The 87,842-nt window shown below is 64.3% G+C and carries 76 protein-coding genes and 4 tRNA genes; 48 read left to right on the forward strand and 32 right to left on the reverse strand.

Annotation, left to right across the window (positions count from 1 at the left end; genetic code table 11):
* Positions 1 to 90 precede the first annotated feature (90 nt).
* Together ACVOLO_RS10510 and ACVOLO_RS10515 are read right to left on the reverse strand one after the other, a co-directional pair.
* Positions 91 to 1,755: a CTP synthase gene (locus ACVOLO_RS10510; protein WP_481570219.1), complete on the reverse strand. Its 1,665-nt coding sequence runs from the start codon at positions 1,753 to 1,755 to the stop codon at positions 91 to 93.
* A gap of 130 nt (positions 1,756 to 1,885) precedes the next feature.
* A complete protein-coding gene (locus tag ACVOLO_RS10515; RefSeq protein WP_481570220.1) occupies positions 1,886 to 2,143 on the reverse strand; it encodes a hypothetical protein in 258 nt (85 codons plus the stop codon).
* A gap of 157 nt (positions 2,144 to 2,300) precedes the next feature.
* Here ACVOLO_RS10515 and parE point away from each other — a divergent pair, with 157 nt between their 5' ends.
* A complete protein-coding gene (gene parE, locus ACVOLO_RS10520; RefSeq protein ID WP_481570221.1) occupies positions 2,301 to 4,190 on the forward strand; it encodes a DNA topoisomerase IV subunit B in 1,890 nt (629 codons plus the stop codon).
* A gap of 170 nt (positions 4,191 to 4,360) precedes the next feature.
* Positions 4,361 to 4,807: a GNAT family N-acetyltransferase gene (locus tag ACVOLO_RS10525; protein WP_481570222.1), complete on the forward strand. Its 447-nt coding sequence runs from the start codon at positions 4,361 to 4,363 to the stop codon at positions 4,805 to 4,807.
* A 122-nt stretch (positions 4,808 to 4,929) separates the two neighbouring features.
* On the opposite strand, the gene ACVOLO_RS10530 is transcribed toward ACVOLO_RS10525, so the two are convergent.
* Entirely contained in the window at positions 4,930 to 6,051 is a 1,122-nt protein-coding gene (locus tag ACVOLO_RS10530) for an inorganic phosphate transporter (protein ID WP_481570223.1), read from the reverse strand.
* 12 nt (positions 6,052 to 6,063) lie between these two features.
* Positions 6,064 to 6,690 carry a DUF47 domain-containing protein gene (locus ACVOLO_RS10535; RefSeq protein ID WP_481570224.1) on the reverse strand — a complete coding sequence of 209 codons (627 nt, stop codon included), beginning with the start codon at positions 6,688 to 6,690 and terminating at the stop codon, positions 6,064 to 6,066.
* Positions 6,691 to 6,964: 274 nt separating this feature from the next.
* On the opposite strand from ACVOLO_RS10535, the gene ACVOLO_RS10540 reads away from it, so the two are divergent.
* Together ACVOLO_RS10540 and ACVOLO_RS10545 are read left to right on the forward strand one after the other, a co-directional pair.
* Positions 6,965 to 8,275: a hemolysin family protein gene (locus ACVOLO_RS10540; RefSeq protein WP_481570225.1), complete on the forward strand. Its 1,311-nt coding sequence runs from the start codon at positions 6,965 to 6,967 to the stop codon at positions 8,273 to 8,275.
* Positions 8,259 to 8,921 carry an exopolysaccharide biosynthesis protein gene (locus ACVOLO_RS10545; RefSeq protein ID WP_481570226.1) on the forward strand — a complete coding sequence of 221 codons (663 nt, stop codon included), beginning with the start codon at positions 8,259 to 8,261 and terminating at the stop codon, positions 8,919 to 8,921. The genes ACVOLO_RS10540 and ACVOLO_RS10545 overlap by 17 nt, the downstream gene beginning before the upstream one ends.
* A 44-nt stretch (positions 8,922 to 8,965) precedes the next feature.
* On the opposite strand, the gene ACVOLO_RS10550 is transcribed toward ACVOLO_RS10545, so the two are convergent.
* The 3 genes from ACVOLO_RS10550 to ACVOLO_RS10560 form a co-directional block, all read right to left on the reverse strand.
* Positions 8,966 to 9,958 carry an LLM class flavin-dependent oxidoreductase gene (locus tag ACVOLO_RS10550; protein WP_481570227.1) on the reverse strand — a complete coding sequence of 331 codons (993 nt, stop codon included), beginning with the start codon at positions 9,956 to 9,958 and terminating at the stop codon, positions 8,966 to 8,968.
* 330 nt (positions 9,959 to 10,288) lie between these two features.
* The gene (locus ACVOLO_RS10555; RefSeq protein WP_481570228.1) at positions 10,289 to 11,044 is read right to left on the reverse strand and encodes a sulfurtransferase; all 756 of its coding nucleotides are present in this window, start codon (positions 11,042 to 11,044) and stop codon (positions 10,289 to 10,291) included.
* A 32-nt stretch (positions 11,045 to 11,076) separates the two neighbouring features.
* Positions 11,077 to 11,442 (reverse strand): DUF6164 family protein, encoded by a 366-nt coding sequence (locus ACVOLO_RS10560; RefSeq protein ID WP_481570230.1) that lies wholly within the window; start codon positions 11,440 to 11,442, stop codon positions 11,077 to 11,079.
* Positions 11,443 to 11,503: 61 nt separating this feature from the next.
* On the opposite strand from ACVOLO_RS10560, the gene ACVOLO_RS10565 reads away from it, so the two are divergent.
* Together ACVOLO_RS10565 and ACVOLO_RS10570 are read left to right on the forward strand one after the other, a co-directional pair.
* Positions 11,504 to 11,935 (forward strand): FKBP-type peptidyl-prolyl cis-trans isomerase, encoded by a 432-nt coding sequence (locus ACVOLO_RS10565; RefSeq protein WP_481570231.1) that lies wholly within the window; start codon positions 11,504 to 11,506, stop codon positions 11,933 to 11,935.
* A complete protein-coding gene (locus ACVOLO_RS10570; protein WP_481570232.1) occupies positions 11,919 to 13,175 on the forward strand; it encodes a TIGR03862 family flavoprotein in 1,257 nt (418 codons plus the stop codon). Before ACVOLO_RS10565 ends, ACVOLO_RS10570 begins: the two co-directional genes overlap by 17 nt.
* A gap of 136 nt (positions 13,176 to 13,311) precedes the next feature.
* On the opposite strand, the gene ACVOLO_RS10575 is transcribed toward ACVOLO_RS10570, so the two are convergent.
* The 4 genes from ACVOLO_RS10575 to hemN form a co-directional block, all read right to left on the reverse strand.
* Positions 13,312 to 14,934, reverse strand: coding sequence for an FMN-binding glutamate synthase family protein (locus ACVOLO_RS10575; protein WP_481570233.1), 1,623 nt, complete (start codon positions 14,932 to 14,934; stop codon positions 13,312 to 13,314).
* A gap of 30 nt (positions 14,935 to 14,964) precedes the next feature.
* Positions 14,965 to 16,254 (reverse strand): nucleotide sugar dehydrogenase, encoded by a 1,290-nt coding sequence (locus tag ACVOLO_RS10580; protein WP_481570234.1) that lies wholly within the window; start codon positions 16,252 to 16,254, stop codon positions 14,965 to 14,967.
* A gap of 25 nt (positions 16,255 to 16,279) precedes the next feature.
* Positions 16,280 to 16,363, reverse strand: a tRNA-Leu gene (locus ACVOLO_RS10585).
* 70 nt (positions 16,364 to 16,433) lie between these two features.
* Complete coding sequence (gene hemN / locus ACVOLO_RS10590) at positions 16,434 to 17,843, reverse strand: oxygen-independent coproporphyrinogen III oxidase (protein ID WP_481570236.1); 1,410 nt, start codon at positions 17,841 to 17,843, stop codon at positions 16,434 to 16,436.
* Between the two features lie 192 nt (positions 17,844 to 18,035).
* On the opposite strand from hemN, the gene ACVOLO_RS10595 reads away from it, so the two are divergent.
* The 3 genes from ACVOLO_RS10595 to ACVOLO_RS10605 all read left to right on the forward strand — a co-directional run bounded on the left by ACVOLO_RS10595 (position 18,036) and on the right by ACVOLO_RS10605 (position 19,923).
* Positions 18,036 to 18,326 carry a hypothetical protein gene (locus ACVOLO_RS10595; RefSeq protein ID WP_481570237.1) on the forward strand — a complete coding sequence of 97 codons (291 nt, stop codon included), beginning with the start codon at positions 18,036 to 18,038 and terminating at the stop codon, positions 18,324 to 18,326.
* Complete coding sequence (locus ACVOLO_RS10600; protein WP_481570238.1) at positions 18,323 to 19,375, forward strand: 4Fe-4S dicluster domain-containing protein; 1,053 nt, start codon at positions 18,323 to 18,325, stop codon at positions 19,373 to 19,375. The genes ACVOLO_RS10595 and ACVOLO_RS10600 overlap by 4 nt, the downstream gene beginning before the upstream one ends.
* An 89-nt stretch (positions 19,376 to 19,464) precedes the next feature.
* The gene (locus ACVOLO_RS10605; RefSeq protein ID WP_481570239.1) at positions 19,465 to 19,923 is read left to right on the forward strand and encodes an N-acetyltransferase family protein; all 459 of its coding nucleotides are present in this window, start codon (positions 19,465 to 19,467) and stop codon (positions 19,921 to 19,923) included.
* Between the two features lie 77 nt (positions 19,924 to 20,000).
* Here ACVOLO_RS10605 and ACVOLO_RS10610 read toward each other — a convergent pair whose 3' ends face one another.
* The 3 genes from ACVOLO_RS10610 to uvrB all read right to left on the reverse strand — a co-directional run bounded on the left by ACVOLO_RS10610 (position 20,001) and on the right by uvrB (position 24,682).
* Entirely contained in the window at positions 20,001 to 22,223 is a 2,223-nt protein-coding gene (locus ACVOLO_RS10610) for an arylsulfatase (RefSeq protein ID WP_481570297.1), read from the reverse strand.
* 271 nt (positions 22,224 to 22,494) lie between these two features.
* Positions 22,495 to 22,569: transfer RNA gene (locus ACVOLO_RS10615), tRNA-Val, on the reverse strand.
* A 97-nt stretch (positions 22,570 to 22,666) separates the two neighbouring features.
* Positions 22,667 to 24,682: an excinuclease ABC subunit UvrB gene (gene uvrB / locus ACVOLO_RS10620; RefSeq protein ID WP_481570240.1), complete on the reverse strand. Its 2,016-nt coding sequence runs from the start codon at positions 24,680 to 24,682 to the stop codon at positions 22,667 to 22,669.
* Between the two features lie 153 nt (positions 24,683 to 24,835).
* On the opposite strand from uvrB, the gene ACVOLO_RS10625 reads away from it, so the two are divergent.
* The 3 genes from ACVOLO_RS10625 to ACVOLO_RS10635 all read left to right on the forward strand — a co-directional run bounded on the left by ACVOLO_RS10625 (position 24,836) and on the right by ACVOLO_RS10635 (position 25,915).
* The gene (locus tag ACVOLO_RS10625) at positions 24,836 to 25,399 is read left to right on the forward strand and encodes a GspH/FimT family pseudopilin (protein WP_481570241.1); all 564 of its coding nucleotides are present in this window, start codon (positions 24,836 to 24,838) and stop codon (positions 25,397 to 25,399) included.
* Between the two features lie 61 nt (positions 25,400 to 25,460).
* Positions 25,461 to 25,537: transfer RNA gene (locus ACVOLO_RS10630), tRNA-Asn, on the forward strand.
* A gap of 138 nt (positions 25,538 to 25,675) precedes the next feature.
* Complete coding sequence (locus tag ACVOLO_RS10635) at positions 25,676 to 25,915, forward strand: hypothetical protein (protein ID WP_481570243.1); 240 nt, start codon at positions 25,676 to 25,678, stop codon at positions 25,913 to 25,915.
* On the opposite strand, the gene ACVOLO_RS10640 is transcribed toward ACVOLO_RS10635, so the two are convergent.
* The 8 genes from ACVOLO_RS10640 to ACVOLO_RS10675 all read right to left on the reverse strand — a co-directional run bounded on the left by ACVOLO_RS10640 (position 25,878) and on the right by ACVOLO_RS10675 (position 32,995).
* Positions 25,878 to 25,954, reverse strand: a tRNA-Asn gene (locus ACVOLO_RS10640). The genes ACVOLO_RS10635 and ACVOLO_RS10640 overlap by 38 nt on opposite strands.
* 24 nt (positions 25,955 to 25,978) lie before the next feature.
* Positions 25,979 to 26,449, reverse strand: coding sequence for a 23S rRNA (pseudouridine(1915)-N(3))-methyltransferase RlmH (gene rlmH, locus ACVOLO_RS10645; RefSeq protein ID WP_481570244.1), 471 nt, complete (start codon positions 26,447 to 26,449; stop codon positions 25,979 to 25,981).
* 75 nt (positions 26,450 to 26,524) lie between these two features.
* A complete protein-coding gene (gene rsfS, locus ACVOLO_RS10650; protein WP_481570245.1) occupies positions 26,525 to 26,944 on the reverse strand; it encodes a ribosome silencing factor in 420 nt (139 codons plus the stop codon).
* Positions 26,945 to 27,002: 58 nt separating this feature from the next.
* A complete protein-coding gene (gene nadD / locus ACVOLO_RS10655) occupies positions 27,003 to 27,662 on the reverse strand; it encodes a nicotinate-nucleotide adenylyltransferase (protein WP_481570298.1) in 660 nt (219 codons plus the stop codon).
* Between the two features lie 49 nt (positions 27,663 to 27,711).
* Positions 27,712 to 28,755 (reverse strand): DNA polymerase III subunit delta, encoded by a 1,044-nt coding sequence (gene holA / locus ACVOLO_RS10660; RefSeq protein ID WP_481570246.1) that lies wholly within the window; start codon positions 28,753 to 28,755, stop codon positions 27,712 to 27,714.
* Between the two features lie 43 nt (positions 28,756 to 28,798).
* Positions 28,799 to 29,377: an LPS-assembly lipoprotein LptE gene (locus tag ACVOLO_RS10665; RefSeq protein ID WP_481570247.1), complete on the reverse strand. Its 579-nt coding sequence runs from the start codon at positions 29,375 to 29,377 to the stop codon at positions 28,799 to 28,801.
* Between the two features lie 216 nt (positions 29,378 to 29,593).
* Positions 29,594 to 32,236, reverse strand: a complete 2,643-nt coding sequence (gene leuS, locus ACVOLO_RS10670) for a leucine--tRNA ligase (RefSeq protein WP_481570248.1) — start codon at positions 32,234 to 32,236, stop codon at positions 29,594 to 29,596.
* Positions 32,237 to 32,395: 159 nt separating this feature from the next.
* Entirely contained in the window at positions 32,396 to 32,995 is a 600-nt protein-coding gene (locus tag ACVOLO_RS10675) for a DUF998 domain-containing protein (protein WP_481570249.1), read from the reverse strand.
* Positions 32,996 to 33,345: 350 nt separating this feature from the next.
* Between ACVOLO_RS10675 and ACVOLO_RS10680 the strand changes: the two genes are divergently transcribed.
* From ACVOLO_RS10680 to ACVOLO_RS10715, 8 genes are all read left to right on the forward strand, one after another.
* A complete protein-coding gene (locus ACVOLO_RS10680) occupies positions 33,346 to 35,760 on the forward strand; it encodes a type VI secretion system Vgr family protein (protein WP_481570250.1) in 2,415 nt (804 codons plus the stop codon).
* Between the two features lie 12 nt (positions 35,761 to 35,772).
* Positions 35,773 to 36,600 (forward strand): DcrB-related protein, encoded by an 828-nt coding sequence (locus ACVOLO_RS10685; protein WP_481570251.1) that lies wholly within the window; start codon positions 35,773 to 35,775, stop codon positions 36,598 to 36,600.
* Positions 36,597 to 37,919, forward strand: coding sequence for a PAAR domain-containing protein (locus tag ACVOLO_RS10690; RefSeq protein WP_481570252.1), 1,323 nt, complete (start codon positions 36,597 to 36,599; stop codon positions 37,917 to 37,919). The genes ACVOLO_RS10685 and ACVOLO_RS10690 overlap by 4 nt, the downstream gene beginning before the upstream one ends.
* Positions 37,920 to 37,935: 16 nt before the next feature.
* Positions 37,936 to 38,544 (forward strand): Imm5 family immunity protein, encoded by a 609-nt coding sequence (locus tag ACVOLO_RS10695; RefSeq protein ID WP_481570253.1) that lies wholly within the window; start codon positions 37,936 to 37,938, stop codon positions 38,542 to 38,544.
* A gap of 143 nt (positions 38,545 to 38,687) precedes the next feature.
* Complete coding sequence (locus ACVOLO_RS10700) at positions 38,688 to 39,146, forward strand: YrhA family protein (protein ID WP_481570254.1); 459 nt, start codon at positions 38,688 to 38,690, stop codon at positions 39,144 to 39,146.
* 132 nt (positions 39,147 to 39,278) lie between these two features.
* Positions 39,279 to 39,647, forward strand: a complete 369-nt coding sequence (locus ACVOLO_RS10705) for a tetratricopeptide repeat protein (protein ID WP_481570255.1) — start codon at positions 39,279 to 39,281, stop codon at positions 39,645 to 39,647.
* A gap of 86 nt (positions 39,648 to 39,733) precedes the next feature.
* A complete protein-coding gene (locus ACVOLO_RS10710; RefSeq protein ID WP_481570256.1) occupies positions 39,734 to 40,381 on the forward strand; it encodes an HD domain-containing protein in 648 nt (215 codons plus the stop codon).
* 128 nt (positions 40,382 to 40,509) lie between these two features.
* Positions 40,510 to 40,851 carry a hypothetical protein gene (locus ACVOLO_RS10715; RefSeq protein ID WP_481570257.1) on the forward strand — a complete coding sequence of 114 codons (342 nt, stop codon included), beginning with the start codon at positions 40,510 to 40,512 and terminating at the stop codon, positions 40,849 to 40,851.
* Between the two features lie 312 nt (positions 40,852 to 41,163).
* Here ACVOLO_RS10715 and ACVOLO_RS10720 read toward each other — a convergent pair whose 3' ends face one another.
* The 3 genes from ACVOLO_RS10720 to ACVOLO_RS10730 all read right to left on the reverse strand — a co-directional run bounded on the left by ACVOLO_RS10720 (position 41,164) and on the right by ACVOLO_RS10730 (position 47,788).
* Complete coding sequence (locus ACVOLO_RS10720; RefSeq protein ID WP_481570258.1) at positions 41,164 to 41,940, reverse strand: OmpA family protein; 777 nt, start codon at positions 41,938 to 41,940, stop codon at positions 41,164 to 41,166.
* Positions 41,941 to 42,009: 69 nt separating this feature from the next.
* Positions 42,010 to 46,620, reverse strand: a complete 4,611-nt coding sequence (locus ACVOLO_RS10725) for an ESPR-type extended signal peptide-containing protein (RefSeq protein WP_481570259.1) — start codon at positions 46,618 to 46,620, stop codon at positions 42,010 to 42,012.
* A 211-nt stretch (positions 46,621 to 46,831) separates the two neighbouring features.
* A complete protein-coding gene (locus ACVOLO_RS10730) occupies positions 46,832 to 47,788 on the reverse strand; it encodes a helix-turn-helix domain-containing protein (protein ID WP_481570260.1) in 957 nt (318 codons plus the stop codon).
* A gap of 490 nt (positions 47,789 to 48,278) precedes the next feature.
* Here ACVOLO_RS10730 and ACVOLO_RS10735 point away from each other — a divergent pair, with 490 nt between their 5' ends.
* The 17 genes from ACVOLO_RS10735 to ACVOLO_RS10815 all read left to right on the forward strand — a co-directional run bounded on the left by ACVOLO_RS10735 (position 48,279) and on the right by ACVOLO_RS10815 (position 65,665).
* Positions 48,279 to 48,470, forward strand: coding sequence for a Flp family type IVb pilin (locus tag ACVOLO_RS10735; RefSeq protein ID WP_481570299.1), 192 nt, complete (start codon positions 48,279 to 48,281; stop codon positions 48,468 to 48,470).
* A 16-nt stretch (positions 48,471 to 48,486) separates the two neighbouring features.
* The gene (locus tag ACVOLO_RS10740; protein ID WP_481570261.1) at positions 48,487 to 49,020 is read left to right on the forward strand and encodes an A24 family peptidase; all 534 of its coding nucleotides are present in this window, start codon (positions 48,487 to 48,489) and stop codon (positions 49,018 to 49,020) included.
* Entirely contained in the window at positions 49,013 to 49,495 is a 483-nt protein-coding gene (locus ACVOLO_RS10745) for a pilus assembly protein (RefSeq protein WP_481570262.1), read from the forward strand. The genes ACVOLO_RS10740 and ACVOLO_RS10745 overlap by 8 nt, the downstream gene beginning before the upstream one ends.
* A gap of 32 nt (positions 49,496 to 49,527) precedes the next feature.
* Positions 49,528 to 50,577 carry a Flp pilus assembly protein CpaB gene (gene cpaB / locus ACVOLO_RS10750; RefSeq protein ID WP_481570263.1) on the forward strand — a complete coding sequence of 350 codons (1,050 nt, stop codon included), beginning with the start codon at positions 49,528 to 49,530 and terminating at the stop codon, positions 50,575 to 50,577.
* A gap of 80 nt (positions 50,578 to 50,657) precedes the next feature.
* Complete coding sequence (locus tag ACVOLO_RS10755; RefSeq protein ID WP_481570300.1) at positions 50,658 to 51,908, forward strand: type II and III secretion system protein family protein; 1,251 nt, start codon at positions 50,658 to 50,660, stop codon at positions 51,906 to 51,908.
* 10 nt (positions 51,909 to 51,918) lie between these two features.
* Positions 51,919 to 53,181: a CpaE/TadZ family protein gene (locus ACVOLO_RS10760; protein ID WP_481570264.1), complete on the forward strand. Its 1,263-nt coding sequence runs from the start codon at positions 51,919 to 51,921 to the stop codon at positions 53,179 to 53,181.
* Positions 53,182 to 53,183: 2 nt separating this feature from the next.
* On the forward strand, positions 53,184 to 54,536 hold the full coding sequence (locus tag ACVOLO_RS10765; protein ID WP_481570265.1) for a TadA family conjugal transfer-associated ATPase: 1,353 nt from the start codon (positions 53,184 to 53,186) through the stop codon (positions 54,534 to 54,536).
* A complete protein-coding gene (locus tag ACVOLO_RS10770) occupies positions 54,533 to 55,447 on the forward strand; it encodes a type II secretion system F family protein (RefSeq protein ID WP_481570266.1) in 915 nt (304 codons plus the stop codon). The genes ACVOLO_RS10765 and ACVOLO_RS10770 overlap by 4 nt, the downstream gene beginning before the upstream one ends.
* A 40-nt stretch (positions 55,448 to 55,487) precedes the next feature.
* Positions 55,488 to 56,420, forward strand: a complete 933-nt coding sequence (locus ACVOLO_RS10775; protein WP_481570268.1) for a type II secretion system F family protein — start codon at positions 55,488 to 55,490, stop codon at positions 56,418 to 56,420.
* Positions 56,420 to 57,238, forward strand: coding sequence for a tetratricopeptide repeat protein (locus ACVOLO_RS10780; protein ID WP_481570269.1), 819 nt, complete (start codon positions 56,420 to 56,422; stop codon positions 57,236 to 57,238). The genes ACVOLO_RS10775 and ACVOLO_RS10780 overlap by 1 nt, the downstream gene beginning before the upstream one ends.
* Complete coding sequence (locus ACVOLO_RS10785) at positions 57,235 to 57,627, forward strand: DUF3613 domain-containing protein (RefSeq protein WP_481570270.1); 393 nt, start codon at positions 57,235 to 57,237, stop codon at positions 57,625 to 57,627. Before ACVOLO_RS10780 ends, ACVOLO_RS10785 begins: the two co-directional genes overlap by 4 nt.
* An 8-nt stretch (positions 57,628 to 57,635) precedes the next feature.
* Positions 57,636 to 59,780 (forward strand): TadG family pilus assembly protein, encoded by a 2,145-nt coding sequence (locus ACVOLO_RS10790; RefSeq protein ID WP_481570271.1) that lies wholly within the window; start codon positions 57,636 to 57,638, stop codon positions 59,778 to 59,780.
* Between the two features lie 190 nt (positions 59,781 to 59,970).
* Positions 59,971 to 60,636, forward strand: a complete 666-nt coding sequence (locus ACVOLO_RS10795) for a DUF2968 domain-containing protein (RefSeq protein ID WP_481570301.1) — start codon at positions 59,971 to 59,973, stop codon at positions 60,634 to 60,636.
* A 194-nt stretch (positions 60,637 to 60,830) separates the two neighbouring features.
* On the forward strand, positions 60,831 to 61,691 hold the full coding sequence (trxA, locus tag ACVOLO_RS10800) for a thioredoxin (protein ID WP_481570273.1): 861 nt from the start codon (positions 60,831 to 60,833) through the stop codon (positions 61,689 to 61,691).
* A 157-nt stretch (positions 61,692 to 61,848) separates the two neighbouring features.
* A complete protein-coding gene (locus tag ACVOLO_RS10805) occupies positions 61,849 to 63,513 on the forward strand; it encodes a FecR family protein (protein WP_481570274.1) in 1,665 nt (554 codons plus the stop codon).
* A complete protein-coding gene (locus ACVOLO_RS10810; RefSeq protein ID WP_481570275.1) occupies positions 63,510 to 65,141 on the forward strand; it encodes a CHASE2 domain-containing protein in 1,632 nt (543 codons plus the stop codon). The genes ACVOLO_RS10805 and ACVOLO_RS10810 overlap by 4 nt, the downstream gene beginning before the upstream one ends.
* A gap of 62 nt (positions 65,142 to 65,203) precedes the next feature.
* A complete protein-coding gene (locus tag ACVOLO_RS10815) occupies positions 65,204 to 65,665 on the forward strand; it encodes a DUF4442 domain-containing protein (RefSeq protein WP_481570276.1) in 462 nt (153 codons plus the stop codon).
* 43 nt (positions 65,666 to 65,708) lie between these two features.
* Here the strand turns inward: ACVOLO_RS10815 and ACVOLO_RS10820 are convergent, their stop codons facing one another.
* The gene (locus ACVOLO_RS10820) at positions 65,709 to 67,022 is read right to left on the reverse strand and encodes a hypothetical protein (RefSeq protein ID WP_481570277.1); all 1,314 of its coding nucleotides are present in this window, start codon (positions 67,020 to 67,022) and stop codon (positions 65,709 to 65,711) included.
* Between the two features lie 74 nt (positions 67,023 to 67,096).
* Here ACVOLO_RS10820 and ACVOLO_RS10825 point away from each other — a divergent pair, with 74 nt between their 5' ends.
* The 10 genes from ACVOLO_RS10825 to rnfB all read left to right on the forward strand — a co-directional run bounded on the left by ACVOLO_RS10825 (position 67,097) and on the right by rnfB (position 80,868).
* The gene (locus tag ACVOLO_RS10825) at positions 67,097 to 67,774 is read left to right on the forward strand and encodes a DUF502 domain-containing protein (protein ID WP_481570278.1); all 678 of its coding nucleotides are present in this window, start codon (positions 67,097 to 67,099) and stop codon (positions 67,772 to 67,774) included.
* 328 nt (positions 67,775 to 68,102) lie between these two features.
* Positions 68,103 to 70,004, forward strand: coding sequence for a DUF885 domain-containing protein (locus tag ACVOLO_RS10830; protein ID WP_481570279.1), 1,902 nt, complete (start codon positions 68,103 to 68,105; stop codon positions 70,002 to 70,004).
* A gap of 20 nt (positions 70,005 to 70,024) precedes the next feature.
* Positions 70,025 to 71,095 (forward strand): serine hydrolase domain-containing protein, encoded by a 1,071-nt coding sequence (locus ACVOLO_RS10835; RefSeq protein ID WP_481570280.1) that lies wholly within the window; start codon positions 70,025 to 70,027, stop codon positions 71,093 to 71,095.
* Positions 71,092 to 71,484 (forward strand): SMU1112c/YaeR family gloxylase I-like metalloprotein, encoded by a 393-nt coding sequence (gene gloA2 / locus ACVOLO_RS10840; RefSeq protein ID WP_481570281.1) that lies wholly within the window; start codon positions 71,092 to 71,094, stop codon positions 71,482 to 71,484. Before ACVOLO_RS10835 ends, gloA2 begins: the two co-directional genes overlap by 4 nt.
* A 355-nt stretch (positions 71,485 to 71,839) precedes the next feature.
* Positions 71,840 to 72,733: an ABC transporter ATP-binding protein gene (locus ACVOLO_RS10845; protein WP_481570282.1), complete on the forward strand. Its 894-nt coding sequence runs from the start codon at positions 71,840 to 71,842 to the stop codon at positions 72,731 to 72,733.
* Between the two features lie 12 nt (positions 72,734 to 72,745).
* On the forward strand, positions 72,746 to 76,324 hold the full coding sequence (locus ACVOLO_RS10850; protein ID WP_481570283.1) for a M1 family aminopeptidase: 3,579 nt from the start codon (positions 72,746 to 72,748) through the stop codon (positions 76,322 to 76,324).
* 378 nt (positions 76,325 to 76,702) lie between these two features.
* Entirely contained in the window at positions 76,703 to 77,149 is a 447-nt protein-coding gene (locus ACVOLO_RS10855) for a DUF2147 domain-containing protein (protein WP_481570284.1), read from the forward strand.
* 349 nt (positions 77,150 to 77,498) lie between these two features.
* Positions 77,499 to 79,580: a methionine--tRNA ligase gene (gene metG, locus ACVOLO_RS10860; RefSeq protein ID WP_481570285.1), complete on the forward strand. Its 2,082-nt coding sequence runs from the start codon at positions 77,499 to 77,501 to the stop codon at positions 79,578 to 79,580.
* A gap of 183 nt (positions 79,581 to 79,763) precedes the next feature.
* Positions 79,764 to 80,354: an HAD family hydrolase gene (locus ACVOLO_RS10865; RefSeq protein ID WP_481570287.1), complete on the forward strand. Its 591-nt coding sequence runs from the start codon at positions 79,764 to 79,766 to the stop codon at positions 80,352 to 80,354.
* 52 nt (positions 80,355 to 80,406) lie between these two features.
* Positions 80,407 to 80,868, forward strand: coding sequence for an Rnf electron transport complex subunit RnfB (gene rnfB / locus ACVOLO_RS10870; protein WP_481570288.1), 462 nt, complete (start codon positions 80,407 to 80,409; stop codon positions 80,866 to 80,868).
* Positions 80,869 to 80,952: 84 nt separating this feature from the next.
* Here rnfB and ACVOLO_RS10875 read toward each other — a convergent pair whose 3' ends face one another.
* From ACVOLO_RS10875 to ACVOLO_RS10885, 3 genes are all read right to left on the reverse strand, one after another.
* Positions 80,953 to 81,444 carry a hypothetical protein gene (locus ACVOLO_RS10875; RefSeq protein WP_481570289.1) on the reverse strand — a complete coding sequence of 164 codons (492 nt, stop codon included), beginning with the start codon at positions 81,442 to 81,444 and terminating at the stop codon, positions 80,953 to 80,955.
* Positions 81,445 to 81,529: 85 nt separating this feature from the next.
* Complete coding sequence (locus ACVOLO_RS10880) at positions 81,530 to 81,877, reverse strand: RidA family protein (RefSeq protein ID WP_481570290.1); 348 nt, start codon at positions 81,875 to 81,877, stop codon at positions 81,530 to 81,532.
* Positions 81,874 to 82,542 (reverse strand): DUF998 domain-containing protein, encoded by a 669-nt coding sequence (locus tag ACVOLO_RS10885; RefSeq protein ID WP_481570302.1) that lies wholly within the window; start codon positions 82,540 to 82,542, stop codon positions 81,874 to 81,876. Before ACVOLO_RS10885 ends, ACVOLO_RS10880 begins: the two co-directional genes overlap by 4 nt.
* Positions 82,543 to 82,731: 189 nt before the next feature.
* On the opposite strand from ACVOLO_RS10885, the gene mprF reads away from it, so the two are divergent.
* Complete coding sequence (gene mprF, locus ACVOLO_RS10890; protein WP_481570291.1) at positions 82,732 to 85,281, forward strand: bifunctional lysylphosphatidylglycerol flippase/synthetase MprF; 2,550 nt, start codon at positions 82,732 to 82,734, stop codon at positions 85,279 to 85,281.
* Between the two features lie 148 nt (positions 85,282 to 85,429).
* Here the strand turns inward: mprF and ACVOLO_RS10895 are convergent, their stop codons facing one another.
* The 3 genes from ACVOLO_RS10895 to ACVOLO_RS10905 form a co-directional block, all read right to left on the reverse strand.
* A complete protein-coding gene (locus ACVOLO_RS10895) occupies positions 85,430 to 86,764 on the reverse strand; it encodes a virulence factor family protein (protein ID WP_481570293.1) in 1,335 nt (444 codons plus the stop codon).
* A 71-nt stretch (positions 86,765 to 86,835) separates the two neighbouring features.
* Positions 86,836 to 87,018, reverse strand: coding sequence for an oxidoreductase-like domain-containing protein (locus ACVOLO_RS10900; protein ID WP_481570294.1), 183 nt, complete (start codon positions 87,016 to 87,018; stop codon positions 86,836 to 86,838).
* A gap of 63 nt (positions 87,019 to 87,081) precedes the next feature.
* Positions 87,082 to 87,687: an HD domain-containing protein gene (locus tag ACVOLO_RS10905; protein ID WP_481570296.1), complete on the reverse strand. Its 606-nt coding sequence runs from the start codon at positions 87,685 to 87,687 to the stop codon at positions 87,082 to 87,084.
* Between the last annotated feature and the right edge of the window lie 155 nt (positions 87,688 to 87,842).

Here is an 87,842-nt window from a genome sequence, read left to right on the forward strand (position 1 = left end):
GGGTGCGCGTCGCGGGGCGCTGTGCAGCGGACCTCCCCTCTCCCCGTTCCCCTGGGCCTGGGCCGCGCCCCCCACTACAGGCTGTTGCGCTTACGCGCGGGCTTCCTTGAGCAGCTTGCCGCCTGCCTTCTTCTCACGCGCAGCGCGGATGAAGCCGATAAACAGCGGGTGCCCACCGCGCGGCGTGGACAGGAACTCCGGATGCGCCTGGCAGGCCAGGAACCAGGGGTGCTGGTCACGCGGCAGCTCAACCACCTCCACCAGCGTGTCATCCATCGACTTGCCGGCGATCACCAGGCCCGCGTCTTCCAGCTGGGCGCGGTAACGGTTGTTGAACTCGTAACGGTGGCGGTGACGCTCGGCCACCACATCCTTGCCGTACAGCTCATGGGCCAGGGTGCCCGGCTTCAGGCGCTGCTCCTGCAGGCCCAGGCGCATGGTGCCGCCCAGGTCGGATTTCTCGTCACGCTTCTCGACTTCACCGCTGGCCGTACGCCATTCGGTGATCAGGCCGATCACCGGGTTCGGCGACTGGCGGTCGTTTTCGGTGCTGTTGGCGCCTTCCAGCCCGGCCACATGACGGGCGTAATCCACCACCGCCGCCTGCATGCCATAGCAGATGCCGAAGTACGGCACGTTGTGCTCACGGGCGTACTGAGAGGTCAGCACCTTGCCCTCGAAACCACGGTCACCGAAGCCGCCCGGCACCAGAATGCCGTCCACGCCCTCAAGCCCGGCCAGGCCGGATTCTTCCAGTTCCTGCGCTTCCAGCCACTTCAGGTTGACCCGGGTGCGCTGGCGCAGGCCGCCGTGCTTGAGCGCCTCGCCCACCGACTTGTAGGCGTCCTGGTGGTCGACGTACTTGCCAACCACCGCGATGGTCACTTCATCCAGCGGATGCAGCGCCGCATCGAGCACCGACTCCCACTCGGACAGGTCGGCAGGGCCGGCCTTGTCGCCCAGCTTGAGCTGGTTGACCACGATTTCGTCCAGGCCCTGCGCATGCAGGCCCATCGGCACGCGGTACAGCACTTCCACGTCCGGCACGCTGATCACGGCACGCTCGGAAACGTTGGTGAACAGGGAAATCTTGCGGCGCTCCGAATCCGGAATCGCCTGTTCCGAACGGCACAGCAGCACGTCCGGCTGGATACCGATGGAGCGCAGCTCCTTGACCGAGTGCTGGGTCGGCTTGGTCTTCAGCTCACCGGCCGCACCGATGAACGGCACCAGGGTGAGGTGCATGAACAAGGCCTTCTCCGGGCCGCGCTCGGTACGCACCTGGCGGATGGCCTCCAGGAACGGCAGCGATTCGATATCGCCCACGGTGCCACCGATTTCCACCAATGCCACGTCGAAGCCTTCGGTGGCCTCGTCGATGCAACGGCGGATTTCGTCGGTGATATGCGGGATGACCTGCACGGTGGCGCCCAGGTAATCGCCCCGGCGCTCCTTGCGGATCACGTTTTCATAGATACGCCCGGTGGTGACCGAATTCTTGCGGCTCAACCGGGTGTGTACGAAACGCTCGTAATGGCCCAGATCCAGGTCGGTCTCGGCACCGTCGTCGGTGACGTAGACCTCACCATGCTGGAAGGGGCTCATCGTGCCTGGATCGACGTTGATGTACGGATCCAGCTTCATCATCGTGACCTTCAGGCCACGTGCCTCGAGAATGGAGGCCAGAGACGCGGCCGCAATGCCCTTGCCAAGCGAGGACACCACACCGCCGGTAACAAAAATAAGGGGGGTCATGGCTCACTGCCTCCCGGAAAGCCCTAGTTTAAAGGTTGTCGCCAAAACTCCCAAGCACGGAATCATGGCGACCTCAAAAAAAAGACGCCCCGGCCGGAGCCGGGGCGTCTGTCATGCAGGTGAAACCGCGTCAGCGACGGCGACGGGCTTCCTCTTCTTCCTCTTCTTCACGCGGGGCGGCCTGCTGGCCACCCTGTGCCCGCTCCTGCGCGGCGGCGGCGGCGCGACGCTTGGCCTTCTGCTCGGCCTCGCTCTGCGCCTTGTCCACCGGGGCAGCCTGGGCGGCTTCGCCGGCCTTGCCCTTGTCGGCGTTCTGCGCCATCACGAAAGGAACCGCCACTACCGCGGCGGCAACAGCAGCCAGAGCCAGCAATTTCGACGATTTCATCCGGTTCCTCCTCGACATGCCCGCCTGGAACGGCGGAGCTCATTTCAAACCGCGTACAGGATACCTCGTCCCGCCTCGCCCCGCCCTGAATGCCCTGCGTGCAAAAATCGCCGTCAGACCGCAAACTCCCCCGTCGCTTTGCGCCTTATCGAGATACATGAACGCCCGTTACAACGCCGCCGACATCGAAGTCCTCTCCGGCCTGGACCCGGTCAAACGCCGCCCCGGCATGTACACCGACACCGCGCGCCCGAACCATCTGGCGCAGGAAGTCATCGACAACTCGGTCGATGAGGCCCTGGCCGGCCATGCCCGCACCGTGGAGGTTGTCCTGTTCAAGGATGGCAGCTGCGAAGTCAGCGATGACGGCCGCGGCATGCCGGTGGACGTCCACCCGGAAGAGAAAATCCCCGGCGTCGAGCTGATCCTTACCCGCCTGCATGCCGGCGGCAAGTTCAGCAACCGCAACTACACCTTCTCCGGCGGCCTGCATGGCGTGGGTGTGTCGGTGGTCAATGCGCTGTCCAACCTGGTGGAAATCCATATCCGCCGCGACGGCAACGAGCACCGCATCACGTTCCGCGATGGCGACCGCGCCAGCCCGCTGGAAGTGGTCGGCAGCGTCGGCAAGAAGAACACCGGCACCCGCCTGCGCTTCTGGCCGGACCCGAAGTACTTCGATACACCCAAGTTCAACGTGCGCGCCCTGCGCCACCTGCTGCGCGCCAAGGCCGTGCTGTGCCCGGGCCTGACCGTCAAGCTGACCGACGAAGCCACCGGCGAGGTCGATACCTGGTATTTCGAGGACGGCCTGCGTGACTACCTGAAAGCCGAGCTGGGCGAGCGCGAAATGCTACCGGCCGACCTGTTCACCGGCAGCCTGAAGAAGGAAACCGAAATCGTTGACTGGGCCGTGGCCTGGCTGCCGGAAGGCGAGCTGGTGCAGGAGAGCTACGTCAACCTGATCCCGACCGCCCAGCACGGCACCCACGCCAACGGCCTGCGCACTGGCCTGACCGAGGCACTGCGCGAGTTCTGTGACTTCCGCAACCTGCTGCCGCGCGGCGTCAAGCTGGCCCCGGAAGACGTGTGGGACCGCGTGTCCTTCGTGCTGTCGCTGAAGATGACCGACCCGCAGTTCAGCGGCCAGACCAAGGAACGTCTGTCCTCGCGCCAGGCAGCCGGCTTCGTTGAAGGCGCCGCGCACGACGCCTTCAGCCTGCTGCTGAACCAGAACGTGGAACTGGGCGAGAAGATCGCGCAGATCGCCATCGAGCGCGCCAGTGCGCGCCTGAAGACCGAAAAGCTGGTCACCCGCAAGAAGGTCACCCAGGGCCCTGCCCTGCCCGGCAAACTGGCCGACTGCATCAGCCAGGATCTGTCGCGCACCGAGCTGTTCCTGGTGGAAGGCGACTCGGCAGGCGGCAGCGCCAAGCAGGCTCGCGACAAGGATTTCCAGGCCATCCTGCCGTTGCGCGGCAAGATCCTGAATACCTGGGAAGTCGCCTCGGGCAGCGTGCTGGCTTCGGAAGAAGTACACAACCTTGCCATCGCCATCGGCTGCGACCCGGGCAAGGATGACCTGTCCGGCCTGCGCTACGGCAAGGTCGTAATTCTGGCGGACGCGGACTCCGACGGCCTGCATATCGCGACCCTGCTCACCGCACTGTTCCTGAAGCACTTCCCCGCCCTGGTCGACGCCGGCCATGTGTTCGTGGCGATGCCGCCACTGTTCCGCGTGGACGCGGGCAAGCAGGTGTTTTACGCACTGGACGAGGAAGAAAAGCGCTCGATGCTGGACAAGATCGAACGCGAGAAGATCCGCGGCCAGGTCAGCGTCACCCGCTTCAAGGGCCTGGGCGAGATGAACCCGCAGCAGCTGCGCGAATCCACCATCCATCCGGATACGCGCCGCCTGGTGCAGCTGACCGTGGACGACAGCGAGCAGACCCGCTCGCTGATGGACATGCTGCTGGCCAAGAAGCGTGCGGCAGACAGAAAGGGGTGGTTAGAGAGCAAGGGCGACTTGGCTTCGCTGGAAGCCTGATCGCGTCCGAGCAGCACCCAACATGAAAGGCCCGCCACCCGGCGGGCTTTTTCTTTGCGCAAACCGACGCGCATCGCCACCCCATCGCCCATCTCGGCTTACTTCAACCTGCTGCCCAGCGCACGGCGCATCCGCGACAATCACCCGCTCACAGACAACGGATCACGCTGATGGAAGGCATCCACCCCGCACAAACTACCGACTACCCGCGCATCACCGAGGTGTGGGAAGCCTCCGTGCGCGCCACTCACGACTTTCTGCCCGACTCCGCCATCGACGCGCTTCGTCCGCTGGTTCGGGACATCTACCTGGCCGCCGTGGAACTGCAGGTATTCAAGGACACGGAAGGCACCATCCAGGGCTTTGTCGGCGTCGCCGAGCGCAAGATCGAGATGCTGTTCATTTCTCCGCAACTGCGCGGCAGCGGCATCGGCAAGCGCCTGTTGCGGCATGCCGTGGACAACCTCGGCGCCCATACCGTGGACGTCAACGAACAGAACACGCAGGCCGTAGGTTTTTACCTGCACCAGGGTTTCGTGGTGACAGGCCGCTCGCCACGGGATGGCCAGGGCGAGCCGTACCCGCTGCTGCACATGCGCCTGGCGACACAGGCGTAACAGAGGCCCCACTCGTTTGCTGGTGCCGCGCGATGCTGCACACACAAGCGCGACGCAGGCCCGGCCATGAAAAAAGCCCGTCTTTCGACGGGCTTTTTCCTTTCAGCGGGATCACAAGCCAATCAGGCCCAGCCGACCATCTGGAACAGCTTCAGGATCAGATAGGCGCAGCCACCGGCAGCGGGGATCGTCAGGATCCATGCCCAGAGGATGCGCTCGATCACGCCCAAGCGCAGCGACCTGGGGTTCTTGGCAAAACCCACGCCCATGATCGCGGTGGAAATGCTGTGCGTAGTCGATACCGGCATGCCGAAGTGCGCGGCCAGGGTCAGGATGGTGGCCGAGCTGGTCTCCGCGGCAAAGCCGTGGATCGGGTGCAGCTTGACCATCTTGTGGCCCAGGGTCTTGATGATCTTCCAGCCACCGGACGCGGTGCCGGCAGCCATCACGACCGCACAGGTCAGCACGATCCAGGTGGCGATGCCACCACCGGCATGCGCTTCGGGGTGCATGAAGGCCAGCCAGGACGGCAGGTCATCCAGCGCGCCGGTGGCTTCGGCACCGATCAGGGTCATGGCGATGATGCCCATGGTCTTCTGCGCATCGTTGTGGCCGTGCGCGAACCCCATGTAGGCGGCCGAAACAATCTGCGCCTTGCCGAAGAACGCATTGACCCAGCGCGGGCGCGCCATGCGCCGCAACAGGCCACCGGCACGCGCCATGCCGGCGATGATCGCCCACAGCAGGCACATCACCACCACGCCGAGCAGGAAGCCGGCGATCGGCGAGGTGATCATCGGCACGAACACCTTCCACAACAGGCCCTTGTTCTGCGCCCAGTTGCCCAAGTTCTGCGACCAGATCAGGGCATCCCAGTTGTTGTGTGCCGCTGCCAGGCCGGCGCCGCACAGGCCACCAATCAACGCGTGCGAGGACGAGGAAGGCAGGCCCTTCCACCAGGTGATCAGGTTCCAGACGATGCCACCGAGCAAGGCACACAGGATCACCTGCGGCGTCACGTCGATCACATCGGTGTTGAGCAGGCCGTTGGCGATGGTCAGCGCCACCGCGGTGCCGGTCAGCGCACCGATCAAATTCATGAAGGCCGCCAGCATCACCGCCCAACCGGGCGACAACACCTTGGTCGCCACCACGGTGGCGATGGAGTTGGCGGTGTCGTGGAATCCGTTGATGAACTCGAAGACGAGCGCAGCCAGGATCACCACCAGGACGAGGGTGAGCATCGAACGCCCCCGTCAGCTGTTTTTCAGGACGATCTGGTAAACCACCACACCGGCCTCACGGCAACGGTCGATGGCCTTTTCCAGGATCTCGAAGAATTCCTTCAGCAGGAACATCTGCAGGTTGTCCAGGCGACCGGAATAGATGTCGCGGTACAGCTCCAGCATCAGCCGGTCGGCTTCGTTCTCCAGCGAACGCAGCTTCTCGTTGAGCGCGGTCATGCGGTCCAGGTTCATGTGGCGCAGGTCATTGACCATTTCCACCACCACACCGGCGGCCTGTTCGAGCATGGCCGCACGCGGGGCGAAGTCGATCTGCTCCAGGTGCTGCACGGCCAGCGAATAGCGGTCGGCGAATTTTTCGATCTGCTTGGGAATCTTGTACAGCGCCGAACCCAGCGCTTCGATGTCCTCGCGCTCGATGGGGGTCATGAAGCTGTCCACCAGCGCCTGGCTGATCTTGTCCGAGGCAGCACGCTCGCGCAGACGGGCGAGCTTGAAAGCGTCCAGCGCCGGCTGCCGATCAGCCTCGCGCATCATTTCGTGCAGCGCCTTGGCGCTGTCGTAGGCGGCCTGCGCGGCCTCGTCGAGGTAACTGTAGAACTGCTTGCCGGAGCCAAAAATGGTCTGCAACGAAAACATGGGGAACCTATCAGCCGTCGCGGGAGGGACGGCACCGGGGGCGGATTATGACGGTTAGATGGCATTGAGGGTATTCCCCGGACACGCCTGAACAACAACATGAACAGGCCGTTGCCGCGATCCACCCCGGGTTTGCTAAGATTGCCCGGCGCCTTCGCGGCGCAACTTATGGACGACGACCCTTACCCTCCGCCACCGCGCCGGACCTCGCTTTCGAGCGCCCGTGGCCATCGCAGACACCCGCCCTCCCCACCACCAACCCGGGGAGAGACCCGTGTTTGAATTTTTGATCGTACTCGCCCTTATCCTGCTCAACGGTTTTTTTGCCATGTCCGAAATGTCGGTCATGACATCACGCAAAAGCCGCCTCAAGCAGATGGCAGGCTCCAGCAAGCGTGCCGCCCGCGCACTGGAACTCTCTGAAAAGCCAGAGAATTTCCTGTCCACGGTACAGATCGGCATCACCCTGATCGGTATCCTTACCGGCGTCTACGGCGGTGAATCCATCGGCCTGATGATTGCCGACTGGCTGCGCGAACTTGCCCCCGCATTTGCCTATGCCGACGCTACCGGCAAGGTGCTGGCCGTTGCCCTGATCACCTACCTGACGCTGATCTTCGGCGAACTGGTACCCAAACGCCTGGCCCTGACCCGCTCGGAAGACATTGCCGGCATCGTCTCGGTGCCCATGAGCTGGCTGGCCCGCATTGCAGCCCCCGGCGTGTGGCTGCTGTCCCGCTCCACCCAACTGGTGCTGCGCCTGCTGGGCCTGGGCAAGACCGAATCGGCCTCCGTCAGTGAAGAAGAAATCCGCATGCTGGTGGCCGAAAGCCACGAGGCCGGCGTCATCGATGCGCACGAGCGCGACATGATGAACCGGGTGATGCGCCTGGGCGACCGCACCGCCGACAGCCTCATGACCCCGCGCAACCGCATCGCCTGGCTGGACACCACCGCCGACCCGGCCAAGAACCTGCACACCATGCGCGACCATGCGTTCTCGCGCTATCCGGTGTACCGAGGCAACGACCAGGACATCGCCGGCATCCTCGAAGTGAAGACCCTGGTGACACGCCTGGAGGGTGCGCATGGCTCGTTGTTCGAGAACCTGCGCGAGACGCTCTATGTCTCTGAATCCACCCACGCCATGAAGCTGCTGGAGATATTCCGCGAAGAACACCAGTCCATGGCGCTGGTGGTGGACGAATACGGCGAGATCCAGGGCCTGGTCACCATTTCCGACCTGATGGGCGCTGTGGTCGGCCGCCTGCAGGCCACCGAGAACACCGACGAAGACGCGCTGGTGGTCACCCGCACCGACGGCTCGCTGCTGGTGGATGGCTCACTGCCGGTGGACGACCTGCGCGAATTGATGGAAGGCGCCGAACTGCCTGACGCCGAAGAGGGCGATTACTACACCCTGGCCGGCATGTGCATGCATCAATTCGGCCGTATTCCACACGCCGGTGAATATTTCGACTGGGCCGGCTGGCGCATCGAGATTGTTGACCTGGACGGCGCGCGCATCGACAAGCTGCTGCTGCGCAAGCTGCAGGAAGAAGACGCCGATGACACCACAGGCTGACCGGCCCGACGATGCCGTGCAACGCGATGCCTATCAGAACGAAGGCATCCGCACGCTGCTGGGGATGTTCGAGCACGGCGACCCCGGCGAGCAGCTGACCCTGCGGCAGATCCTGCAGGGGCTGGAACAAAGCGCCTTTGGCATGTTCCTGTTCATTGCGATCCTGCCGGCCTTCATTCCCATCCCGGGCATCGGCGGCGCGGTCAGCGGGCCACTGGTGCTGCTGATCGGGCTGCAACTGCTGTTTGGCCTGTCGCGCCCGTGGCTGCCGGGTTTCATCGGCAAGCGCGGCCCCAGGCGCGGCACCATGCACAAGTTTCTGAACAAGATCAGCCGGCCGCTGCGCCGACTGGACCGCATGCTCAAACCGCGCCTGCCGCAATTGATCAGCCCCCTGCCCGCACGGATGTTCACCGGCGTGTTGCTGCTGCTGGTCGGCGTGCTGCTGTCACTGCCGATTCCGTTCACCAACTATCTGTTCGGTTTCCAGCTGCTGCTGTTCGCGCTGGCGCTGATTGAACGCGATGGCGCGCTGATGCTGGTCAACTGGATCGCGGCGATTGGCGCGGTCCTGTTCTTCGGCTTCAGTTCCGGGCACCTGGTGACCGGGGTGATCGAACTGGTGCAGCGCTGGACAGGCGGCTGAACCGCCACAGGAGCGGCCTTGGCCGCTCCTGCACAACCGGATCCTTAGTGGCTTACCGCCTGCCACGCCTGCATGGCCAGCTCAAACGAACGCAGGCGCGCGGCGTGGTCGAAGATGTTGGCGGTCAACAGCATTTCATCCGGGCGATGACGCTGCGCGAAATCCTGCAGCCCCTGGGCCACCTGTGCCGGGTCACCCAGCACCGTGCACGCCAACGCGCGTTCCACACCACTCTTTTCGTGCGGCTCCCAGAACGCCTCGATGTCGTCCACCGGCGGTGGAATCCGGCCCGGGCGGCCGCGGCGCAGGTTGACGAAACTCTGCTGCTGGGTGGTGAACAGACGCCGTGATTCGGCTTCCGATTCGCTGGCCACCACGTTCAACGCCAGGATCGCGTACGGCTGGCGCAGGTGCTCCGAAGGCCTGAAATCACGGCGATACAGCGCCAATGCTTCGTCCATGGAATCCGGCGCGAAGTGTGAGGCAAATGCGAACGGCAAACCCATCGCCGCCGACAGCCGCGCACTGAACAAGCTGGAGCCAAGCAACCACACCGGCACATCCACGCCGGCCCCTGGCACCGCCTGCACGCTCTGCCCCGCCTGGGCCGGCGCGAAGTAATGCAGCAGTTCGGTCACGTCCTGCGGGAATTGATCGGCACTGTCGAAGTAACGGCGCAAGGCGCGCGCGGTGGCGTGGTCGGTACCCGGCGCGCGCCCCAGACCCAGGTCGATGCGGCCGGGATACAGCGAGGCCAGCGTGCCGAACTGCTCGGCCACCTGCAGCGGCGAATGGTTGGGCAACATGATGCCGCCGGCACCGACGCGAATGTGCGACGTGCCGCCAGCCACATGGCCGATCAACACCGACGTCGCGGCGCTGGCGATGCCCGGCATGTTGTGGTGCTCGGCCAGCCAATAGCGGCGGTAGCCCCAGCGTTCGGCATGCCGGGCCAGGTCAAGCATGTTGCCGAACGCCTGCTGCGGGCTGGAGCCTTCGCAGACGGGCGCGAGATCAAGAACGGAAAGAGGAATCATGCGGCAGCTTCCAGAGACGATGGAAACGACATTGGGCTGCTGGATCGTAAAAGAAGCGCTGCGGCCTGAACGCTGTTTTCCGTAAAGCGGCTTTGGGGTGCCTTGAGGGCTGACGGTACACGATGAAAAGCTACCCCTCCCCAACCCTCCCCTTTGCTGCGCAAAAGGGAGGGAGCCAAAGCGGAGCTTTGCCGCGATCCTGCAGACGATGCATCACAGCACCCTCCCTTTTGCGCAGCAAAGGGGAGGGCTGGGGAGGGGTGCTTTGAGCAGCCAACCAGGCCCATTCAACCAGCAGGATTGCAACTGGCTGCCGGCCGGGCCGGAACTTCAGGCCGCCTGATTCTCGTCGCGATCCACCAGCGGTTTCAGCTCGGCATCCAGCGCCACGCGCTCGTCGAACACGAAGCAGCGGCCGTCGTAGCCCTGCCCGCCCACTTCCTCGAAGTAGCCCAGGATGCCGCCTTCCAACTGCAGCACGTTGTGCATGCCGTCATTCTGCATCCACAGTGCGGCCTTTTCGCAGCGGATGCCGCCGGTGCAGAAACTCACCACCGTGGCGTCAGTCAGGCCCTCGCGATGCGGTTCCAGCGCGGCCGGCAGGTCGGTGAACTTGGCAATCGGCAGGGTTAATGCGCCGCTGAACGTACCGTGCGCGAACTCCTGTTCGTTGCGCGTATCCAGCATCACCACGCGCTTGCCTTCGTCGTCATGGCCCTGCTGCAGCCAACGCTGCACGGTGGCCGGGGCAACGCTGGGCGCACGCGGGTAGTCCAATGGCTGGCCGTCATCACGGCGGAAACTGATGATCTCCGTCTTGACCTTGGCCTTGAGTCGCGCGAACGGCTGCATCTGGCTGTAGCTGTACTTCACCCGCATGTCGGCAAAGCGCGGGTCGGCTTTCAGTTCTGTGTAGAACGCGTCGATGCCCTCGCGGCTGCCGGCCAGGAACAGGTTGATGCCCTCGCCCGCCACCAGGATGGTGCCGCGCAGTTCCTGCGTCTTGGCACGCTCCAGCAGCACTGCATTGAGCGCATCGGCGTCGGGAAGGGGGACGAAATGGTAGGCGGCGGTATTGACGATCATGGGCCGTATTGTACCGGCCAGCCGTGGCCGGATCAGCCGCGCAGCAGTACAAACGGCAACAGCACCAGCGCTGCGGCGGCAACCATGCCCAGCAACACCGCGATCACGTACAGCGGCCGCTGTCTGAACAGGCTGCTGAACGTCTCCGCGCTACCGTCCCGCAACCCTGCCTCGCGCTCGGCGCGCATGCGCAGCGAACGCTCGGCCTGGTAGCTCGCCATCAGCGCCTTGGCACGCGGCTGATCCTCGTTGTCGCGCAACCAGATGCCGCCATTGGAAATGCCCCACGGGCTGGGTTCGGTGCGATACCAGGGGATGTGGTTGAGGTCGAGCAGTTCACCGACTTCGCGGCTTTCGTCGTCACCGACGTTGCGCAGATTGAGGAGCAGTTTGGCCATTGCGCAATGATACCCGGCAGCGATGCGCTACCCTTGCACGCCCTTCCCGCCGGAGCCGTTCATGCGCCGTCTGTTCATCCCGCTTCTGCTGTCCCTGCTCGCCGCTGGCTGCACCCCGCCAGGCCCGCCGCCGGGTGGCAGTATCGCCACTTTCGAGCGCATCGACACCCAGCCGGGCACCGGCGCCGAAGCTGTCGCGGGCAGCAAGATCACCGTGCACTACACCGGCTGGCTGTACGACGAACGCAGCGCTGACAAGCACGGCGAGAAATTCGACAGTTCGGTGGACCGCGGCGAACCGTTCACCTTCAACCTGGGCGGGAAGCAGGTCATCCGCGGCTGGGACGAAGGCTTTGCCGGCATGAAGGTTGGCGGCAAGCGTACGTTGATGATCCCGGCCGAGTACGGCTACGGCAACCGCCGCACCGGGCCGATCCCGGCCGGTTCCTCGCTGGTTTTTGATGTCGAACTGCTTGATGTCCAGCCACGCTGATAACCCCTTGGCCGGCAAATGCGTTGCGGTGATCGGCGGCGGCCCTGCCGGGCTGTTTGCCGCCGAGCGCCTGCGCGCGGCAGGCGTGTCGGTGGACCTGTACGAAGCCAAGGGTTCGCCCGGGCGCAAGTTTTTGATCGCCGGCAAAGGCGGGCTCAACCTCACCCATTCCGACCCGCGCCCGCTGTTTGATTCGCGCTACCGCGAGCGACAGACCGAGGTCGGCCGTTGGCTGGACGGCTTTGATGCGCAGGCGCTGCGTGACTGGGCCGCCGGCTTCGGCGTGGAAACCTATGTCGGCAGCTCAGGCCGCGTTTTCCCGGTGGATCGCAAGGCGGCGCCGTTGCTGCGCGGCTGGGTGCGCCGGCTGAAAGAAGGCGGCGTGCGCTTCCACGTCCAGCACCGCTGGCTGGGCTGGAACGCGGACGGCAGCCTGCGCTTGGCTACCGAGGAAGGCGAGATCACCGTGCAGGCCGACGCCACCGTGCTCGCACTCGGCGGCGGCAGCTGGCCGCAGTTGGGCTCGGACGGCAGCTGGATGCCAGTGCTGCAGCAGCGCGGCGTGGATACCACACCGCTGCAATCGGCCAACTGTGGTTTCGATATTGATTGGACACCGCACTTCCGCCAGCGCAACGCCGGCGTCCCGTTGAAGCCGGTCATCGCCCATTGGCTTGACCTGCACGGGCAGGCGCAACAGCTTCAGGGCGAATGCGTGGTAAGCGAGTACGGCATCGAAGGCAGCCTGATCTATGCGCTGTCGGCCGACCTGCGTGAGACGCTCAATCGTGACGGTCATGTGCGTCTTGAACTTGACCTCGTGCCCGGACGCGACGAAGCCCGCCTGCTCGCCGACCTGGGCCGCCCGCGCAAGGGCCGCAGCTTTGGCGAACACCTGCGTCGTGCGGCCGGGCTGGATGCCGTCAAGGCGGGTTTGGTGTTTGAAGTGCTGGGCAAGGAGGCGGGCAACGATATCGCCGCCGTCGTGCGCGCACTCAAGCGCCTGCCACTGGAGTTGCTGCGGCCGCGCCCGATGGCCGAAACGATCAGCACCGCCGGTGGCGTGCGACTGGAAGCGATGAATGACGCGCTGATGCTGCGCGCACTGCCCGGCGTGTTCTGCGCAGGCGAGATGCTGGACTGGGAAGCCCCGACCGGCGGCTATCTGCTGACCGCCTGCTACGCCAGCGGACTGCGCGCAGCCGATGGCGTGATCCGTTGGCTGGAAAACAACAGCTGAGCGTGATGCCGGGGCATGCTCGGCCGATACATTGTCAGTGAAGCCTCAGCGGAGCATGGCTCCGCGCTACAAGAGATCACCGTTACCTCGCGCGAATCGCAGGCTGGGATGCAAATCCCAGCCTACGGCGCTTCGCTCAGCGCAGCTTGCTTGAACGCAATGCGGTCACCCGCGCAGGCGGAGTGAACGAGTCACTGCGCGCGTCGGCCCAGTACTCGCGGAACACCACATGCTCGGGCACCTTGTCGAGCAGCTCGCCCGGTGCGAGATAACGATACAGCGCCGCCAGCGAGCGGATTTCCACCGGCGAGACGCGGCGCAGAATGTGCTCCGGGCCCAGCTCGGATGGATCGTTCAAACCGGCCGCGCCCAGCAGATCGCGCAGCGCGCGCATCGTGTTCTGGTGGTAATTGAACACCCGCTGCGCCTTGTCCACCGGCTCTAGGTGACGCCAGCGGCTCGGGTCCTGGGTGGCGATGCCGGTCGGGCACTTATCGTTGTGGCAGCTCAGCGACTGGATGCAGCCAAGGGCAAACATGAAACCCCGCCCGGCGTTGCACCAGTCCGCGCCCAGCGCGATGGTGCGGGCGATATCAAATGCACTGGTCACCTTGCCGGCCGCGCCCAGGCGAATGCGGTCACGCAGATTCAGGCCAACCAGGGTGTTGTGCACCAGGATCAGCGCCTCGTTCATCGGCACGCCAACGTGGTCGATGAATTCCGACGGCGACGCGCCGGTGCCACCTTCGGCACCATCGACCACGATGTAATCGGGCAACAAGCCGGTTTCCAGCATGGCCTTGGCAATGCCAAACCATTCCCACGGATGACCAAGGGCCAACTTGAAACCGACCGGCTTGCCACCGGACAACTCGCGCAGGCGCGCAACAAACTGCAGCAACTCCACCGGCGTGGAGAATGCCGAATGCTTGGACGGCGATACGCAGTCCACGCCCATCGGTACGCCGCGGGTCAGCGAGATTTCCGCGCTGACCTTGGCTGCCGGCAGCACGCCACCGTGGCCAGGCTTGGCGCCCTGCGACAGCTTGATCTCGATCATCTTGACCTGATCGCTGCTGGCGTTCTCCATGAAGCGCGCTTCGTTGAAGCGGCCGTTTTCGTCACGGCAACCGAAGTAGCCCGAGCCGATTTCCCACACCAGATCGCCGCCGTTTTCGCGGTGATACGGCGAAATCGAACCTTCGCCTGTGTCGTGGCAGAAATTGCCGAGCTTGGCGCCCTTGTTCAACGCGCGGATGGCGTTGGCCGACAACGAGCCAAAGCTCATCGCCGAGATGTTGAAAACGCTGGCCGAGTACGGCTTGGCGCATTCGCCACCAATCACCACGCGGAAATCGTGGTGCGGAATGCTGGTGGGCGCCATGGAATGGTTGAGCCATTCGTAGTCCACCGCGTAGGTGCTGCGCAGCGTGCCGAACGGCACCACATCCATTTCATTGCGCGAGCGCTGGTAGATCAGCTGCCGTTGCTGGCGCGAGAACGGCACGTCGTCCAGGTCGCTCTGCACGAAATACTGGCGGATTTCAGGGCCGATGGATTCAAAGCCATAGCGGAAATGCGCCAGCACCGGGTAGTTGCGACGCAGCACGCTGCGCCGCTGCAACACATCCCAGGTGCCAAGCAACGACATGATGCCGAACAGGGCAACGCCCCAGTACCAAGCGGGCCATTGGCTCGCCAATGCGAGCGATACCGGCAGCAGAATCAGTGCCAGCACGTAAACCAGGTAGCGGTGCATTGCCGTCCTCGACTTCAGGGATGGCGGATTCTACAACCTGTCGTCCACTGCTTGTCTGGGCCAGGCCGATTTGACGTCGTAGACCACCATGTCCGGCACACCCAGTGCGCGGATATGGGACACATCGAAATCACGGAACTGCTGATGCGCCACGGCCAGTACCACCGCGTCGTAAGCGCCTTGCAGCGGGGCTTTCACAAGTTCTACACCGCCCATGTCATGTGCGCCGTTCGGGTCGGCCCAGGGGTCGAATGCATCCACCTGCGCACCCGCGGCAGACAGCATCTGTACCAGGTCCAGCGCGCGACTATTGCGCAGATCCGGGCAGTCCTCCTTGAACGTCACGCCCAGCACCAGCACGCGCGCGCCCTGCAGCCGCTTGCGCTTTTCTTCCAGCAGCAGGCGCACGCGCGACACCACATGCGCCACCACCCGGTTGTTGACCTGACGCGCAGTGTGGATCAAATCCGGGTGGTAGCCCACGCTCTCGGATTTGTGCAGCAGGTAATACGGATCAACGCCAATGCAGTGCCCGCCCACCATGCCGGGCCGGAACGGCAGGAAATTCCACTTGGTGCCTGCGGCTTCAAGAACGTCCAGCGTGTCGATGTCGAGCCGGTCGAAGATCAGGGCCAGCTCGTTGACCAACGCGATGTTCACGTCACGCTGGATGTTTTCCACCACCTTGGCGGCCTCGGCCACGCGGATGGAAGACGCCGGCCAGGTGCCGGCGGTGATGATGCGCTGGTACAACGCATCCACCACGGTAGCCGCTTCCGGCGTGGAGCCGGACGTGATCTTGCGGATGTCAGGCAGGCGTCGCTGGCGATCACCGGGGTTGATCCGTTCCGGGCTGTAGCCGCAGTAGAAATCGGTGTTGAAACGCAGCCCCGAGCCCTGCTCCAGCAACGGCACACAGACCTCCTCGGTGGTGCCCGGGTAAACCGTGGATTCGTAGATCACCAGATCGCCACGCTTGAGCACGCCTGCAATCAGCAGGCTGGCCTGTCGCAGCGGTTCCAGATCCGGCTGTTCGTAGGCATCGATGGGCGTAGGCACGGTGACGATGAAAACGTTGCGTGCGGCAAGCGCGTCCGCGTCGTCGGTGTAGCGTGCGTGGACCCCGCTGGCCAGCTCGGCGTCGTCCAGCTCCAGCGTGTGATCATGGCCGGCCTGCAGCTCGGCGACACGGGCGGCATTGATGTCATAGCCCAGCGTGTCCAGCGTCTTGCCGAATTCCACGGCCAGCGGCAGGCCAACATAGCCCAGACCAATGATGGCGATCCGCGGCGTGGCCGCGGCGGTGATCGGGGCACTCATGCCATTCCTGATTGTGCGGAAGTTGTGCCCGGGGCGGGGATCGAACCCGCATAGCCTTTCAGCTGAGGGATTTTAAGTCCCTTGCGTCTACCAGTTTCGCCACCCGGGCATCGCGATAGCGTGCCTGATCGGGCCGCGATTGTGAATCGCAGCCTTCAGCTTCCGGGGGCGGAGCCGCTTCAGATGGCCCGGGAATACCGAGCCGGCTGCTGCGGCGCCTTCAGATAACGGTCAAAACACATGGCGATCAACCGCAACAGCGGCCGCCCCTGGCGGGTGGCGGCCAGGCGTCCGTCGCTGCAGCAGGCCAGCCCGTCCCGCTGCAACTGCTGCAATGCGTCCAGTTCATCGGCGAAGTAGCTGTCAAAGTCGATGCCATGGCGCTTGCCCAGTGCATAGCCATCGACTGTGCCGTGACACATCAACTCCTGGATCAGCTCAGCGCGCAGCACGTCGTCCTGGTCCAGCTCCAGCCCGCGCCACACCGGCAGGCCACCTTCGTCCAGCCGCGCCTCCCAGTCCCGGAGTTCCCGCGGATTCTGGCTGTAGCTGTTGTCGATGCGGCTGATGGCGCTGACGCCCAGGCCCAGCAGATCGGTATCGGCATGCGTGGTGTAACCCATGAAATTGCGATGCAGGCTGCCGGCGCGCTGTGCGCGTGACAGGTCATCTTCCGGCAGGGCGAAGTGATCCATGCCGATGTACTGGTAGCCCGCCGCCGACAGGCGCTCCACCGCCAACCCCAGCAGTGCCAGCTTCTGTTCCGGGCTGGGCAGATCGGCATCGGCAATCTGCCGCTGTGCCTTGAACATGTGCGGCAGGTGCGCGTAGCCATAGATGGCCAGGCGGTCCGGGCGTGCGGCCATCACCGTATCCAGCGTGCGCCCGAAGCCTTGCAGCGTCTGTTGCGGCAGGCCGTAGATCAGATCCACGTTGACCGAGCGCATGCCGTTGTCGCGGCAGGCCTGGATGATGGCCATCGTTTCCTCGACGCCCTGGATGCGGTTGATCGCCTGCTGCACCACCGGGTCGAAATCCTGGATGCCGAGGCTGGCGCGATTGAAGCCCAGTTCGGCCAGCACAGCGATGTCTTCCACATTGACCGAACGCGGGTCCAGTTCGATGGAGAAATCGCGCGCACTGCTTTGGCTGAAGTTGAAACGTTGCGCCAGCCCGTCCACCAATCGCCGCAGCTGCGCCGGCTCCAGAAAATTCGGCGTGCCCCCGCCGAAGTGCAGCTGGATCACCTCGCGCTCGGCGCCAAACAAGGGCGCGGCGCGGTCGGCCTCCAGCAGCACCTGGTCCACGTAATGCTCACCCTTGCTGCGGTCGCGGCTGATGATGCGGTTGCAGCCACAGTAGAAACACGGGCTGGTGCAGTACGGCACGTGCACGTACAACGAAAGCGGCCGGCCTGCAGCATTGCTGCGGGCAATGGCGGCCTCGAACTGCGCCTGGCCGTAGCCGTCATGGAAATGCGGCGCGGTCGGATAGGAGGTGTAGCGCGGGCCCGGCCGGTCATGCCGACGCAACAGTTCCGGGTCAAAGGTCCAGCCCAGGGGATTGAGCAAGGTGGGTTTCGTGTCCATGCCTGCAGCATCAGCCAAGGCGTCGCCACGCGCCTTGAGCAAGATCAATCCCGGGCCCGGTCAACTTGATTCAGATCAAGGCCATTCAGCACCAGGCTCCCTAGGCTGATGTCCTCACCAATCCGCCCATGGACCCTGCTGCGGCATCAGCCAGCGCATTCCGTCCCGGGCCCGCCGCGCAACTCCGGACCCATGAACGATATCGACCCCGCCACGCCCCTCACCCGCCCCGCGCTCAAGCAGCTGGGCGCGGTGCTTTGGCCCAGTTTTTTTGCAGCCACGGTGGCGGCCGCACTGTTCTTTTCGATGGTGGACCCGTTGAAACTGGCCGCCATCAGCCTGCCCGGCCACGACATCAGCCGGGAATTCGGCTACACGCTCGGCTTTCTGCTGCTCTGGCTGGCCACGGCCTCGGCCAGCGCATTCACCGCCCTGCTGCTGCGCCCGCGCCGCGACGAAAACGCCGGAAACGATTACGAATGAGCGTGTCCCAGGGTAAACGGGCGCGTACCGCGCTGCGGACTGCCGTCGCGCTGGCGCTGCTATGCGCGTTCTATTTGTTGCCGTGGCTGCACCTGAATGGACAACCCGCGCTGCTGCTGGATCTTTCCGCGCGCCGCTTTCATCTGTTCGGCTTCACCCTGCAACCGGAAAACGCCCTCCCGCTGCTGTGGCTCGTGGCCGCAGCCCTTGCCGCGCTGTGTCTGGTCACCGTGCTGTTCGGCCGCCTGTGGTGCAGCCATGCCTGCCCGCAGACCGTATTGATGCGCGTCTTTCGCTGGCTTGACCGGCTGACCACCTTCGACGGGCCTGCCAGGCGCTTCGGCCCGGCCGTGCGACATGCGCTGTGGGCCGTCATCGCACTGTGGACCGGCATCAGCTTCGTCGGCTATTTCAGCCCCATCGGTGGCATTCTCCACGACCTGCTGCAACTCTCGCTGGGCCCATGGGAGTGCTTCTGGATTGCCTTCTACGCACTGGCCACCTGGGCCAATGTGGTCTACCTGCATGAGCAGGTTTGCACGCACCTGTGCCCGTACAGCCGCGTGCAGCACCTCATCGCCGATACCAGCACACCCACCGTCCAGTACAACGCGCGCCGTGGCGAACCACGCGGCACGCGCGAGCCCGGAAGCATCAGCGTGCTGCACCGCACGCGCGGCCTGCTCGATCCGATCACCGCCAATGATTACGTCTTCCGCGCGTCGCATCCGGCCATTGCTGGTGCCCTGCCCAAGTTCAGCTCCACCCACCTGGGGGATTGCACCGACTGCAACGCCTGCCTCAGCGCGTGCCCCATCGGCCTGGACATTCGCAACGGGCACTCCAGCCGTTGCATTGAATGCGGCGCCTGCGAAGACGCCTGCGATGCGAACATGGCCGGCAACCATTTCCCCGAAGGCCTGATCCAGCGCGTGGCACCAGAGCCGGATGAAGCCGCGCCAAGGCTGCGCCTGAAACCCCTGTTGTTCGCTGCCGTGCTGCTGGCCACGCTGCTGCTGGCTGCGGTCAGCGCGGGCACCGCGCCGTAGGACGCTCGATTTTCCTGCCGCGCCGCTGCTTCCAATACACCAGCAGGAATGCAATGTTACCGGGCGCTCCAACAGGAACTGTTTAGCCCATGGCCGACGCAACGTACCGCCGGGCAATGCCGGATGATGCTGCACGGTGCATCGCCATTCGCGGCCAGACCCGGGAAAACGCCTTCTCGGAAGACGACCTCGCAGCCCTGGGCATCACCACCGCGTCCTGGGGCGCCGGCATCGCCGACGGCAGTTTCCCGGGCTTTGTCGCGTGCGTGGACAACCAGATGGTTGGCTATTGCTTTGGCGACCGCGACAGCGGCGAGATCATCGTGCTCGCCCTGTTGCCTGCATATGAGCGGCAAGGGCTCGGCAAAACCCTGCTGGGGCTGATGACCGGCCACTTTCAACAACAGGGCTTTGATCGCCTGTTCCTGGCCTGCTCCGCCGACCCCAAGGTCCGCTCCTACGGCTTTTACCGGCACCTGGGCTGGCAACCCACCGGAGAGCGGGACGATGCAGGTGATGAAATCCTCGCCTATACGCTTGGGAAGTAGCTACTGCCGGTCGCTTCCGCAGCAGCCACACATCAGGCGGGGCAGCAGTCCCCGCCGGGGTGATCAAACCAGCCGCCCTATTCCACTACGACGCGCAGTTGTTCCAACTTGCCGTTGAACACATGGGGCAACGAGTAGCCGGCGCTTATCGGCGAGGTAAACGCCTGGCCGATGCCCAGTGAGCCGAGGACCGGCGAGCCCAGCCTGTCGAGGCGGGTTTCGGCGACTTTCCGCTCATCCACATACAACGCCAGCGCACCCGCCAAACCGTCGGGATCCCGTCTGAAAGACATACGCAGCAAGGCATCGCCGGGCTGCACCCGCGCCGGCGAAACAAGTTCAGCATGCGCACGGCCGTTGACGTTGTTGCTCAACACCAGGTGCCCGTCGCGCATATGCCAGGCAAATCCGCCCAGCCGGCTGCCATAGGCCATCAGCATGCCTTCGCCGCCTTTTTCCGGCACCTGCACCCGCGCTTCCACCGAAAAGCTGGAGCGCGCAAGCCGCGGCAGGGTTTTGGAAGGCAGGCGTCCAACGGCAGGCCTGAACTCGAACACCTTTCTGTCCCCGGCCACCGTCGGCATGCCGTAGTCGCGCCCTTCCACGTAGTTGGCCAACGGGTAGACATTGTTGCGACGGGCTTCAAGGTCAAAGCGCTGCTTCATCGCCTGCAACCTTTCCGGATGTTCCGCAGCCAGATTCCTGGACTGGCTGAAATCCTCCTCCAGGTTATACAGCTCCCACGGCCCGTTCTCGAAATCCTCCGGATACGGCTTGATCCACGGCGTCATGTGGCGTGCGCTCGCGATCCAGCCATCCTGATACAGCGCGCGGTTGCCCAGCATTTCAAAGTACTGCACGCGTCCATCGGCCTGCGCAGCGGCGTTTGCGAAAACGTCACGGAAGCTCTTTCCATCCAGCGGGCGCTGCGCAACCCCGGCCAGCACGTCCGGCATCGGGGCACCGGCAACATCCAGAATCGTCGCCGCAACATCATCGACATGGGCGAACCGCTCCACGATCGCACCGGGTTGCTGCAGCTTTCCCGGCCAGGAAACGGCCATGGCCACACGCAGGCCACCAAAGTGCGAGGCAACCTGTTTCATCCACTGGAACGGCGTGCTGCCCACCCAGGCCCATGCGGATGAATAGTCATTGAAATGCAGCGGGCCACCCAGCTCATCCAAGTGCTGCAATTGCGGCGCGTAGCCGCCTGCGGCATCCATGTAACCGTGGATGCCCTCCATGCCACTGGCACCGTTGTCGCCGGCGATATAGAAAACCAGCGTATTGCTGGCCGGATCATGCGCCGACACGGCCTCCAGCAGGCGCTGCACTTCATGATCGGTATGCGCCAGATAGGCCGTGAAGACCTCCATCTGCCTGGCGAAGACTTTTCGCTGTTCGGCATTGAGTGACTTCCAGGCCGGGATTTCATCTGGCCGCGGTGTCAGCTGCGCACTTGCCGGAACAATCCCCAGCGATTTCTGCCGCGCGAATATCTCTTCGCGCAGCTGATCCCAGCCCTGGTCAAAACGCCCGCGATATTTCGCAATCCACTCCTGCGGCACATGATGCGGCGCGTGAACCGCACCCGTGGCCAGATACAGAAAATACGGCTTTTGCGGTGCCACCGAACGATGCGTCCCCACCCACGCGATGGCATCGTCCACGAAGTCGCCGGTGAGATGGTATTCACGGCCGGCAACACGCACCGGCTCCACCGGCGTGGTGTTGCGATAGAGACTGGCCGGCTCCCAGTGGTTGTCACCACCGTGATTCATGATGCCGTAGAAGTAGTCAAAGCCCAGCCCGGTGGGCCAACGGTCAAACGGCCCGGCCGGGGAAACCTCCCACTCCGGCGTGTTGTGCCATTTGCCTATCGCCGCGGTGCTGTAGCCGGCATCGGCAAGCACGCGCGCAATGGGCGCCGAATCGGGCTTCCACACCGCATCGTATCCGGGCGTGGCGGTTGCCCAATCGGCTACACGGCCAAAACCCACCGCATGATGATTGCGGCCGGAGAGCAATGACGCGCGCGTTGGCGAACACATGCCGGTGGTGTTGAAGTTGGTGAAGCGCAGCCCGCTGCCGGCCACCCGATCAAAGCCCGGCATTTCGGCCACACCGCCGTAGCCGGCGGGATCGCTGAATCCGACGTCGTCCAGCAGCACCACAATGATGTTGGGCGCCCCATCGGCTGCCTGCGCTGGCCGCCACGTTTCCGCAGCTGCCTGGAACACCGCTCCCAACGCGACCATGCAGATCGCCACGCCAGCCACTCCCCGCTTCCAGCCCATCACGCCCTCTCCCGCGCATTGTTCTGCACAGACTGGCCGATGGCGCGACACGCGAACAACCCAGGCACGCTAGCTTCAGTGCGCAGGTTCGCCACGGTAATGCGCATTGCCCGATCACGCTTCCGCGAAAGCCGCGGCGGCCCCGCGCGGAGTACGGCGAAACCGTTGTGCGTCGCGCGTGAACGGCGGATGCCCCGTGCCGGGCAAAAACAAAAAAGCCGACCAATGGCCGGCTTTTTTCGTTTATCTCCACTTCTCCGTTTCCAGGAAGTGGTGGGCGGTACAGGGTTCGAACCTGTGACCCCTACCATGTCAAGGTAGTGCTCTACCGCTGAGCTAACCGCCCTTCTCAGCAACCAATTGTGCGTTGCGAGGGCGCGTATCTTAACCAAGGAAACCGGGCAGGACAATAGGTTTCTGAAAAAATCTTCACATTGCCCTGCTCAGCCCAGGTTGGCCTCCTTCAGGCGGTGAATCTGGTCGCGCACGCGGGCGGCATCCTCGAACTCCAGGTCGCGCGCATGCTGGTACATCTTCTGCTCCAGCTCCTTGATCCGCGCCACCAGCCGGGCCGGCTCCATCGGCAGATAGTCCGCCTCGGGTTCGGCCACGCGCCGCCCCTTGCCCTTGGCTGCGGACTTGGCCGAGCCTTCTTCGTGCGCCCCTTCAAGAATGTCCACGATCGGCCGCGCAACCGACTTGGGCACGATGCCGTGTTCTTCGTTGTACTCCACCTGCTTCTGCCGGCGGCGGTCCGTCTCATCAATGGCCGCCTGCATCGAGCGGGTCATCTTGTCGGCATAGAGGATCGCCTTGCCGCGCACGTTGCGTGCAGCGCGGCCAATGGTCTGGATCAACGAGCCCGTGGAACGCAGGAAGCCTTCCTTGTCTGCATCAAGGATGGCAACCAGTGACACCTCGGGCATGTCCAGGCCTTCGCGCAGCAGGTTGATGCCGACCAGCACGTCGAACTTGCCCAGGCGCAGGTCACGGATGATTTCCACGCGCTCCACCGTGTCCACGTCCGAGTGCAGGTAGCGCACACGGATGCCGTGCTCGCCCAGGTATTCGGTGAGGTTCTCGGCCATGCGCTTGGTCAGCGTGGTGACCAGCACGCGGTCGCCCATCTTGATGCGCGCATTGCACTCGGACATCAGGTCATCCACCTGGGTGCCAACCGGGCGGATTTCGACCTGCGGATCGATCAGGCCGGTCGGGCGCACCACCAGCTCGGTGATCTCCTCGCCCGATTCACGCAGCTCATACGGACCCGGCGTCGCCGATACATAGATGCTGCGCGGCGAGCGCGCCTCCCATTCCTCGAAACGCAGCGGGCGGTTGTCCAGTGCCGACGGCAGGCGGAAGCCGAACTCCACCAGCGTCTCCTTGCGCGAGCGGTCGCCTTTGTACATCGCACCAATCTGCGGAATGGTCACGTGCGATTCGTCAATGACCAGCAGCGCATCGGCCGGCAGGTAGTCGAACAAGGTCGGCGGCGGCTCGCCCGCCGCCTTGCCGGTGAGATGCCGCGAGTAGTTTTCGATGCCGTTGCAGCACCCCACCTCGGCCATCATCTCCAGATCGAACTGCGTGCGCTGCGCCAACCGCTGCGCCTCGACCAGCTTGTTCTGCGCGTACAGCTGCTCCAGCCGCTCCTTCAGTTCCACCTTGATGGTGTCCACCGCCGCCAACACCCGTTCGCGGGTGGTGGCGTAGTGCGTCTTCGGGTAGATGGTGTAACGCTGCATCCGGCGCAAACTTTCGCCGGTGAGCGGATCAAACATGCTCAGCTGTTCGATCTCGCCGTCGAACAACTCGATGCGCACCGCCTCGCCATCCAGTTCGGCCGGAAACACGTCGATCACTTCACCGCGCACGCGGAAGGTGCCGCGCTGCAGTTCGTATTCGTTGCGCGTGTACTGTAGCTGGGTGAGGTGCTTGATCAGGTCACGCTGGTCGATGCGCTCGCCAGTGGACAGGATCAAGCGCAGTGACAGGTAATCTTCCGGTGCGCCCAAGCCATAGATGGCCGACACCGTGGCCACCACGATCGCATCCGGGCGCGACAGCAGGGTCTTGGTTGCTGCCAGGCGCATCTGCTCGATGTGCTCGTTGATCGAACTGTCCTTCTCGATGAAGGTGTCCGACGAAGGCACATAGGCTTCAGGCTGGTAGTAGTCGTAGTAGCTGACGAAGTACTCCACCGCGTTGTGCGGGAAGAACGCCTTGAACTCGCCGTACAACTGCGCGGCCAGCGTCTTGTTCGGCGCCATCACCAGGGTGGGCCGCTGCACCTGCTGCACCACATTGGCGATGGTGTAGGTCTTGCCCGAGCCGGTGACGCCCAGCAGCGTCTGCTTGGCAATGCCAGCCTCGAAGTTCGCCACCAGCTTGTCGATGGCGGCGGGCTGGTCACCGGCCGGGGAATACGGCGATACGAGCTGAAAGCGATCGGACATGAGGGGAGCTGGCCTGCGTGGACTGCCCAGTATAGCCAGCGCGGGGATGACGACCGGCCACGGCCCAGCCCCACGTTCAGTCACGAAGCCATCCGACACCGCCGCCTCGGCCGGTCCGCAAGCCTAGCTGACTCCCGCCTGACAAGGCCGCACATGTCCCCTCACTTCCAGCCGGTGCCATGGCGCCCATTCCATGCGCAACCGGGCTTCAGCCTGATCGAGCTGCTGGTGTGCGTGGCAGTGCTTGCGCTGCTGGCCGCCGTTGCCACACCGGCCTTCTCGGCGCTGACCGAGCGGCACCGCGCCCTCGCCGCCGAGCACGCGCTGATCCACCACCTCCAACTGGCGCGCATGACGGCCATATCGCACAGGAAACCGGCGGTGCTGTGCCCTTCAACGGATGGCCGGCACTGCAGCGGCAGGAATGACTGGAGCATCGGCTGGCTGGTGTTCGTTGACCGCAACGGCAGGCGGACGCCAGCCAAGCCGGCCGACATCGTCCGCAGCGACAACCATCCCACGTCATCGCAGCTCAGGATGGTCAGCTCGCGCGGCAGGTCGAGCATCCGCTATCTGCCCGACGGGCGCAGTGCCGGCTCCAACCTCACCGTTTCCATCTGCGGCAAGGACGGCGCCCTGCTCACGCAGGTCATCGTCAACAACGCCGGGCGGGTGCGCAGCCAGCGCCCCAAGGCGCCGCGGGCCTGTGTTGAATGAGCCACCATCGGCAGATGAATGCTTGCACGCCCTGCTCAGGGCGATTAGAATGCGCCTCCCCGCCCGAATAGCTCAGCCGGTTAGAGCACTTGACTGTTAATCAGGGGGTCGTTGGTTCGAGTCCAACTTCGGGCGCCAAGCATTCAACAAAAAAGCCTGCGAGCAATCGCAGGCTTTTTTGTTGGCTTGTGTTTGAGGGCTATCGCAGGATCGCTCACCGCCACCACGGCAGAGCTTATCGCCCAGGCGCGAGATCACCACCAATACGCAGCCGCCATGAGCGCGGCATCATGGTCGCAGCGCCACATTGGTGCGCAAACGCGTATCGGCCGGCCGCATGAACACCCACGCATCCATCGCCGCCTGCACGCGCACTGCAGTTCCGCAAATCACACAGCAACCATGCCGATGCATGCGCGCGGCACCACCGATTTGCAGGCAAAGAAAAAGCCGCGATTTCTCGCGGCTTTTCAGTATCTGGCGCCCGAAGTTGGACTCGAACCAACGACCCCCTGATTAACAGTCAAGTGCTCTAACCGGCTGAGCTATTCGGGCGGGGACGCGCATTCTATACGCATGTCACGCGCGATGGTAGGGGTGATTGGCCAACATTGCCGCCGCGCGATACAACTGCTCGGCGACAACCAGCCGAACCAGCATATGCGGCAAAGTCAGCGGCCCAATCGACCATTTTTCATCCGCCGCCGCAGACACTTCCGCCGCATGCCCTTCCGGGCCGCCGATGAGAAAGGCCAGGTCCCGCCCCTGCGAACGCCAGTGTTCCAGGCGCTGCGCCAACTGCTCGGAACTGAGCTGACGGCCAGGTACGTCCAGCGCGACGACATAGGGATTCTTCGGCAACGCGGCGAGCACGCGCCGGCCTTCATCTTCGATGGCCCGCTTCGGATCACGGCCCTTGCCGCGCAGGCCCGGCTCGATTTCCACCAGCTCCAGCGGCAGCCAGTGCGACAAACGTTTCTGGTACTCGGCAAAGCCCTGCGCCACCCAGGACGGCGCACGCTCGCCGGTGGCGATCAATCTGGCTTTCATGGCGCAACCTCCTGGCGGCGTTGAAACGAAGACGGCGCCCTGCGGCGCCGTCGCGAAGCATGCGGCAGGAAACGATCAGCGATCGTTCTGCTCATCTTCGTCCTCGTAGACCGACGGCGGCTGGTCGCCCACCGTCCACAGGCGCTCCAGCGCATACAGCTCACGCACGCGCGGCAGCATCACGTGGACGATCACATCGCCCAGGTCCACCAGCACCCACTCGGCTTCGCGCTCGCCTTCAACGCCCAGCGGCATGACGCCGAGGTTCTTGGCAAAGCGCACAACCTCGTCGCCAATCGACTTGACGTGGCGGGTGGAGGTACCCGAGGCGATGACCATGTAGTCGGCAACACTGGACTTGCCACGCACGTCGAGCTCAACCGCATCCCTGGCCTTGAGCTCTTCCAGCGCGGCATGAACGGATGCCAGCAGGGCCGGAACGGAGGGTGGCGGGCTGGGCAATTGGGTCTTGATGACTTGGGCTTCGGTGGTCAAAGCAGCAGAACTCGATGAATAAGGGGGCGATTATAGAGAACCCGGCCGAAACCGGCATTCACGGCGTTGGTTGGCAGCCATACAAGCTTTGTTCCTGAATGAAATCAGCTACCCCTGACGGCACCCATTGCCGCCAGTTGCCGCCAGCGGCGATCCGCTCGCGCACGGCGGTGGCCGATTCGGCATGCAACGGCTGGTTCAGCCGCCCCACCTGTCCGGCCGCCCCTGAAAGCGCCGCAAGCGACGGCACCCACGCATCACGCAGGCGGGCCACCAGCAGCGGCGGCATGGCGTCGTCCAGCGAACTGCCCGGCCGCTCGGCCACGACAATATGGGCCAGGTCAAGCAGATGTTCCCATTCATGCCAGGTAGGCAGCCCCAGCAGGCTGTCGGCGCCCATCAACAATGCCACCGGGCGCGACATCCCGAACTCGGCACGGATGTCCCGCAGGGTATCCATCGTCCACGAGGGCACGCCGGGCCGCGCGGCGGCGCGCTGCAGTTCGCGAAGATCCACCGTGAGATTGGCTTCGCCCGCTACGGCCAATTCCAGCATGCGCGCGCGCTGCCGGGCATCCGCACCCGGCACCGCGCGGTGCGGGGGATCGGCAGCCGGCATCAACCGCACCGGCACCTGCAGCTCCTGCGCCGCACAGCGGGCAATCGCCAGATGCCCGTTGTGAACCGGGTCGAAGGTGCCGCCATAGAACACCAGCATGCCGGCCTGGGCCAGCTCGGCGGGCGGCGCAGAGCGCAACCGCTCCACTTCAACGCACTCCGCGTGCCAGCAAGCGCACCGCGCGGGCTTCGGACACGGCAACCAGCAGGCGCTCCAGCGCCAGCCACGGATCGCCGTCGGCCCGGCCCTTGGCCATGCGGTCCACCTGCGAGGCCTCGGCCACGAAACGCTCCCAGCGGCGCGGATCGGGATGCCGCTGCAAGGCACGTTTGAACGGTGCCTGGCGCGATTCCCAGATGCCCTTGGCCTTCATCTCGCCGCCCAGGTTGCCGCCAGCGGCCTGCACCCGCGCCAACCCTGCGGTCAGCAGCAGCTCACGAATGACCATCGGCATCAGGGCCGCAACTGCCTCGCCCTCGCCGCGCAGGCCGGCGAGCATGCGCAGCACCGCCTGCGGTTGGCCGGAGAATGCAGCTTCGTTGAGACGGAACACGTCATAGCGCGCGGCGTCGGCCACCAGCGATTCCATCTTTGCCACGTCCAGCGATTGGCCATCGGCCAACAACGCCAGCTTGTCGATCTCCTGCGCGGCGGCCAGAAGATTGCCCTCCACGCGCTCGCTCAGGCGCTGCACGGCCGCCGGATCGGCACGCAGGCCCTTGGCCCGCAGGCGGCGTTCAATCCAGTCACCCAGCTCATGCGGCTTGATTGCCCAGGCCACTGACAGCACGCCCGTCCTGGAAACCGCCTCGGCCCATTTGCCCTGATGCGCCTTGCTCCACTCGCCGGCGGTGATCAGCAGCACCACATCCGACGGCGGGCGGGCGCAGAACTCGCTGATGACCTCGGCGCCCTCCTTGCCCGGCTTGCCGCTGGGCAGGCGCACTTCCACCAGGCGCCGCGCACTGAACAGGCTGGGCGCATTGAAACTGGACGAAAGCTGGCTCCAGTCGAAATCGCGGCCATCGGCATCGAACACCTCGCGCTCGCTGATGCCTTCGGCGCGCGCCTTGGCACGCACTGCGTCGGCCGCTTCGATGACGCGCAGCAACTCCGGGCCGGCAATCAGGTACACCGGCGCCAGCGGCGAAGAACCCGCCTGGGTCACCAATTGTTCTGGACGCAGCTCCATTGCCTACTCCTGCCCCCGCGGAAGCCGGGAAAGCGCCGATGCCTCAGCCGGCATCGCCCTCGCCCTTGGTTGCCGGGACAGCCGGTGCATTCTTCTGTTTTTCGAGATCAGCACGGATCACGCTGTCGATGCGGCGCAGGATGGAAGCCGACATTTCCCGGCGCAGTTCGTCGGCCAGGATCTCGCGCTCGGTGGTGGTGCCAGTGGCATCCAGAGGCGGGGACACATAGTCGCGCGACAGCTCCACCGCCTGCTCCGGCACCATCACGCTGCCGTCCGGCTTGAGGAAGGTGAACACCACCGCGTAGCGCAGGCTGTATTCCTGGGCACGGCCCTGGGCATCGATGGCGATGGGCAGGTCGCCCCAGCGCTCGGAACGGATCTGCAGGCGCGCCAGCGCCGGGTCGTCCTTGCCCTGCCCCGGGGTGCCGTCTTCACCGACCACCGTCGCGCCCGAGGCGCGCAGGCCGCGATTGATCAGTTTGACCAGTTCGCTGTAGCGGGTCTGGGATTCCACTTTGACCGCCGGCATGTCCGCCGGCAGGGTAAGCCGGTTGCGCAGATGGAAACCGCAGCCGGTCAGGGTGGTGGCGAGGATCAGGGCGATCAGGTATCGAGTCATGGGCACAGTCTGTAGGAGCCGGCCGAAGGCGGCAATAGAAGACAGCCCCGGATGATCGCGCATTGGAGGTGAGCGGAGATGAAACCGCGTGGCATTGGAAGCACCCTGGCCACGTCAATCAAGGCATGACTGAAGCTTCAACGACAGAGGCTGCCCTCACCCCAACCCCTCTCCCGCTTGCGGGAGAGGGGCCTTGTGCCGCGTCGATTGCTGGCTTTACGCCGCGACGATGTTGACGATCTTGCCCGGGACGATGATGACCTTGCGGATGGTCAGGCCGTCCAGGAACTTGGCCGTGTTCGGCTCGTCCTTGGCCGCCGCTTCGATCAGCTCGCGTGATGCATCGGCCGCCACCTCGATGGTGCCGCGCAACTTGCCGTTGACCTGCACCGCCAGGGTCAGTGCGTCCTTCACCAGTGCCGCTGCATCGGCCTGCGGGAACGGCTGGTCTTCCAGCAGCGTCTCGCCATTGCCCAGCAGTTGCCACATCGCATGACAGGCATGCGGGGTGATCGGATTCAGCAGCAGCACAGTGGCCTGCAAGGCCTCCTGGCGCACCGCACGGCCCTGTTCACTGGCGTCGTCGAACTTGGCCAGTGCATTCAGCAGCTCCATCACCGCCGCAATGGCGGTGTTGAAGGCATGGCGGCGGCCGTAGTCATCACTGACCTTGCCGATGGTTTCGTGGATCTTGCGGCGCACCGCCTTCTGTTCGGCGGTCAGCGCAGCCACATCCATTGCCGGGGCAACACCGCCGTCGGCGTGCTTCTGCACCATCGTCCACAAACGGCGCAGGAAACGCGCCATGCCGTCGACGCCAGCCTCGTTCCATTCCAATGACTGCTCCGGCGGAGCAGCAAACATCGAGAACAGGCGCACGGTGTCGGCGCCGTACTTGGCCACCATCGCCTGCGGATCGACGCCATTGTTCTTCGACTTGGACATCTTTTCGGTGCCGCCGATCACCACCGGCTGGCCATCCGCGCGCAGGGTGGCGCCGGTGATGCGGCCGCGTTCGTCACGCACCACGTCCACGTCGGCCGGGTTGAACCAATCCTTGGAACCATCGCTGTTCTGACGGTAGAAGGTTTCTGCAATCACCATGCCCTGGCACAGCAGGTTCTGCGCCGGCTCGTTGCTGTCCACCATGCGTGCATCGCGCAGCAGCTTGTGGAAAAAACGGAAGTACATCAGGTGCAGGATGGCGTGCTCGATGCCACCGATGTACTGGTCCACCGGCAGCCAGTAATTGCCGCGCTTGTCCACCGCATCACGGGCACCCGGCGAGGTGTAACGGGCGTAGTACCAGCTCGACTCCATGAAGGTATCGAAGGTGTCGGTTTCGCGCTCGGCCGCGCCGCCGCAGTCCGGGCAGGTGGTCTTGCGCCATTCCAGGTCGGCCTTGATCGGCGAACCCGTGCCGGTCAGCTCCACGTTCTCCGGCAGGATCACCGGCAGCTGGTCTTCCGGCACCGGCACCGCACCGCAGGTGTCGCAGTAGATGACCGGAATCGGGCAGCCCCAGTAACGCTGGCGGCTCACGCCCCAGTCGCGCAGGCGGTAATTGACGCGGCGCTGGCCCTGGCCCTTGCGCTCGAAACGCTCGGCCAGTGCCTCGAAGGCACCCTGGAAATCCAGGCCATCGAATTCGGCCGAATTGACCAGCTCGGTTTCGCGGGTCTTGTCGCCGTACCAATCCTGCCAACGGCTCGCATCGTAACTGCGCTCGTCGTCGTTCTTGGGCGACTTCAGTGCGATGACCTGCTTCTTGGGCAGGTTGTACTTGCTGGCGAATTCGAAATCACGCTGATCGTGGCCGGGAACAGCCATCACCGCGCCGGTGCCGTAGCCCATCAGCACGAAGTTGGCCACCCAGATGGGCACCTGCTCGCCGCTGACCGGGTGGATGGCGCGCAGGCCGGTATCCATGCCGCGCTTTTCCTGGGTTTCCAGCTCGGCCTCGGAGACGCCGCCCTGCTTCATTTCAGCCAGCATTGCGGCCAGCTGCGGGTTGTTCCTGGCGGCATGCAGCGCCAGCGGGTGTTCGCCGGCGATGGAGACAAAGCTCACGCCCATCACTGTGTCCGGGCGCGTGGTGAACACGCGCAGCGGGTCCAGTGCGGCGCCGTCCACATCGCGCACGTCGAACTGGATTTCCAGGCCTTCGGAACGGCCGATCCAGTTGCGCTGCATGGTCTTGACCGAATCCGGCCAGCCCGGCAGTTCGTCCAGGCCGTCCAGCAGCTCCTGGGCGTAATCGGTGATGCGCAGGAACCACTGCGGGATCTCACGCTTCTCGACCAGCGCGCCAGAGCGCCAGCCGCGGCCGTCGATGACCTGTTCGTTGGCCAGCACGGTGTTGTCCACCGGGTCCCAGTTCACCACCGAGTTGCGGCGGTAGGCCAGGCCCTTGCGCATCAGGCGGGTGAACATGCGCTGCTCGTGGACGTAGTAGTCCGGCGTGCAGGTGGCGAACTCACGCGACCAGTCGATCGCATAACCCATGGCCTTGAACTGGCCACGCATGTGATCGATGTTGGCGTAGGTCCACTTGGCCGGCGCGGTCTTGTTCTTGATCGCGGCGTTCTCAGCCGGCAGGCCGAACGCATCCCAACCCATCGGCTGCAGCACGTTGTAGCCGGTCATGCGCTTGTAGCGGCTGATGACGTCGCCGATGGTGTAGTTGCGCACATGGCCCATGTGCAGCGCGCCCGAAGGGTACGGAAGCATCGACAGGCAGTAGTACTTGGGCTTGTCCGAGGTTTCGTTCACCTCGAAAGCCTTCGTGGCCTCCCAGAATTTCTGGGCGGCGGATTCAACCTGCTGGGGATCGTAGATATTGGGTTCGACGCTGGACATGGCAACGCTGGGCAACGGCAAAGCCGCAAAGGGTACCGCAGTGCATCATCGCACTCCAATCCAGCCCCTGCCTGTCTGCGACAGAAAGCCCCAGGTTATTGATATCTGTAGGGTTTCGCAGAACAGTCAAATCGCCGGACAGCCACTGTAGTGCGTGTTTCAGCGTGCCGGCGCCAACCGCCACGCCGCCAACAGCCACACCAGCCACCCCAGGAAGGCCAACCGCTGGGCCATCGCCACCGGCATTACCGTCTGGAACAGGAACGCACTGCAGGCACTCCAGATGGCACAGGCCACGGCCAAGGTTGCCAACGGGCGCCACGCCCCGGCCTTGCCCGCCCCGAACCGCAATGCAATGGCCCCCGCACAGAACGCCACCAGCCACAGCAGCCAGGCGCTGGCGTGGAACTGGCTGGCACTGTTCTCGATGTCTTTCACATCCAAGGGCAGCAAACCCATTGCGGCAAAGGCGACCGCAGCCAGCAGCAGCATCTGCGCGGCCACCTGCAGGGTGCGCGGCGTGCTGGCGGGCATGCGCAGGACCAGATCGAACATGGCCAGCCCGGCAAGCAGGCCCGGCAGCACGAAACCCAGCGCGCTGAACAGCTCACCGTCCGGCACACCGCGCGCGCCGAGCAGGGAGATCGGATGGCGCAGTTGGTCATAGCCCTCCAGTCGCGCGCCAAACACCACCACCGCAGCAATCCAGATCACCGCAGCCAATGGCCCCGCCAACGCCAGCACCTTCAGTTTCGACACGCCCTACCCTCTATCGGTTTACGGCCAGGGCACAGACGCCCCGGCCAGCCGGCTGCATTGTGAAGGCTGCCGCGTGCGGCCGCACCATTGCAAAGAATGTTTGCCGTACCCGAAGAAGTCGCGCCTGCACCTGCCGCAATGGGCCGAGCCATCGCCATGTCGCAACGGTGCCATCGAAACCAAGCACGCGGCAACGACCGAGCCACCCTCGGCCTTGAGGAATTCCCCGATAGCCACGTCGTCTGGAAGCCCTATTTTCAGATGTTTCTCAAAGCCGTGCCATGGGGGTTCTTCCTATAGTCATCGCCCGTTTGTGAAACAGCGCTTGGCCCTGCAAGGACGACGGCTGCATGTCAGAAAAGACCCCACCCACGCCCCCCGCACGCGCCAACAACGCTCCCGCAGGGTTCGCCGCCGCTCCGTCATCGGGCATCCCACTGTCCTCCTCCACGGCAATGAAGGCCGCCGACGCCCTGATCGGCGCCGTGGACAATGAAACCGTTGCCAAGGCACACAAGGTGTACACCCTGGCCCAATCCGGTGTCGCGCTATTGCAGGCGGCCGAACATGCCGACACGGGCGAGCTGGCAGCACAAGTGGCACCACTGTCCGCCCTGGCCAGCCCGGCACTGGCGCAGGTCAGCAGTACCGCACTGCAGGTGACTTCCCTGGCAAGTGCCGTCGATGCAGCGCCGACGCTTGCCAGCATCGCGACACCCTCCTTCCTGCCCGCCAGCCTGCCTCCCGATGTGCACCCGCTGGGCGGCCAGGCAATCGGTGACTTCATCCAGCCGCCAGCGTTCTACGCACCGCCGCTCGCCCGGCCACAAATGGCGGACAGCCGCGCGCCGGGCATTCTGGATGACAGAGACCGGCTGCTGCGTCTGCACGCACCGCTTGACGACGACAAGCGCCTGTACATCGCCGCACTGGAAGGCAGCACCGCGCTGTCCAACCCGTATCACTACCGCCTGCAGTTGTTGTCGCGCAGTGCCGATATTGATCTGCAGGAAGTGATGGGCAAAAGCTTCACTGTCGGCATCAAGCTGGCCGATGGCAGCGAGCACCCGATCAACGGCTACATCACCGCCTTTGGCTTCGTGCGCACCGATGGCGGACTGGCGGTGTACACGGCGGAAATGACGCCCTGGTTCTGGTATCTGGGCACCCGCATCACCAGCCGCATTTTCCAGGACATGTCGGTGCTGGATGTGCTGGACAAGATATTCAAAGACTACGGCGGCCTGCCCGACTACCAATTGCGGGTGAGCAGGCGCCCTGCGCCGGAAACCTACATCGTCCAGTACGACGAAAGCGACCTGAATTTCGTCAGCCGTCTGCTGGAGCGACACGGGCTGTTCTATTACTTCGAGCACCGTATCGATGGCCACAGCCTGGTCATCTGCGATGACTCTCCCGATTCGGCCTGCTGCCCGCCACAACGCGATCATGCGCGGGTGCGTTACAACGCCGGTGATCGCGTGGACGCGCAGGACACACTCACCGCGTTGTCGGCGCATCGCAGTTTCCAGCCTAGTGCGGTCGCCTTGAACACGTTCAAGTACAAAGACCCCTACGCCATCCAGTACGTGGAGCAACCCACGCTCGCCGTGCAGGGCGACGTGCCGAAGCTGACGGTCTATCACGGCAACCCGGCCTTCACCCACGCCAACCAGAAGGCCGGGCGCCAGGACGCGCAGCGGCTCATGGAGGCGTACGAATGGCAGGCCAAGTTGTTCGCAGCGCAGTCCGAGTGCCGCGGCATGCAGGCCGGCCATACCTTCCAGTTGCATGGGCACCACTGGTTCGAGTCCGCCGAGGACGCCGAATTCCTGGTGGTGGGCACGCAGATTGATGCGCGCAACAACTTCAACCTGGGCGACGACGCCAACGAAAGTGGCAGCGATGTTTACAGCAACACGCTGACCTTGATCCGCCGAAAGATTCCGTATCGTCCCGTACGTCATCACGCCAAGCCGACCATGAAAGGCCCGCAGACCGCGACCGTCGTGGGCCCGGCGGGACAGGAAATCCACACCGACAACTACGGGCGCATCAAGGTGCAGTTTCCGTGGGACCTGGAAGGCCGCCACAACGAAGCCAGTTCCTGCTGGATCCGCGTGTCGCAGCCCTGGGCAGGACGCGGCTGGGGCACGGTGGCCATTCCGCGCATCGGCCAGGAAGTGCTGATCGACTACATCGAAGGCGACCCCGACCGCCCGGTCAGCACCGGCCGCCTGTTCAACGCACAACAGAAGATGCCCTTCGACGGCCCGGAAAGCGCCAACGTCATGGGCTTCATCAGCAACTCCACGCCAGGCGGCGGCGGCCAGTGCCGCATGACGATTCGCGATACCGCCGGGCAGGAACTGATTGATCTGTTTTCGCAGAAGGACATGAATGTCACGACGCTGAACAACATGGCGACCGTGGTCAAAGGGCCTGAGCAGACCAACGTTGTCAGCCATGGGCTTCAGACCAATACGGTGCAGAAATCCATCGGAATCACATCGGTCAATGAACATATCGCGGTCAAGGCGAAGACCGAAATCAAGCTGACGTCCGAAGCCGCGAATATCGCAGCCAAAGCAAAAACCTCGGTAAAGCTGGAGTCTGAGACGGAGCACATCACGATCACCGGCAAAACACTTGTGCGCTTGGAGGCGGGCGCAAGCAGCCTGGAGTTGCAGGCCGATGGCACGATCCTCCTCAACGGCGTTGTCGTGCAGATTGTCGGCACGTCATCCGTCGACCTGAACCCGTGACGGAACACAACCATGCCTCCCTATCACCTGCATGAAGGTCTGTTGTGCGTGCCCGAAGGTTGGCGCGACCAGTCCATGAACGTTTTCCGGCTCCCCGGAAAGAACAGCAACAAGGATGCGGCGATCATCCTGACGCGTGACCATGAAACACCTTTGGCGACAGCGGCCGAGTACGCCGACGCCCAGCAGGAAGCCGCCAGGAAGAGCTTCCCCGGCTACAGCCAGATTGAGCGGATTGAAACGCAGATCGACGGACAGCCCGCCGCCGTCGTCGATTACCAATGGCGCAACAATGGCAGCGCACTGCTGAGACAACGACAGCTCTACGTCCGCCATCAATCGGTGATGTTGACGCTGACCGCTTCAGCGATGGCAGACGAATTCGCGCGCATCGATGAAATCTGGCCCGGGCTTCTGGAAAGCTTCCAATTGTTCGAGCGCGCAGTGGAAGTTCCTGATCCTGCCGAAACAGCCATCACTGAAGCCCTTCCCCACGTATTCGCGCTATCGGCACGCGACCGGCAGCTGCACGTATTTGCTACGGCACAAGATACCTGCCACCAGATAGATCCGCTGGAAGTCGAAGACGATGGCTGGGTGTTTTTTGCCAGTAGCGGCTTGCCGCTCAAGCCGCACTTCATCAAGCCCAACCGTCGCAACATGCTGCGGATAGAACGCGGCTTCTATGAACTTGTGCCGGACACTGCAGGTGTTTCACTGCCGTTGGCAAAGCGCATGAGCGGCGTGACCATTGCGCAAGGCACGGCCCCCTTTGAAACCCTGGAGCAGATAAATAGCCACCTGCTTGCAGCTGCCCTGCCAACCGACTCTTTGGCATGAGCGGTGCCGAAGCTGCACTGCGTGCTGCGCGTCTGGGTGATGAGGTTGTTCACGGCTTCGGCTTGATGGGCATGGTCGCAGGCGCCTTGATCGGCGCGGCGGCGGCGGCAGCAATTGTCGTGGCGGGCGTTGCCACCGGCGGCTTGGCCATCGCCGTCATTGTGGGTGGCTGCATTGCCGGCGGCGGCCTTGCGGGTGGCTCACTCGCGCGCGGCATCATGAAAGCAGCGGACATTCCCGGGCCGACTACCGCCATCCTCGCCGCGGCCGGACCCAGCCGGGTGAGCGTCAATGGCCGGACAGCATTGCGGGCAGGCATGGATTTTTCGGCCGGTTGCAGCGGCGCGCCGATGAATCACTTTGCGATGCCTGCGCCGGTCCTGATCGCCGAAGGCTCAAAAACCGTCACCATCAATGGCAAGCCGATGGCCCGGCAATCGATGCGGCTGGCCTGCGGCGCAAAGATCAAAGGCGGCAGCAACAACGTCACGGTGGGCGGGCCAACCATCTGCGTGGTCAAGGTCACCGACTACGAGGAAATGTTCGAGACCGGCCTGCAGGTGCTGGGCTTCGCAGCCCTGGGTGGCGCGGCGCTGGGAGCAATTGCTGCCGGAATTGGAGCCACCCTGGTCTTTGGCGGAGTCGTGGCCGGCTCGATGTTTGGCATGGAAGCCCTGCACAGCTGGGGCGAATCGCTTGGCCCGGGCTATGGCGACATCATGGTGGGGGCGGTTGGTTTTGCCACATTGAGCATTGGCGCAAAGGCTGCGAAGACGCCTTCTGGCCGTGGCGCCATCGACACATTAAACCGGACCGAAGTAAATATTAGCCAAAGCAAGCTGGGATCAAATGGCGGCAATATTGGCTTACGCCTGAGAGCTCCGGCAACAAAAGAATCAGAAGCAGCTTTCGGCCGCGCAAGGGATGCCAAAGATGCCCTTCCAAATACAACCACAAATCGATCCAAAACCACAGCCTCCAATGAAAATAAAACCTTAAGCGGCTGGAGAGCTGACAAGCCGGAAGGATTCAAACACATACCGGCAGAACAGGTCAAAGCTCGCGCATCCGAAGTGGGCCATGAGTTGAAACCGCACCCATACGATCGCGACTTCCCCGGACAATACCACGCATCCCATGCAGAAAAGCAGCAATCAATCGCCAGCCCAAACCACCCAATAGGCGTTTCAAAACCTATGTGCTTAGACTGCCAAGGCTATTTTTCAAAGCTGGCGCAGCATAGCGGAAGACAGCAGACGGTTACCGACCCCAATGGCACATGGATATTTCATCCGAATGGCCACATAAGCCCACCCTAGCCCCATTAGGCCCAACATGAATTTGGAAGAATACATTTCTCTCGCAACCAACGCGATTGACACCGATGCTACTGGACACCTCTCGCTAAGCCATAGGAAAAAAATATGGCAACTACTGCTTTCAAGCGAAGCGTTGGCGACCTCGGAGCAACGAGGGCACGAAGTGCGGCTGGCACTGGACGTGCTTTGCGTCAAACGCGCTCTGCCTATCTGGGAACAGGCGTTTCCATACGACAACAGCCCACTCGATATGATCGCCCTTGCCTATCGCGCAATTGACAACGAGGTATCGACTCAAGAGGCCCAAAGATTACGGGATAACTTTTATGTCGAACTTATCGATAATCGAGATTATAGAGAAGATCAAATTCCGGCGATGTTTGTTGCCCATGCCGCCGCCAACACAGTGATAACTGCCATGATAAAGAACATCAAGGACGCCATCCCTGCCGCCGATGATGACCAAGACCTTGATCCTGACGCTTATCTACCTAGCTATCTATGCGCATCCGCCTGTGCAGGAAGCCTAAATGGCCACCAGGAAAACCGGATACTGCAGCGACGCAAATTCTGGAAATGGTACCTTCTTGACGCCATCCCCATAGCAATGAAAGAAGAACGCTAAAACACGCCATCCCTACCCGTGCAATTGATACAAAACCACAACTAGCGAGCAACAGGGATTCATGGGCGTCATAAAATTCAGCTACTGCCAGAAAATTGACCCAGGCCCAAATGGGATCAACCACCCAAAGAAATCCACCTAGCATGCACAAAGAACTCCTTGAACATGCGGCAGAGAAGCAACAAGCGCAACGATCAAGACTTCAGCCTCCTGCAACCATCGAGCAGATAAAATCACTCCAACTAAAAGCAATAGAGCAACTAGGAATAGCGTTACCTTCCGAGTACACAGACTTTCTGAAATTCACCAATGGATATGCTTGGAACGGCGTATTTCTGTACCCATCAGAGAACTCAATTGCAACAGGTGAAACTGCCGTTTTATATGGAATTCTTGAGCAGAACGCCGTCTTCCTAGCCGGCCGAAATAACTCAGCGCTCATACTAATTGGCGAAGACAACCTGGATTATTACCTATACAACACCCAATCCAGACAGTACGAAGCGCGAGACCGTGTCCCACTGGATTACGCGTACGAAACCTTCGGCACGTTCAAGGATCTTGCGGAGTACGCAATCAATAAGAGCCTCGGCCAGACTTGAACTTGCGATCGCATCACTTCAGCAACAAGAAGACCAAATCCAAATTTCAGCATTTATGAGTCAATCGATCTTCCGCCGGCGCGTGATCGATCAAAAACCAGCCATCCCCGCTTTCGCAAAGAAGGGAAATCAATGATTGAAGACCAGCTTGAATTGGATCAACACATACACAGCCGAATTCAACAACTTTCCGCAGATGGCGACACCTTTGCAGAAGCCGCTAAATATGACGAGGCACTCAAGAAGTACAACTCCGCTTGGGAATTGATCCCCCACCCGAGGACAGAATGGGACGCATCCACTTGGATACTAGTAGCAATCGCTGACGCCGCATTCAAAACAGGATATTTCATATCAGCGAGAGAGGCGCTTGACTATGCAATGCTGTGCCCAGCCGCAATAGGCAATCCATTTATTCATCTTCGACGAGGCCAAGTTCTTTTCGAGCAAGGTGAGATGGAAGCAGCGGTTCAAGAGTTGCCACGTGCATACATGAGATGAGGTGATGAAACTTTCTCCGAAGATGACCCCAAATACTTCCGGCTCCTGACCTTGAAAATTGAACTGCAGCCAGAGCACACAGCCAAATGAAGGCAACCGTTCTCACCGACAAATTCATTCGCGCCATCGACTACGCACGCATCGCGCACGCGGCACAGGTACGGAAGGGCTCAAACACGCCCTACATATATCACCCGCTCAGTGTTGCTTGCTTGGTCATCGAATTTGGTGGCAACGAAGACCAAGCCATTGCAGGAGTACTTCACGACGTTGTCGAAGATTGCGGCGGCATGCATGAGCACTTGATTAAAGCCCAGTTCGGCAGTTCCGTCGCGGACATAGTGATGGGCTGTTCTGATAGCACCGCAGAGCAGAAAGCCAGGCCGGATGATGCGAAAGCAATGGGGGACGAATGGCTTGCACGCAAACGCTCCTATCTTGAGCATCTAAGGCAGGCCGCGGCGGAGGTCATTTTGGTATCGGCCAGTGACAAGTTGCACAACGCGCGCGCAATCGTACAAGACCTGGAAAATCCGGCAGTGGGTCTAGCTGTCTTCAAGCGTTTCAAAGGCAGCACTGAAGGAACGCTGCAGTATTACCGATCGCTATCCGAAGTCTTCGAGGTCGCCGACACCGCTCCCGCACTCCAAGTCAGGGCTACCGTTACACGAATGCATGAATTGACCCGCAACCTTGAAGCTGCATCGAAAGCAGCTGAGAACCAGACCACATAGGGTTGCCTCCGGATAGATTCAAATGGCGCGAACGCGCCAATCGAAAGCACCGGAGCTGAAGCAAGTCGACCGTGAGCAATCTTGTTCGACCTTGAACCTCATAAATTCCTACCGATACAAATCAAAAGATGACCTCCCCAGTTCCTCCGAGCACAGCCAAACTCGCGCACGATATTCTGCAGCAGTTGAGTGACCTGCTAATCGAGCAGAATGAGAAGAACTGGAGCAGAGGCTTCTCAGCAGCCCTCAACAAGTTCTATTCTCCCGACGGAAAAATGGATCCTGCGGGCTTTGAAAACGCGGTCTCCATCCACCGGGGCGTGACGAGGGGCAGCAGAGGATTCTCCGAGTACTACATCCACGCTCCTGAAGTAGAGCAGAGGGAAGTAGAGCAGAGGATTGAAGCCAACCGGAAACTCGACGCACTGCGCGACAAGCTATGGGAAATCTTTAGCCCCCGAAATTCATAAGCCGGCCCATCGCTTCGTTACGCGCACTGAAGAGTGAGCACGAATGCCCTGCACTGCAGACACACAACAACGCCCTTAAGAATCCACCACCAAATCCGTCAAGAAAGGAAAGGAGCAAAGCATCAGCCGACGGAGAGATGGGAGCGCCGGCTGCCGCGCCACTTTGCCCCTTCCCTTTCTTCACGGATCGGGCAATTGAAGATCATCGGATGCATCGTTCATGCGGTGGTTTCGCACTGCGTGCATCGTGCAAGGCCAGCCCGACGGCAAATCAGGGAGGGAGTGCCGTCGGGCTGCCTGCACCGTTGCCCTTCAACCACCCATGCCCGATATCTCCACGCGCCGGTTCGGCGCCAGGCACGCCACCAGCGCACTTCCGCTGGAACCTTCGCAGTCAACCAGCGGCCCGGTGCTGCCCCGGCCTTCGGCACGGATGGCGCTGGCGGGAACGCCCTGCTCCACCAGATAGTTGCGCACGCTGGCCGCGCGCCGCTGCGACAGGCCAAGGTTGTAGGCATCACTGCCGATTCGATCGGTATAGCCGACGACCACCAGGTTCACTTCATTCACGCGTGAACCAAGGCTGTGCACCACTTCGCTCAGACGTGCCTTGCCGGCCTCGGCAAGGGTGGCGCTGTCGAAAGCAAACAGCGCATCGGCTGAAATACGCAGCGGCGTTTCCACAACCGGCGGCTGCGGTGGTGGCGCCGGTGCAGGGGCCGGCTGCAACAATGCCGCGCAGCTTTCCGGCTTCCACGATTGCCCCGTACTTACACCACCTTCGCCAAACCGCACCTGGAACTGGCACTTGATTGGCTCGGCGCCCACGCTGCCGCGGAAGTTGAACAGGTAATTCCATTCGCGCACGCCCCACAAACCTTCATTGAAGTGTGGTGTTCCCAACAGTGACTGCAGTTGTTGCTTGCTCATGCCTGGCGCGTATTGGCGCAGGTTATCCAGGTTCACATAGGTGCCGCCGGCCGGATAGGCACGCGCCGGATCGGGAAAGCTGTCATCGCGCAGTTGCCCTTTGCTGCTGCAGGCCGCCAATGTCACCACCAGTGCAAGCACAGACCATTTCGTGTTCATAGCATCCCCCGTGCGCGTTGGCGCAGCTGTAGGGTGCCGGCACCCACGGTGCCGGCACGTTGCCTGTCATCACCACTGGAAGCCGGCACCAATCGTCACACCGCCGTCGCCACGCGTGTTGGCCGAGCCACTGAGCTTGTAGATCCAGCGGCCACCATCGGTCACGCCGGACACGCCCACTGCCATGCTCGATTCACCGTGGAAGGTGCTGGCCGCCATCGACGCCATGCGCTTGCCAGGTTCCGTCGGCTGCGGCAGGCCTGCCATCGCCATCGCAGAGGCAACACCCGCCGAAGCCCGGTCGTCGATGCGCTTCATGTCGCGGCTGACGTCATTGAAGCGTTGATCGGTGTAGTTCTTCGACCAGTCCATTGCGTCCCCCAGGCCCTTGTTGAGTTGTGCAACGTTGACCGCATCGGTCGGCGCCACGCCGGTGCCCACGTTGTGGATCACCGTGCTGGTGCCGGGACGCCCCATCGTCACGCTGCCGTAGTTGGTGCTGCCATCGGTGTTCTGGTCATAACGCACCGTGCCCTGCTGCGATGCCTGCAGCTGGCGCACGTTGACCGCATCGGTGGCTTCACTGCCATCGGCTACGTTGGTGATCTGGCGCTCCGCACCTGCGGCACCCACCGACACGGTGTTGGCACGGCTTGCCAACGAACCGGCCCCCAGGGCGACGCTGCCCGCTGCCGAAGCGTTGGCGCCGTCACCGATGGCCACCGCCTGGTTGCCGCTGGCCGTGGCTGCCGGACCGGCGGCCACACTGTCCTGCCCCGTTGCGGACGCAGCCGCCTTGGTCGAGTTCACGGCGAAGTATTCGCTGCCCGCGCCGCCGTTCTGGATGTTGTCGATGCGATTGTTGACGTTGACGATGGAGCCATCCATCGCCGCCAGGGCATCGGTAACGTTGCCCAGCGTCTGCTGGCTGGTGCTGCCGGTGTTGGTGATGGAAGTGACGGTGAAGCTGGCCGCGCTCCACTGCCCGGTGCTGCTGTTGTACTGCAGGGTGCCACCGATGGCCGATGCCACCGCATCGTTGGTGGCGGCCAACTGCCCGCCGTTGATTGCGTCCAGGCTGCCGCTGGTTACGCTGCCATTGGCAACATTGCCCAGCGCAACCGCCGCGCCACTGCCATCGCCGTCCAGGTGTACGGCATTGGTCGGATTGCCTGCACCGTCGGCGGTGTAACGCACCGCCAGCGGGTCACTGCCGCCCGGGCCGGTACGCGGCAGGTTCTTCAGGTTGAGCAGCGAATCACTGATGGACGTGAACGCGCTGCCGATATCGCCGAACTGCTGCAACGACGATCCACCCTGGGCATTGATGCTGTTGATCTGGTAACCCGGCGCAGCCAGCACGCCGCCATTGAAGGTCGCGCCGCCACCCAGGTACGTCGCCATTGAGTTGCCCAGACCAAACAACTGCCCGCCGTTGACCGCCTCCATGCTGCCCGCCGCCACCGCACCGGCAGCGAGATTTGCCAGTACCGTGCCATTGGCGGCCTGTCCGCTGCCCAGCGTCACCTTGCCGTAGTTGATGACGCCACTGGCGTCCTCGTCATAGACCACTGCTGCCAAGCCCAGGTCATCGATCTGATCGATTGCACCGCGCAGCTGCTTGACGTTGACCGCATCGGTGTCCTGGCTGCCGTCGGCCACATGGCTGATCTGACGTTCGGCACCTGCGGCGCCGACGGAGACGGTGTTTGCCCGGTCAGCCAGTGTGCCGGCACCCAAGGCAACACTGCCGGCTGCCGATGCGCTTGCACCGTCACCGATAGCCACTGCCTGGTCACCGCCGGCTGTCGCTGCCGGACCCGCTGCCATGCTGTTCTGCCCGGTTGCCGAGGCCGCTGCCTTGGCCGAGTTCACCGCGAAGTACTCGCTGCCTGCCCCGCCATTCTGGATGTTGTCGATGCGCGTGTTGACGTTGACGATGGAGTCATCCATTGCGGCAAACGCGTCGGTGACATTACCCAGCGTCTGCTGGCTGGTGCTGCCGCTGCTGGTGATGGAGGTGATGGTGAAGCTGGGCGCGCTCCACTGGCCGGTGCTGCCGTTGAACTGCATCGTGCCGCCGATGGCCGAAGCCAAGGCGCTGTTGGTGGCAAACAACTGCCCGCCGTTGACCGCCTCCATGCTGCCCGCCGCCACCGCACCGGCAGCGAGATTCGCCAGTACCGTGCCATTGGCGGCCTGTCCGCTGCCCAGCGTCACCTTGCCGTAGTTGACGACACCGTTGGCATCTTCGTCATAGACCACTGCTGCCAAGCCCAGGTCATCGATCTGATCGATTGCACCGCGCAGCTGCTTGACGTTGACCGCATCGGTGTCCTGGCTGCCGGCGGCCACATGCGTGATCTGCCGCTCGCGGCCAGCCGAGCCCACCGCCACTTCGCCGATCGAGGTCTGTGCTGTGGTCAGGCCAAATGCGGTGTAGCCATCCTGGCCACCACGCGCCGCGTTGGATTTGAAGCCGATTGCAACGCTGTTGGCTTTGTCCGAGGTTGCCCCGGCGCCCAGCAGGGTCTGCGCATTGGCCGTGCCCTTGGCGCTGTCGCCAACCACCACCGAGTGGCCTTGCCGCGCATCGTAATCGGCGGTGGGAACGCCGGTCATGACGCCATTGGCATCAACGAACACCTGGTCCGCGGTCTGCGCCGCCAAGCGATGTTCCGCGTTGCTGCCGATCACCACCTCCTTGGAACCGTTGGCGTAGGCGCCGTCGCCGATCAGCACCTGGTAGTCCTGCGCCGCCGGTACCGCCCAGCATTTGACCTGCGCCACGCCCAGTAGATCCAGGCAGTCCGAGGCCCAGTTCGGTGCACCGTCGGGCAACACCAGGCCCAGCAGGCCGCCCGGGTCACCGTTGTTGATGTTGGTGATGTAGCTGTCGGAGGTGACGCCGCCGATCAGGGTCAGGTGCGAATTGCCGCCGGTGGTCAAACCACCCAGGCCATCCAGCACGCCGCCCACCGGGCTCAGGTTCACCACCGGCAACGCACCCAGCAACTCCAGCGAGGAGTAGGTCTGCATCACGTTGGTGCTGTTGACCTTCAGGCTGCCGTTCTGGATGTAGCCATTGCCACCAAGCAGGGAAGTCAGCGGCGAATCCACCAGTTGGTTGACCGAGCCCACCAGGCCACCGTTGCCGACAATCAGCCCCGAAGGGCCCGGCGCTGCCGGTGCCGCATTGGGGGTGACCGGATTGCCGGTAAGCCCACCGATCACGTTCGACAAACCGCCGGTCACACCGCCGACCACGCCGCTCAGCGTATCGGTCACGCCGCTCACGCCGGAACCGGAGCCGGTCACGCCGCCCAGCGTGTTGCCGGTGGCGCCCAGCAATGTCGAGGCCGTGTCGTCCACGGTGCCCAGCAGGTTCTGCAGCGTCCTGGAGACATCGCCATTGGCGAGCGCTCCGGTGGTGTCCTTCAGGCCGCCGGTCAGTGTGCCCACGGTATTGGAAAGCCCGTTACCCAGTGTGCTTGAGCCGGTCGCGCCGCCCACCACCGCTCCCAGCAGGCCGCCGACACCGTCCAGGACAGGCGTCACGCCATTGACCAGACCATCAACAATGCCGCCCAGGCCTGTGCCCTTGGTGACCTTGCCGGCCAGTCCCTCCACCGCTCCCACTGTGCCGGTGACGGTTTCGCGCACGGGGTTGGCGCCATCCTGCACGCCCGGCAACAGCACGTTACCCAGCCCGCCGACACCTTCACCCGTGTGCTGGGTGACGGCGGCAACCGTGGCTGTCGCATGTGACGTCAGGGTCTGCACGGCGTCCACCGGCTTGCCATTGAGCAGTTCGCCGCTCAGTTCCTTGACCGCGCCCACCGTGGGCGCCAGTACGCCATGCAACGGACTGCCCCCCTCTTGCTTGCCCGGCAACAGCGCATGGGTCACGCCTGCCAGGCCGGCCCCGGCATGCTGGGCGACATGGGCAACGGTGTTGCCGGTGTGCGAGGTCAGTGTCGTGGCAGCGGCCAGCGGCTTGCCGGTGAGTACCTCGCCGGTCAACTCCCTGACCGCACCTGCCGTGGAAGCCAGGGTGCCGTGCAATGGAATGCCACCTTCCTCCTTACCGGGCAGCAGTACATTGCCCAGCCCCAGCAGCCCATCGCCGCCCTTTGCCATCGGCCCCACCGTCGCCGTCACGCGGGCGTTGGCCGAGGCTGCCAACGGCTTCACCGCCAGTGCCGCGTCAGCCACGACAGACACGGCAGCAACCGATGCGGCCGGCGTGTGTGGGCGCAACGCCGGAAGCGCCGCACGGACGCCCACGCGTGCACGTGCCACCGGGGCTGCCGCAGTAGCCTGCGGCCGGGTTGCCAAGGCCGCCGACGCATCCACCTGCAGCAGGGCCGGCACCTGCACCGTTGCATTGAGCGACACGCGCGCATCGGCCGCCGGCAATACGGCGGTGACGATCTGCTGCGCATCACTGGCGCTGTACTTTGCGACGAGGTCCTGCAGGTCGGCCAGCTTGGCGTCGGTAGCCGCTGCCGGCCCGGCCATGGCCAGGGCGATCGCGCCACCCAATCCAGCAAGGCGCCAGCTTGCAGCCGGCGACAACATTGACGGGCCAGAACGCTTGCCTTGTGCGCTTGCCAGTTCGGAACCAACAACAAATGCATTCAACGTGCGGTTCCAGACCAATCGATAGATGCGGTTCATGTGGAGCCTCCGGTTCGATCCATCCGGGCGCGGACGGGTCTTGGTTCGTGAGGCCAGTACACCTTCCACGCAAACGAAAAATTGCCCGCATCCGGCACACCCATAGGGCGATTTGGCAAAACGCTGCGCGTTACCGGCAAGCCGATGCACGTATTCGGCAAGCGCCGTCATTGAGTGACGCGCATCACTCCTGCAACTGACGCAAGGGGAATCAGGCCGGGGAGTAGCTGCTGCCGCGCATCAGGGTTTCGCTGGGGAGTTCACCAAACACGCGGCGATAGTTGTCGGCAAAGCGCGACAGATCCCAAAGCCCGCAGCTCAATGCGATGGACTTGACCGACTTGCGCCCGGCATCGGCGCTGGAAAGGCTGCGGCAGGCTTCGCACAGCCGCAGCATCGACAAATAGCGCACCGGGGAGATTCCCACCAGTTCCTCGAATGCATAGCGCAGCGCACGCTCACTGACGCCTGCCGCATCGCACAGTTCCTGCATGTAGATGTGCCGCCGCAGGTTGGCGTACATCATGTCTTCGGCGCGACGGAAGATCACATAACGCACGCGCCGGCTACGCGTGCAGTTCATCCGTTCGACCGGGCCGTTGGCAACCAGCTCCTTCACATGCGCATCCAGCATCGCCTCGATTTCACCCGTGGTGACTTCGCCCTGGGCAATGCGCTCATGCAGGCCCTGGTAGTACGCCTGCAACGGAATATGCGGGCGGCCGCTGACCAGTGGCACGCCGGCAGGTTCTTCGCCAAGGCTGCCCAGGCGCTGGGCCGCGGCACGCTCCTGGAAACGTTTGAGTGGAACAAGCACAAAGGTGGCCCGGCTGCCGGCCCCCAGCGCAAACTCGGTGACGCCCTCGGGCATCACCGAGATGATGTTGCCCGAGGTCAGCGGCACGCCATGGCACCAGCTGCTTTCCGCATCGGCCGACTGCAACCAGCCCAGCAGGCACCAGTCCAGCGGCAGCACAAACCGGCCGCGCGCACGCGCACCTATTTCAAAGGTGCATAACAGCGCCTGTTCGTGGACGAAAGAAGAGATGGCCGCTGCAGGGGGCTGGTCGTCGAGCAGCACCAGTTCGACATGGCACACCCGCAGGGTGTTGCCCAACGCAGCCAGATCAAACGACCTCAATCCTCGACCGTCAGCAACCGCATCCATGTGAACGTCCTTGCGGCCCCGTAAGAGGCCGGCTTCAGAAGCCCGAATAGCCACTGCAGGCAGAAACCCCAAACCCGCAATCCCCTGGCAACGCAGAAATCCCTACAAAACCCCTACATAACCGGCCAGCGAATACGTACTCAAACTGCCTCGCAGCCGATATTGACAAAAAGAACGTTGGGCGCGATCAAGGCGCCCCGCACAAATAGCGATACGCATCACATATCTGAAAAATAGTTGTTTTTTGCCGAATTCGCGCATCTTCCTTCACACACACATTGCAATGATGTCCTCGGGCATTTCTTGTATGCCGACAGGGGCAACACTGAAACAGCAGCAGGGGAAAGCGCCGATGCGCAAACTCCCCGGCAGCTATCTACGCGCCGGTCGGCACCAGGCAATCCCAATGACCACCATCGGGCAGGAATGCCCAGTTTTGCCCGGCTGTCTGTCGGAGCATCTCCGGCACCGGGTCATCAGGGAGAACACCATGAACGCTCGGATCCGCAAGTTCTTCAAAGAAGAAGACGGTGTCACCGCACTTGAGTACGGGCTGCTGGCGGCAGTGGTTGCCGGCATCATCCTTTTCTTCGCACGCGACGGATTGACTGCTGTCTTTCAGACGATCCTCACCAAGCTCGAAAACGTGGTGACCAACAGCGACGCTCCGGCCGCCGGGTAACGGGTGGCCTCACGCCATGACCCTCACCACGCTTACCGCACTCCTGCTGGGCCTGCAGGTCGCCATCAGCGACCTGACGGCCCGGCGTGTCAGCAACCTCGTGCTGCTGGCGGTGTTGTGCATGGCGCTGTTGATGCAGGTGTTTGCCAACAGTGCAGCGCCCTCTGCCACGGATTCTCTGCTGGGTGGCGTCATCGGCCTGTTGGTGCTGCTTCCGTTCCATCTCATCGGCTGGATGGGTGCCGGTGATGTGAAATTGTTCTCGACCATCGGCTTTCTGCTGGGTGTCAAAGCGCTGCTGCCCATCTGGGTCTGCGCAAGTCTGGCCGCCGGGGGCCACGCGTTCCTCGTCGTCGCGTGGCCCTTGGCAATGCGCCATATGCCCGCGCCCCTGCTCAAAGCCGGCACCGGCCGCCAGGGCGCTGGCAGGCTGCACGACTGGCAACTGAATTTACGCGCGGCGCGGCAAGGCCGCACCGGCATTCCGTATGCGGCCTACCTGGGCCTGGCCATGATTGGCTACGTACTGCAGCGAGGTGGTTATGTCTGAGCGCAAGCCCGTGCAACGACGCCACGCGCGTGGCGTTATCACCCTCGAATTTGCCTTCCTGATGATGTTCGGCGTGCTGCCGCTGCTGCTGGTCACCTTTACCGGCGTGATGGTATTTGCCGCACAGCAATCACTGGCACTGGCAGCCGGCGAAGGCGCGCGCGCGGCGCTGCGTTACGGGGACATGCCCGAACGCCGCAGCAATGCCTGCATGGCCGCGGCGCGCTCGATGCAATGGCTGCTCAACTTCTCCGGGGCCACGCCCAGCTGCAGTGCAGCCGACGCCCCGCCGATCACGGTTTCGCAACCGTATGCCTGCACCGCCGACGGCAGCGTGCAGTGCATCCGGGTGATTGCTTCCTACAACCATGATGCCCACCCCTTCCTGCCCGGCACCGGGCGCTTGCTGGGCTGGACCATGGGCAAGTCACTCAGCAGTACCGCTGTCGTGCAGTTGGACCTGGGTAGTCGCTGATCCCGCAATCTCCAAGGAGGAGGAGTCACTCCATGCCAAAGGCAATCCGCATCGCCGCCATCCTTTTGCTGGTGCTTGCCGTGGTCCTGGCGATGCTGGCATTTGGCATCGGTCGCAAGGCCACCGCCACGCCGGAACCCAGCGTCCGCGCCGAACCTGCTGCCGGACTGCCCAAGCGCATGGTCGTGGTGGCCATCAAGGCGCTGCCGGCAGGGCAGCCGATCACGGCGCAGGATCTGTCCACCACCGAGCTGCAGGTCGGCGCCCATGAGGGCTTCCCCGCCATCACCGATGTGGTCGGGCGGATTCCCGGCAACGACATCGCGGCCGGCGCAATGCTCGCCCCCTCACAGTTGTTGCAGGGCATTGCCGCTGGCATCAAGCCCGGCGAGCGCGCCGTGGCCATTCCGGTGGACGAACTGGCCGGCGTCAGCAACCGCATTGCACCGGGTGACTATGTGGACGTGTTCATGAGCCTGCAGGCTCCGTCCGAGGCGGGCACGCAACGCAACAATCCGCAGGCGCGCCTGCTGCTTTCACGGCTGCGGGTGCTTGGCTACGGTGCCGACGATGTTGGCACGCAGCAGTCCGCAGCACCGGCCGACGACAAGGCCGTGCAACCTGCCCCCGGCAGCCGTGCCGAAACCATTGCCTCGCGCAGCAACAGCACCGCTGCCAACAACAGCACCGCACCGGCGCGCAGCGCCATCCTCGCCGTACCCGTGCAGGATGCCGGCGCACTGCTGCTGGCCGCACACAGCGGCAAGCTGTTCCTGGCCCTGCGCAATCCCGGCGATACCGCGCTGGCCGATGCCTCCATTTTCGTCAGCCCCTCGCCGGTGCTGCCGCTGCGCCGCGACCTGGAGCCCAGCGCCATCGAAGCTGCCGCACGCCCCGAAAACCAGGCCTATGCCGGCATCAGCCTGGACGCGCTTGCCGGTGAATCCGGCAGCACAAAGGCCACCTCGGCAGCGCCTGCCGCAGCCACGCCGGCAAGGGCACGCCCGACGCGCCCGGCGGGGCGCCAGGGCATCGAGATCATCCGGGGCACGACCCCGTCCAATCGTTTGTCTTCGCCATGACCGGAGGCCATCACTTGCAGCCACGTCCACGCAGAAGCGTTTCTTTCCTCACCGTGCTGGCGCTGGCCGGCGCAGGCGTGATGCCGTTGTCCATCCTCCAGCCGGCGCATGCCGAGGTGCCTGCAAACACCGTCCTGCTCGAACTCAACGAACAGCGGCCCTGGAATCTGCCCGCCGGGGTGGAACGCATTGCCATCGCCGACCCATTGATCGCCGACATCACCCGCATTGGCCGCAACAACGAAGCCCTGCTGGTTGGCAAGGCACCGGGAAGCACCACGCTGCTGCTGTGGCTGCACAAGCAGGCCACGCCCACCCGCATCCGCGTGGAGGTGCGCAATGCAATCCAGGGCGGGCTGCTCGACGGCGGTGGCAGTGCCGTCACCGTACAGGCTGGCCAGGCACTGCTGTCCGGCAGTTCGGCCTCCCTGCTGGAGCACGAAGCCAGCCGCAAGGCCGCCGCGTCGGCGGTAGGTGACAAGGGCGCGATCAATGACGCATCCACCATCGAACACGGCGGCGTGGTGCAGGTGGAAGTGAAGGTGGTGGAGTTCAACAAAAAGGTGCTGCGGCAGATTGGCATCAACTTCAGCAACACCAACGGCGGCTTCAGCTACGGCATGACCTCGCCCACCGGCAGCAGCAACGGCGGTGCACTGTCCTCGGCGTTCAAGTTGATTGCCGGCTCCGTTCCCGGCAAATGGAATGCCAACATCGACATCCTGCAGAGCAACGGCATGGCGCGCGTGTTGGCCGAGCCCACCCTGGTTGCACTGTCCGGGCAGAGCGCCAGCTTCCTCGCCGGTGGCGAGCTGCCCATCCTCGAACCGCAGGGCCTGGGCACGACCACGGTGAACTTCAAACCGTTCGGCATTGGCCTGACCGTGACACCCACGGTGTTGTCGGCCGACCGCATCTCGCTGAAGGTGGCACCGGAAGCCAGCGACCTGGACTACAGCCGCGGCATCAGCCTGGACGGCACCCAGGTGCCGGCGATTTCCACGCGCCGTGCCGACACCACGGTTGAACTGGGCGATGGCGAAAGCTTTGTCATCGGCGGGCTGGTCAGCAGCCAGTTGTCCTCGGTGGTCAACAAGATTCCCCTGCTTGGTGACCTACCGATCATCGGCTCGTTCTTCCGCAACCTTTCCTACCAACGCGAGGACAAGGAACTGGTGATCGTGGTGACACCGCGATTGGTACGGCCGCTGGCGCGTGGCAGCGAGATTCCGCTGCCCGGCCAACGCGAAGCACAACCCAACCTGCCGGTCTGGGGCTCCTGGCTGCTGCATCCCGCAAGCCCGGATCAACTGCCCGGCTTCTCACGCTGAAGCTCTCCTCATGTCCTCGGTGATGCCCTTGCCCCTGAACCACAGCGCGACCCACCTGCACTTGGTGCTCTATGCGCCGGACAACCGGCACATCGCGCGCCTGGGCAGCGTGTTGGCCGGGCATGTCGAACTGCGCTGGGTGGACAGCCGCGAAACCCCACCGCGGCAACTGTTGGACAGCGCGCCTGAAACAGCCGTGATCCTGCTCGACTACTGCGGTGGCAACGCTGCGTACTCCACCGACATCGCGCGCCAGCTGATTGCGCAGCAGCCCTACCGCGCAATGATCGGCATCGGCACCACCGGCCCGGAGCAGGCCACGCACCTGCTGGCGGCGGTACGTTCGGGCGTGCGTGACTTCATTGACATCGACAACACCACCGCGCAGATGCTGGAGGTGTTCGAGCGCGTGGGCAGCACGCCGGCAGCAGCCAAACCCAGCAGCGCTGCCGTTGCCGAAGCCAGGCCCAGCGGCCGGCTGGTCTTGCTGCTGGGCGTGCGCGCAGGCATCGGCACCAGCACCCTGGCCACACATCTGGGTGCGATGCTGGCCGCCGAAACGCCGGCCAGCGGCGACAGCAACACGCCCGCCAACGCGCTGCTGCTTGATGTCGGCCAGCCCTCGGCGGATGCAGCCCTGTACCTGGGCATGGAAAGCCACTTCAGCTACGAAGAAGCACTGAGCAATGTTGATCGGCTGGACCGCACCTTTGCCGCCTCCGCCTTTGCCCACCATTCCAGCGGTTTGTCGCTGCTGGGAAACACCAGCGGCACCCTGCTGAAGAAGCACGAACCGGCCGCGCTGCTTGAGCGGCTGCGCAGGGTATTCCCAATCACCCTGTGCGACGCCGGCGGCCTACCCATGCAGCTGGTGCCCACCAGCCTGCTGCAGAACGCCACCGACATCTGGCTGGTGGCCGACCAGGCCATCGGTTCGCTGGTGTCGCTGGACCAGGCCGTGCGCGAACTGGAACAGCGTGGCCAGCGTGATGCGCGGCTGAAACTCATCGTCAACCGCTTCGATGCCAATGGCGGGCTGAGTGACCTGCAGATCGCCCAGCGTTTCGACCTACCGTTGCTGGCCACCCTGCCCGACCGCGCGCGCGTGCTGCGCTCCAACGCAGGGCTGGGGCATCTGCTTACCGAATCGGCACCTCGCGATCCCTACATCAAGGCCCTGCTGCCGTTGCTGCAGGCCCTGGACAGCAAACACGGCGCCGCGCAGGCCGCCAGCTCGCCCCTCTCCCGTCTCGCCAACCTGCTGGGCAAATGACAATGGAAGACAAAGTCACTCCGTTACCCGCACGCCCCATGGTTCCGCCGCTGCCCATCGAGGCGGCCGCCAGCGTGCCGTTCGAGCAGACCGAGCAGTTCCAGAGCGTGCTGTCGGCTGCGCACGAATACCTGCTCAACCATGTGGAAGACCAGCGGGTTGATATCGATGCATGGTCACCGGAGACCACGGCCAAATACGTGCAAAGCCAGACCGCCGCGTTCGTCAAGGAATGGAAAATTCCGGTCAATGCGCAGGAAATGGAAGCGGTCTCCAAGGCGCTGCACAAGGAACTGACCGGCTTCGGCCCGCTGGACGATCTACTGCACGACCCGGAGATCGAGGACATCCTCATCAACGGTTACAAGGACGTGCACATCTCCAGTGGCGGTGTACTGCGCCGTGCCACCCAGCGCTTCAGCGACGACCGTCACCTGCTGCGCATCCTGCGCCGCATCATCGCCCCGCTTGGCCGCCGCCTGGACGACTCCAACCCCATGGTCGATGCGCGCCTGCCCAACGGCGGCCGCCTCAACGCCATCATCTCGCCACTGGCCGTCGATGGCCCGATGGTGTCGATCCGCAAATTCCGCAAGGACCCGTTCACCCCCGACGAACTGCTCGCGCGTGGTGCCTTCGACAAGCCCATGTATGCCCTGCTGCATGCACTGGTGCGCGGCCGCTGCAACATCCTCATTTCCGGCGGCACCAGTTCCGGCAAGACCTCGCTGTTGAATGCGCTGGCCACGTTCGTACCGCACAACGAGCGGGTCATCACCGTGGAAGATACCGCCGAGCTGGCCCTCAACCATCCGCACGTGGTCCGCCTGGAAAGCCGGCTGGGCGGTTTTGACGGCGCCGGCGCGGTCAGCATCCGCGACCTGGTCCGCAACAGCCTGCGCATGCGCCCGGACCGCATCGTGGTCGGCGAAGTGCGTGGCGCCGAAGTGCTGGAGATGCTGCAGGCCATGAACACCGGCCACGACGGCTCCATGGCCACCATCCACGCCAACTCACCGCGCGACTGCCTCTATCGGCTGGAAATGCTGGCCGGCTTTGCCGGCTTCAACGGCAGCGAGGAAAGCCTGCGCCGGCAGATTGCCAGCGCCATCAATTTCATCGTGCAGATCTCGCGCCTGGGCAGCGGCCGCCGCGTCATCACCTCGATCACCGAGATCACCGGCGTCAGCGACAACATCATCACCAGCCAGGAGTTGTTCAAGCACGAACCCTGGATCGACCAGGACGGCCGCGAGCGTGACCGCTGGGTCGGGCTTGGCTTCCACCCGCACTGCTACAAGCTTGAGCCGTTCCGCCAGGAGCTGCGCGAAGCCAACATGGGGAGCTTTGCATGATGCTTCCGCTGCTGCTTGGCAGTTCCGCCCTGCTGCTCATCGCCGTGGCGATGGGCCTGTGGTGGGGCGTGGCCACGCATGTGCAGCAGCGCGCGGCTGCCGAGCACGCCGAAACCCGCCTGTCCCGCCCCGAAGCACAACGCAACGCCGAAAATCCTTTGGCGGTACGCAAACCCAGCCGGCGCTGGGCTGAACTGCTGCGGCGCGCCGGCTTGCCCGAAACCGCACGCACACTCGTGCTGCTGGCCATCCCCGGCCTGCTTGCCGGCATTGCCGCGGGAATACGCATGAACTCATTCGGGTTTGCCGTGTTCGTGCTGGCCTTGTACCTGCTGGGTGTCGGCCTGTGGCTGTACCGGCGCATGGAGAAGATCCAGCAACGGCTGGTGGCGCAGATGCCCGACTTCCTGGAAAACATGGTGCGCATGGCCGGTATCGGCAACAGCCTGTCGATGGCATTCCAGAGCGCCACGCAGAACGTCACCCCGCCGCTGCGCCCCATCCTCGACTCGGCCTTGAACTACACCCGCGCCGGCATGGATCTGGACCGCGCCCTGCAGCAGGCCGCGCAGGCCTACCGGCTGCGGCCACTGGAAATGCTGGCGGTGATCCTCGGCACCAGCATCCGCATCGGCGGGCGCAGCGACCAGATCCTGCAGCGCATGAGCGACTTCATGCGTGACCTGGAGGAAGTCCAGCGTGAGCTCCAGGCCACCACCTCGGAAACCCGCATGTCGGCCTGGGTACTGGGCCTGCTGCCGGTGATGGCCGCCTTGATGATGGCCCTGCTGAGTCCAGACTTCTTCCAGCCCATGTTCCATGACCCGCTGGGCAAGAAGATCCTGCTGATGGCCGTGGCGATGGAAGCCCTCGGCGCGGTCCTGCTGTATCGCCTGGCCAAATCGCTATGAGCACACCCACCGCCCCAACGGCCAGACCCGGGAGCATGTCATGAACCTGCTGCTGTCGCTGTCCCTCCTGCTGTTGGTGGCCGCCCTGGTGCTGGGCGCTGCCGGCCTGCTCTACCAGGGCCGGCGTTCGCAGCAGGCCAACGCCGCGCTGCAGACCGCCCTGGACAGCGCAAAACACCTCGCCCCGGAAACCACCGCACCGCGCAGCTGGTGGCAGCAGCGGCTGGCCGACCTGAGCGCCATCGGCCAGCACTTTGAAGGCAGCCGCGTGCAGAAGGCCCTGCTGGCACCGGAGGATCGCCTGCTGCTGGAACAGATCGGCAGGAACCACACCACCGGCACCGCCGTGTTCCTCGCGCTGCGGGTGATTCTGGCCTTGGCACTGCCCGTGCTTGGTCTGCTGCTGTTGCGTCCGCAGGGTGGGCAAGCCTTCATCGTGCTGATGGTGGGTTTCGCGCTCGGCATCCTGCTGCCCAAGCTGGTGCTGCGCACCTGGGCCACCCGCCTGCGCCGAAAAGTGGATGACGAACTGCCGCTGCTGATCGACCTGCTGCGGCTGCTGCAGGGCGTGGGTTTCAGCATCGACCAGAGCCTGCAGATGGTGGGCGAGAAGCTGCATGTCGCGGTGCCGGTACTGGGCAGGGAACTGCAGCTGGCCAACACCGCCTACACCCGTGGCCGCAGCCGCGAACAATCACTGCGGCGCCTGTCCGAATCATTCGGCAATGACGACCTGCGCAGCCTGATGCAGATGATCCTGCAGGTGCACCTGCATGGCGGCGCGGTGCAGGAGCCGCTCAAGCAGTTCGGCATGCGCCTGCGCGAGCAGCGGCGCATGAATATGAAGGAAAAGGTCGGAAAACTCTCGGTGAAGATGACCGTGGTGATGATGGTCACGCTGTTGCCCGCATTGATGCTGGTACTCGGTGGCCCGGCCATCATCTCGCTGGTAAACGCAGTCAGGGGAATGTGATGCGCTTGAAGAATCACCTGTTGCTTGTGCTGTTGCCCGCACTGCTTGTCGGCTGCGGTGGCCAGCGTGCGGTCTACAAGGTACCGCCGGTCGAACCGACGCTGGTGGAAACACCGCAGAACGACCGTGGCATGTACCTGGACCTGATCCGCAAGATGCAAAACCAAGGGGCCTACTACGCCTCGCTCGCGCATATCGATGCCTTCCGTCAGCGCTTTGGCGACATCGCCGAGCTGCGCATCCTGCAGGCCGATGCCCTGCGCGAAACCGGCGAACATGCCGCTGCCGCGCAGTTGTACCGCACGCTGACCAAGGGCACGCAGTCGGCGCAGGCTTGGCATGGCCTTGGCCTGATCGCGGCAACGGCCAATGATCACGATGCCGCGCAGCTGGCCCTGCGCAACGCGGTCCAGATCGACCCGCTCAACGTCAGTTATCTGGGGGACCTGGGCTTCGCACTGCTGCAGTCCGGCCAGGTGGAACCGGCGCGCGTGCCCCTGGCCAAGGCCGCCGAACTGGCCCCGGACAATGCCCGCGCCATCGCCAACCTGGCGTTGTGGGCGCTGCTCGATGGCCAGCCAGGCATGGCGGACGCAATGATCCAGCGCGCGAACCTGCCGCAGTCCACGCGCCAGGAAATCCTGCGGCTGGCATCCACCTTGCGCCGGCCTGCCGCTGCCCACGTCGCCCCCCGCGCAACGCCTGACGCGCTGGCAGCCCAACAAGGTCATTCAACCCCCTCGCTGCGGCCGGCGCCGCCGCGCTCCATGCTGGACCGCTTCAATCCAACGCCAACGCAACCGGAGACCGTGCAATGAGCAAGCAGCCCCTGATCGCCGCCCTGTTGCTTGCCGGCCTGCTCGCCGCCTCCAGCGCCAGCGCGCAACACACCCCGTTGATCGAACGCATGGCGGACACGCCCTCGGCGACGGCATCGGCGACTCCCACCGCATCCGCCCATCCCGTTGTGACCGGCACCGACAGCCCATCGCTCACGACCGCGCCACCGCGCCCACAGATCGGTGACACCACCCGCGCCTTGCTGCGCATGCAGGCCGATGGCAGCAACGCCGGCAAGGCGCTGCCGATGCTTGGCGAGACCGCCAGCCGCAGCTACCAGCGTTACCTCAACAGTTTCGATCACCCGATCCCCGAATATTTCGAGGCCACCCTGCCCACGTCCAAGCAAGGCGGCAGCAGCCGCTGAGGCCCGTCATGAAACACCCGCCCACGCAGTTCAGCAGTGCTCGTCGGCTTCTTTCCCCACACGGCCCGGCAGGTCGCCAGCGCGGTGGCATGGCGGTGATGATGATGCTGTTGCTGGTGGGCCTGGTGGTCATCCTGGGAGTGGTTGAAGTCGGCTATCTGTACTGGGCCAAGCGCGACGTGCAGAAGACTGCCGATCTGGCCGCGCTGGCCGGCGCCCAGCGCCTGGAGCTGTGCACCACCGACTACACGGACAATCTGGCAGCGCGCAGCAATGCCACGGATGACAACGGCTTCGCCGGCGCGCTGGCCATCCGCTGTGGCTACTGGGGCGCCGAGCTGCCCCGCAACGCGCGCTTTGTCACCACCAGCGCCAGTCGTCCGCTGAACGCGGTGCAGGTCACCGCTTCGCGCAACTCCATTCCATTCTTCGGCCAGGTCGGCACGATGCCGGTGATCAGTGCCACGGCCGTTGCGCGCCGTACCGAACCGCTGGCCGCTTTCAGCGTCGGCTCGCGCCTGCTCGACATCAACGGCGATGCACCACTGCAGGGCCTGCTGCGCCTGGTCGGCATCGACCTCAACCAAACCCAGATCGGCAGCTACAAAGGCCTGGCCAACGTCAAGATCACACCACGGGGCCTGCTTGAAGCCCTGGATATTCCGATTGAAATCGACATGACCGCCGGTGACTTCAACGCCCTGTTGGCGGACAGCCGGATCAGCATCGCCAAACTGCTGGATGTCATGGCCAGGCTCGCCGGCCAGCAAGGCGTGGCTGACCTCAACCTGGGCCTGCTGGAACAGAAACTGCTGGGCGTGGGGCTGGACAATGTCCTGGTGCAACTGGGTTCCACCGCTGACAGCAGCGGCCTGTTCGCGATGATCGGGGGCGGCAACCAGGCCGCCGCTGGCGCGCTGGATGTCGAACTCAATGCACTGGACGTACTCGGCACCAGCATTTCCATCGCCAACTCCGAGCACGCCGTGGCCGTTGATCAACTGAAGCTGCCACTGCTCCGCGCCAAGGCCAGCATCGTCGAACCGGCCTCCATCGCCATCGGCCCGGTTGGCAGCACGGCCTACAACAGCCAGGTCAGGCTGTTTCTGGATATCGATTCAAACTACCTGCCGCTGGGGCTGGGCCAGGTACTGGATTTCCTCGGCACCCGCGTCAAATTGCCAACCTACATCGACGTGATCGATGGCTATGGCCAATTGTCCGACATCAACTGCAGCGCACAACCGGCAACAGCCACCGTCGACGTACAAAGCCCCATTGCCAACATCTGCATCGGCAAAGCCACCAGGCCGTGGGATTCAACCAGCGAATTGTGCGCCACCGGCCTGGGCAACGAACAACTGGTCACCCTGCTGGGCCGCAATGTCCTCACCCACAAGGTGGTCCTGCCCGTGCTGCCCAATCACGACCAGCTCGTGCTCAGCCAAGGCCAGACCGGCACCGTGAAACCCAATGATCTGCAAATCGGCACGCTGCTGTCCGACCTCGTCGGCGAGCTGTTGAAGGCCCTGCAGTCGCTGCTTGCACCGCAGGGCAGCAACACCGACACCGCCAAGGACGTGGCGCGCCAGTACCTGGAAGCCACCAAGCTCAACGGCTTCTATCAACCCGACGCCGTCGTGACCGCACTGCGCGATGGCACCGCCAGCCTGCCGGCACTGGGCAACTGGGACACCCAGATCCCCACCTGCGACTACTGGCTGCTGGGCTGCACGCCCAAGAAAGTAAACGGCAACGTGTGGACAGGCTTTCTCTACGAAACCAACGTCAGCGACCCCAGCATCATCGGCGGCCTGCTCGACGTGCTGGGCATCACCTCCTGCAAGGGCCTGCTGGCGGGCCTGCTGGCTTACAACACCTGTGTGGAGAACGCTCTGGCCAAGTACCTGCAGACCAAGCCGGGCGGCATCAGCGGCAACGGCAACTACAACCCGGTCAACGGCAACGGCACTTGTTCGGGCGTGCTGTGCAGCCTGCTCAAGCCGGTGATCGACAACACCCTGCGGCCGTTGCTCGACAGCGTCGGCAAGTTGCTTTCGATGGTTCTCCCCGACGTGCTGGGCCTGCAGCTGGGCCGTAGCGATGTGCACATGCAGTCGATCCAATGTGGCCACAGCCAGTTGGTGGAATGAACCCGGCAACGGCATGCCAGATCCTTGCGGCACAGCGCTTTGCGCCGCCTGAGCGCGTGCTATGCTCGGCGCCGACCCGTACGCAGTCAGCATCTGCGACGGCCATCGCAATTCGGGGGAATTACGAGGATCTATGAGAAGGATCGAGAGATTGCCGGCACGGTTCGCATGGGCATTGCTGGTTGCCGGCATGGTGGCCGCCCCCCATGCCCTGGCCGGGCGCTGGCAGCGCGGTGAAGCCGAACCGCCCGCCGCGCCCGCGAACAGCGAAGACACCGCCGTCGGCAACACCGTTGCCGAACTGCAGCGGCTGATGAACAACCGCGAGCTGACCGAACTGCGCACCACCTACAACGGCAACTACGGCGCCAGCCTGCTGTTCCATGCCGACTCGATGAACTACTACGTGGCGCTGTTCCACGAAAAAGAGTTCTGGCGGGTGATCCGTACCGATTCGGTGGAAAGCGCCGAAGCGCTCTACCTGACGTTTGCCGAGCAGACCAAGCAACTGGCCCAGGTCTACCTGGATACCATTCGCCTGCAGGCCGGCAAGGCCTACAGCGAAAAGCTGGTGGCCTTGAACGAGCGCCGCCTGCGGGGCCTGCAGCAGGAAGTGGAGCAGCAGCGCCAGCAGTCGATGCAGGTCAGCAACGCCCTGCAGGAGCGCAAGCAGCAGGCCGTGGCACTGAGTTCGGACCTGCGTGCCACCAACTCCCAGCTGGAAGCGCTGGACAAGCAGATCAAGGCCCTGCAGGCACAGCAGGTCAACCCGGAGCTGTCACTGCCACCGGCGCCGTCCGTGGCCCCGGCCGCCGCGGCCCCGTTGCCGCAACCGGAGCCCACCGCGCAGCCGTGATCCCGCACCGCCGCCTGCTCCCGGACAGCCCGCCCCTGGCGGGCTGTCTGCGTATTGGGCTATTGCCACGGCGCGCGTGCGGCGCGTGCCCGCGCATCGGTACGGCGGCCATCGCCCCTGCCCGTACAGGCAAAGGTTGAGAAGCCGGCCAACCGTCACCATAGAGGGGGTTCCTGTCAGCCACGAATTCCGTCATGAGCGAACTTCCCCACGTTTTCGACGCCACCACCGAAACCTTCGAGGCCGAGGTACTGCAGAAGTCGATGCAGACGCCGGTGCTGGTCGATTTCTGGGCCACCTGGTGCGGGCCATGCAAGAGCCTGGGCCCACTCCTGGAAAAGCTGGCCGGTGAGTACAACGGTGCCTTTGAACTGGCCAAGGTCGACGTGGACAAGGAGCAGCAGGTCGCTGCCGCCTTCCAGATCCGCTCGGTGCCCACGGTGTTCCTGATCAAGGACGGCCAGATCGTGGACGGCTTCCCCGGTGCCATGCCTGAGGGCCAGCTGCGCGAATTCCTTACCCAGCACGGCGTACTGCCGCTGGAGGCCGCGGCCGCCACCGACGCGCCCGAAGCCCTGCCACTGGACCCGCAGGCCGAGGTTGCCGCATTGCGCGAGGCCATCAGCGCAGCCCCTGAAAAGGACGAACTCAAGCTCGACCTGGCCCTGGCCCTGCTCAAGACCGGCGCCGTGGAAGAGGCCGGCCCCCTGCTTGATGCGCTGCCGGCCAACCTGGCTACCGATGACCGTGCGGTGCGTGCCCGCGCGCGCCTGGATTTCAGCAATGCCCTGAAGGGCGCACCGGCCGCCGATGTGCTGGCCAGCCGTATCCAGGCAGATGGCAGCGACCTTGAGGCCCGCTACCAGTTCGGCATCCACCAGTTGCTGGGCGGCCAGGACGAAGCCGCGCTGGAGCAGTTCATCGAGATGCTGCGCATTGACCGCGGTTTCCGCGACGGCCTGCCGCGCAAGGCGCTGATCGACGCCTTCCGTGTCATCGAAGACGAAGACCTTGTAGGCCGTTTCCGTCGCCGCATGTCCTCCCTGCTGTTCTGAACGCACACGTTCAGGTACGCGAAACTCCACCTGAATGATAATGCGGCGCAGATCAAATCCATGATCGCGCCGCAGCGGTGTTGCGGTATCCGGGGGGATGGAGATAAACGGTCTGGAAGCCGCGCTCCGGGTGCCCGTACCTGAGGACGAGATTTCCGTGACCTTGCAGATTCCGCGATTCCTGCGCTTTGGCGCGTTGCTGAAAGTGCTGCTTGCCAGCCTGTTGCTGCTCAGTATTCCGCCCGTCCTGGCCCAGGACTGGAGCTACCGCGTCCGTCCCGGTGACAACCTGTGGGACCTTGGCGCACGTTATCTCAAGCCATCTGTACCCTGGCAGCGGCTGAAACAGCACAACGCGGTTTCCGACCCCTACCGCCTGCCCCCCGGCCAGACCCTGCGTTTTCCGATTGCCTGGCTGCGGGTCGAACCCGCGCCCGCGCGCGTGGTGGCCGTACGTGGTCCGGCGCAGGTAACAACCGGCACCGGGCTCGCCTCACAAGCCGTCAGCGAAGGCATGCAGTTGCCGATCGGCAGCGAAGTGCAGACCGGCGACAACGCCAGTGTGACGCTGGCGTTCGCTGATGACTCGCACCTGCTGCTGCGCGAAAACTCGCAGATCCTGCTGGACCAGCTGAGCAGCTACGGCAGCACCGGCATGGTCGACACCCGTATCCGGTTGCAACGTGGCCGCAGCAGCAACCGGGTAACCCCGGCACGCGGCCCGGCGTCCCGCTACATGATCAGCGCACCCACCGCGACCAGCAGCGTGCGCGGCACGGTATTCCGGGTCAGCGCGGGCGATGCCGGCGCCGCCGGTTCCACCGAAGTGACCGAAGGCCGGGTACAGGTGGTCAACCGCCGTGGCCAACGCCTGGTCGAGTCTGGCTACGCCAGCACCAGCGCCTCCGGAAACATCGCACCGGCAGCCGTCCAGCCATTGCTGCCGGCGCCGCGGATCGAGCCTGCGCAGCTGCGGCTAACGCCGCTGCCGCTGCTGGCAGCCTGGGCCCCGGTCACCGGCGCTGCCGGCTATCGCGTTGAAGTGGTGCGGGCCGATGCACCGGAAGTGCTGCTGTTCGCGCGCAACCTTGCCGAGCCCAAGATACAGATCAACGACCTGCCACCCGGCCAGCTGCAGTTGCTGGTGCGTGCCGTCAGTGCCGAGGGCGTGGAAGGCCTGGACGCCGAGCAGGTCTTTGTCGTCCCCGAGGGCCTGCCTGCACCACTGACACTCGCGCCCCTGCATGGCCAGACCGTTCACCAGCCGCAGCCACGCTTTGAATGGGCGATGGTCGAAGGCGCAACCGGCACCGTGCTGCAGCTTGCCCGCGAGCCGCTGTTCCTGCAGCCGCTGCTGGAGCACCAGGCACGCGGCCACCGCGTGCGTGCGCCCAGCGCACTTGCTCCCGGCGAATACTTCTGGCGCGTTGCATCGCTGGACGCGCAGGGGCAGCCCGGCCGTTATGGGCAGGCACTGCCACTGCGGGTGAGCGATGAACCCGTGGACCCCCAGCTGCAGTCCGACAAGGGCGGCAAAGGTGAGTTCACCCTGCGCTGGCAGGCCGGCGAGGACGGCCAGCGCTATCGGGTGCAGATCGATCGTCGCAAGGACTTCTCACAGCCCCTGCTCGACCGTGAAGTGGAAACACCGGAGGTTTCACTCAAGCAGCCCTGGCGTGGCGGCAACTTGTATGTACGGGTGCAGACGCTTGACGACGATGGCTATGCCGGGGCGTTTTCACCCGTGCAGCAGATCCACCTGCCCTGCAAGCTTTGCTATGGCGCCGGAGGCGGCGCCCTATTGCTGCTGCTTGCGCTATGAGAACACTGCGGCTGCGCTGGCACCAACACCTGCTGCTGGCCGCTGCGCTGGGCCTGCTGGCGGGCTGGGTCAGCCATGCCCGGATGTTCTGGCAACAGGATGAAAGTGCCTACGACCAGTTGGTCGGCAACTGGGGTTACGAAGCCGACCCCAGCCTGTTGATCGTCGCCATCGATGACCACAGCCTGCAGCAACTGGGGCAATGGCCGTGGCCGCGCAGCACCCACGCGCGGTTGCTTGAACGCCTGCAGCAGGCCGGCGCCCAGCGCGTCGCACTGGACCTGATGTTCATCGAGCCGGATCGCAAGGACAGTCGCCAGGATGCGGTGCTGGCCCAGGCCATCGAACGCAGCGGCAATGTGTTGTTGCCGGTACTGGCCGTGGCCCCCAGCGATGAAGCCGTGCCCGAGGAATTGATGCCGGTGCCCGCCATCGCCACGGCCGCCGCAGGGCTGGCGCACACCGACATCGAAATCGAAGGCGACGGCATCGCGCGCGGCCTGTACCTGAAGGCCGGCATCGGGTCTGCCTATTGGCCTGCGCTGGGCATGGCCCTGGCAGGCCCGGTCGATCCCGTGCCCGGGTTGGCCAGCCCGCAGGACACCGCACTGACGCCCTACCAATGGCATCGCGACAACTACGTCCGCCTGCGCTATGCCGGCCCTCCGGGGACGTTCCCGCAGGTGTCCTACAGCGACGTCCTGGAGGGACGCATCGCACCGGGGCTGCTGCATGGCCGCCGAGTGATCGTGGGCATGACCGCCAGCGGCGTGGCGCCGCGCCTGCTCACGCCCACCTCGCACGAGCGCTGGATGAGTGGCAGCGAGTACCAGGCCAATGTCGCCTCGATGCTGCTGCGGCAGCACGCCATCCTACCGCTGCCACCGCTGGCGCAGCATGCCTTCGTGGCCCTGCTGGTGATGCTCTGTGCCCTGGCAACCACCTCGCGGCTGCCGCCCTGGCTGGTGGCGGTGCTGGCGATACCGGCGCCGCTGCTGCTCAGTCTGATCCTGGTGCGCGGCCTGGAGCTGTGGTTCGCACCGATGGCCGCCATGGCCAGCATCATCGTGCTGCTGCTGGCCTGGGGGCTGTGGCGCATCCGCTACTGGCGCCGCCAGGCCAACCGCGACCCGCTCACCGGGCTGGCCAACCGCATGCGCTTTGAGGAAATGCTGCAGCTCGAAACCGACGCAGCACGGCGCAGCGGCCGCCCGTTGAGCCTGTTGCTGGTGGATGTGGACCACTTCAAGTCCTACAACGACACCTATGGCCATTACGTGGGTGACCGGGTTCTGCGGCAGGTGGCCGGCACCATCGACGGCCTGGCCCGCCGCCCGCGTGACCTGGCGGCCCGTTTCGGCGGCGATGAATTTGCGGTGATCCTGCCGGACACGCCGCAGGCCGGTGCGGTGCAGTTGATCGAAAGCCTGCTGGCACGCACGCGCCAGCAGGGCATCACCGTGGAAAAGGGGCGACTGGCCCGGGTCAGCCTCACCATCGGGGTCTATACGGTGGTGCCCTCCGCGCAGGACACCCCGGCCCGCCTGTTCGAGGCAGCCGACGCTGCGCTGTACCGCGCCAAGGAAGCTGGCCGCGACACCTATCGCGCCGAGCCACTGCCCGGCTGACACCCCGCAAACCATACGCATGCGAATGCTAGACTGGCCACCCTTCGTCAGCCTGCTCCGCGATGAAAGCCAGCCTGTTCCGTTTTGGTATCAACCTGTGGCCGCCGTTTCTGTTTGCCGGCATCCATGTCACCGACATCAGCCCCGACTACCGCCATGTGCGGGTCGAACTGCGGCAGCGGCCATGGAACGTGAATTATGTGCGCACGCACTTTGGCGGCAGCCTGTTTGCCATGACCGACCCGTTCTGGATGCTGTGCCTGCTGCAGAACATGGGCAGCCGCTACTTCGTCTGGGACCGCGCCGGCGCCATCGAATTCCTCAAGCCCGGGCGCGGCGTGGTGTGGACCGAGTTCAAGCTCGACGACGCCATCCTCGACGAGGTCAAGGCCGCCACCGCTGGCGGCCAGAAGTACCTGCACTGGTTCGAGAACGACATCCTCGACGCGCAGGGTGAAGTGGTTGCGCGGGTGCGCAAGCAGGTCTACGTGCGACTGAAGCCCGACGCTCGCGCGCAGGGCTGATTCAACCCGCCGGATCAAGGTGCGATTGATCCTGCCGGATCGATCAAGGCTCCACTGCGGTGCCCGGCAAAGGCACCGCGAAGTCCATGCCGTTATCTCTGGCGTGGTAGGACGCAATCTGCAGGCTGGTGCCCTCCTCGCCCAAACGCAACGGCCGCTCGCCGTCACGCAAGCGGGCGGGCATCTGCGCCAAGGCAGCCTCCACATCAACCTGGGGATTGGCCCGCATCCACAGCAACGCCTCGGCCAACCGCAACCGTGCACCAGCGTCCTGCAGGGACAGGCCATAACCGTCATAGGACGGTGCGGCAATCGCCGCCACGATGCAGCCCATCGCATTGGCTGCGCATTCCAGCCGCCAGACGCTGGCAGGCGTGTGTGTCCAGCGCGCCGGGACATCCGCCGCCAACGCTTCCATTGTGTCCTGCGTGCAGGCACCGGCCATGGGCAGGGCGAGCAGCGCTTCGGTTTTGGGTTTGTCCAACACCAACCACGCCAACGATGCCGGCGTAACCGCAAGGCTGCTGCTGACCATTGCAAATTCACCCTGCATTGCAGGGCACAGGCTCAGCGCCTGCGCAGCCGGTGTGACGAACACGCCGTCGCAGTGTGCAGGCAGCGGCTGATCGAGCGGCAACTCCGCCAGCACCGATGCCAACAGCTGCACGTTGCCGCCGATCATTGCCGCACCAAGATTGGCCGGCACCAGACCGTCGCTATGCGACATCAACACTTTGCCCGTGCGTACGTCGCTACAGATGCCGGCCAGCGCCTCATCGCTACGGCCCTGCACATGAGCCAGTGCATGCGCCGACAGCGAACGCTGCAACAGCATGAAGCTGGGCATGGGCAGGCGTGCATCCGCCGCAAAGCGACCGCGGTAATGGCTGTCGGCGGACAAGGCGTTGATCCGCGCCAGCAACGCCTGCTGATCGGCCAGCGCAGCTTCCACCCCGACCGGATCGGCGCGAACCTGCGCCAGACAATCAGTCTGTCGCCAGCGGCAGGGCAGGCTCGCATCGGCCACCTCGCGGTAGCGCCCCCGCGCGGAACTGGCCGTGGCTGCCGCCGTGAACGGCGCATCGCCGGACTGCCCGGCCAGGCGCTGCATCCGCGTTTCGTCTTCAGCAAGGATCGCCGCGCGCGCGTCAGCAGGCACACCCTCAAAGCCGAGGAGCCAGATGCCATCGAATGCGTTGCCGCCGGCCGGTGGCTCGGCAGGCGCGGGACGCAACAGCGCCAAAGCTTCCTGCTGCGCTTTGGGCAGCGGCATCAACCGTGATACCGACCACACCGCAACCACCAGCAGCACCACCGCGGCCAGAACCGCCAGCACCCAGCGCATGACTTTCAACACAGCGCTCTTCCCCTGCATCCGTCCCTGAACAGGATCGAGCTTATCTGCCCACGCGCTGCCGCTACAATCGCGCCATGTCGCCCGATGCCGTGTCCCCCTCCCCCCGCCCCTCCCTGCAACGTCTTTTCCTGACCGGCCTGCTTACGGTGTTGCCGATCTGGTTGACCTGGGTCGTCGTCAAATTCGTGTTCGTACTGCTTTCGGGCATCAGCAGCCCGCTGGTGGTGCCGTTGTCCGAAAGCATCGCCGCCTCGTTCCCGAACTCCCTGGGCTGGGTCAAGGTGGAGTGGATGCAGAACCTCATCGCGCTGCTGGCCACCCTGCTGGTGATCCTGGCGGTGGGCGTTCTCAGCCGCCGGGTGATCGGCCAGCGCCTGCTGCGCTGGTTTGGCGCGGTCATCCGCCGGATTCCGCTGGCCAGCATCATCTACGACAGCGCAAAGAAGCTGCTGGACATCCTGCAGACCCAGCCTGGCAGCACCCAGCGCGTGGTGCTGATCGACTTCCCGCACCGGGACATGAAATCGGTGGGCCTGGTCACCCGCGTCATCCGCGAGACCGGCACCGGCCGCGAGCTGGCCGCTGTCTATGTGCCAACCACGCCCAACCCCACCTCCGGCTACCTGGAAATCGTGCCGGTGGAACTGCTCACGCCCACCGACTGGACCGTGGACCAGGCGATGAGCTTCATCATCTCCGGCGGCGCGGTCGCACCGGAGTCCGTACCGTTCACCCGCACGGTGGACCGCTGAATCCCGTATCCATTCGGCACTGAATTGCACTGATATCCGGTGGAGTAACCGCCGATTGCGGCACGGCCAAATCCCGGCACGGCACAGACGAAGCAGGACAACAGATGGCGCATGGCCTGACCTGCTTCGGGCCTGCGGACGTGTCCTGCGTCCCCGTCCCGGCGTGCCATGCCCTGTGGCCACACACGTTCAGTGCCATGCCGGGCGACGGCAGTTAACAGCTTCATAACGTCATCCCCAACGGCAAGCACTACTTCAGTGGGAGGCCGCTGGTCGGAACGCGCGTTATCGGGCAAGCTCCCGGGCTTGTGTGTACCCGGAACAGCTGATGTCCTCCAGCCCGCTTCGCCTCCTGGCGTTTGCCATCGCTTCGATCATGATCCTGCCTGTTGCTGCACCTGCGCAGGCGGCAAAGAAAAAGGCCCAGCGCCCTGCTGCGTCGCAGAGCCGGGCCACCCAGCCCAGGCCGTGCACGGCACCGCGTCCGGCTCCCCGTCGCGCCACCCCTGCACCCTTGCCGGTGCAGCAGGACAAGGCCGCCCAGCTCAACCGCATCTACGACGAATACTGGGACGCCTCGATGCGGTTGAACCCGCTGCAGGCCACGTTCCAGGGCGACCCGCGTTTCAACGATCAACTGCCGAACTTCCTGTCCCCGGCATCGCGCCAGCAGTCACATGATTTCATGGTCGAGTGGCTGGGCAAGGTGGAGAAAGTGGGTTCTGAAGGCCTGCAGGGCCAGGACCTGCTCAGTTACGAAATTTTCCTGCGCGATGCGCAGGTGTCGCTGGCCGGCGAGCAGTACCCCACCTGGATGATGCCGATCAACCAGTACAACAACCTGTCCAGCATCATTGCCGTGCTGGGCTCCGGTGCCGGTGCGCAGCCGTTCCGCACGGTCAAGGATTACGAAAACTGGTCACGCCGCTCGCTCGGCGTACCCGCGCTGTTCGACCAGGCCATCGTCAACATGCGCGAGGGCATGGCCGCCGGCGTGGTCCAGCCGCGTGCGCTGATGGAAAAGGTATTGCCGCAGCTGGATGCGGTGATCAAGCCGACCGCCGAGGAAAGCCTGTTCTGGGGCCCCATCCGCAACATGCCCGAGGATTTCTCCGCCGAGGACAAGGCGCGGTTGACCGCCGAATACAAGCGCATGATCGAATACCGGATCATTCCGGCCTATCGCGCCCTGCGCGGCTTCATCGCCACCGAATACATGCCGGCCGCACGCAGCACCGATGGCATGGGCGCACTGCCCAATGGCCAGGCGTGGTATGCGTACAACGTCGCCAGCAGCACCACGCCGGCACGAACGCCGGCCGAGATCCACTCCCTCGGCGAGCAGGAAGTAAAAGACCTGCAGGCCCGCATCACCGCGCTGATGAAGGCATCAAAGATCCGCGGATCGATGCAGAAGACCTTCAACACGATGCGCAATGACCGCCAGTTCGTGTTCAAGGATGCCAATGCACTGTTGGCCCGTTACCGCGAAACCAGCCAGCGCGTGGATGCCGTGCTGCCAGGCATGTTCAACCAACGGCCCAAGGCCGCACTGGAAATCAAGCCGGTCGAACCGGAGCGCGCACTCACGGCCAGCGCCGCCAGCTACCAACCCGGCAGCGGCGATGGCCAGCAACCCGGCGTGCTCTACGTCAACACCAGCGACCTGCCCTCACGCAAGCGCTGGTCGGTGACGCTGCAATACCTGCACGAAGGCATTCCCGGCCACCATTTCCAACTGGGGGCGCAACAGGAACTGGCAGGCCTGCCCCGCTTCCGCCGCCTGGGCGGCGATGTTGCCTATGTCGAAGGCTGGGGCCTGTATGCCGAATCACTGGGCGAGGAACTCGGCCTCTACAACGACCCTTACGACCACCTGGGCTACCTGCAGACCACCTTGCTGCGCACCGTGCGCCTGGTCGCGGACACCGGCTTGAATGCCGCCGGCTGGAGCCGCCAGCAGGCCACTGAGTACATGGCCGACAACGCCGACATCTCCGCCGCCGATGCCGCTGCCGAAGTCGAACGCTTCATGGCATTGCCGGGCCAGACCCTGGCCCTGCGTGTGGGCGAGATCAAGATCAAACTGCTGCGTGACAAGGCCAAGGCCGAGCTGGGCGAACGTTTCGATGTGCGTGAGTTCCACCACGAGATATTGAAGGACGGCTCCATGCCGCTGGATATTCTGGAAGCCAAGATCGACCGCTGGATCGCCAGCAAGAAAGCCTGACAACCACCCCAGGAGCCGCCATGTACCGATGGATGTACCGACTCGCCCCGTTGTGCCTGTTCGCGTTCTCCACCGCCATGGCGGCCCCCGCCGTGCCCGCACCCGACCCGGGCGTTGATGCACTGATGCAGGCCTATGACGGCCAGGTGCCCGGCGCTTCGGTGCTGGTGCTCAAGGACGGCCAGCCTGCATTCCGCCGCAGCTACGGCTTGGCCGTGGTTGAAGATGGCACCCGCGCCACGCCCGCCAGCAACTACCGGCTGGCGTCGGTGAGCAAACAGTTCACCGCCGCCGCCATCCTGCTGCTGGCCGAAGACGGCACGCTGTCCATCGACGACCCCGTGAAAAAATGGCTGCCCAGCCTGCCCGCCGCGGCCGACCCCATCACCCTGCGGCAGCTGCTCAGCCACACCAGCGGCCTGCTCGATTACGAAGACCTGATGAACCCGGCCGACACCCGCCAGGTACACGATATCGACGTGCTGCGGCTGCTGGAAAAGGAAGACCGCACCTATTTCACGCCCGGCAGTGACTACCGCTACAGCAACAGCGGCTACGCGCTGCTGGCCCTAGTGGTGGGCAAGGCGTCGGGCAGCGATTTCGCCAGCTTCCTGCGCCAGCGCATCTTCCTGCCACTGGGCATGAACAATACCTATGCACATCAAGATGGCGTGGACGATGTGCCGAACCGGGTCTACGGCTACAGCGAAATCGATGGCCGCTGGCAACGTACCGATCAAAGCACCACCAGCGCCGTACTCGGCGACGGCGGCATCTATTCCTCCATTGACGATCTTGGCCGTTGGGACGCCGCGCTCTATGACGAGCGCCTGTTGCGTCGCAGCTCGCTGCAGCTGGCTTTCAGCCCGGCCACAACCACCGATGAGCCGGATGTGCCGCATTACGGCTTTGGCTGGCGCATCAATGGTGACGCGCTGTGGCACAGCGGCGAGAGCATCGGCTTTCGCAACGTGATCGTGCGTTATCCCGAGCAGAAGCTGACGGTGATCGTGCTGACCAACCGCAACGCGCCGGAACCGTATTCCCTGGCAATCGACATCGCCCGCCGCTGGCTGGACGCCGCGCAATGAAGGTGTTGTCCGGCATCCATCATGTCGCGCTGATCACCGCTGACTACGCGCGCTCGCGTGATTTCTACACGCGCATTCTTGGGCTGGAAGTGATTGCCGAAAACTTCCGCGCGCCGCGTCAATCCTGGAAGCTGGACCTGCGCCTGCCCGACGGCAGCCAACTGGAACTGTTCTCCTTCCCGGCGCCACCACCGCGCCCAAGCCGACCCGAAGCCTGCGGTCTGCGTCACCTGGCGTTCCGCGTGGACGCATTAGATGAAACGGTCGCCCATCTGCAGCATGAAGGCGTGGCCTGCGAACCCATTCGCGTGGATGAATTCACAGGCCGGCGCTTCACCTTCTTCGCCGACCCGGACGGATTGCCGCTGGAGCTGTACGAAGACGGCTGAGGCTTGGGCTTTGGCTGCTGATTCAGCCCCTCTCCCGCCTGCGGGAGAGGGGTTGGGGTGAGGGCAGCTTTGCTTCTGGCTCGTGCCTTTCGCTTTTAAAAGCCATTGAAGCAACGACGCAAGCGCCCTCATCCGCCCTTCGGGCACCTTCTCCCGTAAACGGGAGAAGGGAACAGCTCAGCTGCGCATGCTTCTGACATCTCCTGTACTTCCCGCACCCGCCCCTCAGCCAATCCGCACCACCCCAGTCACATCCTCCCCAACCGCACGTCCTATGACCTAGTGACTTCCGGCGCATTGCCCACCCCGGCCGTGGCCTGAATGATGCTTCCATCATCCAAGGAGAGGTTGGCCCATGCTGCATATCCGTGGTTTGTCAAAAACCTACGCCAATGGCGTACACGCGTTGAAGAATGTGGATTTGGACATTCCACGCGGCATGTTCGGCCTGCTCGGCCCCAATGGCGCGGGCAAATCCTCGCTGATGCGCACCCTGGCCACGTTGCAGGAGGCCGACGCTGGCAGCGCCACGCTTACCCTCGCCGACGGCGCCAGCATCGATGTACTCAAGGACAAGGATGCACTGCGCCGCCGGCTGGGCTACCTGCCGCAGGACTTCGGCGTGTACCCGAAGGTGAGCGCACTGGATCTGCTCGATCACTTCGCCGTGCTCAAGGGCCTCACCGCGCGCAGGCAGCGCAAGGAAGTGGTGGAAGGCCTGCTGCAACAGGTGAACCTGTGGGACGCGCGCAAGCGCAAGCTCGGCACCTACTCCGGCGGCATGCGCCAGCGCTTCGGCATTGCCCAGGCGCTGCTGGGCAATCCGCAGCTGGTGATCGTCGATGAACCCACCGCCGGTCTGGACCCGGAAGAACGCAACCGCTTCCTCAACCTGCTGGCCGAAATCGGCGAGAACGTGGCGGTGATCCTGTCCACGCACATCGTCGAGGATGTCACCGACCTGTGCCCCAGCATGGCCATCATGAACAAGGGGCAGGTGTTGTTGACCGGCCGCCCCGCCGACGCCATCGACGCGCTGCAGGCGCAGGTATGGCGCAAGCAGGTGACCAAGGCTGCGTTGCCGGAGTACGAATCACGCTTCACCGTGCTGTCCACGCGCCTGATGGGCGGCCACCCGGTGATCCATGTGTTCAGCCCGTCGTGCCCGGAACAAGGCTTCGATCCGGTGGAGCCAGGTCTTGAGGACGTCTACTTCCAGCGCCTGCGTCTGCAGGCGCAGGCGGCCTGACGGAGAGAGCCCATGACATTGACCTTCCTGCGCTTCGAGCTGCGCGAGCAGCTCCGTTCTCCGCTGCTGTGGCTGTTGGCGGTGCTGTTCGCCCTGCTGGCCTTCGGCGCGGCTTCCAGTGACGCCGTCCAGATCGGCGGCGGCATCGGCAACGTGCATCGCAATGCGCCGTCGGTGATCGCCACCTTCATGACCTCCTTCACCCTGCTCGGGTTGCTGGTGGTCACCTTGTTCGTCAGCAATGCACTGTTGCGCGACTTCGAGCTGGGCACGGCCGAGCTGGTGTTCTCCAGCCCGGTCAAACGCCGCGACTACCTGCTGGGCCGCCTCGGCGCGGCGCTGCTGGCCAGCCTGTTGATGTACGTCATCATCGCCATCGGCCTGTTCGTCGCCCAGTTCATGCCGTGGATTGACGACGCCCGGCTTGGTCCTGTGTCACTGCAGCCGTACCTGTGGTCGTTCGTGTTCATGGTGCTGCCCAACGTACTGTTCACCACCGCGCTGTTGGCGGTGCTGGCGGTAACCACCCGCAACATCCTGTGGGTGTACATCGGCGTCATCGTGTTCTTCGTGCTGTACGGCGTCAGCCGCGCGATATTGGCCGACATCGACAACCAGCGCCTGTCCTCGCTGCTCGACCCGCTGGGCATGCGTGCGATGTCACAGGCCATGCGTTATTGGTCGGCCGAAGAGCGCAATACCGGCCTGCCCGCCTTCACCGGCTACCTGCTGGAAAACCGCGTGCTGTGGCTGGCGGTGACCGGCGCGTTGTTCGCCGCCACCTTCACCCTGTTCCGCACCGAGCGCAGCGGCACCGGCGGCAAGCGGGGCAAGAAGGTTGCCAACGTCGCCATCAGCGACAGCGCACGCCCGAGCGTGGTGGCGCCCCGGCTCACCCCGGCTTTCAACGCCGCCACCGGCTGGAAACAGCTGCTGCGCCAGGTGGCTTTCGATGCGCTGGGTGTATTCCGCAGCGCGCCGTTCCTGGTGCTGCTGGTGCTGGGCATGGCCAACTTCATTCCCAGCGCGTTGTTCCGCAAGACCATGTACGGCACGCCCAGCTGGCCGGTGACCTCGCAGATGCTGGAGGCCCTGCAGCAGAGCTACAGCTTCCTGCTGATCATCATCGTGCTGTTCTACGCCGGCGAACTGGTATGGCGTGAGCGCAGCGCGCGCATCGATGGCATCAGCAATGCCATGCCGGTGCCGAACTGGGTGCCGTTGCTGGGCAAGTTCCTCACCCTGGTAGCGGTGGTGGCCACCTTCCAGGCGGTCGGCGGGCTCACCGCCATCGTCATCCAGTTGAGCAAGGGCTACACGCAGATCGAACCACTGCTGTACCTGAAAACACTGTCGCTGGACTCAGGCGCCTACATCCTGATGGGCGGCATGGCCCTGGTGCTGCAGGTACTGAGCAACAACAAGTTCCTTGGCTATGCGCTGCTGATCCTGATGCTGATCGGGCAGTCGGTGCTGGGCATGCTCGACTACACCCAGAACCTCTACAACTTCGGCAGCTGGCCGAATGCGCCGTATTCGGACATGAATGGTTACGGCCATTTCCTGACTGGGCAGTTCGCCTTCCAGGGCTACTGGGCGCTGTTCCTGCTGGTGCTGTTGCTGGTATGTGCCGCCTTGTGGGTACGCGGCGTGGATTCGGGCTGGCGCCAGCGCCTGCGTCTTGCGCGTCATCGTTTGAGCGGCAAGCTCGGCGCGGCACTGGCGGTTTCGCTGGCGGCGTTCGTGGCCTGTGCCGGCTGGTTGTACTGGAGTACCAACATCCGCAACGAGTTCGTCTCGCCGGATCAGTCGCTGGATCGCCAGGCCCGCTATGAGCGCGAGTACCGCAAGTACAAGGATCTGCCACAGCCACGCATCATCGCCATCGACAACACCGTCGACCTGCATCCGGAAGAGCAGTCGGTACGCATCGATGGCCACTACCGGGTGCGCAACACCCACGCCGCCGCCATTCCGACCGTCCACGTCGCAATGGGTGATGACCGCACCCTGACCCACATCGAGATGGGCGGTGCCAGGCTGACCACGCACGACGAGGCACTGGGCTACCGCATCTATACGCTGGATGCGCCGATGCAGCCGGGCGAGGAACGCGACATCCGCTTCACCGTGGACATCCACCCCAACGGCATCACCGCCGACCAGGCGCAAAGCCAGATCGTCGACAACGGCAGCTTCTTCAACAGCCGTGTGTTGCCGGCATTCGGCTATGACACGGGTGCGGAAATCAGCGACCGCAACGAGCGCCGCAAGCGCGATCTCGGCGAACCCACCCGCATGCCCAAGCTGGAAGATGAAGCCGCGCGCGCCAACACCTACATCTCCAACGATTCGGACTGGCTGGATTTCCGCACCACCATCTGCACGGCACCGGACCAGATCGCGTTGTCGCCGGGTTACCTGCAGAAGGAATTTGAACGTGACGGCCGCCGCTGTTTCAGCTACGCGATGGACCGGCCGATGCTCAACTTCTACGCCTACCTGTCGGCACGCTGGGCGGTGAAGAAGGCGGCCTACAAGGACATCCCGATCGAGATCTACTACGACCCCAAGCATCCGTACAACGTGGACCGGATGATCGAGGGCGTGCAGAAATCACTGGCCTATTTTGAAGCCGCCTTCAGCCCGTACCAGCACCGCCAGGTGCGCATCATCGAGTTCCCGGGCTACCGATCATTCGCGCAGAGCTTTGCCAACACCATCCCGTACTCGGAATCCATCGGCTTCATCGCCGACCTGCGTGACAAGGAAGACATCGACTACGTGTTCTATGTCACCGCACATGAGATCGCACACCAATGGTGGGCGCATCAGGTGATCGGTGCCAATGTGCAGGGCGCGACCGTGCTGTCCGAATCGCTCTCGCAGTACGCGGCACTGATGGTGATGGAAAAGGAATACGGCCGCAGCCACATGCGTCAGTTCCTGAAGGATGAACTGGACGGCTATCTGTCCGGACGCGGCGGTGAGGATGTGGAGGAATTGCCGCTGTATCGCGTGGAGAACCAGCAGTACATCCATTACCAGAAGGCATCGTTGGTGTTCTATCGCCTGCGTGAGGAAATGGGCGAAGAAGCACTGAACCGCGCGTTGAGCCGCTTCATCCAGGCCAAGGCATTCCAGCAACCGCCGTACACCACCTCGGCCGAACTGCTGGAGTTCATCCGTGCCGAAGCCAAGCCCGAACAACAGGCCCTGATCACCGACCTGTTCGAGAAGATCAGCTTCTACGACAACCGCGTGGTCGAAGCGACCGCGAAGAAGCGCAGCGACGGGCGCTACGACGTCACCCTGCAACTGCATGCCGACAAGCGCTACGCCGACGGCATGGGCAAGGAGACCGCCGGCACGCTGGACGACTGGATCGAAGTGGGCGTGTTTGCCAAGGGCCCTTCCGGCAAAGAGCACGATGAAAAGGTGCTGTACCTGCAGCGCCATCACATCACCGCAAGTTCGCCCACGCTGACGGTAACGGTGGACCAGCTTCCCGGCGAAGCCGGCTTCGACCCGTACAACAAGCTGATCGACCGCGTCTCGGCCGACAACCGCAAGCGGGTGACGCTGCAGTAACGGGAACAGCGCCGCGCAAGGATTGAGCCCAGCGCTTGCTCAAAGCTCTTGCTCAAAGCTCTTGCTTAAAGCCCTTGCTTAAAGCCCCTCTCCCGCCTGCGGGAGAGGGGTTGGGGTGAGGGCAGCTCTTGCTCTTGCTCTTGCTACCGCTTCAACACAAGCAACACGCCCGAAGAAGCCCAAAGCCCCCTCATCCGCCCCTTCGGGGCCCCATCTCCCGCAAGCGGGAGAAGGGAGCCGCCGGGCAGGGCTGCAACCTCCAGGCCCGAACTGCCTTGAATCTGCTGCACCGCGGATTCCGTACGGCGTCGAATGGGGTTACATTCGACACCGTACCGGCGCCGCCGGATGCTGAAGCACGCCCTGGGAGGGGATTCAATGCGCACCACGATCAAGACCCTGTTGCTGGCCCTGCCGCTGATGGCCGCCGGCTTTTCCGCCAGCGCCTCGGACAGCGCCGCCGGCCGCTGGAAGACCATCGACGACGAAACCGGCCGGGTGAAATCCATCGTCGAAATCACCCAGGCCGCCAACGGCAACCTCACCGGCCGCGTGCTGCAGGTGCTGCAATCCGCGCAAGGCCCGAATCCGGTCTGCGACAAGTGCGACGGCGCCAACCGGGGCAAGCCCATCGAGGGCATGACCATCCTCTGGAACCTGCGCCCCGACGGCACCAACAAGTGGGCCAACGGCACCATCCTGGACCCGGCAAAGGGCAAGACCTACAGCTCCAAGGTCGCCCTGATCGAAAACGGCGGCAAGCTGGAAGTCTCCGGCTGCATCGCCTTCATCTGCCGCTCGCAAACCTGGCTGCGCGACCAGTAAACCGCTTTAAAACCCCTCTCCCCGCCTGCGGGGTGAGAGGAGCAGCTTGCGAACCACGGGTTCGCTGCTCATCGAACGCCCTTGCGCCAGCGCAAGGGCCGGGACGCGGAGCGGGGGTTGGGGTGAGGGGCTTTTATAGCTAGACAAGGTCAAAAGCTCCCCTCATCCGCCCCTTCGGGGCACCTTCCCCCAAGAAGGGGGCTGCAGTCCCGCATGCGGGAGAAGCGAGGATCTCCAGCTTTACTACTTGACCTGCAAGCTCCAGCCAATGTCCCAGCCCCGGCACTCCCGGGGCTGCTTGTTTTCCGCCGTGCGATAATCCCGCGTTCCCTCGCTGCAAATGATGGCCATGACCCGCAACGCCCTAGTCACCAATGCCCTGCCCTACGCCAACGGCCCGCTGCACCTCGGCCATCTGGTGGGTTACATCCAGGCCGACATCTGGGTGCGCGCGCGGCGAATGATGGGCGAAAAGGTCTGGTACGTCTGCGCCGACGACACCCACGGCACGCCGATCATGCTGGCTGCCGAGAAGGCCGGGGTGACCCCGGAAGCCTTCATCGCCAACATCCAGGCCGGCCACGAACGCGACTTTGCCGCGTTCGGCGTGGATTTTGACCATTACGACTCGACCAACTCGGCCACCAACCGCGAGCTGACCGAGTCCCTGTACAACAAGCTCGACGCCGCCGGCCACATCAGCCGCCGCTCGATCGCGCAGTTCTACGACCCGGCCAAGGGCATGTTCCTGCCGGACCGCTACATCAAGGGCACCTGCCCCAAGTGCAAGTCGCCCGACCAGTACGGCGACAACTGCGAGGTCTGCGGCGCCACCTACGGCCCGACCGACCTGATCGACCCCAAATCGGTCGTCTCCGGCGCGACCCCGGAAATGCGCGATTCGGAGCACTACTTCTTCGAGGTCGGCCGCTTCCAGGACTTCCTGCGCCAGTGGCTGGCCGGCGACGTCGCCGTGCCCGGTGTGAAGGCCAAGCTGGCCGAGTGGCTGGATGCCGAAGGCGGCCTGCGCGCTTGGGACATCTCGCGTGATGCGCCCTACTTCGGCTTCGAGATCCCCGGCGCGCCCGGCAAGTATTTCTACGTATGGCTGGACGCGCCGATCGGCTACCTGTCCAGCTTCAAGAACCTGTGCGCCAGGACCGGCGACGATTTCCAGGCCGTACTGGCCGCCGACAGCAGCACCGAGCTGCACCATTTCATCGGCAAGGACATCGTCAATTTCCACGGCCTGTTCTGGCCGTCGGTGCTGCATGGCACCGGCCTGCGCGCGCCGACCCGGCTGCATGTCAACGGCTACCTGACCGTGGACGGCGCCAAGATGAGCAAGTCGCGCGGCACCTTCGTCATGGCCCGCACCTACCTGGATGCCGGGCTGGCGCCGGAAGCACTGCGTTACTACTTCGCGGCCAAGTCCTCCGGCGGCGTCGACGACCTGGACCTGAACCTGAGCGACTTCACCGCGCGCGTGAACGCCGACTTGGTGGGCAAGTTCGTCAACCTGGCCAGCCGTTGCGCCGGCTTCATCGCCAAGCGCTTCGACGGCAAGCTGGCCGACACGCTGCCGGACCCCGCCCAGTACGACCGCTTTGTCGCTGCACTGGCCCCGGTCCGCGAGGCCTACGAGCGCAACGATCCGGCCGCCGCCATCCGCCTGACCATGGCCCTGGCCGACGAAGCCAACAAGTACATCGATGACACCAAGCCGTGGGTGATTGCCAAGCAGGATGGCGCCGATGCCGAACTGCAGGCGGTCTGCACCCAGGGCCTGAACCTGTTCCGCGTGCTGGTGGCCGCGCTCAAGCCGGTATTGCCGGCCACCGCGCAGCAGGCCGAGGGCTTCCTCAACGCCCCGGTGCAGGGCTGGAACGACATCGCCCAGCCGCTCACCGCACACACCATCGCCGCCTATGTGGCGCTGTTCACCCGTATTGACCCGAAGATGATTGACGCAATGACCGACGCCTCCAAGGACACCCTGACTGCCACACCTGCCGCCGCCGAAGCCAAGCCGGCCAAGGCCGAGAAGCCCGCCAAGGTCGAAGTGAAGACCGAAGCCAAGGCCGAAGGTGAGGCTTCCGCGTATATCGGCATTGATGATTTCGCCAAGCTCGACCTGCGCATCGGCAAGGTGATCGAATGCGGTTTCGTCGAAGGCTCGGACAAGCTGCTGCGCTTCCTGCTGGATGCCGGCGACCTCGGCCAGCGCCAGATCTTCTCCGGCATCCGTGGCAGCTATGCCGAGCCGGACACCCTGGTCGGCCGCAACGTGGTGTTCATCGCCAACCTGGCCCCGCGCAAGATGCGCTTCGGTCTGAGCGAAGGCATGATCCTGTCGGCCGGTTTCGACGGCGGCGCACTGGCCCTGCTGGATGCCGACGCGGGCGCATTGCCGGGGATGCCGGTGCGCTGAAGAAGCAGGGATTGGGGAGTCGGGATTGGAGATTGGCTGGAGCCCTGGCTACCGACCTCACAATTGCCTTCCCATTTCGCTTGAGGCAGGGAACAGAAGATCCGGACGCGGGATGCGACCGGAGCCATGAAGTCCGCGTTTGCTGTTGCCAATCCCCAATCCCCAATCGCAAATCCCCGCCCCATGCACCTGGCCCTCTTCGACTTCGACCACACCATCACCGTCTGTGACACCTACAGCCGGTTTCTGCGTCGTGTGGCCACGCCGGAGCAGCGCGCGCAGGGGTGGTGGCGGGTTGGCCCATGGGTGTTGGCGTATCGGCTGAAGTTGATCTCGGCCGAGCGTGTGCGTCGCCGTGTCACCGCCCAGGTCTTCACCGGCCGCCATGCCGGTGAGATCACCCAACTGGCCCGCGACTATGCGCGCCAGCACCTGCCCGGCATGGTGCGGCCGGAGATGCTGGAGCAGATCCAGTGGCACAAGGCGCAAGGTCACACGGTCGCAGTGGTGTCGGCGTCCATCGACCTGTACCTGCAGCACTGGTGCGAACAGATGGGCCTGCAGATGATCTGCAACCGCCTCGAAGTGCAGGACAACCGCTTTACCGGGCGTTATGCCGGCGGCGATTGCGGGCCCCGCAAGGTGGCGCATATCCGTCAGCGCTTCGACCTGGGCACGTACCAGCGCATCCACGCCTACGGCGACAGCGGCGAAGACAAACCCATGCTGGCGCTGGCACACGAGCGCTGGTACCGCGGCAAATGCCTGACCTGAGCTCCCCTCCGGAAAACGGGGTTGGGGTGAGGGCCAACAGCAGGACTCTCCAATGACAACCGAACCCTCAACCGCCGCCGCACGCCACCTCGCTCCGCAGGGAGAAGGCATTGCCGTGCTGATCGAACGCCTGGACCGCCTGCTGCCGCAGACCCAGTGCGGGCAATGTGGCTTTGATGGCTGCCGTCCGTATGCCGAGGCGATGGCGCGTAGCGAAGCCGGCGTGGATCACTGCCCGCCCGGCGGCGATGCCGGCGCACGCGCGTTGGCGCATGTATTGAACGTGGCAGCGCTGCCGTTCGACCGCAGCCGTGGCGAACACAAGCCGCCTCAAGTGGCGGTCATCGTTGAAGCCGACTGCATTGGCTGCACCAAGTGCATCCAGGCCTGCCCGGTGGATGCCATCGTCGGCGGCGCCAAGTACATGCACACCGTGCTGGCCGACCTGTGCACCGGCTGCGAGTTGTGTATCCCGCCGTGCCCGGTGGATTGCATCGAGCTCCAGCCGCTTTAACCCGCAGGAGCGGCCTCGGCCGCGAAGGCACCGATCACCCCCATTACAGCCCCCCCGGGCAACGCTCGCACCGGCTTCGCGCTGCTACGGCAACGGTGGCACGGTGTACTGCCGCCCATGCTGGCGACAATCGGCGATCAACGCTTCGGCATCGGCACGCACATAGGCCCGCGTTCCCAGTGGAAAGCGGTCGTCCTCAACCAGATCGGTCTGCAGGTCGGTCACGGGCGAAAATGACGCGGTGATGGCCTGTTCTTCATCCGAGGTAGCCAGCGCATCGCCGCCCCACCAACGGATCAGCCATTGCGCGTTGTCCCAGATCAGCGCGGTTTCCAGCAGGCCGCTTCCCAGGCGATAGCCCACCGCGCAGAACGTATTGGGGACGCTGCGATCCCCATGGCGCCGCACCATGTTGCGCAGCTCGGCCTCGATCAGCGTGAACTGCGGATGATCTGTCGGCTCGATGCGCTCCAGCGGCACCCGCGCGTAAATCATCCGCGTCAGCGGCGCATCCAGAGCCGCTGCTGCATTGCCCGGCAACGCCGCGCATACAACCCACAACAGGCAACGCTTCATTCCCTTTCCCTGTCACCCGCAAAGTGGCATCACTGCCGGGTTTGCCCCGGGCGCCGCAGCATCCGGGGCGGCTCACAGTTGCCGCTTACGGCACCGCAGCGGTGATCACGATCTCGATCTTCCACGCCGGGTTGGCCAGCTTGGCCTGCACGGTGGCGCGTGCCGGGGTGGCATCCTTCGGAACCCACTTGTCCCAGGCCTCGTTCATGCCGGGGAAGTCGGCGATATCAGCGAGGAAAATCTCCGCGCGCAGGATGTGGGTCTTGTCGGTGGGCGCCAGACGCAGCAAGTCGTCGATGGCCTGCAACACCTGCTCGGTCTGGCCGACGATATCGGCACTGGTGTCTTCCGGAACCTGCCCGGCCAGGTAGGCCACGCCGTGGTGGATGGTCATTTCCGACATGCGCGGGCCGGTATCGAAGCGTTCGATCATGGGGGCGTTTCCCTCGGTTGGATGTGCTTGCCATTGTGACCCGAACCGGAAGTTTCGGCTGGATCTTTCTGCAGCTTTCGCCATGCGGCAATCGCCACCATCAGCAGCCAGCCCACCACCAGCGCGATCACCAGCTTCTGGCCAAGCCCGCGCGGGCTCGCACGCCACAGCACATGCAGCCACAGGCCGGCGAAGGTCAGCCACGCCCACCACCAGCTCCAGCGATGGAGCCAGGACCAACGCCGATCCCGACCGAAGCACCAGGCCTGCAGCAGCATTGCCACCGTCACGCACAGGAACGCAGTCTGCGCCGACAGACCGTGCACCAGCGGTGCCAACAGCGGGGCCCGCTCCGGCAACCAGCTGTCGCCAATGGCCACGCCCGCAAGCCCCAGTGCGGCCACCGTGAACAGCGCCGGTGGCAGCGCGCGCCGTGCCGATCCGCGCGCCTGCGCATGCAGTGCCCAGGCAAGCGCGGCAATGGCCAGCGCCAGCACGCAGTACGCCACCCGCAACAGCAAGCCGTGCGGTCCGTGCAGGTACAGGCTCAGGGTCGCCCTGGCCCATTCCAGGTCAGTACGTGCGAACTGCAGCCAGGTGGCGCAGGCCGCGAACAGCAGCAAGGCCAGCATCACCAGCAACAGGCAGGCCTGTTGCCGTCGCAGCAAGGTATCTGGCGGGATGGGCATGCGTGTTCTGCACCGGGCCGGGGAAGCGACAAGTCTAGAGCTCCGCGCAGGCAGCGGTGGCTGAAGCGGCGGACAATGCACATGCACCGGCTTTGCGCCGCCATCACGCCGTGGCGATAGTCTTGTCTGCCCGCGCCACTCCGGCGCTTCCCTGCCCCGCAGCACATGAGTGCATCCCCCGTTGCATCGGACCACAAGCGCGCGGGTTGGCAGCGGCTGGCGGCCATCGCAATCACGCTGGTGATCATGGGCCTGGCCCTGCACGCGCTGGCCGGAGAGTTCGACGACCAGGGCTATCACCAGATCCGCACCGCGCTGAAAGGGCTGTCATGGGCGCAGGTGACCATGGCGACGCTGCTGGGTATGGCCAGCTACGCCTGCCTGATTGGTTTCGACGCCATTGGCCTGCGCCGCGCGCAACGGCGCCTGCCCGCCAGCCGCATCGGCATCACCGCGTTCCTGGCCCATGCCGCAGGGCAGACACTGGGATTTGCCGCACTGACCGGCGGCGCCATCCGTCTGCGCAGCTACGGCCGCGCGGGGCTCAGCCTGGCCGAGATTGGCCAGGTGGTACTGATGTCCACCCTGGGTTTCATCTTCGGCGCATGGCTGCTGTTGGGCCTGGCCCTGTGGCTGGAACCCGATGCCGCCGCGCGTGCCCTGCCGGTCAGCATTCCGGCCGTGCGTGCGCTGGGCATCGGCCTGTTGTTGCTGTTCGTGGTGATGCTGGCGGCGGTCGGCACGCACGGCCGCAGTATCGGTTGGCGCACGCACCGCATCTGGATTCCCAACCGGCGCACGGTGCTGGAAATCACCGCATTGAGCGTGGTCGAACTGGGCCTGGCTTCGGCCGCGTTCCATGTACTGCTGCCGGCGCAGGCGGAAGTGGGCTTCATTGGGTTTGTCGGGCTGTATCTGGTGGCCGTGGTCGCCGGTTTGATCTCCACCGTGCCGGCCGGCCTGGGCGTCTTCGAGTGGAGCCTGCTCAAGCTGCTGCCACAGGTTGCGCCGGCGGCCATCCTTGCCGCAGCGGTAGCCTACCGCGTCACCTATTACCTGCTGCCGTTGCTGCTGTCAGCACTGCTCGCTGCGGTGGCCAGCGTGCGCCGCCCGCTGCGAAGTGGTGCAGGCGCTGCCTGGAGTGCATTGCGGCCGTGGCTGCCACAGATCATCGCGCTGGCGGTGTTCGCGGTGGGTGCGCTGCTGGTGATCGACGGCACCTTGCCGGTGCCACGGCACCGCATCCTGACCGCGCCGTTGCCGTTGATGGAAACCTCGCACCTGCTCGGCAGCCTCGGCGGCGTCGCCCTGTTGTTGATCGGCCAGGGCCTGCAGCGGCGCAGCCATGCGGCGTGGTTGATCGCGCTGGTGTTGTGCGTGGCCTTGCCGGTACCGGCATGGCTGCGTGGCGGCCACACCCTGGTTGCACTGACATTGCCCGTGGTCGCCATTGCCCTGTGGGCGGCGCGCCGCGAGTTCTACCGCGAAGGTGCGCTGCTCGATGAAGCCTGGTCCTGGCCGTGGCTGCGCAATGTCGCCTTGGTGCTGGTGGCTACGGTGTGGCTGCTGTTCTTTGTCTACAGCCACGTCGAATACCAGAACGAGCTGTGGTGGCAGTTCGCCACCTCCGGCAACGCACCGCGCGCCCTGCGAGCGCTGTTGCTGGTCAGTGTGGTGGTGATCGTGTTCGGGCTGGCGCGCCTGCTGCACAGCACCCGCAGCCCCTTGCCTGCGCCAAGCGGCGCAACACTGGAGCTGCTGCGCCCGGTGCTGGCGCAGGCACACGACACCCAGGCCTGTCTGTCGATGACCGGCGACAAGGCCATCCTGCGCAGCGAACACGGCGATGGCTTCGTGATGATGCAGCGCTATGGCGGTTCACTGGTGTCGATGGGCGATCCGGTCGGGCCGCCTGCAGTTGCCCGTGACCTGATCTGGAAATTCCGCGAGGAAGCCGACCGCCTCGGCCTGCGCCCGGTGTTCTACCAGACCAGCGAAACTTACTGGCAGACCTATCTCGACCTCGGCCTGACCCTGGTCAAACTGGGCGAGGAAGCGATGGTGCCGCTGCAGGACTTCAGCCTCACCGGCAGCACCCGCGCCGACCTGCGGCAGGCGTGGAATCGCGGCAAGCGCTCGGCCCTGAACTTCCGCCTGGTGGATGCGGCAGAGGTGCCGCCACTGTTGCCGCAATTGCGTGCCATCTCCGACAGTTGGCTGGAAGAAAAATCCGGCGAAGAGAAAGGGTTTTCGCTGGGCAGCTTCGACGACGCCTACCTGTGCCGCTTCCCGGTCGCGCTGGTCGAGTGCGAAGGCCGCATCGTCGCCTTTGCCAATGTCTGGCAGGCACCAGCCGGGCATGAGTTGTCGGTGGACCTGATGCGCCACCTGCCCGACGCGCCCAAGGGCACGATGGATTTCTTGTTCATCGAGCTGTTTCTGTGGGGCGCTGGCAATGGCTATACGCGCTTCTCGCTGGGCATGGCGCCGCTGACCGGACTGGCCGAACACCGCCTGGCCGGCCGCTGGAACCGCTTTGCCACGCTGCTTGCGCGCCACGGCGAGCGTTTCTACGGCTTCGGCGGACTGAGGCGCTTCAAGTCCAAGTTTTCCCCGGACTGGCGCCCGCGTTACCTCGCCGCTCCCGGCGGCATGCACCTGCCGGCCGCGCTGCTGGATGTCACCCGGCTGATTTCGCTGGATCCGCGCAGATAGCACGCGGATGTAGGAGCGGCTTCACCCGCGAAGAAGCGCGGTTGAAGCCGCTCCACGGCCTGACATCAAGCAATGTGCAATTGCCGTTGTTGCCGTTACTGCAGCACTCACCAGCTTCGCGGCTGAAGCCGCTCCTACGCGGGATTGCCTACGGCGTGGCGGTTTTCAACCGCTGCAGAATCGTCCGCGCCAAGGTGGCGTAGTCGCCCTGGAAATGATGGTCGCCGGGCAGCTTCACCACCTGCGCGCTGCCCGTTGGCAATTGCGGACACAGCGCGCCATCGTCGTCCTCGCCGTAGATGCACAACGTGCGTTGCGGCGACAGCTTCGCCACTTCGGGTGCGATCGGCAGGCCATCGTCACCGCCGCCGCCGATCCAGTTGCTGACGTGGAATTCATAGTCGGCGTTGCTGCCGGCCGACATCAGCGCAGCCATGCGCAGCATCGACGCTGTGCTCGGCGGCAGCTTGTTGATGGCCGCGGGCAATACATCGGCGCCCTGCGAGAAACCCACCAGCAGCAACTTCGGCCGCTGCCATTGGCGCGCGTAATGCTGCGCGATGCGATCCAGGTCCGCCGCAAACCCCGCCGGCGTGCGTTCGCTCCAGAAGTACCGCAGCGAATCCACGCCGACCACGGAAACACCGGCCTGCGCCAGCGCACCGGCAACCTCCTTGTCCAGCCCGGCCCAACCGCCATCACCGGACACGAAAATCGCAAACGTATCGCCCTGCCCGCTTGCCGGCACTTCCACCAGCGGCAGGCCGTCCAGCTCCTGCGGCACCGGCGGCAGGCTGATGCCCTGCTGCGCACCCAGCACGCGCGCGGCCGCGATTTCACCCGGCAATGCACTGCCGCTACGCGTGCGTTGGAACTGGCGCGCCAACGGCACCGCGCCCACGAAGGCATCCACCGTTGCAGCAGAACAGGCATGGCCGCCAGCGGCCGCCGCCAACCATGGAAAACGCAGCGGTTGCGGCAGCAGCGCGTGGCCATTGATGGCCGCGCCGCAGGTCATCTTGGCCGCACTCCATTGCGGGCAGAAGCCGTCGGTCAACAGGCCCGCGAACACCTGCGGTGCGGCCTGGCTGGCCACCACGTAGGCCAGCGCGGCACCTTCGCCATCACCGCCCAGAATCGGCAGGCGATAGGTCGGCACGCGGTAATAGGCCTGCACGTAGCGCGAAAGATTCTCCACGTCGCCGGCAGAAAACCCGCAGCTTCCTTTCTCCCTGGCCAGCACCTGCTGCAGATGCGCGGTGTCGATATCCACCACCAGCGCACCATCGTCGCGCAGCGCCTGCAGCCGTGCCTGACGCTGCGCCGGGTTGCCGTTGCCGGCAAACCACAACACAACGCGCTGCGGCGGCCCCTTGGGCAACTGCACGGGTACGTTCTCAAAACGGCCGTGACTGACCGTGTCAGCGGCCAGCGCCGGCTGCACGGCCAATGCCAGCATCATGCCCAGCAACGCACGCACCATGGGGGAGTCTCAGCAATCGGGAAGCTGAAGCCTACGCCTGCCGACGCAGAAGAAAAGTCAGGACGGCCAGGTCAGTCCTGCGCGTCGGGGTGGCGCAGCTTCCACGCCGCCAGCGCCTGCCGGTACTGGGCCAGCTCGTCCGAATACAGATCCAGCACGCACAGCGGGCAACCGCTGCCGCAACACTCGTTGGGGCCGGGCGCCTCGGGCGGCTGTGGGCGGGGATCAGGATCGACGGCAGGATTCGGGTTCATTGCAACGGCCAGGCAGGCCGGCTTGGCAGCTCGGTACGGCGCATTCTAGCCAATCACCGCTACTCAGCTTGTCACGCGCCGCAGATTGGCCCGCGCAGTCGCGTCATAGCGTTCATGGAAGTAGTCGCTGAAGAAGATGCGCGGCTGCGCCAGCACGCCTTTGAGGAAACGGCGCCGGTTGATGCGGAACAGGAAGCCCGGCACCTTGCCGCGATATTCCTCGGCAATGCCGCGGTCATAGGCATCAAACACCGCCGGCGGCGCACCGAGAATGGCCATGTCGCTGTCCAGGAACAGCGCCGCGTCGGCGTCCAACGCCTCCGCGTGCAGTTGCCCATGGCGGGCGGTGAGTTCGATCAGTTCGGCTACCCGTGCCGCGTCCACGCCAGCCTCCGGCAACCAACGCTCGATCGCGGCAACCGCCATCTGTGCCGAGCGGGTTTCATTATCACTGCGGCCGGCTTCGTAGATGGCGTCGTGGTACAGCACTGCCAGCACAACCTCACGCGGCTGCTTCCAGCCTGGGCCATCGGCCACTTCCTGGTAGTGGCGCAACAGCGCCTTTACATGCGCGAAGCTGTGATACGCGCGCGGCGGCTGGGCATAGGCCGCTTCAAGCGCAGCCAGCTGTGGTGCCGGCAAGGACAGCGGCAGCGGGAGGGTTTCCATGCACGCATCCTGCCTGACAGCGTGGACGCGGGTAAACGCCCAGCGTAGGAGTCAACTGTCTTGCACAGTCTCCATAGAGCCGACCCGCCAAGGCGCGTTGTCACGCTTCATCGCGTTGAGCCGGGTCAGGTATTTGCGCATGCAGGCGGTAACGG

Source organism: Stenotrophomonas sp. STEN056 (assembly GCF_056759635.1).

Bases quoted from the DNA above. Each gene is read 5' to 3' on its own strand.
- ACVOLO_RS10765 (WP_481570265.1), top strand. From the start codon at position 53,184: ATGGAAGACAAAGTCACTCCGTTACCCGCACGCCCCATGGTTCCGCCG.
- ACVOLO_RS10720 (WP_481570258.1), bottom strand. From the start codon at position 41,940: ATGAACACGAAATGGTCTGTGCTTGCACTGGTGGTGACATTGGCGGCC.
- ACVOLO_RS10755 (WP_481570300.1), top strand. From the start codon at position 50,658: ATGCCGTTGTCCATCCTCCAGCCGGCGCATGCCGAGGTGCCTGCAAAC.
- ACVOLO_RS10865 (WP_481570287.1), top strand. From the start codon at position 79,764: ATGCACCTGGCCCTCTTCGACTTCGACCACACCATCACCGTCTGTGAC.
- ACVOLO_RS10635 (WP_481570243.1), top strand. From the start codon at position 25,676: ATGAGCGCGGCATCATGGTCGCAGCGCCACATTGGTGCGCAAACGCGT.
- ACVOLO_RS10530 (WP_481570223.1), bottom strand. From the start codon at position 6,051: ATGCTCACCCTCGTCCTGGTGGTGATCCTGGCTGCGCTCGTCTTCGAG.
- ACVOLO_RS10710 (WP_481570256.1), top strand. From the start codon at position 39,734: ATGAAGGCAACCGTTCTCACCGACAAATTCATTCGCGCCATCGACTAC.
- ACVOLO_RS10665 (WP_481570247.1), bottom strand. From the start codon at position 29,377: ATGACTCGATACCTGATCGCCCTGATCCTCGCCACCACCCTGACCGGC.
- cpaB (WP_481570263.1), top strand. From the start codon at position 49,528: ATGCCAAAGGCAATCCGCATCGCCGCCATCCTTTTGCTGGTGCTTGCC.
- ACVOLO_RS10535 (WP_481570224.1), bottom strand. From the start codon at position 6,690: ATGTTTTCGTTGCAGACCATTTTTGGCTCCGGCAAGCAGTTCTACAGT.
- ACVOLO_RS10760 (WP_481570264.1), top strand. From the start codon at position 51,919: ATGTCCTCGGTGATGCCCTTGCCCCTGAACCACAGCGCGACCCACCTG.
- uvrB (WP_481570240.1), bottom strand. From the start codon at position 24,682: ATGTCCGATCGCTTTCAGCTCGTATCGCCGTATTCCCCGGCCGGTGAC.
- ACVOLO_RS10835 (WP_481570280.1), top strand. From the start codon at position 70,025: ATGTACCGATGGATGTACCGACTCGCCCCGTTGTGCCTGTTCGCGTTC.
- hemN (WP_481570236.1), bottom strand. From the start codon at position 17,843: ATGGACACGAAACCCACCTTGCTCAATCCCCTGGGCTGGACCTTTGAC.
- ACVOLO_RS10580 (WP_481570234.1), bottom strand. From the start codon at position 16,254: ATGAGTGCCCCGATCACCGCCGCGGCCACGCCGCGGATCGCCATCATT.
- ACVOLO_RS10905 (WP_481570296.1), bottom strand. From the start codon at position 87,687: ATGGAAACCCTCCCGCTGCCGCTGTCCTTGCCGGCACCACAGCTGGCT.
- ACVOLO_RS10695 (WP_481570253.1), top strand. From the start codon at position 37,936: ATGAATTTGGAAGAATACATTTCTCTCGCAACCAACGCGATTGACACC.
- ACVOLO_RS10555 (WP_481570228.1), bottom strand. From the start codon at position 11,044: ATGATCGTCAATACCGCCGCCTACCATTTCGTCCCCCTTCCCGACGCC.
- mprF (WP_481570291.1), top strand. From the start codon at position 82,732: ATGAGTGCATCCCCCGTTGCATCGGACCACAAGCGCGCGGGTTGGCAG.
- ACVOLO_RS10570 (WP_481570232.1), top strand. From the start codon at position 11,919: ATGTCCAGCCACGCTGATAACCCCTTGGCCGGCAAATGCGTTGCGGTG.
- ACVOLO_RS10515 (WP_481570220.1), bottom strand. From the start codon at position 2,143: ATGAAATCGTCGAAATTGCTGGCTCTGGCTGCTGTTGCCGCCGCGGTA.
- ACVOLO_RS10735 (WP_481570299.1), top strand. From the start codon at position 48,279: ATGAACGCTCGGATCCGCAAGTTCTTCAAAGAAGAAGACGGTGTCACC.
- ACVOLO_RS10825 (WP_481570278.1), top strand. From the start codon at position 67,097: ATGTCGCCCGATGCCGTGTCCCCCTCCCCCCGCCCCTCCCTGCAACGT.
- ACVOLO_RS10685 (WP_481570251.1), top strand. From the start codon at position 35,773: ATGCCTCCCTATCACCTGCATGAAGGTCTGTTGTGCGTGCCCGAAGGT.
- ACVOLO_RS10880 (WP_481570290.1), bottom strand. From the start codon at position 81,877: ATGATCGAACGCTTCGATACCGGCCCGCGCATGTCGGAAATGACCATC.
- ACVOLO_RS10830 (WP_481570279.1), top strand. From the start codon at position 68,103: ATGTCCTCCAGCCCGCTTCGCCTCCTGGCGTTTGCCATCGCTTCGATC.
- rnfB (WP_481570288.1), top strand. From the start codon at position 80,407: ATGACAACCGAACCCTCAACCGCCGCCGCACGCCACCTCGCTCCGCAG.
- metG (WP_481570285.1), top strand. From the start codon at position 77,499: ATGACCCGCAACGCCCTAGTCACCAATGCCCTGCCCTACGCCAACGGC.
- ACVOLO_RS10510 (WP_481570219.1), bottom strand. From the start codon at position 1,755: ATGACCCCCCTTATTTTTGTTACCGGCGGTGTGGTGTCCTCGCTTGGC.
- ACVOLO_RS10680 (WP_481570250.1), top strand. From the start codon at position 33,346: ATGTCAGAAAAGACCCCACCCACGCCCCCCGCACGCGCCAACAACGCT.
- ACVOLO_RS10785 (WP_481570270.1), top strand. From the start codon at position 57,235: ATGAGCAAGCAGCCCCTGATCGCCGCCCTGTTGCTTGCCGGCCTGCTC.
- ACVOLO_RS10815 (WP_481570276.1), top strand. From the start codon at position 65,204: ATGAAAGCCAGCCTGTTCCGTTTTGGTATCAACCTGTGGCCGCCGTTT.
- ACVOLO_RS10625 (WP_481570241.1), top strand. From the start codon at position 24,836: ATGTCCCCTCACTTCCAGCCGGTGCCATGGCGCCCATTCCATGCGCAA.
- ACVOLO_RS10705 (WP_481570255.1), top strand. From the start codon at position 39,279: ATGATTGAAGACCAGCTTGAATTGGATCAACACATACACAGCCGAATT.
- holA (WP_481570246.1), bottom strand. From the start codon at position 28,755: ATGGAGCTGCGTCCAGAACAATTGGTGACCCAGGCGGGTTCTTCGCCG.
- ACVOLO_RS10790 (WP_481570271.1), top strand. From the start codon at position 57,636: ATGAAACACCCGCCCACGCAGTTCAGCAGTGCTCGTCGGCTTCTTTCC.
- nadD (WP_481570298.1), bottom strand. From the start codon at position 27,662: ATGCTGGTGTTCTATGGCGGCACCTTCGACCCGGTTCACAACGGGCAT.
- ACVOLO_RS10560 (WP_481570230.1), bottom strand. From the start codon at position 11,442: ATGGCCAAACTGCTCCTCAATCTGCGCAACGTCGGTGACGACGAAAGC.
- rlmH (WP_481570244.1), bottom strand. From the start codon at position 26,449: ATGAAAGCCAGATTGATCGCCACCGGCGAGCGTGCGCCGTCCTGGGTG.
- ACVOLO_RS10900 (WP_481570294.1), bottom strand. From the start codon at position 87,018: ATGAACCCGAATCCTGCCGTCGATCCTGATCCCCGCCCACAGCCGCCC.
- parE (WP_481570221.1), top strand. From the start codon at position 2,301: ATGAACGCCCGTTACAACGCCGCCGACATCGAAGTCCTCTCCGGCCTG.
- ACVOLO_RS10605 (WP_481570239.1), top strand. From the start codon at position 19,465: ATGGCCGACGCAACGTACCGCCGGGCAATGCCGGATGATGCTGCACGG.
- ACVOLO_RS10545 (WP_481570226.1), top strand. From the start codon at position 8,259: ATGACACCACAGGCTGACCGGCCCGACGATGCCGTGCAACGCGATGCC.
- ACVOLO_RS10550 (WP_481570227.1), bottom strand. From the start codon at position 9,958: ATGATTCCTCTTTCCGTTCTTGATCTCGCGCCCGTCTGCGAAGGCTCC.
- ACVOLO_RS10600 (WP_481570238.1), top strand. From the start codon at position 18,323: ATGAGCGTGTCCCAGGGTAAACGGGCGCGTACCGCGCTGCGGACTGCC.
- ACVOLO_RS10700 (WP_481570254.1), top strand. From the start codon at position 38,688: ATGCACAAAGAACTCCTTGAACATGCGGCAGAGAAGCAACAAGCGCAA.
- ACVOLO_RS10775 (WP_481570268.1), top strand. From the start codon at position 55,488: ATGAACCTGCTGCTGTCGCTGTCCCTCCTGCTGTTGGTGGCCGCCCTG.
- ACVOLO_RS10745 (WP_481570262.1), top strand. From the start codon at position 49,013: ATGTCTGAGCGCAAGCCCGTGCAACGACGCCACGCGCGTGGCGTTATC.
- ACVOLO_RS10595 (WP_481570237.1), top strand. From the start codon at position 18,036: ATGAACGATATCGACCCCGCCACGCCCCTCACCCGCCCCGCGCTCAAG.
- leuS (WP_481570248.1), bottom strand. From the start codon at position 32,236: ATGTCCAGCGTCGAACCCAATATCTACGATCCCCAGCAGGTTGAATCC.
- ACVOLO_RS10525 (WP_481570222.1), top strand. From the start codon at position 4,361: ATGGAAGGCATCCACCCCGCACAAACTACCGACTACCCGCGCATCACC.
- ACVOLO_RS10855 (WP_481570284.1), top strand. From the start codon at position 76,703: ATGCGCACCACGATCAAGACCCTGTTGCTGGCCCTGCCGCTGATGGCC.
- ACVOLO_RS10730 (WP_481570260.1), bottom strand. From the start codon at position 47,788: ATGGATGCGGTTGCTGACGGTCGAGGATTGAGGTCGTTTGATCTGGCT.
- ACVOLO_RS10770 (WP_481570266.1), top strand. From the start codon at position 54,533: ATGATGCTTCCGCTGCTGCTTGGCAGTTCCGCCCTGCTGCTCATCGCC.
- ACVOLO_RS10715 (WP_481570257.1), top strand. From the start codon at position 40,510: ATGACCTCCCCAGTTCCTCCGAGCACAGCCAAACTCGCGCACGATATT.
- ACVOLO_RS10810 (WP_481570275.1), top strand. From the start codon at position 63,510: ATGAGAACACTGCGGCTGCGCTGGCACCAACACCTGCTGCTGGCCGCT.
- ACVOLO_RS10780 (WP_481570269.1), top strand. From the start codon at position 56,420: ATGCGCTTGAAGAATCACCTGTTGCTTGTGCTGTTGCCCGCACTGCTT.
- ACVOLO_RS10740 (WP_481570261.1), top strand. From the start codon at position 48,487: ATGACCCTCACCACGCTTACCGCACTCCTGCTGGGCCTGCAGGTCGCC.
- ACVOLO_RS10575 (WP_481570233.1), bottom strand. From the start codon at position 14,934: ATGCACCGCTACCTGGTTTACGTGCTGGCACTGATTCTGCTGCCGGTA.
- trxA (WP_481570273.1), top strand. From the start codon at position 60,831: ATGAGCGAACTTCCCCACGTTTTCGACGCCACCACCGAAACCTTCGAG.
- gloA2 (WP_481570281.1), top strand. From the start codon at position 71,092: ATGAAGGTGTTGTCCGGCATCCATCATGTCGCGCTGATCACCGCTGAC.
- ACVOLO_RS10565 (WP_481570231.1), top strand. From the start codon at position 11,504: ATGCGCCGTCTGTTCATCCCGCTTCTGCTGTCCCTGCTCGCCGCTGGC.
- ACVOLO_RS10875 (WP_481570289.1), bottom strand. From the start codon at position 81,444: ATGAAGCGTTGCCTGTTGTGGGTTGTATGCGCGGCGTTGCCGGGCAAT.
- ACVOLO_RS10850 (WP_481570283.1), top strand. From the start codon at position 72,746: ATGACATTGACCTTCCTGCGCTTCGAGCTGCGCGAGCAGCTCCGTTCT.
- ACVOLO_RS10845 (WP_481570282.1), top strand. From the start codon at position 71,840: ATGCTGCATATCCGTGGTTTGTCAAAAACCTACGCCAATGGCGTACAC.
- ACVOLO_RS10725 (WP_481570259.1), bottom strand. From the start codon at position 46,620: ATGAACCGCATCTATCGATTGGTCTGGAACCGCACGTTGAATGCATTT.
- ACVOLO_RS10895 (WP_481570293.1), bottom strand. From the start codon at position 86,764: ATGGTGCGTGCGTTGCTGGGCATGATGCTGGCATTGGCCGTGCAGCCG.
- ACVOLO_RS10610 (WP_481570297.1), bottom strand. From the start codon at position 22,223: ATGGGCTGGAAGCGGGGAGTGGCTGGCGTGGCGATCTGCATGGTCGCG.
- ACVOLO_RS10795 (WP_481570301.1), top strand. From the start codon at position 59,971: ATGGTGGCCGCCCCCCATGCCCTGGCCGGGCGCTGGCAGCGCGGTGAA.
- ACVOLO_RS10690 (WP_481570252.1), top strand. From the start codon at position 36,597: ATGAGCGGTGCCGAAGCTGCACTGCGTGCTGCGCGTCTGGGTGATGAG.